Source organism: Halobaculum saliterrae, from assembly GCF_009831625.1.
GTDB lineage: Archaea > Halobacteriota > Halobacteria > Halobacteriales > Haloferacaceae > Halobaculum > Halobaculum saliterrae.
Genome location: NZ_WUUS01000002.1, coordinates 288358 through 403700, shown reverse-complemented (window position 1 = coordinate 403700; position 115343 = coordinate 288358). Strand labels below are relative to the sequence as shown.

Genomic DNA, 115343 nt, shown 5'->3' with positions numbered 1-115343 from the left:
ATCGCAGCCAGTCTCTATGGGGTTGGAGTGATACTGATCGGTCTGTTCCTACTCGAACTGTATTGGAACGGAGCGCGAGGTAGCACAGAGCCGTTGGTAGGCACGGCTACGCGAGTTCTCTGGCGGGCAGTGGCGGGAGTTATACTAGGCGGACTCGGGTTGTGGGTTCGGCAAATCGATCGCTGATACACTCGCCACCGAGACTATCTGCTCTTAGCTTTCGCGAGCCCCTAGCTCTACCGCGGTGATGAGATCTCACAGAATAGCGGACTAGAAGACTGGAAGTTCTACTAACTTGGTGAGCTCACTTACCGGTCGAGCTCTCGCTGAGGAAATTGAAACCTGCGGCTACGGTATAGTGTACTCGTTGAAGTCCACGCTCAGTTCACAACCGATAGCGTCCGCATGCTCCTCTAATTCGACAGTGTGTTCACGACGTGCATGTTCACTAGCGTTAACGAGGACGGTTCTCTCAGCGTCAAGATCCGCTATTGTGGCTTCCAGTCTGTCTGCCGGGAGGTGGTTGTGACCGACGAAGGGTGATCCCTCACAAACGAAGAGGTCGATATCCGTTGTCGGCGGCTCGGTGACGAAGCTTTCCATATCTGGCGCGTATGCGATAGGCTCGGTCGCGCCGCAATGATATATCGAAATGAGGTACATGGGCGGGTGGCACAGCGGCCACCGTGGTTCGAACTAACGTGACCTTGGTCGAACACTATCTCTGAGGATCGCAACAATCCGGTCAAACAGCAGAAACCGCCTCACGGGCCTTCGGGGTGGGCGCGTAAGTGAGAACGACATCGACGGCGACATGGTTCGTTCTTAACACCTCCAGGGTTTGCCCTCAACGACTCCATCGAAACAGCGAACGATCCTATCTGACCACACACCTCGAACGCAAACCAGGATCGCCAGCGGAGGTTCCACCGCTACATGCGCGAATCGATCGCGGATGTCATCGGTCCACTGATGAGCCATGACTCCATGCACCCCCGTGAGTTCTTTCAGCTCCTGATCCGAGGGGGGCCCTGTTCGACACCAAACCTCCGGTCGGCCCCGTGTCCATAGCGTCGATGACGATCTGACCACGGAGTATCGAGAGCGGAATCGTTGACTGCCTAACTGCGATCCGATGTCGGAGGGGTGCGAACCGAGACGTCCGAATCCTGACCGTCAGTTGGAACCCGTTCCATTCGAACCACATGTTCGATTCCCGAGCAGCTACAATATCCATACCTGGAAACTATTCTCCAGTGTCTCTCTGAGCTAAGGTAGCTAAGGTACCTGAGATAGTAGAAATAGTTAGGATAGCTGCAGAGGCGAACTGCCCGAACGGATCAGTCTCTCGGTTCTGGAATCGCTACACCACCTACCATACCAACCGCAGATAGCGTACCTATCTCAGCGAACTTAGCTAAGGTAGGTGGCTTAGGTGAGGTACCTATATTATCTGGTTCAGATGTCTTGCGTACCTTCTTGTAGGATGGGCCGATACTCCCTGATACGACTCGAGAACCGGCTGGTTCGACGGGAACCGACTACACCGGACAGCATTGAGACGACAACACAGACACCTACCGCACAATAGGTAGCTATCGTGAGCGAGCTGAACTACCTCGCTCAGGAGCTGTCACGGCACGACACCGTCGGCCGGTAATCGACGAACGACCCACCATGTCCGAACACGACACACAACCGCGTGCCGTCGCGGTCGGCGTCCTCAAGGGCGGATTCGCGAAGACGACGACGGCGATAAACCTCGCGCGCGAACTGGCACACAGGAACGAGTCCGCCCTGGTCATCGACCTCGACGACAACGGACACATGACACAGAATCTCGGCTTCACCGAACAGTACGAGGCCGAGACGAACCACGTCCATGAGGTACTCCTCGACGACGGGGATCCGACAGAGGCGATCGTCTCCGTCGTCGACGGGCTCGACCTGCTCCCGGCGCATCGGGACCTCGAGGACGTCCAGACCCAGTTGAAGAACGCGATGGGCGGATCGACGAGGCTGGATGCCCGCGTCGTCGAACCCCTTCTCGGCGACGAGTACGACTACATCGTCGTCGACTGCCCCGCGAACCAGGGGAAACTCAACGAGAACGCCCTGTACGCGACCAACAACCTGATCATTCCCGTGCGTCCGGAGACCGGGTACGATTCCGGCATTTACAACACCGTCAATCGACTGGTCAAGGAGGCACGGCAGTACTTCGAGCTGGACATCCTCGCGGTCGTCCCGTCGGGACTGTCACAGCGGCTGGATCAGGATCGCCGGGACCGTGCGCTGCTTGAGGAGATCAACTCGATGGGGATCGCCGACTCCGTCGTTCCGAACTTCTGCCGGATATCCGAGGACGACTGGGCGGCCATCGACGACGGGTCATACGACGGGCCGCTGCCCGGGATCCGGTATCGATCGGCCATCGACGACGCCAACGACGCGGGACTGCCGCTTCGGGACTACGACGACAGCTGCGACCAACTCTCCTGTTACGGCGAGTTGGCCGCGATCGTCGAGACTGGCGGGGTGGTCCGTGAACGCGAGGTGACGGTCTGATGGCGTTCGACGACCTCGATCAGGCCGAACAGGCTGAGCAGGCCGAACAGGAGGAACAGATCGAACAGATCGAACAGGCCGAGAGCGACACGTCGGATACGCGGGACGAGACCGAGGATCTCGACGGACCGGATGCGTCGGACGCCGGACCGATGTCCACCGATGTCGACGCCGATACGACCCCGCGAACCGGGGACCCCGATTCGGACCGTACGGACGGTTCGGCCACCGGGACGCCCGGCGGTGACGAGGACGACACCGCGGTGACTTCGAAGCCGGCGTTCGGATTCGAGAAGGCGAAACAGCGGCCGCTGTACGCGCGACAGGGTGCGTGGGACGTGTTCGAGGACGCGCTCGCGATCGACGTCGAGCCGACGTTGCGCCGTCACGACGTCAGGGACGCCTCGAAGCGAGAGCTCCACGACGCGGCGCTGCGAGTGCTCGCCGATCACGCCGAAGAGGTCGCCGACAAGGTGCTGGAGGCCCGAGGGGTCCGTTCGGATACCGACGAGGGGTGAAATCGATACACCCTCATTCGATATACGAAGATCGTGGTCGGGCACGTGGAAAGCGCACGCTTGGTTTGACAGGAGTCCGTGGTAACCCGAGCCGTTCGGCGATCGAACTCACGGACGTTCCGACCATCCTCTGGAACTTGTCGTCCGGGTCCCGGAACTTCCGTTCCGGTAGATGAGGGACCCCGGTTAGTCGTCCCCGGCGGCGGGAGCGACCGGTCTTTCGGGTGGGGATTCGAGCAGCTCGTGTCCCGACACCCACTCCAGCTCCTCCTCGTAGTGGAACGCTCGGTGATCCCGTGTCGGATCGACGACCGTCAGGGAGAGCCAGTCGTTGTCGAGTAATTGGGTCAGCTCCTCGTGGTCAGCAAGGACGCCGGTCACGCGGTCGACTGGCGCGTGGACGACAGTCGAGAGACGGAGCGGTTGATGGAATGGCTCGTCGTCAGCGGCCATCAGGGACTGCAGCGGGAGCCCGGTCATCAGATCGCCCCCGTTGCCCTGATAGACGCCGACGTTTCCGACGGGGTTCTGCGTCACCTTCGAACCGCTCCCGTAGACCGCGTTGTCGACCGTCGAGAAGTAGTACTGGCTATTGATCCACTGGGTGACGACGAGCGGCCCGGTGAGGATTCCCTCCAGCGCGTCGCCGTCAGGGTCGGTCGACCAGTCGTACGAGTGGAGGAACGCGCGGCCGTCGAGGTCGACGTCCTCGGTCAACTCGCGGGGACCGACGACAAAGCCGGCGTTGCCGGCCAGTCCCCACTCGGGACGCGTCTCGGCCCAGTCCGCAGCGCGCCGATTCGTCTCCCCGACGGCCCTCGAACCGTCGGATCCCATCGTTTCGGCGCGCTCGGCGGCCGCGTTCTCGCGGGCGCTTTCGAGGTCGGAACGCAACTGGTCGAGGTCGTCCGCGTGGCTCTCGGGCACGTCGGTAGCGTAGAGTTCGACCTCGTCGGTCGTCGTGTTGTGTTGGCCGGCGAGGAAGACGGTGTCGTCGGGAACATCGAAGCCGCGCTCGCGGAGTTGGGTTTTGACCTCGGCGTCGTTGCAAACCGCCGCCATCACGCGGGCGTTCGGGCCGCCCGGGTTACCGGCACAGGCACCGCAGTCCAAGCTCGATCCGTAGGGGTTGTTGGCCGTCTCGCTCGCGTGGCCCGCGAAGACGACGAGCCGACCGAACTCCTCCCAGCCCATCAACTCGAAGGCGGTGGCGGCATACTCGACCTTCTCCTCGGTGGTCAACCCCACCGGGAGGTCGCCGGAGTACGTGTGTTGGTGGTCGACGAACGGGCGACAGAACTCGTGACTGTCGGGTACCAGCCCGGCGGTCGTGTCGAACAGGTCGCGGACGCGCCCGGGAACGAGCGTCCGGGCGGCCAGCGAGAGGGCGTAGCCGCTCCCGGCAGTCTCGACGTAGCCGTAGGCCGTGGCGGCGTTGGCCTCCAACATCTCGATGACTTCGTCGGCGGCATCGCGGATACCCGACCACCGGTCGTAGCGTTCCTTCGTCTCGTCGTCGATCGAGAACTCGGTGATGTAGTACTGGGGATCGAGGATCGGTGGGCAGGCGTCGACCGACTCGTCGGCGTCGTATCCCCGATACTCCATCGGGATACCGAAGAAGCCGGCGTATCCGTGGGTCTCGTAGTCGCCACTCGCCTCGATGTGGCGACGGATGACCTCCGAGCGGGTGTCGATACAGAAAACCATTTGCGCGTCCGGGCGCTCCGAGGTATCTCCGTCGGTCATCGACCGGCTCTGCGCGGCGACGGTCTCAACGAGTTCACTGCGATAGGTTGCCTCCCACGCGCGCAGGAACGCCGGAGCGGGTTCGTCGCCGGGCTCGGCGTCGACGACATCGTTCCCCGAGGGATCGAGGTCGCCGCCGACGGCATCCAAGAGTGCCAGACGCGCCGCGAGGTATCCTTCCAACGAGATCGGGTACGTCGACTGCCACTCGCCCCCGTCGTCGACACGACGCTTGATGAACCCCGTCCAGCCCGGGAGGGCGGCCAGTTGCTCCTCGAAGATGGATTCCCACTCGCGCTCCGAATACGGCTTCAGCACCGTCTCGATGGTCTCGATCGGTGTCTCGGGGAGGTCGGCCATGATCCCGTCGTCAGGGATATCGCCGTCGTGGTCGGCCACTCCACGGAAGGCGGCGTAGAACCCCGCCTCGCGGTTCGGCATCGACCAGTGGGCGCTGCCCTCCTCCAGGAACGCCGACAGCCACTTCGTCAGCACCCGATCGACGTGGGCTGGGACCGCGTCCGCGTCACCGGCCCCGTCGGCGGCGGCGACACCGTCCTCGGCGGATGTGGTGTCGCTGGCGTCGGCCATCCGATCGAGGAGCGTCTCGGGGGAGTCCTCGAATCCCGCATCGACGAGTTCCGCCTCGAGAATCTCCGGATCGATCTGCCCGCGATCCAGCGCCGTCGCGAACGTCTCGGCGCTGGGGTACCCACGGCCGCCCAGCAGTGCCGTCGCCTGTTCGATCGCCTCGTCGAACGGTTCGTCCTCGAATCCCGAGAGGGGATTGGCCGTCACGAACGAGTGGATGGGCCAGAGGGAGCCGACGGTGGTCGCCGCGTCGTCGATACTGTCGCGGATGGCGGGTTCAGTACTCATTGTACTCCTCCGTGGATGTCAGGACCGTCGCCGACGACGGTTGAGTCGCGTTCAGCAGTGCCACGTACAGACGCTGGCTGTGTTCATGAACGCCGGTCTCGATGGCCACGTAGATGGCGACGAAACCGACTGCGATGACACCGTGGAGCAGGGTCAACTCGGTCGTCGCCGTGCCGACCGCCAGAAGCCCCGTGACGCCCTCGTACACGACGGCGTAGACGAGGATGGCCGGGAAGAAGACCAGCGGGACGGCCCCGTAGCGGGCCGTCCGCGAAAGCGAGGTGTGTTGAACCGCGCTGCGAGCGGCGTGCAGCGTAGTGAAGACGACGAAGAACGTCAACAGGAGGCCGCTGTCGACGGTTGCCCCCTTTCCGGTCACCACCGTGAACACCACGCCGCCGCCGAGACCAGTCAGCAACGCCACGACGAGGCCACGGACATCCGTGATGCCGCCGATCGTGTGCTCGGTCGTCTCACTCGGGCTCGTGTGTTCGACCTGTTCGCCCGAACTGAGGAACTGGTAGGCCTTGTAGAACCCGTGAAGGACGAGGTGGGTGATCGCGGCCCCGAAGAAGCCGAGGCCGACCTGCAGTATCATGAAGCCCATCTGGCCGACCGTCGAACAGCCGAGTTTGCCCTTGACGTCCGTCTGGACCGACTTCAGCAGCTTCCCGCCGCTCGCGCTGGCCGCGCCGACGGCGACCACCGCGAGCATGAGCGTGGAGTCGACCGTGATGACCGGGGCGAAGCGGGTCAGCAGGACGCCGCCGGCGTTGACGAACCCGGCGTGCATCAGCGCCGACGCGGGGGTCGGTGCGGTCATCGAGGAGAGCAGCCAGCCGTGGAACGGGATCAGGGCGGACTGGATCATCGCCGCGATCACGAGCGCGCCGGCGGCGACGAGCCACACTGGGCCGCCGAGCGTGTCGGCGGCCGCACCGATCCCGGAGATCGTCGTCGACCCGGTCGCCCACCACAGCGACGTCAGCGCGACACCGAGGAGCGCGCTGCTGGCGAGGAAGTACCTTCGCGCGACGCCGGCGGCCGCCCGCGCTTGGTTCCAGCCGCTGACGGTTCCGATGAGGGTCGCCATTGCCAGCCCCATCGCCAGCCAGAGGAGTCCGAACAGGGCGACGTGGTCGGCCGCGACCAGTGCCATGACGGACGCCGTGAAGGCGAACATCGTGGCGAAGAACTTCGTCACATGTTCGCTGCCGGCCATGTACCGGCGGGAGTAGCTGTGGACGATACCGCTGAAGAAGGTCACGACCACCCACATCAGAACGGTCAGCCCGTCGACGGCGATCACGCCGGGGACCTCCCACGGTCCGCCGATCCGGGATCGAGCGATGAGAAGCGCGACGCTGGCCGCGAACAGCGACCACACCACCCACGTCAGTACAACGGGCACGAACGGCGATTCCACCGTCGTGTCCGGCAGCGCTCCGACCGTCGGTTTCGAACTCCGTCCTGACATCGTCTGATCCATCCGAGCGACCGAGACGGGACCGGATCCCGTTCTCGTTCGTCTCTACGCCCCATGAGAACAGATTGCCTAATAATCCCTTCTATACTCACAAAACGTTCGAATATCTTGTATTATAGAACATTATGGTTTCGAGGGCGGTACTCTTCGTTCGCTACCGAGGCTACCACAGGAGAGCTCCGTCCGGGCGCGACCGTCCGTCCGGGGAACTCTCCATCGACCCCTCGGACATGACGCTTCGAACCCCGAGGCGGTTACCGGACCGTTCGCGCTGTTGATTCAGGAACCCATATCGTTATTCGACTCGGGTGTATCGGCATGGAGGAACTCTCGGGGACTGTTCTCGCCGGGCGGTCGTTCGAACCGGTCCGTGGACGGGTCGTCGTCGAGGACGGGCGGATCGAGTCCGTCGAGGAGACGGGAACGACGTCGACCGACATCGTACTGCCGGCGTTCGTTAACGCACACACGCACTTGGGCGATTCCGTCGCGAAGGAAGCGGCCGTCGGCCTCGGGCTCGAGGAGGCCGTGGCGCCGCCGGGGAGCCTGAAACACCGACGACTGGACGCGGCCGATCGGTCCGAGCTCGTGACGGCGATGCGCCGGACGCTCCGATTCATGCAGCGAACCGGGACGGTCTCCTGTCTCGACTTCCGCGAGTCGGGGACGCCCGGAGCCCGCGCGCTTCGCGAGGCCGCAACGCCGCTGGACATCGACCCGTTCGTGTTCGGCAGCGGCGATAGCTCCGTGCTCGATGTCGCCGACGGATACGGCGCGTCCGGGGCGAACGACAACGACTTCGCCGACCAACGTGCGGCTTGCCGGGAGCGGGGCGTCCCATTCGCCATCCATGCCGGCGAACCCGACGCGACGGACATCCACCCGGCGCTCGATCTGGAGCCGGAACTCCTCGTCCACATGGTGCACGCGGAACGGGAGCATCTCGAACGGGTCGAGGAACGGTCGGTGCCGATCGCGGTCTGCCCGAGAGCGAACACCGTGCTCGACGTCGGAACGCCACCGATCCGGGAGTTACTCGATCACACGACTGTCGCGCTCGGGACAGACAACGTGATGCTGAACCCTCCGTCGATGTTTCGGGAAATGGCGTACACAGCGAAACGGTTCGACGTGACTGCCCGGGAAGTGCTACGGATGGCTACCGTGGCCGGCGCTGAGATCGCCGGACTCGACTGTGGCGTTATCGCCCCGGGCCGGCGTGCCGCGTTCATCGTCCTCGACGGGGATTCGGACAACCTGGCCGACTCGGTTGATCCGGTCGAGGCGGTCGTCCGGCGCGCGACCGAACTGGACGTCGAGCGGGTCGTCGTCTAGGCGTCGTCCGTCGTCCGATCGGTGGCGTCGAACTCGCCGAACGGGGTCGTCTCGTGGGTTCGCACGAGGACCTCGTCGGCGACGGTGAGTCCCATATCGATCAGCTCCTGTGCGACGGGCGTGACCTCGCTGTCCGTCTCGCCGACGACAGTCACGAGGAGGTTCTGTTCACCGGTGACCAGCTCCTGGACCGATACAACGCCGTCTATTCCGAGGATATCGGGGATCAGGTCGCCACGTTCGGAGATCGTCGCGGTACAGTAGAGCAACATTCGGAGCGGATAGCCCGATTTCTGATAGTCGACGCTTGCGCTGTATCCCTTGATCACGCCGTCCGACTGGAGACGCTGGATACGCTTGCGGACAGTACTGTCCGAGGTACCCGTTCGCTCCGCGATGTCTCCGGACGACATGTTTCGAGCGTCCTCCTGGAGTGCGTACAGGATCGCCTTGTCCACGTCGTCGATGTCCACGTCGGCCATACCGGGTGTCCGCGAGGGAGGCACTTGACGTTTGTACGTCGACCGGGAGTCACCGAGTTCTCCGTCGTCGGCCCTCGGCAGAGCCAATCGTCGACCATACCCAGTCTGTACTCTCGTACACGCGGTCGACCCATCACCCGCCGAAAGACCGACCCCCCCGCGACACTCACAACGGAACTCGACTCTCTACATTGCCGATGATACCGATCCACTACGGACAAATTCTCTCCGTATAACGAAGCGACTCAGGTTCGAGCGACCGGTGTGAGTCCATACGAGTCAAGCGAACCGGACCCGGGGTCGACCCGTCGGGCCGTCCTCCAGGGACTGACGGGAGCGGTAGGGGCCGCCGTCGCGGGGAGCGGTCTGCCGGTAGGCCGGGCGGCGACGCCACCGCAAACGACTGTGCTGACACAGAACGTCTATCTCGGACTCGACTACTCGAGGCTGCTCGGTGCGTCCTCGTATCGGCAGCTTCGCCGTATCGTCGGCCAGTTCCTGACCGAGATCGAGCCCGCGGAGTACCGGGCGCGGGCGGACGCCGTCGCCGCGGCGGTGGCGGCAACGGACGCCGACGTGGTCGCGCTGCAGGAGGCGTCGCTGTTCAGGAAACAGGAGCCGGGTGACTTCGCGTCGACTGGTGGGGACCGCGCCTCCACCGAGGTCGTCGACCTCCTCGCGGAAGTCGAGCGGGCGCTGGAGGCGCGAGGCCTCCGATACGATCGCGCGGCGGTGACGGCCACCTCCGACGCGGAACTCCCCGCTGAGACCAACGACGGGTCGGTCGACCTGCGCGTCACCGACAGGAACGCGCTCCTCGTGCGGGCCGGCGTCGACGTGAACGACGTCGTCACGAAGTCCTACGATATGGACCTCTCGCTGACGGTTCCGGGCACCGAGCAGGAGGTCGCACTCCGCCGGGGATACGCGCGGGCCGATGTCGCGACGGACGGGGCCGAGTTCACAGCGGTCTCGACGCATCTGGAGTCGGTGTCGTCGTTCCTCCGCGTCGTGCAGGCGCGCGAGCTGCTCGACGGTCTCCGGGGATCGAACCCCGTCGTCCTTTGTGGTGACCTCAACAGCGGCCCGGGGTACGAGCCCGCCGCGTACGACATGCTCACCGACAGCTTCACCGATTCTTATGACCGGGTCAATCCCCAAGCGAAGGGCAACACGTGCTGCCAGTCGCCGGACCTCCGCAACGATCGGTCGCAGTTGAGCAGACGGATCGACGCGGTCCTCCGACGGGGCGACCTTCGGGCCACGGACGTCAGCCGGGTGAACCACAGGCGAACCGACCGCGTCCGGGTCGACGGCGACAGCAACGGTGACAGCGACGGCCGGAGCGGCTCAGTGTGGCCCTCGGATCACGCCGGGATCGTGGCGACGTTCGAGGCGACGTAACGGGGACAGCTCTGTAGAAATCCTAATAGTTCGACAACTGTCCTGCTGAACCTGCCGGTTGACAGAACAGCGAATGTATCGCCGTAGATTTTGACAGATTTTGTTGATTTCACGCGAATCTGCTGCATTCAGGGTGCGTCTCGGCCACGGGCTTCACGTTTTGAGATAGACGGCTGAATCGGTCGATACAGAAGCCAGCTCTAACGCGTGGCGGTAGGTTGAACTGTCAACGGCGTCAACGGGCGTATATGGGAACGAAACAGATCCGGATCAGCGAGGACCTTTACGCACGGGTGAAAAGCGAGAATAAGGAGGGAGAAACCCTCTCCGAGACGCTTGACCGGCTCGTTGGCGGATACTCTCTTACAGACTTTGCGGACGACGCTGCCGAACTTGACCTGAATTTCAGTGTCGAGGAGGCGACAGACGGAGCCGTGGGTGCGACGTCACCCACGCACGAATGATTCTGGATACACAGTATCTCGGGGCACTCGTTGATCGGAACGAGAACGCGAGAATGAAAGCACTAGAACTTGAAGAACAGGAGAAGCCGATCCGAATCCCAACCGCTGTCATCTGGGAGGCGTATACTGGAATCGGGAACGCAGCTGACCCCGAAACGGCCGAGCAGCTGCGGATGCTCTACGATCGACTTATTGCGAGTCGATCCAAGTTGGATCTGACCCCTCAAGTAGCTCGCCGGGCGGGTGAGTTGAATGGGAATCACATCAAGTCCGATTCAGCAGCGAAACTCGACGGGGCAGATTCCGTTGTCGCCGCACATGGGCTTCTACTGGATGAACCCGTTATTTCGAATGACACTGATTTCTATGGCGTCGACGGATTAGAAGTCATTACGTACTGAATCAGCGCCACGGTTAGAATTCTCTTTCACAGGTTCTCGTCTGAAATTTCTGATAGAAAGTCAGACCCTTCCTATCGGCCAGGCCACTTGCTTACCACTGAAACGAAGGATAGTAGGCTACTACATCCGTCCTCTATATTTTTCTGCCGAGTTTCTGATACTATCTCGGTGGGTTGGCGGTTTGGGTCAATAAGTGAGTCATCTCTAACTAAGGGCTGTTTCAGCGGGAATCGTGTCGGACCAATATGATTTCAACAGAGCCACGAGGACGGAGCGGTGAGGGACATGATCGGGGTCCCGGCGATCGTCGCTCGGTTTCCGGCACCTCGGATGCGGTTCCCATTCCGCCGGGTCCGGGACCACCAACCCCAAACGCCCCGGGAGCGGACGGTGGAGCGTGACAGACTGGAGTGAACATCCCGGGTACGGCCGTCTGTTCGCCAGCGACGATCTGACGTTCGGAACAGGATTCCCCCTGACTGACGCTCGCGAGTCGCGCCCCTCCGTTCACGAGGAGATGACGCTGGCTGCCCACGCCGAGTCGGTCGGGTTCGACGGGCTGTGGGCACGCGACGTGCCGCTGTACTGGCCGCGGTTCGGCGACGCGGGCCAGACGTACGACACGTGGCCGTGGCTCGGCCACGTCGCCGCCCACACCGACGAGATCGCGATCGGTACCGCGAGCGTCGTGCTCCCGCTGCGACACCCGCTGCACGTCGCCAAGAGCGCCGCGACGGTGGACCACCTCTCCGACGGGCGGCTGGTGCTGGGCGTCGCTACCGGCGACCGCGACCCGGAGTTCCCGGCGTTCGGCGTCGACATCGACGAGCGCGGCGAGCGGTTTCGCGAGTCGATCGACCTCCTGCGGACGGTCTGGAGCGACGACTTCCCGGAGGTCGACGGCTCGTGGGGAGAACTCGACGGCGACCTCGACGTGGTCCCGAAGCCCGTCGGCGAGTCGATCCCGATGCTCCCGACCGGATTCGCACGGCAGTCGATCGAGTGGATCGCGGACCGCGGCGACGGTTGGTTCTTCTATCACCTCCCGGAGTCGACGCTGGAGTCGTACCTCGACGACTGGCGAGCGGCCGCCGGCGGCAAGCCGTACGCGATGGCGGTTCGGACCGAACTCGCAGACGATCCCGAAATGGACCCTGAACAGCGTCACCTCGGCTATTGTGCCGGCGCGGAGTGGTTCGTCGAGTACTTCCGCGGGCTCGACGAGATGGGCGTCGACCACGTCCTCGTCTCGCCCGCCGGCGGCGACGACCCCGAGGCGGAGCTGACGCGGTTCGCGGAGACGGTGATCGAGCGAGTGTGAGCCGCTCGATCGAGCGCGCAACGGTGCCTGCGGACTGTCCGGTCCTGATGATTGATTAGGTGGGGCTCGTATCGACTCGCATGGACATCGACACGGAGGAACTGCTCACGTCGCTGACCAAGCGTGAGGACAACGCCGCGATCAAGTCGTACCAGAACACCGTTGCGGTCGCGTGTCCCGCCTGCGGCGACCCGTTCGACGACCTCGTCGTCTGCAAGCAGAATCCCACGAGCCTGGATCTCTCGAAGCAGTTGGACCTCTGCGTCGGCGTCGACGACGGACAGGCGTACATCTTCACGCACAGCTGATCCGGCCGGGACGAGAACCGCCGATCGGGACCGCCGTTCCGGCGACCCACACCGGCGTGGTTATGCCTCGCCAGCGTCACCTACAGCCGTGACTGACTGGCCTCCGGTCGACCCCGCCGATGCGGACGCGGTCGCCGACCGACGCGACGAGATAGTCGAGGCGGTCCGCGAGCACGCAGGGCAGATTGCCTACCAACTGGCGCTGCTGCAGGGCGGCGACTACGGCAGCCGGGACGTCGACACCGACCGCGGCACGTGGACGGTGAAATACGAGGGCGGCGACTTGGAGTATCTCCTGTTCTCGCCGAAGAGCGGCGCGGACGTGTACGTGATCTCGACGAAGCGCGACCCGGAGCCCGAACCCTTGGCGACGGCGCTCGCGGACTACGACGCGTTCGTTCGCGGCTTCAACGACTACGTCGCCTCGCTGGAGGGCGTCCTCGACGACGTGTCCACGGAGTTCCCGGATGCGAGGACGACGGAGACGGCGGTCGCCGAACGCGACCGCGTGCTCGACGCCGTTCGCGACACCTGCGACCGGATGGCCGGCGAACTGCACCGCTACGAGGGGGGTGACTACGGGACATACGCCGCTCGCGTCGACGGCACTCGCTGGGAGTTGAAGTGGGACCGGGACGGCGTCTCGTATCTCCGTGCGGGCGGCAGCGGCGGCGTCTACCTCCTCTCGCAGTACGAGGCGCCCTCCGCGGCCGACGTGCGGAAGTATGCCCCGAAGTTCCGCGGCTTCGTCGAGGCGTACAACGAGGAGATCGCGGAACTGGAGTCGGAACTGGCGGCGATCGAACTGTAGGTCACCGCTGTCACCATCGTTGTCGTCGCCGCTGTCACTATCGACGTCGCCGTCGGTCCCCGAAAGACCCCGTGAGATGGCCGAACACGGAAGAATAGGTAGCTATCTCAACTTAGGTACGTAAGGTAACTTGTGCAGCGAGTTCTCACGACCGAGCAAAATCGTCGAGACGAGGAAGTTCCGCGATCCGGGTCACAGGCCGGCGTAGGGGCCGCCCTTCGCCTCGGTGAGTCGGTCGACCTGCTCCTCGGAGAGGTCGATGGTCGCGGCCGCGAGGTTCTCCTCCAACTGCTCGGTCGTTCGGGCGCCGACGATCGGCGCCGTGACGCCGTCGCGATGCATCAGCCACGCGAGGGCGGTCTGTGCGGGCGAGGCGTCGACCTCCTCGGCGACGGCGTCGAGCTCGTCGTGTACGTCGAAGTTCTCCTCAGTGAGGTACGCGTCCGCGAAGCGGCCGGATTCGGCAGCACGCGACTCGCCGGTCAGCCCCTCCTCGCGTGTGTACTTCCCGGTGAGGAACCCCTGCCCGAGCGGGCTCCACGGACAGACGGCGAGGTCCTCGTGGCGTGCCATCTCGAGGTAGTCTCCCTCGATCTCGCGGTCGACGAGGTTGTACCGCGGCTGAAGCACCGAGAACGGCTCCCAGCCCTCGTTGCGAGCGATCTGGTTTGCACGTGCGACCTTCCACGCGTCGGGTCGCAGCGTCGAGGCACCGAGGTAGTGGACCTTTCCGTCCTCGACGAGGCCGTTGAGCGTCTTCATCATCTCTCGGGCGTCCGTCTGGTCGTCCCAGCGGTGGATGTACAGCACGTCCACGTAGTCGGTGCCGAGGCGGTCGAGCAACGCGTCGATCCGATGGCGGATGTTCTTCCGGTTCGTGCCGCGGCTGTTGGGGTCGCCGTCGCGGATCTGCCAGAAGATCTTGGAGGCGATCGTGTAGCGCTCACGGTCGCGGTCGGCGAGCCAGTCGCCGATCCAGCGCTCGCTCTCGCCGCCGCCGTACACGTCGGCGGTGTCGATATAGCGTCCGCCGGCCTCCGCGTAGGCGTCCAGCAGCTTGTGGGCGCGCTTCTCGCCGATCTCGACGTTGCCCTCCTCGGTCTCCTTGCCGAATCGCCACGTGCCGAACTGCAGTTCGCTCGTCCGGATGCCCGTGCCGCCGAGCTGAACGAACTCCATGTCGATGTCCGCGAGGTCTGTCATCGAGAGCAGGTTCGTCGCTTCGAGTGAAAAGGGTTCAGCATGCGGCACGCGACGAACGGGGACCTGCCACTACTACGTGTGACTCGATTCAACGGATCCCCCATCGGTAGCTCGCCGGGCGGCCGAACTCATCGCATCGTCTCGCTCACGACGAACGCCCCGAGTTATCGACATTGACAATCGTTCACACAGCGTTTTGGGTCAGTTTCCGATAGAGTGATAGCGTATGTCGGTGCGAACACTGGGAACCGAGGACGCCTATACGGTGAAATGGGACTCGAATCTGGACCTCCCGGTCTTCAAATGGAAGCGGTTCGTCGCCGGCGACGAGTTCCGAGAGTACTCGCGCCGGTTCATGGAGATCATTGCCGACCGTGGCGCCGAGAAGTACATCGATGACACGCGGGAGATCACCGCCCACGACGATGCCGACAAGGAGTGGCTCGCGGAGAACTGGGTGCTCCAACTCGTCGAACACGGGGTCCGCCGTGGCGCCGGCGTCTACGGTGAATCGACGATCGCCGCCATGGAGATGGAAAACGTGGAGGAGAACATGAGCGCCATCCACCCGGATTACGAGTTCAGAGTCTTCTCGACCGAGGAGGAAGCGAAGGACTGGTTGGCGACAGCGTAACTCGTGGCTGGCCGGCGATCAGACGTCCGACATCGAGTCGGTCCCGTCGTCGCGGCGACTCCTGTGACCGAACCGGGTACCGGCCGGAGCGATGCCGTCTTCATCCCCGGAAGCCGGGAGCGACCTCCGACTGCGTCTGTTCTGAAGATCGCTGGGGGTCACCGTGGCTCCAGAACTCGACGGACACGGCTACGAGTCGAGCGCTCCCTCCGCGGCCTCGCGGAGACGCTCGACGTCGTCGTCGCGATAGCTCGCGTGCGTCGTCTCCACCGACTGGTGGCGAAGCACCTCCTGGGCGAGTTCGGCGCTCGTGTCGTACAGTTCGTCGCCGAGGCCGCGCCGCGCGCCGTGCGGGAGCAGCGCCTCGCCGTCCTCGGTGACGCCGCTCTCGGCGGAGAGGCGCTCCAGGAGCGTTCGCGCGCCCGCCGTTGAGATCGCCGGCGGGACGAGGTCGTGTTCGCGCAGGAGTTCCCGGACGGTGTCCTTCGTCGGTTCGGCGTCGACACCGTCGGCCTCCCGAACGAGCCGGTAGAGGCTCGGGAGGTGGCCGGTCGGAAAGACCGGCCACTCCTTGCTCGGCGGATCCTGGCGTCGATAGTGTGCCCGAAGGCGTCCGATCCCGGGCTCCATCAGTGGCGTCCGCTGCCACTCCTGAGTCTTGCCGTACACTCGGAGCGTCCCTCCGTCGAGGTCCACGTGGCGCCACCGGAGCCCGCCGCGTCGGTCGTTCTGGGGGTCGCGAAACAGTTCGGCACCGCGAGCGCCCGAGTACGCGAGTACGGCGACGAGCGCCCGGTCCCGTGCCGCCCGAGCCGGGTCCAGCCACCCGTGATCGATGGCGTCCTCGGCGCGCCAGTCAGTCCAGCGGACGATCGCCTCGCGGGTGCCCGCGCTCCAGAACTGCTCGCGGTCGTCGTCGCGAACGCCGACCGACCGATCGGGGAGCGCGTCCGTCGCGACCGTCGACTTCGCCGGGTTGGTCTCGAGGGCGTCGCGTTCGTGGAGGTACGTACAGAACGAACGGACCAGCGCGTAATACTGACGGGCCGTTCGCCCCGTGATCCCCTCGTCGGGATCGTCCTCTCTGGCCCACGCCCGGCGCGCGAGGTGGGCGGCGTACGCCTCGAGCAGTCTGTCCGAGAGATCACTGGCCGTCGAGACGCCGCGGTCGCCCGCGAGATCGACGAAGTCGCCGACGACGCGCTCCACCTCGCCCCGGTGGCGACCCGAGTCGCCCTTGCTCACGTGGGCGACGAACGCCGAAAGCGCGTCCTCGAGCGGGGTGGTCGCTCCAACGTCCGCCGGGACGCCCGTCCGATCCGGCTTCGGGCTCATCTACGGGAACATAGACGCTCCCGGCGTCATAACTCCCCCGCACGCGGCGAACGACAACGGTCCCCCGAACGACTGTTCCGCGAGCCTGACACCCGACACGACAAGACTCTTGCCTACGTGTTCCTTGTCTTCTACACTAACTTGGCTTCCGAGACTGTTCACGAGATCGTCAAAACGATCGCCGAGCGGGACGACACCGCACCCGAACAACTCGAACCCCCACTCTCGGCCGTCGTCGACCCGGACGCGCTGACGGCGGTTCTCCGCGACACGTCAGGGTACGTCACGTTTCGGTATCGGGGATACATCGTCACCGTCGGCGACGACGGCACCGTGACGGTCGAGGAGTAGCGACGGTCGTGATCCGTCGGTCCGAGTGACCGGCGGACAGCACGCGACAGCTGTCGAATCGGAGACACGTTTATGTCGCCGGTCGCACGTCCCCGAAACGACATGTCGACGACATCGGTTCGAGGGACGATCGGGGGACTGGCACGGCGCGGGAACCCAGCGTTCGCGGTCGCAGTCGTGGCGGTTCCGTTGCTCGCGCTCGGCTACGCGCTCACCGGAGCCTCGGTCCAGATCCACACCTACGTGCACGTGATGGCGGGGCTCATGTGGACGGGAACGGACATCTTTATCGGCGCCGTGCTCGGTCCGGTCGTCGGCGGCCTCGACGAGGAGCAAAGCGCGGCGGTGTTCGAGCGACTGACCCCGAAGACGGCGTTCCTCCTTCCGGCGTTGGCGTTCACGACGATCGCGGGCGGGATCACGCTCGCGCAGCGGGTCGGCGTGTTTCCCCACGCGGACTCGTGGCTCCCGCTGTTCACCGCCGCGAACGTGATCCCGATCCTCCTGCTGTTCGGCTATCGGATGAACGTCTTCGGCGACCGTCGCTGGCAGGCGGCCTTCGTGGTCGGGACCGTCGGGTCGCTGGCGTGGGTCGCGACGACGATCGGCGGGTTCCGGATGACGACCCCCGTGATCGCGGTCGCGCTCGGGATCGTGACGGTGCTGTCGGTCCAGGGGTTCGGATTCCTGCTGCCCGGGGAGATCCGGATGTACAAGCAGATGATCTCCGCCGAACCGGACCCGGCCGTCATATCGGCGATCGGCCAGCAGAACGCGAATTTGGGGCTCGTGCAGGGACTATTTCAGCTGTTGCTTATCGCCGACATGGTGTACCTCCGCTACGGCGGATTCTGAGTGGAGGTACGGCCCGGCGTTCGTCAGTCGTCGGCCTCACCTTCGGCCGGCTCCGCCGCCTCGGCTCGCGGGACCGTCACGTCCGTGAGCTGTGACTCTATCTCCTCGCGGCGGCCCTCGAACTCCCCCGGCAGCACCAGCCTGCCGCCGAGGTCCTCGAGCGGCTCGTCGCTGTCGTAGCCCGGCTCGCTCGTCGCGAGCTCGAACAGCACGCCGTTGTGCTCCCGGAAGTACACCGAGCGGAACCAGTGGCGGTCGATCTGCTGGGTCGGACGCAGCCCCTCCTGCTGGACGGCCGAACGCATCGCGGACTGGTCGTCGTCGGTGGGCGTCTGGAAGGCGACGTGGTGCACGGTGCCGTGGCCCTGTCGTCCCGCCTGCACCGTCGGCAGCACGTCGACATACGTGCCGACCGGGCCGGCGGCCGCGAACCGGGTTCGCTCGTCGCCCGGCGTGTCGCCCGGCGACTCCTCGGTCGCGACCTCCTCCAGCCCCATCGTCCGCAGCAGGTCCATCGTCGCGTCGGGGTTCGCGAGCCACAGCGTGACCGAGTGGAAGCCGCGGATCGCGTGTTCGGCGGGAACGAACTCGGTCCACGGGACCGTCGGGTCGTCGTCCGGGACCTCGACCTCGACCAGCTCGACCGGAAGGTCGTCGGGGTCGCGGAACGGCAGGACCGTCTCGCCGAAGCGGTCGACGCGATCGTCGTAGTCGACGCCGTGCTCGTCGAAGCGCTCCTCCCAGTAGTCGAGGCTCCCCTCGGGCACGCGGAACGCGGTTCGCGACACCTGGCCGGAGCCGACCTTCCCTTGCGAGAGATTCTCCCAGGGGAAGAACGTCATGCTGGTTCCGGGGGTCCCCTCCGCGTCGGCGAAGAAGAAGTGGTACGTGCCGGGGTCGTCCTGGTTGATGGACCGCTTCACGAGTCGGAGGCCGAGCGTCTCGGCCCAGAAGTCCATGTTCCGCTGTGGGTCGCCGGCGACGCAAGTGACGTGGTGGATTCCCGGGGTGGGCGTGACGGTTGTCATTACACCATCCACGGGCTGGAGCGACTTGAACACGCGCTGACGTGAGTGTAACCGGGCCGGGGTCGGAGCTGACGGTTTGGAGGCCGGGGCGCCCGAACCGACTCTCCTCGGCTCACTCCGGGTCGACCGTCTCGACGCGCTCGGCGAGCCAGCCGATCGCCTCCTCCACGGCGTCCGCGTCGTCGCCGCGGACGGTCAGCCGGTTGTGGCCCTCGGTGTCCGGGTAGCTCCCGACAGCGGCGTCGAAGCGATCGCGCGCACGGTCGAGGGTGTCGACCATCGACCCCTCCGGCTGTGGGGTGTACAGCGTCCGTGCCACCCCGTCGCCGGCGAACTCGTCGGCGACGCGCCCGAAGATCGCCCGCACCTCGCTCGGCACGCCCGGCATCGCGTACACGTTGCCGAGGACGAATCCCGGACACAGCCCCTCGTCGTTCGGGACGTAGCGCGCGCCCGCCGGGAGCGACGCCCACGCGGTCACGTCGATGTCCAACTCGTGCGCCTCGACGAGGTCGGGGTTCGCGTCTCGGTAGGCGGCGACCGTCTCGACGACGGCCGACCGCACCTCCTCGCGGACGGCCAACTCGCGTTCGAAGGCGTCGGCGATCGCGTCCGCCGTTACGTCGTCGTGCGTGCCGCCGAGCCCGCCGGTGACGATCACCCCGTCGTAGGCGTCGCTCCACGCGCCCACTCGCTCGGCTATCGCAGCCCGATCGTCGGGCATCGTGAGTATCCGTCGGACCCGGCCGCCGCGAGCGGCGATCTCGCCGGCCAGCCACGAGGCGTTCGTGTTCGTCGTCTCCCCGGCGAGCACCTCGTCGCCGACGGTGACGATGGCAACGTCCATCGAACGCACCGAGGCAGTCGGTCGACAAAAGCTCCCCGACGGACACGTCGACGACGCCCGCGGGGCACGGAGCGACGCCGATGGTGCGACTTACGGATCTGGAGGGTCATGGGTTCGATATGTCTACCGGCGTCCTCGTCCGCTGCGACGACTGCTCCTACGAGGAGTCGTTCGGGTCGCTTCGGGCCGCACGAACGGCTCTGGACGACCACGAACGCGAGACGGACCACGGGCTCGATTGGTACATCGGCGGGATCTCGCCGGGCGTCGAGCGCGCCGGCGACGACGCCGGCGTGTGCGGTCGTGACGGCTGTGCGAACCCCGACACCCCGCTGCTCGATCGCGACGGGGCGGGGTCGACCGGTCGAGGGTCCTCCGAGTAGTCCGGTCCCGGTGCGTGGGCCCGCGCCGGCGGCAGGTGTCCCCGTGGCTCCGGAGGTCGGTACAATAGCGGCCCTGACGGCTGGAACAACCGAGACCCTGCCGTGTCCCGCGGTGAACCATCGACGGACGACCGACACTGTCAACACCGCCGACACCACGACCGCGTCGATGCGGGTCGCGACCGTCGACCGAACTCAGACAGGCGGCGAGTCGAGTTCCGCGCGGTCGACGGCCAGTTCGTACTCGACCTCGCCGTACTCGTAGTACAGGCGATCGATCGTCGCGTCCGACGGGAACTCGGAGACGGCGGTGACGCACCTCGCACGGGCGCCCGGCCTGATCCGGATCTTCGCGTACCAGTGCGGCGGGAGCCAGCCGACGGCGTGTGGTCCCCCGAACCCGGCACCGATCGAGTCGTCGGTGGCGTACTGGAATCGGTCCTCGTCGAGCACGTCGTGTTCGTCGTACCACCACTCGACGGGCTCGTCGCCGACGTTCTCCACCTCGAAGAACAGCACCGTCGCCGTTCCGGGGTCGTCGTCCTCCATGAACCCCCCGCCGCCCGTCTCGACGTCGTCCGCGATCGCGACGAGTCGGACGTCGAACTCGTCGGTGATCGCACGGTTGATCGGACTGCTACTCACGGGTGTCCTCCGCCTCCGTCTCGGATCTCGACCCCGACTCTCGAACACCGGTCCTGACTGGCATCGGCGGACGATGTGAACGAAATTACATAACATTCATCCCGGATCGCCAGTCGATGACACGAGCGTATCGGAGCCGTTCCGCTATCGCGAACGATCCCGGTAGGACACGCCTACTCGGCCGGCATTCCCGTGTCCGTCGAGGTGTTCGGAACGACTCGGTTTCTCCTCGACTCTCATATATGAAAAATACGGTCAACTGTTTTATACATGTGCCCGTGTGTGGCAGGTAGTACATGTCTAGAACCGCGCACGGGCAAACGGTCGCGTGGGGTGCGGCGGGTATCCCGCTCGTGGTCGCGCTCGTGCAGACGTTGTTGGCGCTGTTCGGCTACACGTCGAACTCGGCGGGGCTCACGCCCATCGCGGATCCGGTGTTGTCGATCCCGGTGCTGTTCGAGGCGGCGGTGGTGTTCAAGGACAGCTCGGCGGTCGTGATGGGGCTGTTCCTGCTCATCGCGCTTGCATGGGGCGCTCAGGGCGGCGCGATGCTGATCGTCGAGCACCGCGAGGCCGCGTACGGCGCGGCCACGCTGTCGGCGGTGCTGTTCTTCGCGCTGTTCTTCGGCGTGTACGCGCCGCTGGCCTCCGCGGACATCCCGCTCATCCAGCTCGGCGCGTTCTACGCAGTCCCGGTGTGTGCGGCCGCCCTCCAGCTGTACGCGGTGGCGACGTACCCGTGGAACGAGGTCGTGCTCGAGGAGACCGGCGGCGACCTCGGACGGCTGGAGGCCGAGGTCGCGAACGAACGCTCGGCGTTCGACGCCGCCTTCGACGCCCGGTTCGAGGGGCTCGAGACGCTCTCGAACGTCGCCCCCGGCGGCGTTCGCGACGTCCGGGACGGCGCCGAGGAGTTCCGCGACCGGCTGGACGGGATCGACGACGACATCGAGGAGATCCGGACGATGTCCGACGGCGAGGCCGCCCGGGCGGCCCGCGCCGGCGTCGAATCGGAGCTGGCGGGTCTCGACTCGGACGCACGGATCGAGGAGCTCGCCGACGGGTTCCAGGGGGCGCTCGCCAGCGGGATCCGAACCGAGTACGGGGAGTTCGTCGTCCGGTCGGAGTACGGCGAGCGCTATCGGACCGTCAACCTCCCGACGAACCACCGGGAGCTGTCGATCCCCGGCGGCGGGGACGCCGTCCACCTCGACCACGTGGACGAGGAACTCGAGTCGCTGGCACGGACGGGCGACTCGTTCGGCGCCGTCGCCACGGCCGTCGAGGCCGTCGACGAACATCGACAGCGCGTCCGTGCGCACGTCCGCGAGCGGGAGGCCCCTGTCGTCGAGGCGATCTCGACTGCGGAGGACAGACTCGACACGCTCGACGGACAGCTCGACTCGATGGACGTTCCGTTCGGTGACCGGCTCGGCGAGGTGTTGGTCGACGGCCGCGACCCGGACCTCGACGGCGCACGCGACGTGCGGACCGAACTCGACCGGGCGCGCGACTCCCTCCACGAGTGTCAGTTCGACGAGGCACGCTCGACAGCCGAGTCGGCCGCCGAGGGGGCTGCTACGCTCGTGACGACCGCCGAGTTGCTGTCGACGCTGGAGGCGAGCATCGACGCTCGCCACGCGTCCGTCTCGATCCCGGCGGAGATCCCCGACGGGTACATCGAGGCGATCGTTCCCGCAATACGGGCCGGATACGACGGCCTCGACGCGACGGTCGCCGCCGGCGGCGACCGGATCTCGTTCACCTACGACGACGGGACGGACGAGGCGGGCGGCTCCACGGACGCCGGGGCCGCGCACGACACATCGCCGGACGACACGGCCGACCGATCCGGCCGGTCCGACGCGGTCGAGTCCGGCACCGGCCGGGAGTCCGTTCGCGTCGCATCGCCGGAGGAGGTCGTCGACGGGGTGTTGTACGCGTTTCGCGAGTTCGAGGACGGCGCCGACGGCGACGACCGGATCGCCCAGTTCCGACTCGAGGACCTCCCCGACTCGGTCGCGACGCGGGACGTGCTCGTCAACGTCGAGCGGTTCGCCGGACGCCAGTCCGACCTGTTCGAGTCGGTCGACCTGCAGAGCCCCGAACCGCCGGGGTTCATCGAGTTCACGCCCGCCGACGGCGAATCGATCGAGCGATCCATGTCGACGGCGCATCGACGCTTCCGCGAAAAGTACACGTAACCCCACCAACTGAGTACACAAAATGCCTGAATCCTGCGAGATCTGTTATACCGCTCCGGCGGACTGGGAGGCGGACAGCATCGAGGAACACGTTCTGAACACCCACGGCGACGCACAGGCGTCGGTTCGAGCCATCTACGGCGACCGGTTCACGCACCTGTTCGAGGAGGGCGCGGACGCGGCCGCCGACGCCGACGGCCCCGACCCCTCGGGCGGCGGCGGTCCGGACGACCCGGGCGACGGCGGCGACCTCGGCCCGGTCTCGATGGACGACGACGACGGCGAGATGTACGGGCGCAAGTGGTTCCTCATCGGGATCGGCGGCGCCGGGAACAACATCGTCGACGCGGTGCTGTTGCGTCGGGACACGCTCGCGCGCAACCACGAGGACCGCGCTCGCATCTGGCAGGGCGGACTCGCCGGATACGGGCTGCTCAACACCAACATCGCCGAGTTGGAGCAGACGTACTACGCGAAGGAGCTCAAGGAGTACTCGCGCAATGACCTGCTGTCGAACTCGATCATCGGGTTCGGCAAGCAAGGCTACAGCGGGATGGGGTACCGCTGGAGCAACGGTGCCAAGGTGGCGGAGGCCGACTTCGCCGACGGGAGCAACCCGTTCCGCGACCGCTGGGACATGACGAGCCAGGACATCCGCGACGCACAGGCGGTGATGCTCGTCCACAGCGTCACGAAGGGCACCGGCTGCGGCGCGACGCCCGTCATCGCCGAGAAGCTCCGCGAGGAGGTCCAGGAGTCGGGGCTCGTCATCGACCAGGCGATCCTCAGCTCGGTCGTGATTCCCTCCGAGGGGGGACAGCAGTCCGCCGTCGGCGGTCGCGCGAAGACGAACGGCGTGATCGGGCTGTCGCGTATCTCGCGAACGGCCGACGCGATCATTCCGTTCAACAACGACCACCTCCGGCGTGCGAGCACCGACATCCACCCGCGCATCGAGGGGATCGAACGCTACAATCCCCCCGAGTTCGCGGAGCTCAACAAGCCGCTGGTGGCGTTCCTCGAGGCGTTCACGATGTCGTCGACGCCGCAGCTCACCGACCGCGACGCGACGATGAACATCCGCGGCAGCGTCTTCGACGTGGCCGACAGCTTCCGGCTGGTCGAGGACAAGTACCCGCACGACATGGCGCCGGAGGAGCGGCCCGCCGTCGTGCTCGCGCCGGCGCTCGGGCGGCTGCGCTCGGACGACATCTCCGAGTCGAGCCTGGAACTGCTCACGCGCAACACGCTGCTGCAGAACCGGCTCGCCGACTTCGACCCCTCGACGGCGTGGGGCGGCAACTTCATAATCTACGGACCGGAGGAGCAGATGGCCGACGTCTCGGAGTACGTCACCGACGGGACGCTTCAGGGGATCCTCAACGGCGAGGAGTTCCTCGACGCCGACTCGCGTTCGGGCGTCGAGACGGTGGACGTCCAGCTGAACCAGCTCGTCATCCCCTATCTCGACGACGTGTTCATGTGGGGAACGCTGTGGAACCCGCGGATGCCCTCGCTGGAGTCGATGTACGAGCACGCCAAACGGCTCAAGGACGAGGGACAGAGCGTGCAGGCGGAGCAGATCCGCGACGTGTGGGACGAGGTGCAGCCGCTGTTCGACTGCCTCGGCCGGTCAAACATGCTGTGACCCATGTCGGGACCACCGATATCCACCGTGTTCATGGGGCTGTTCGGCGGCTCGGACGACCCGGACATCGAGGCGATCGCAGAGCAGCTGGGCGCCCGCCCCTCGGAGGGGGACGTCAAGCGAACCCTCGGCGAGCTGGAGGAGTCCATGGACCGACTGGCGGCGGCAGCCGACATCGCCGGCCCGGACGGCCGCGTCGAGAACGACGCACCGCCAGCAGCGAAAGCTCGGGAGCTCGCGACGATGGTCGAGCGCGGACAGATCAGCATCGATCGCACCGCCGGGGGCGGCGCAGCCGCATCCGCCGGATCCAGCGCGGACGGGTCCGACGCCGACGGCGTCGTCGCGTCCGTCGCCGACGACGTGTCCCGATCGAGGCGGCCGGCCGGACACCGCGCGGCGGCGCTGCTCGACGCGCTCACGAGCCCGCGCTCGACCGGCGAGGGAGACCTGCGCGAGACGCTGGAGGCGGCCGTCGACCGGTTGGAGGTCGCCGACGACATCGACCGCGCCGTCGAGTTGGACGACCCGGAGCGAACCGCCGGCCGGCTGACCGGCGTCGACGACGACCTCGCCGCCGACGTCGCCCGACTCGCCGAGTCGGCCGCCGACAGTGACCGAGCCGACGACGCGTCGGAGACGGAACTCCGGGACGCCCGAGTCGCCGTCGACCGCGCGCTCGCGAGTGCGGCGGGCCACCGGACGCCGGACCCCGACGCCTCCCTGACCGAGCGGGTCGAACTCCTCGCGGAGGCCGTTCCCGACGACGGAACGGACGGGGACGACCCCGGGTCCGCGGCGGCACGCAGGGTCCGCTCGGCGAACCGCGCGGAGTGTGAGCCGGCGCGTGACCTGCTCGACGGCGTCGCCAGCGGGGATGAGGACGACGTCGCCGAGGCGTTGCGCTCGGCGGTGGACGCGCTCAACGGGGCGGCGACGGTTCGAAACCTCACCGACGACGTCGACGTCGACGACGTGGGGGCCCGGGTTCGATCGCTCGGGGAGACCGTGAGCGGGATCGACGGCCCGGTCGCGTCTGCGCTCGCCGACCGCGTCGACCGCCTCGGCGCGATGCTCGACCGTGCGGACGCGAGCAACGCAGTCGTTCCGTACGCGGTTCGCGAGGAGGTGCGCTTCTACGAGCGGGACCTGCTCCCGGTCCTCGAATCGAGCGTGGCCGCCACCGGCGGGAACGAGACCGGCTTCGGCGCGAACGAGCAGGGGGTCGACGCCGCCGGATCCGGTGCGAACGGGAGCCAGACGCGGGAGGCGGACGCTTCCGGCGCCGAGGCGGCCGTCGACGCGCTCGAGGACCGCCGTGCGGAGATCCGCTCCCGGTACGTCGACTCCCGGACGGATCACAACCACAGCATTCCCATGTTCTTCCTCTCGCTGTCGGAGTCGTTGGAGGACCGGGCGCGCGACGCCCTCGCCGCCGGCGAACACGACCGCGCCCGCGGGGTCGCCTCGGCGACCGACGACCTCCTCGAACGTGTCGAGGGACTCTACGAGCGAAACGAGTACAGCGTGATGCTCAGACGGCTCCGGGGATAGTCGAATCAACCGCTCCAGTTATCGCAATCTGTACATGTGACGGTAGAGTTATATCTCCCATACCGAAAGGCGGTGACAGGTAGACCATGCCATATCTCTTTGTCGGCGCGGGTCAGGCCGGGTGTTCGTTGGTGGACTCGGTCTTCAGTCACCAGCGGGTCGCCCAACTGGCCACGCCAGTCGCGTTCAACTCGACGATACGGGACCTTCAGAACCTCTCGAACATCGAACGGGAGGCGTGGTACGGCGTCTCCGAGGGGAGCGGACTCGTTCCCGGTACGACGGCTGGATTCGAGGAGGAGGTGACCGGCGGGTTCGGCCGCGACCCGGAGAAGGCCGACGCCGCGATCGCGGGGCAACAGCCGCAGTTAGTCGACGCCTATCAGGAGCGGTTCGGCGAGGGCTCGCCGCCGTTCGCGTTCCTGTTCCTCGGGCTGGGCGGCGGAACCGGATGCGGGATCGCCCCGCACCTCGCGGAGGCCATCACCGAGTACGGCGGGCCGTCGACTGACGTCATCGCGGTCGCGGTCCTCCCGAACACCGCGGGACAGGTGACCGGGGACGACGGGCCGAGCGCCACCCGACAGGCGACGAACGCGATGTACGGCCTCGACAGGTTGGAGGAGCACGTCGACGGCGTCATCCTCATCGACAACCAGCGGCTCGCCTACGAGGACGCCGCGGAGGGGCGCTTCAACGAGTACAACGACTACGCCGCCTCGGCGATCGTCGACCTCATCTCCGGCCCGATACTCGAGCGGATCAACCCCGGCGAGTACGACGACCTCGACGCGCCCGTCATCGACCTGCAGGACGTGGTCACCTCGCTCACGCTCGACGACGGGGGGGTCGGCTACGCGACGCTGGGACGGTCGGTCACGATGACCCGGTCGCTCCCCGGCTACATCCTCCCGTTCGTCGGACGCAAGTCCGTGGACGGTGCGACGCTCTCGCGGCTGGCCGTCTCGAAGCGCAGCGTGGAGGACGTGAACCCCGCGGACGCGGCGAAGGCCATCGGGCAGGTTCGCGCGCCGGCGCCATACCTCGTCGACGACGACTATCGGATCCAGGTGTCGGTGATCCGGGGACTGCTGGACTCCTACTGTCCGGAGGTCAACATCGGGATGACGCTGACGAAGCGGAACCTCGCGTCGTTCACGACGCTGTTGACGTTCGCGCGGGAGGACATCTCCCGGATCGCCGAGATCGAGGACCTCGCAGCCGAGCACGCCGCGGGGGTGACGGTGTGAGCGGCTGCGGTCGCACCCGCGGCGTGACCGTCCTGCTCGCGGTCGGACTCGTTCTGCTCTGTGGCGCGCTCGCGACGACCGGCCTCGCGCAGGACACGGGCGACGACGACCGATCGATCGGCACGCTCGTCGACGACATCCGGGACCAGTACGAGACGACCGAAACCGCCGTCTCGATGGCGTCCTCGCCCGTCTCGCCCGCGCTCCTGGGTGGCGGACTCGGCGTCGGGATCGGCGCCATCGCGGGCGCGGGCTTCGCCTATCGCAACCGGGGGATGCGCTGAGATGGTGGGGACGCACACCAACGCCGCGCTCGCCGTCGCGATAGTTGCGGTGGCGCTGGCGGTCGGCCCCGGCGTCGCCGCCGGCGCGGCGAGCCCGGATGCCCCGTGCGCGGGCGTCGGCGACAACCGGCTCGTCGCGTACTACGACACGGAGGAACGCGTCGGGGACGCGACCGTCTACCCGGGAACGACGCTGACGCTGTTCGTCTGCTCCGGCGACGATCCGGAGCCGTACGGGGTGGCGTGGGGCTTCGATGCCGGCGCTGTTTCGGGGATCGAGGTCGAGTCCGAGCGCGAGGCGAGCGTCGTCGTCAGTGTGACGGCCGACGGGGACTCGATCGCGCCCGCGGGGGCGGTCACCCAGAAGGCGAACCTCGAGGGACCGGTGATCGGGGTCCAGCGGGGGTACTCGACGACGACCAGCGTCGACGGCGAGTCGGTGACGCTCCAGTTCGGGTCCCAGTCGGACCTCGACACGTACCGGGACGCGAACTCGACGTTCGAGACGCATCGAACGGACGTGACGAACGCCTCCGCGACGCTCGCTGCGGCGGCCGACGACGGGAACGCCCTCGAGGTCGACCCGTCGGACCGGTTGGCGACCATCGAGGAGACGAACCTGACGACCGCCGGACAGCGGCTCGAACGGGCGACGTTCGCCGCCGCCGAGGCGGGGGACGCCGACGACGCGCGCACGGTGATCGAGGGCGTTGCGAACGAGCGCTCGGCCGCCCAGGAGACGACGCGAGAGAACCTGCAGGCGTACCTCGGCGCGCTCGAACGGCGCGAGGGGAACGCCGCCACGACCGTTCTGCTCGTGCTCGTGGGTACGCTGATCGGCGGGTTGGTCGTCGGCGGCGGGACAGGGTACCTGCTCGCGCGGCGGACGCTCTCGAAGGTCGAGATCGATCGCGGCGTCTCCACGGCGACACAGTACAGCCTGAAACAGATCGCGGTGCCGCTGGCGATCGGCGTGCTCGCGCTCGTCGTCGCTGCGGTCGGCGCGGTCCTCGGCGGCGGCGACCTTCTGGCGGTGATTCTATGAAGCGACAGTACAAGGCAGCACTCGGCATCGGTGGTATCGTCCTGGCGACCGCGCTCGTGGGCCTGCTCTCGTTCCTCTACCTCGGCTCGCAGATCGGCGTGTACGTCATCGGCGTGGGCGCGCCCCTCGCCGTCGTGCTCGCGATCGGACTGTACGTTCGTGGCGTGCTCACTCGAGACAACACCAGTCAGGGAGACTTCGTGCAGGAGGCCGCTCGCGCGGCCGCCGAGTCCTTCCGCGACGAGCTGACGACGTACAACCGTCTCACGCGGGAGCACGACCGGTGGGACCCGGGCGAACTCGACACCAGGGCCCGACAGATAGCTGACGACTTCGGGGACGCCGGCGTCGCAGTCGACGTCGCCGCGGCGACGATCTCGGTCGACTCGCCGGGACGCGTACAGGAGTTCGACAAGCTGGAGGGCGACGTCCGCGCGTTTGCCGACGACCGGAACCGGTCGTTCGCCGAGTTCGGACGGAAACAGATCGAGCACGCCCGTCAGGGCGCGCGCTCGGTGAACGAGTCGGTGCTCGGCGGGAGCGACGTGCCGGTCTCGGTGACGTCCGACGACGTTCCCGACGGCGCCGCCCCCGGTGAGACGGAACGGGTTCTCTCGACGGCACGGGAGGAGGCGGCCGCGGTCTACGGAGACGCCGTCGACCGCATCGAGTCCACGGTCGCGGAGTACGACGGCGACGACGCGAGGATCGAGTCGCACCTCGACACCGCACGCGAGTGCATCGAGGACGCCGACTGGGACGGCGCCAGCGCGGCGATCGACGACGCGCAGGGCGACGCCGAGTCGGAGGTGAGCGCCGCGTTCAGCGCCGACCGCGACAGCATCGACAGGCTCCTCTCGACGGTCGACTCGGTCGGCGTCGACAGGTACGCGGAGGACGCCGACCTCCGGACGTTCGAGGAGGCACGGGAGACGCTCGCAGGCATCGACTCGGCGCTCGCGAGCGACGAGCTGGACACGGTCGGCGAGGACGTCCGACGGGCCGCCACGAACGTCGTCGCGACCCTCGAATCCGAGCTCGCGGCCGACGTCGACGTGATCCGCGAGGCCGACGTACCCGTGGGGTTCTACACGGCGCCGCCGGCGGTCGCCACCGACTACGAGGCGCGGCTGCGGGAGGCGGCGGATCTCGACGAGTTCCGCGAGGAGTGGCTCGCCGCGGCGGGCGAACTGACGGAGGCCGTCGAGGCGGCCGAGACGAAGGCGTCGGTGGCCGACTCCTACGGGATGGTTGAGGACCGGATCGCCGACGGCGTGCGCACGGACGGTCGCGTGACCGCCGACGACCTGCCGGTCCGCGACGCGGAGCCGTTCCTCGAGCTGTACGCCGACGGGAACGGCGCGGTCGAGTTCGACCCGTCCGTCCCGGCCGTCGTCGCCGAGGGCGGCGGCGAGTCGTACACGGTGACCGCCACGGCACAAATGGCGACCTCGACCGGGGAGGAACACGACCTGACGGTCGCGCTCTCGGGCGACGGGGTCGACGAGCGCGAGACCGCGACCACGTACGTCGCCACGGAGGCGACGTTCGAGGAGATCCCGTACGGGGAGTACACGGTGTCGGCGACCACGCCGACCGAGGAGTTCGCGGACGAGGAGACGACCGTACAGGTCGCGGACGACGAGTCCGTCAAACTCGAGCTCGCTGAGATCGGCCTCCGCGAGCGCGTCTGCGGTGCCGACGTCGACGACGTCGAGAGCCAACTGCCGACGGTGGCTCCCAAGCTGGAGGAGGGCTTCGCGGCCGAGGAGTACCTCACGCCCGACTCCGACATCCCCGTCGCGGCCGAGTACGTCCCCTGTCTGCTCGTCCTGTGGGCTGAGGAGGCGGGTCACGAGGCGACGCTCGACGACGGACGCGTCCTCGTGTACGACCACGACCAGTTCCGTTCCCGACTCGACACGATCACGACCCACAACCTGAGCGAGGGCGACACGATGACATACGACGAAATGCGGCGAAAGTTCCTCTCGGTACCGGCATCCGACGACCTCATTCGCTCGACGCTGCGTGACCTCGACGCCGGCGTCGACGTCGGAGAGACGGAGGTGAGCGCCTGATGTCGCAGCGGGACACGTTCACTCGCTGGGGCGTCATCTCCTCGGGCGAGGGCGGCGGCCGCATCGCGGCCCAACTGCTCGCCCGGGAGGACAACCCCGGGATCGACGACCGCATCGCGCTGTTGAACACGAACCGCGCGGACATCCTGAACACCATCGAGCGGGCGTCCCTCGATGACACCTCCGAGTTCACGACGGTGTTCGGGTCCAAACGCGGCGTCGGAAACAACTTCATCGCGGGCGAGCAGTGCGCCCGCGAGGACCTCGACCTCATCGTCGGCGACATCCAGGAGCGGATGACCGGCGCCGACGCGTTCATGCACATGACGACGCTCGGCGGCGGCACCGGAAACGGGTCGATCCCGTACCTGATCGAGCAGCTGTCGGGCGGGTCTGACGCGTCGAACCTCAGGCCGTGGATGGACAGCGTCGTCCACGTCGCGCTCGCGGCGTGGCCCTACTACGACGAGCCCGCACAGCGCCAGTTCAACGCAGTGATGGGGCTGTCGCGGCTCCTGATGAAGCGGAACGGCGAACAGAACGCCGACATGGTCCTGTTGGCGAGCAACTCCCATCTCAACGACGACGGGACGCAGGGCAGCTACGACGAGGTGAACGACCGTATCGTCACCGCGATCGACCTGTTCATCAGCGCCGGCCGCGAGGCCCGCGGCGTCATCGACGTGGAGGACTACGTCGCCCAGCCGTCGAACATCGGCGCGTATCACTTCACGCCCGCGGTCGCGACCGGGCTCAACGGGCGGATGCTCGAGTACGAGCTGCTGTTCGACCGCGCGGCCGAGCAGACGTTCGTCCCGATGGACGTGACGACGTCGCGGGCGGCGTACGCGGTCGTGCGCGCTCCCGAACAGCTCATCGAGTCCGGCGACATCACCGAGACCGGCGTCCAGTCGGCCTTCGGCGAGTGGAAGCGCGACAACGACATCGGCGGCGCCGTCGGGATGACGACCCTCACGCCGAAACAGACACGCGGCAACGACGTCGACGTGCTGGTGTTGCTCGGCGGCTTCGACCTGAACCCGCTGCTCGACCACTCGCGGGACGCCTTCGAGACCCACAAACAGAACGTTGAGGCCGCCAGACAGCTCGGAAACGCGTCCGACGACTCCATCTCCGAGGCGCACGTGGCCGACCTCTCGGAGAACCTCGAACGCTACGTCTCGATCAACGCGAGGTGAGCCGGATGGGGAACACCACACACCGACGGCTGTTCGTCGCGCTCCTCGTGCTGGCGCTCGTCGTCGGGCCGGCGACGGCGACCGCTACGGTCGGCGCTCCCGACTCCCCGACGGTCGGGGCGCTGACGGCGTCGGGATCGACGATGGCAGCGGGGGATCTGCGTCAGACAGACTCCGGGGCCCTGCGATTCGAACTCGACGCCGAACGCGTCGGAAACGACTCGGCAGTGAACGTCCTGATCGAATCCGGCGGGGAGAAGAAAACGATATCGGGCGTCTCGCCTGACTCCGAGGCCGACGGGGTCTACACGTACACGGTCGCGTCCAACAGGCTTCCCGAGTTCTCGCTGGCGAACGCCACCGTGCAGGTGTACCAGGGATCCGAAGACAACCGGACCGACTTCCTCACCGAACAGGGCGTCGATCTCCGGCATCTAGACCTCGGCGACGGAGCCGGCTCCTTCGACGAGGAGGGACGGCTCACCCTGACAGCGACCAACGACACCGCCGGGCTCGACGGCGCGTCCTTCGAACTGGCCGCGACCGCGAACGGCGACGATCGCTCGGAAACGCTCTCGGCGACGCTCGAGAACGGGACGGTCCGGATCGACCGCGACGAAGCGTTCACGGGGCTCCTCGCGCCGCCCGCGGACCTGAGGCTTTCTGCGGCCGACGGGGGACCCTCCGTCACGGGTGAGACGGCCGTGTCGCTCACGAACGCCGCTCCCGACCCGAGGGTCCTCGTGTCTCCCGGTCGCGTGACGGTGGAGTCGCCGTTATTGGTCGGTGGAACGGAGTACGGTGTCCACCTCGAAACGAACGGACCGGATGGTGAATACGCCGTGTTGACGACCGCACGGGAGAGCGACGGCGTCACGTCGGTGGTCGTCGAGAACGAGAACATCGCCGGGATCGACAGCGTCACGATCGACGTGACGACCGAGGGATCGGCGGTGCTGTCGACGACGTACAACGACACCGATCCGGAGTCCGCGTCCGTCGCCGAGGGGAACCGCAGCGTGACGCTGGATACCGGCACGTTCGAAGGCGACGAGGTCTCGTTCGTCCTCCTGTCGACGTCGAGCGAGGTCGGCGTACTGAGTAACGCGTCGGTCGACGGCGCGACGCTCTCGCTGCTCGGGCTCTCGAACGAGTCGGAACTGAACCCCGAGGGGTCCTACCGGATGGTCGTCGCGTTCGCCGACGCGCGGGCGACGACAGTCTCCGTCGGCGACGGCGAACCGTCGGCACTCCAACCGGCGACCGACGAGTCGGACCAGGGGAATACGACGACTGCCGTGGGCCCGGACAATCAAGAGGGTGACCTGTTCGGCTTCATCCCCAGTGTCGGTTTGCCCAGGTCCCTCGAACTCGGGCTGGTCCTCGGGTTCCTTGTGCTCCTCGTCGGGGGTGGCGGAGTTGCGGTCGGGAAGTTCGTGCTCGGCCAGTCTGACGGCTCGGGATCCGGAGCGGCCGCGTCGACACGGACGCGGGACGTGCGCGTCCGGATCGCCGACGGGTTCGCGAACGAGCAGCTCTCCGACGAGGTGTACCTGACCGCGCGACCGACGGGCCAGCCGTTGGGGTCGTCCAGCGGCGTCAACCGCGACGGCGGCGGCCGGGAGGAGACGGTCGACGGCGGGGTCGTCACGTGGACCCTCGACGCCGAGCCGTACGAGTTCACCGCCTCGTACAACGGCGCGACCGTCACCGAGACGGCGGAGGTGGGTGACGACCGGGTGACGCTGAGCTTCCAGCCGGCGTCGAAACGCGTCAGCGTCATCGACGAGACGGGCGAGCCGGTGCGGGACGCGACGGTCACCGCGACGTTCGACGGCGAGCGGGTCACGGAGCGGACCGACGAGAGCGGACAGGTGTCGCTGACGCTCCCGATGACCGCCTCCGGCGTGGAGGTGACCGCGGAACACGAGCGATACGAACCCGACACCCGAGAGGTGACCGACCCGAACGACGTCCCCGAGGAACTGCGCGTCGTCGGGAAGACCGGAACGCTCCGGGTCGAAACCGCCATCGGCGGCGAGCCGACGGACGATGTGAACGTGAGCCTCGAGACCGACGACGAGTGGCTCAAGGAGCGACTGCGGGAGTCGAGCCCCACCGATCGTGGCGGCGACGCGGTCGGACTCCCGGCCGGCGAGTACACGTTGGTCGGCTCGGTCGACGGCGAGCCGTTCGAGGACGTCCGTTCGCGTGTCACCGTCCCCGAGGACGACACGGCGACCGTCACGCTCGACGTGCCGTTCGCGTTCGAGCTGTCGGCGACCCAGCGGGAGTCGCTCGAGGCGCTGCGCCGCGAGGCGGACGACCTCCTCCCGGGCGGTCGGCTCGATTCAGCCGTTCACAGCTACTACGCGAGCGTCGCGCGCTCGCTGGGCGACGCAGTCGAGCGAGTCCCCGACTCCGGAATCCGGTTCGCCGAGACCGGGGTCGAACCGGACCCCGTCGTCGACGCGATGCTGTCGGCGGGTCGCGGCTGCGTCGAGGGCGTCGACAACGCGATGAACACGAAGCACAACGTCGACCTGTTCAGCGCGTGTGCGGACATGCGCGAGGTCTCCGAGGAGTGGCGGGCGGACTACGACCTCGACGACCTCTTCGAACTGGCGGCGGCGGACCGCGTGAGCCAGCGGGCGGAGCTGAAGTCGCGGCTCTCGGAGGCCGAATCGACCGTCGAGGACCACCGCGGCGAGGTGAACGTCGTCTCGCCCGCGAGCGACGTCCTCGAGGAACTACAGGCGTACGAGGGCGAGACGCGGGAGTCGGACGAGGTGCGGAACGCGGCGTTCGTCTTCGCCGTCGCCGGCTTCGTCGAGTCGGTCACGGAGCTGTTCGAACACCCGCGCCTGCTCGACCGGCTCAACAGGACGATGTACTGACGATGCTATCCAACCGACCTACCCAACCGATCGCAACGCTCGCCGTGTGTCTCCTGCTCGTCGTCGGCACGGTGCCCGTCGGGGCGACCCAGACGGACGCCGAGACGGCAGACGAGTTCCTCACGGAGCTACGGCAGTACGAGGACTCCCCGGCGCTGTCGACGTACTCCGAGTTCGAGGTGATGCGCGGACAGGCCGTCACGGACGTACAGACCGGCGAGTTCACCGAGGCGGACCGCGAACAGATGGCCGCGGTCGTGACTGTCCTCGAGGAGTTCACCGCGGCGTACGGCGCCGCACAGAACGACAGCACCGACGAGAGCCTCGCGCGGGCCGACGCCACCTCCCAAGCCATCGAGCGGCTCGAGGAGGCCGGCGGCGACGGCTACGCGACGCTGGCCCGACTCGGTCTCGAGCGGTTCTACCAGCAGCGCGGGGAGGTGCTGTACGAGCGCTCCCGGGAGGCGACGAACACCTCGGCCGAACTCGACGACCTCGAGAGCGCCGCGGCGGCGTTCGAGGCCGCCGGCGCGAGCCAACGGTACTCGTCGGTGAGTGCCGAGGCGAGCCGCGTCCGCGCGATCTACGAGTCCGACCGCGAGCGGATGGACTCCGCGTTGAGCGCCGCCGGGGCGTTCGTCGACGACTGCGGGGACGCCTGCGGCTCGCCGGTCGCGGCGATAACGACGCTCGGCCCGGGCGTGTTCGGGACGTACACCGACGCACGCTCGGCGACCGCCGACGCGGACGTCGCCGCCCAGTTGGCCGAGAAGCACGGCCTCGAGGCCGAGAGCGAGCGCGCGAACACCCTCGCCACCGCGACGAGTGACGCGCTGTTCTCGCTCTCGGTGGCCGCGACGATCCTGTCGCTCGCGTACGCGCTCCTCGTCGGACTCGTCGCCGCCGCGTTCGGCTGGCGGATCGCGACGTGGGCCGACGACGTGGACGGGTCGAAGGTGGGACGGATCGTCCCGCGCGAGCCCGTGGAGGTGCCGAGCCAATGAGCCGAGCCGTCGGCTCGGTCCGGTTCATCGCCGTGCTACTGGCGGTCGTCGTCGCGCTCGGCGCGGCGACCCCGGCTGTCGGCGTCTCGACCACCGTCGAGAAGGACGCCGCGCTCACGGACCAGACGGTTTCCGATGAGCTGTCGTTCGAGTTCACGGCCGACTCGAACGACACGGTGGAAGCGACAGACGAGATCACGCGGGCGAGCGGGAACGTGGTCTTCGCGTTCGATTCCTGGGAACAGGTCGGCGGAACCGCGAGCGGTACGTCCAACACGTGGGACCCGGTCGCAGGCGAGGAGTACCGCGTCATCTACGACGTATCGGTCACCGGAGACGTGGACGAGCAAACCTACTCGGGGACGGCAACGATCTCGGGTGGAACGTCCTACTCGGAGGACCTCGACGTGTACGTCGACCTCCTGTATCCCGACTTCGGCTTCCCGGATGCCGGCGACCCGAAGCTGGTGTTCGACAACCCCAACAGTCAGTCCCAGTCGACCTCCTTCGACGTGACCGTTCCGAACACGGGCGACGGAGCGATGGTGATCTCGGAGGCGACGTTCTCGAACGTCCCCTCGGGCTTCTCCGTCGACACGCAGTCGATCCCCGACACGATCGACGCGAACGGCGAGGGTGACGTGGGGATCCAGGTCACCGCCGACGACGAGGTCTCTGCGGGATCGTACAGCTTCACGATGACGCTGACGGACAACCTCGGGAACACGCGGGACACCACCGTCTCCGTCGACGTGGTGAAGCCGCCGATCGCCTCGGTTTCGGGCGACGAGGTGAACGTCGGCGACGTGCTCGTCGGGTCCTCCAGCACGGTCGACTTCCGGGTCGACGAGATCGCCGGCAACGACGGCATCAGCGGACTCAATGTCGAGGTGATCGGCGCGGAGACCGACGGCAGCGTCTCGTTCAACGATCTCCGGTCCGTCTCCACGACCGCCGGCGGCAGCGACACCGCCTCGGTGACGATGAGCGCTCGGGACACGGCCGACCAACACGAGGAACTGGAGTGGGACGTGAAGGTGACGCCGGAGGCGGACGACGCACCCAGCTACACCTTCACGGTCTCCGGGCGGGTGATCTACCCCGCGAACCTCGAACGGGTCGAGGCGTCGGACACGACGATCTCGTTCGACGAACCCAAGTCCTCGACGTCGACGTTCCAGGAGACCACGGAGGTCGGCATCGTCAACTCCGGCGACCTCGAGATGAACGTCGTGAACGCCGACGCGTCGATGGTGAGCGGGGGCGAGTACATCACCGCCGACGTCGCCGACGTCCCGAACACGGTCGACGGGCTCGCGACCGGACAGGCGACGCTGGCGCTCACAGCCGACGACGACACGCCGGAGGGCGAGTACGACGTCGAGATAACCGTCCGGACGGAGGACGCGGGTACGCAGACCGTCACGCGGACGGTGACGATCACGCAGGAGCCGGAGCTGTCGGTGTCCGGATCGGTCGAGTACGGCGACGTGACGATCACCGAGAACCGCACGCAGACGATCGACGTGGCGGAGCGACTCGGCTACGAGTCGATCGAGAACGTACGAGTCGAACAGGTGGAGGGTCCCGACCGATGGCTCACGGTCGTCAGTCGCCCGAGCGGCACCGTCGGCGCCGGCGAGACGCAACCGCTGGTCGTCGCGCTGCGGTTCGACACGCAGGCGGAGCTGTACCAGCAGTACCGCTGGCAGTTCCGCGTGACCGGCGACGGCGTCGAGTCGCGGACGATCAACGTGACCGCGACGGCGAAGCCGTACAGTTTCGACCGGATCACCGAGCCACTCGGCGAGTACGACTCCCAGGAGCAGTGGAAGAGCGACACCGCGGGGCCGATGAACGAGATGCTCCTGTCGATGGAGGAGCGCCTTCGGGGCGACGCCGGGGTTCCCGGCTCCGACCTCTCACGGGGGCTGGCGGCGGGCCGCGCGACGCTGCTGTTCGTCGACTCCCTCGACGCCGCCCGGACGGCCCAGGAGAACGGGAACTACACGCAGGCACAGCGATCGCTGGGTAGGGCGGCCGTCGCCCGCGACCTGATGCGGCAGTACGCCGACTCGATAGAACAGGACGAGCTCCGATCGACCGCGCAGGGCGGGGTCGGCGCGGCCGACTCGGCGTTCGAGGAGACCGTCGCCGCCCAGCGCGACCACTACACCGACGTCGTGGAGGCGAACGAGTCCGCGATCGAGTCCGCGGAGGCACACCGTTCGCTGATGCAACTCGCCGACTACACGGGCGACGAGGAGGCGGAACGGCGACACAGGTCGAGCTACGAGGAGGCGTCGGCTCGGTATCGAGCGCTCGTCGAGGACGCCGCGACCGACCGCGCCGCCGGCGACTCAGCGTACGCGGCGTACCGATCGAACGCCACGGTCGTGCTCGCGGGATACCCCCTCGTGCTCAACCCGGCGCGGGCGGACTCGGTGCTCGGGGAGATCGACCTGATCAACAGTCGGTACGACGACTCGATCGACGGCTTCGACCGCGCCGGCGCGACCGACGAGGCGAACACCGCGGCGGACCGGGCGGCGACGGTCGAGAACCGCCTGTCGATCAGCCGATACGGGCTGTTCGGGGCGATCGGGGCGTACGCGCTCGTCGTCGTGCTCGTGCTCGCCCGCGTCGGCTTCCGCACGTACGCGTACGTGCAGGACGCCGAGGCGGCCACGACGGGGGAGTTCCTCACGCGGACCTCCACCTGAGGCGCTGCCGGCTTTCCGAGAGGCTGTCAGGGCGGGACACGCCTCGGGATCGCGCTTCCGTAATTCTTCGTGTGACTGTCGCTGTTCGCGGTGATAGCTCGGTCTCGGGGCGACGGTCGGGCCCGTTCTCACAGAAGCCGCGAGCGAGGAACGCGGCCGCCGTCCGGGTCGTGGACGGGCGTTACTCGTACTGCGTCGAGAGCCGGGACGGCCCGCCGGATTCGTCGGTCTCGACATCGAGGGTCCAGTCCCCCGACTCGACGGCTCCGTCCTCGTCGGCGACTGCCGAGACGGTGGCGTGCGTGGCGGCCTCGCCGGCCGTCACCTCGGCGTCGACGACGACCTCCTCGCCCGCCTCGACGCCCTCGAGGTCGACGAGGTACCGCAGCGACGACCCCGGAGCGATCGTCTCCCCGTCGTCGCCGTCCGCGTACATCGCCTTCTCCACGTGGGACCCGTCGGCGTCGACGGAGACGCCGGCGACCGGCCGCGAGCCGTCGTTCGTTATCGAGAGGAAGACAGACCCGAACCCGCGCTCGACGCGCGAGTCGGATTCTACCTCGACGCTCAGGTCGTCCACGCGGTCGTCGTCCCCGTCCGTGACCGACTCGTGGACGACCAGCGTGTTGATCTGCTGTACGTCTCCCTCTGCCGCCCGGCTGTCGACCCGACGCGCGCGAACGAACGCCTTCCCGACCTCGTCGCGGAGCGTGTACGGGGTGGTGACCGTGACTTGTGCCGGCGAGTCTGGGCCGACGCGCGCGTCGATCGGCGCCGACCGCTCGCCGCCCACGACGGCGTCCTCCACCTCCCACGTCCCCTCGTCGCTCTCGAGCGACAGCGAGAGCTCGCCGCCGTCGCGGGCGTCGTCCCGCCGCCACGTGATCGTCGCGACGAGGCCCCCGTCGTCGACCGACAGATCGGTCTCCGGAAGCGACGCGACCCCTCCCTCGTGTTCCAGTTCCACCCTGGGAAGCGACAGCGTCGACTCCAGCGGCACGTGGTACCTGGTCCCGACCGCCTGCCCGCTCCCGCGGACCTTCAGTCGCTGTGCGTAGGCGCCGTCGTCCGTTCGCAGTTCGAACTCGACCGGCTCGGCCGACTCGTTCGACACCACCAGCCGCTCCTCGAACACGACGCCCCGACGCGGCGGTTCCGACGGGAACTGTCGGTCCATGGAGACGGGCACTGCCTCGTCGCCTCCGGCGACGGGTCGGGACCCGGTCGACGACCGTCCCCGCGATCGGGTCGCCCCTCGACCGTCACCGCCGGCGCCCGTTCGACCGGCGTCGCCGCCGGTCGCGGGCTCCCCGAGCAGTGAACACCGCGCCAACGAGAGGCGCTCGGAGACACGTCCGCCGCTCGTCTCGACGGTGACGGAGCGCTCGCCGGGCGACGCGACCGGGAGCGCGAGTCGATAGGCACCGTTCGCCGGGATCGAGACCGGCATCGAGAACGAGCCGTCCTCGTCGGGGACGCCCTCGACGGTGACCTCGTCGTCGACGGCGACGGGCGTCTCGTTGCGCAGCGTCACCGAGAGGAAGCCGTCGGACTCCGCCTCGAGATCGATCGCGGTCGGCGTCGTCGGCACGGCCGTCCCGGCCTCCAACGGGTCGACGCCGTCCGCGCGGACCGCCACCGCGCCGCTGGGCAGGTCCTGTTCGAACGGGACGCGCTCGGCCTCGCCGGGGTCGAGCGTCCCGACGGTCCTCTCCCCCACGGTGACGCCCGTCACGCTCGACTCGCCCTCGTTCTCGACCTCGATCGCCGCGGACAACACGCCGTTCTCGACCCCATCGAGCACGGCGTCGACGCGGAGCGCGGTGGTCTCCTCCTGCACCTCCAGGGTTCTCTCGACCGACGCCTCGCCCGCGGTCGCGGCGACGGTCACTTCCTCGGCCGACAGGTTCTGCAGCGAGACGCGCCGACGCTGGGTTGCGTCGGCGTCGATGGTGGCCGACACGGTCGAGGAGGCGACCTCGGCACCCTCCGACTCGACGGTGGCGTCGACTTCGACGGCGCGGTCGCCCTCGTTGGTGAGCGCGAGCACCACCGTCGGGTCGGCGGGACGCACCGACTCCGACTCGATCCGGACGCCGACGGACTCGTCACCCTGCCCGACCGCCGCGTACACCGTCGCCGTCCCGCTTCCGACCGTGCACACCAGATCCAGCGCCGGCGTCGCCGCGATCGGCGTGCCGCTCACCCCGTCGAGCGGGCGCCGGTCGCCGTCGGTGTCCACCGCGTAGTCGCTGCCGGCGACGCGGGCCGCCAGCGCCGCGATCCCGGCGTCCGCCAGCCAGGAGACGTCGCCGTCGACCCCCCACAGCCGCTCGTCGCCCTCGTACCCGACGAGCTGGCCGTCCTTCAGAGAGACGACCGCACGCCCCGGGAGCAGCCCCACGTCGGTGACCGCGCCTGAGAGGGTCTGCTCGTCGAGCAGATCCCCTGACGAGTCGAGCACCGTCAGGAACGACCACGAGGCGACCGCGAGCCGGCCGTCTGCGGCGGCGACCGCGGGCGACTCGGCGACCTCGGCGTTCGGCTGGTCGAACCGGCCGGCCTCGATGCCGGTCCGCCCCTCGAGGACGACGAACTCCCCGTCGCCGGTTCGGACGTACACCCGGTCGTCCTCGGGGTCGGCGTCGACGGAGCGACCGTCCGTCACGTCGACGCCCCACACGCGGCTCCCCGCGTGGGAGAACGCCTCCAGTTCCGTGTCGGTGAGCGCGTACACCCTGTCGGCGACGGCGACGTCGATCACGCCGTCCCTGCGGGTGACGCGCCGCCGGTCGCCCGACGTGATGAGGTCGATCCGGCCGTCCGCGGTCGCGACGGCGATGACGCCGGGGCCCGCGTCCGCCGCCGCGACCTCCGGCATGTCGAAGGCGTCGACCTGCACGTACCGGTCCGGAACCGTCGCCTCCTCGGCCGGGTCCGTCTCCGACCCGTCGGCGTCGGCGTGGGCCGTCTCGTCTGGCGTCCCATCGTCCTGCGCTACTTCCTCGGTCGCGGTGGCGTCCGGTTCATCGGATACGTCCGCCGCGCCCGGCACGTCGACGGGCTCGGAACCGGGGTCGGCTGAGCCGTCGCCCGCCCGGTCGCCCCAAGCGTCCGAGTCCTCGTCGGCGGGGGAATCGCCCCACTCCTCGGAGTCCGAGCCGGCGTCGTCCACGGCTACTCGGCCCCCGTCCCGTTCCCCGTCGCCGCCGGAGCGTCACCGTCGGGCGCCGCGGACGACTCTCCGCTCGCGGCGTTCTCCTCGCGGATCTGCTGGGCCTGCTCCTCGAGGTACCGCTTCATCTCCGGGTACCCCTCCAGCTCGGAGGCCTGCTTCATCGTCGAGGAGACGTACTGACGGACGGTCTTGGGTTCGGACTCCTCGAGCTTCTCCATTAGGTACTCCTTGTCGGGCGTGATCGCGTCGCCGTCGATGACGCTCTCGATGAGTTCGCGTTGGAGTTCCGAGCCCAGTATCCGGTCCGCGATCTCCGCGGGGGTGTACCCGACCGAGGCCTCGCCGAGTTCCGCGATAGCCTCCTCGCCGAGCTCCTCGCCGATGCGGCCCAGCGACGTGCGCCACACCTCCGACATCACCTCCGCGTCGGGTTGGGGGATGAACTGCTGGATCGGGAACCGGCGGGTCGCCGCAGGGTCGATGCTGAACGGCATGTTCGTCGCGCCGATGACGAGGAGGTTGTCCTCCACGTCGTTCATCTCCTGCAGGAACGCGTTCGTCAGCGCCCGCTCGTGGCGCTGAATGTCGTCCGATCGGTCCGGGATGAGGGTCTCCACCTCGTCGAAGAACAGCACGGCGAACCCGTCGCCGGCGGCCTCGTGGGCCTGCTCGAACGCCGCGCGGACGTTCTTCTCCGACTCGCCGGAGTACTTGGAGACCACGTCGCTGCCGCGGACCTCGAGGAAGACGACCTCGCCGTAGCTGTCCTCGATGTCGGTGTTGTGCTTCGCCTCGTAGGCGATCGCCTCCGAGACGAGCGTCTTCCCGCAGCCGGGCGGCCCGTACAGCATCATCCCGCCGCCGCGGTCGGCGAACTCCTCGCCGTACCGCTCGACGACCTCGTCGCGGACGTCCGGCTCGAACAGCGACAGCATCATCTCCGCCGTCCGCTTCACCTCCTCGAGGCCCGCGACGTCCTCCTCGAAGCTGGTCGTCGGGTTCTGGGGCGTGATGTCGATGTTGGCCTCCTCCTCGTCGGCCCCTCCGCCGGCACCGCCGCCCGCTCCGCCGCCCCCGGGTGCCCCGCCGCCGTCCGATCCGCCCGCGGCGGCGCCCGCCGGCGGTCCCGTGCTCGTCGGTGGCTCGTCGAGGAACTCGAACTCGGTGTCGTCGTCGACGCGGAGCGTCGTCGCCCGCGGCTCCAGTTCGTCGACGACGAACTCGACCCGTTCGCCGCCGATGTCGGCCACCTCGTGGATGGGGTGCAGCAGGAACTGTCGTTCCGCGAGCGCCGACGTCAGCGCCTCCTCGTTGACGCCCTCGGCGTAGATCGTCGCGCGCTTGCACGCTCTGATCGCCCCGAGGGACACGTCGGTGTCGACGTAGAAGTCGTTCGTCCGGTTGATCCCCCCGAACAGGGTCGCGACGTTGTTGTTGAGGTAGACCTTGTTCTTGATCGTGCTCGCGAAGCCGTCCTCCTCGGTGTCGACCCGGAAGAACGCCTCGCGGCCCGCGTGGCGGACGCGGACGACCTCCGCGCCCGGTCCCACCTTGCTCTCGCCCACGGTGACGTGGGATGTCGGCTGGTCCTCTTTCGTGATCGGCGTGAGATTGACACTCGTCATGCGACTGGGTTGTAGGCGTTCATCGTTCGGGTCACGTACTCGCGCACCCGCCGTTCCTTCGCGTCGATAAGGCCGTCGGGCGGATTGAGCCACAGCGTTCGCGTGGCGACGTTCCGCACCGTCGCGACGGTGTCTCGGAGGGCGCCCGCCACGTCCCGCAACGCGGCCGCGGAGTCGCGGCGGCCGTGGAGTTCCATCCTGCCGGCGCAGCGTTCGACGCGCTCGGCGGCCGCCTCGAGTCGGTCGGCGAGGACCGGCACGAGCACGAACCAGTTCGCGACCGGATCGCCGACGGTGGCCAGCGGCACGGCGCGCCCGTCCGCGGGGTCCTCGCCGAGGCGGCCGGTCTCGCGTGCGGCCTCGACCGCCGCATCCGGCGGTTCCTCTCCCTCGAACGCCGCGACGAGCACCCGCTCGACCGCCTCCGCGACGCGGGGATCGTCGGCCGTGGCCGGAACCGGAAGCGGCAACGCGTCGGCGAAGAGGTCGCCGATCCCGCGTAGCGCGGCGTCGAACGCCGCGACCTCGGACCAGACCTCGCCGGGGGCCGGCGGCTCCGCCCACGAGAGGACCCGCTCGCTCGTCTCCTCGACGACGGCGACGCGGTCGATCCACGGACCGGCGCTCGTTGGACGTGACACTGTGTTACCTCCCGCCTCGCGCTCCGCTCCCGACGCGGGAGTCGGTATCCCGACCCGACGGGTCGGACCCCGCCGTGCGGACGACCGCCGGTCGCGACGGAGCCCCGACCGTCATCCTCACTGCTCCGTGATCGTCTCGGCTTCCGTCTCGCCCTGGGTGATCTCCTGGGAGGACTCGTTCATCTGTGCGAGCTCGTCGGAGTTCCCGCGGAGGTCGTCGAGGACGTTCTGGGCGTCCTCCTCCTCCATCCGCTGTTGCTTCGGGACGACGTTGCCCATCGCCGACAGCACGTTCGTGAACTGTTCGGAGGCGGCGACCGCGTCGGTCGGCCACAGCTGCTGGGTCCGGATCCGGTCCCTGAGGCGTTCCTGCTCGATCGAGAACTGGTCCTTGGTCGACTCGAGCTGGTTGATGATCTCCCCGAGGTCCATCTGGTCGGGGTTCGGGTTCGGGATCGTCTCGCCCTGCTTCTCCTCCTGCTCGACGAGGTTGTCGTAGTGGTAGTACTGTTCGCGGGCGTGGTCGAACTTGCGACGTTCCTCCTCGCCGAGGTCGTCGATGTCGCGGTCGCCCGCGATCGAGAGCATCTCCTGTTTGTACTCCTCTCGCGACTCGCGGAGGTTCTGGAGGTGTTCAGTCACGTCCGTCGTGTCCTCCGCGCGCGAGTTCAGCCGCTCCTGCGCCTCCTCGACGCGACCGACGGCCGTCTCGATCCGCTCGGTCAGCGTGTCGAACGCCGCCGCCCAGTTGCTGTACATCTTCACCGCCCGATCCATCTCGTCCTCGTCGTAGGTGTGGGGCGGCCGCAGCACCGTCACCGTCGACTGCTCGATCGTGACGATGTCGTTGTGCCCGAGGTAGTCGATGATGGCCCGTGCGGAGTCCTCGCTGCGGGCGTGTTCGCTCTCCGCGAGGGTCTTCGCGGCGTCATCCACGTCGATCACCGCGTTGCCGTCCTGGTCGATCGAGAGGTCCTCGCCGCCGAGGACCTCCTCCATGAGGTGGGCGAGCAGTTCCTCCCAGTTGCCGCTGTCCTCGTCGGCCCAGTCGGCGAAGCCGTGTTCGAACCTGACCGCCGAGTCGGTCTGGCTCTTCGGTCGGGCGACGACTGTTCCGGACTTCTCGTCTTCCTCGAAGGTAGTGTAGCGCATTGGATTCAGTGAGTGGTGGTGGATCGGTGGTCAGAACCGCTCGTCGATCAGCTCCTCGCCGCGTTCACGGACCTGCGTCCGTGCGTACGCGTTCCCGGCGTCGCTCGTCGTGAGGTGGAGCTCCTCGATCTCCTCGCGGAGCTCCGACTTGAGCGAGTCGGCCGTGGCCGCCGTCAGGTCCTGCAACAACGGCCGCGTCAGGTCCTCCGCTCTCGCCTCGACCATTCGGTCGAACGGCTCGGCGGCCACCGCGAGGCTGCGCGCCTCGAGCACCTCGATGTGCGGGTCACCGCCCTCGCCGTACTCGTCCTGGACGGCCTCCACGACGTCCCGCTTGTCGACGTCGGCGCCGCTGGACCTGACGTGCGCGAGGACGTTCGAGCGGACCTCGATCTCCGACTCGATCAGCGAGTCGTACTCGCCCGTCGGCATCACGTTGCCGGCGTCGTCGAACGCCCGGCTCACGTCGTCGCCGAGGTCGTCGGCGAGCTTCTCGGCGAACTCGTCCAGCGCGCTCCGGACGAGGTACTCCCCGTCCATGTCGATGATGAGCCCTTCGCCCTGAAGGTAGCCGATCACGTCGGAGGTGGCGGCCACCGAGATCGCCTCCTCCAGCTGACCGTGCGAGAGCTTGCCGTGAGTCGATCGTCGCTTGAGTTTCCCCTTGAGGTCGTCCTCGCCGGTCTCCTCCTTCAGCCGCGAGCCGACGGAGTAGTAGTCCCGGCTGCCGGCGGCGATGCGCATCACGAGGTTCTGTCGGCGCAACTGCGAGGCGAAGAAGTCGGCGTCCTCGTGTGCCAGATCGAACGCCTTCCGGAGGTCCTCGGTGGTGACGACCATCTGGTCGCGAAACACGCCCTTGAGTCGCTCCGTGATCCCCGTGCGCGTGCCGCTCCCGAACGGATCCCAGTAGAACACCCCCGACCGGATCCGTTCGAGGCTGTAGTTCTCGTCCTCGGCGAGGTCCCGAAGGGCCTCCTTCATGTCCGAGTTCGACAGCTTCGGGGCCTTCAGGCGACGTTTCTCTCTGCTCTGATACTGGTCCTTCAGGTCGTCGCGGACGCGGTCGACGTACAGGAACCCGTAGTTGGCCTGCGTGATGTCCTGTGAGATGTCCTCCAGAACGTCGCGATCGACGGGACGGAGCGGCATTGACCGATATTCTCCACTCATACGTACTAAGTGTTATCCCGCTAGTATCACGCGGCGAAACGTCCGACACGCGCCGGTCGAAACCGACGGACAGGTCGAGAGTAGGAAGCGCCTGTTCGCGGAAGCCGGAGACGGTTCGCCGGATCCGAGCAGGGCACGCTGTCGACGCGAGTCGTACCCCAGCCGCCGAGAGGGCTCAAAATAAATAAAAACAGAAATACTCGGAAAAGCACAACGAACGTTTGGTATTTGGTGGATACAGATACTAGGACACTTACTAAAACCGTACACTATCATCACTTCTCTCGAAAGTACTATGTGTGCGTGGATCGCCGTTCGTAGTATGACCGGTGGACGAATCTGTCGAACGTTCGGGGATCAGTTCGCCAACGTAGCGACATGGGGCCCTAATATCTCCGTAACGAATAGATGTATGAGGATATGCGAAACGAATGTCGATATCGGATCCGGCGAGATATCCCCTCAGACGGCTCCGTTCTCGGGGGGATCGCCGTGACGGCGGAGCCACCGGGTGAGGGCGGCTCGACGGAGACGCCGGTCACCAACAGGTACGATCGGATATCGCTCGGCGACGACGGCGTGATCGTCTACGATCGCGATCGGGTAGACGCCTGGATCCATTCGAGCGTGGCGTACGAGCTCCCGCCGGGCGAGCCGACTCCGGACGCGAGACACGCCGATCACGGGGACGACGCCGGATCGGGGGCTGAGTGAGCGTGGCGGCCGAACGCCTCGCGGGTCGGGCGGGCACGGACGACAGCCGCGGGACCGGGCGTCCCGAACGGCTCCGATCGAATTCGGTGGAGCTGATCCGGAAGACGGCCGACACGCTCGACGCCGAGAACGCCGTCGTCTGCCTCTCCGGCGGCGTCGACTCGGCGACCACCGCGGCGCTCGCGGTCGAGGCCGTGGGTGCTTCCGAGGTGACGGCGTTGATCATGCCGACCGATACGACCGACGAGCGACACACGAGCGACGCGCGTTCGTTCGCCGACTCGCTCGGCGTCGACCACGTCACCGTCCCGTTGGAGCCGGCGCTGGACGTGTTCAAGCGGTACGTCGCCCCGCGGATCGCCGCCGATGGCGACGCCGTCGCCGTCGGAAACCTGGCCGCGCGCCTCCGGATGGCGTGTGCACATCTCGTCGCGGACGCGTCCAACGGGATGGTCGTCGGCACGAGCAACCGCACCGAGCGGCTGCTCGGGTACTTCACGAAGTACGGCGACGACGCCGCGGACCTGCACCCCCTCGGCGAGTACGACAAGACGGCGGTACGGGCGCTCGCGACCTCCCTCGACGTGCCGCCGTCGATTCGCTCGCGCCCGCCGACGGCGGGGTTCTGGTCCGGACAGACCGACGAGTCCGATCTCGGGGCGTCCTACGAGACGCTCGACGGCGTTCTCGAGACGCTCGTCGACGCGGACCCGGACGCACCGCCGGCGCCGATCGACGAGACGGCGGGCGTCGAGCATGAGACGGTCACACGGCTCCTCGACCGGGTTCGTCGGACCGAGCACAAGCGGGAGCGGCCGCCGGTGCCGTCCCGCCGGGTCGAGGACACCCCCGTCGGAACCGGTGACGCCGGGGCCCGGTCGCCCGTCGGTGGCGACCGTCGGGCGTCGGCGATCGCCGTCCGTGCCGTCGACCTCGTTCAGTCCCGCGTCGACACGGCCGACGCCGAGGGAGTCGTCCTCGACCTCGGTGCCGGACGGGAATCGAGCGTCGCCGCCGCGGTCGCGGTCGAGGCCCTCGGACCCGGGCGGGTCCGCGGACTCCATCTCCCCTGTCACAAGGCCGCCGGTATCGCCGATCCGGCGCCCCAGTCCATCGCCGACGACCTCGAGATCGAACTGGATCGCGTGACGATAAGACCCCTCGTCACCGAACTCGAGGCGGCGCTCCCGGTCCGGGTCACCGAGCGGGCGGGCGCGGCCGATCTGGCCGAGTTCGTCTCACGGGTCCGGACGGCGTGCCGGTACTACGTCGCGAACGCCGACGACAGGCTCGTCGTCGGAACGACGAACCGGACCGACGCCCTGCTCGGACGCGTGACTCGATACGGCGACGCGGCGGCCGACCTCCGGCCGCTCGGCACCACGTACGCGAGCGAACTGGCGGCGATCGGCCGACAGCTCGACCCCTCCGTCGCCGTCCCCGACCTCTCCGAGCGACGTGACCGCGGTCGCTCGGGAGCCACTTCCCCCGATGACGATCGAGAGGCGCCGGAGGGCCTCACTGCTGATACACTCGATGCGATCCTCGCTCGGCTCGTCGACCGCGACCTCGGTATCGGGTCGACCGCCGCCGCGGTCGACTCGGATCGCGAGACGGTCCGGCGAATCGCCGCCCGACACGTCGCGTCCGAGCGGACCCGCGCGCGCCCGCCGACGACTGACGGCGACGACGCTCGAAGCTACTTCCACGAACTCGAACTGAAGATAGACCCGCCGACGCCCGGCTCCCCCTCGCGGACGGAACCGAACGCCGACGACTGACGGGCCGACGAGAAGCCTCCCGCTACCGCTCCAGCGGCGCTTCCATTTCGGCCACGTCGAGATGGAGGACGTTGCGCCCCTCGTCGGTCGCCTCGACCTGCCCCGTGATCGCGAGCCCCGACTTCGGGGTCGGTCCGACGATCACCGGATCGCCCACGTTGAACCGGGCGACCGACTCCCGAAACGTCACGGTGGCGCGACACTTCTCGGGGTGGTGAACGTTGGTGAAGTCGATCGACTCGACGGCGACGGAGACCCGGTCGTAGTCGTGGGCGAGCCCCAGCGTCTCGCTGTTCTCGTTCCCGTCCGGGTCGCGGTCCAGCGCCGCGAAGGCGGCGTCCGTCGGCACGTATCCCCCCTCCGATCCCGGAACGCCCTCGACCAACCCGAGCGACTTCATCATCTGCATCAGGTTCCGGATCGTCCCAACGTGCCGGTCGCACACCTCGGCGATCTCCGTGGCCGGCATCGGGGAGTCCGTCGCCTCGTACCCGTTGACGAGGGTGTTCAGGATCTCCCGTTGACTGCTGGTCAGGTCCATCTGCGTCTACCGTGAACTCGACTCCGCCGTTCAAATACGTTTGGTTCGTCTCATTCGCCCCCCCCGGACCCCGTGCATTCATCCGCACACGAACTCGATTCCGGAAAGAACTGTTCCGTATCCGGATCGAGAGTGTATGAACGTCGATATCTCGAACGACCGGAACGGTCGGTCACTCGTCGGCGGCGGTCGCGACCGCGACGCCGGCGAGGTTGACGATGTCGGCGGCGTCGTCGCCCCGCTGAAGGACGTGCACGGGCTCGGCCATCCCGACGAGCATCGGACCGACGACGGCGGCGCCGCCGAGGCGGTGCAGCAGCTTGTAGGCCACGTTGCCCGCCTCCAGGTTCGGAAACACGAGCACGTTCGCGGGCGCGTCGAGTTCGGCGAACTCGTAGTCCTCCGTGAGGAGGTCGTCGACGACGGCGGTGTCCGCCTGCATCTCTCCGTCGACTGGGAAGTCCACCTCGGGGTCCTCGCGGAGGCGGCGGGCTGCCTCCCGGGGCTTTCGGGTGCCGTCGTTGTCGACGCTCCCGAAGTCGGAGTACGACAGCAGCGCCGCCCGTGGCTCGACGTTGAACCGGCGGGCCAGATCGGCGGTGTGTCCGGTCACCTCCGCGAGCACGTCGGCGTCGGGGTCCTGATTGACGGTCGCGTCCGCACAGAACACGACGCGGTCGTCGAACGCGAGCATGTAGACGCCGGCGGCGAACTCGGCGTCGTCGGCGGTACCGACGATCTGGAGCGGCCGCCGAAGGGCGCTCGGGTAGTGGTGAGTCCGACCGGTGAGCATCGCGTCCGCGTCGCCGGCGGCCACGAGCGCGCTCGCGAGCGCGTCGTTCTCGTACAGCAGGTCGCGCGCCTCACGGCGAGTGACTCCCTTGCGCTTGCGTCGCTCGTACACCAGCTCCACGTAGGGGTCGAGATCCGTCTCGGCCGGGTCGACGATCTCCGGGGTGAAATCGAAGCCCAGTCCGTCGAGCGTCGCCTCGATCCTGTCGCGATCGCCGACGAGGAGCGGCTCGGCGATGCCGCGGTCGACGAGTTGGTGGGCGGCGCGGACGACCGTCTCGTCGTCCCCCTCGGCCAACACGAGCCGTTTGGGATCGCGCTTCGCCTCGGTGAGGACCGCGCGCATCGCCTCCCGGCTGCCGCCGAGGCGGTCCTCGAGCTCGCGGACGTACGCCTCGCGGTCGAGGTCGCGTCGGGCGACCCCGTCCGCGACGGCCGCCTCGGCGACCGCGGGGGCGACCCGGAACAGCACGCGCTCGTCGAGCGGCTTCGGGATGACGTACTCGGGACCGAACTCCAACGGCTGGTCGCCGTAGGCTCGCCTGACGGCGTCGGGAACGTCCTCGCGGGTGAGATCGGCCAGCGCCTCCGCGGCGGCGACCTTCATCCCCTCGGTGATATCCCTCGCGCGTGCGTCGAGCGCCCCTCTGAACACGAACGGGAAACACAGCACGTTGTTCACCTGGTTCGGGTAGTCCGACCGGCCGGTCGCCACGACCACGGTGTCGTCGCGGGCGGCTCTCGCCTCCTCGTAATCGATCTCCGGGTCTGGGTTCGCCATCGCGAAGACGATCGGGTCGTCCGCCATCGAGCGGACCATCTCCCGGCTGACGATCCCACCCACCGACAGGCCGACGAACACGTCCGCGCCCTCGATGGCGTCCGCGAGGTCCGTGCCGCCGATCGCGTCGGTGTCCGTCGCGAACTGGCTGACGTGTTCGTGCGGATCCCCCGCGGCGGCGCGCTGGGGCGTGATCACGCCGTCGATGTCACACATCGTGATCTGGTCGGCCGGAACCCCCAGCGAGGTGTAGAACTTCGCGGTCGCGGTGGCGGCCGCGCCCGCGCCGGAGAAGACGACCTCGAGGTCGGCGAGCTCCTTGTCGACGATGTCGACGGCGTTGAGCAGCGCCGCGCCGGTGATGATCGCAGTGCCGTGCTGGTCGTCGTGGAACACGGGCACGGCCATCCGGTCGCGGAGACGCTCCTCGGCCTCGAAACACGTCGGCGCGGCGATGTCCTCCAGGTTGACGCCGCCGAACGTGGGCTCCATCGCGGCGACCCGGTCGACGAACGAGTCCAGCGACCCCGTGTCGAGTTCGAGGTCGAACACGTCGATGTCGGCGAAGCGCTTGAACAGGACGCCCTTCCCCTCCATGACCGGCTTCGAGGCGAGCGGGCCGATGTCGCCGAGACCGAGCACGGCCGAGCCGTCCGAGACGACGCCCACCAGGTTCCCCTTGGCGGTGTACTCGTATCCGCGGTCCGTCTCCTCGGCGATGTCTCGGCAGGGCACGGCGACACCCGGAGAGTACGCCAGCGACAGATCCCGTTGCGTGTTCGTCGGCTTCGTCGTCGATATCTCGAGCTTGCCCGGCGGGTCGCGACGGTGGTACTCCCGCGCGTCGTCGTCCAGTCCCATGCGTCACGACTCGATGGGTGATCCGAGTCTCTTTCGCTCCGACACACGGTCGCCGGCGGATCGGGGGCGACGCCGTTCGATCAGGCGGACGACGACTGCGTCGGCAGCTTCGGGAGGAGCCACGAGAGGAACGCGTCCTGACTCCGGGACTGGAGCCACACGGTCCCCGAGCCGGCGAACTCGCAGACGAGTCCCTCGCCGCTCGTCAGCGTCGAGCGCAGCCCGCCGACACGACGGACGGTGAACTCGGCGGTCTCCTCGAAGGCGACGACGTGGCCGGTGTCGACGACGAACGAGTCGCGCTCGTCGAGGTCGATCGCCTCGATCGCGCCGTAGCTCGACACGAACAGGGGACCGTCGCCGGCGACCCGCAGGAGGAACAGTCCCTCGCCGCCGAGGAACGTGCGAGCGCCGCCGAAGTCCGTGTCCACGTCCAGGCCGGCGTTACCCGCGAGGTACGACCCCGACTGGACGAACACCGTCTCTCCCCGCAGTTCGAGGTGCTCGATGTCTCCCGGGAGCGGCGGCGCGAACTGTACGTCGCCAGCCTCGGTCGCGGTGAAGGTGTTCTGGAAGAAGCTCTCGCCGCCGAACGCACGCCGGACCGACTTCAGGAACCCGCCGGTCGCGTTCGTCTCCATGTCGACGCCGCGGTCGTGGCTGACCATCGCGCCCGACTCCGCACGGACGGCCTCGCCTCGATCGAGCGAGACGGTGAGCAGCGCGAACGCGGGTCGGGACGTGATCTCGTGGTCCATGTCGGTCGTTCGTCGAGCGGCGACATGAACGTCCCCGTGGGATATCGCACATCGGGAACACTGAACGAATGGATAGCCGTGATCGCGAATCGGCGTTTGACCCGGTGTAACGCCGTTACGGCGATCTATGTCTCGGGAGCTGTCTATGAGCGAATATGTTCGTGGATTGGATTTATATGAAAGTCTTGATTTCGGACTCGTGATGTCCACACGAGAGGTCACGCTCCGGAGCACGGTCGCAGGCTACACCGCCGAGGGCAAACTGCACACGCTGAGCGTCTGGTTCATTCTCGCGCTCAGGCTGATGATGGGGCTGGCGTTCCTCCAAGCGGGTCTCGGGAAACTGACCGGCGAAGGATTCAGCGCCGCGGGGTATCTTCAGAACGCGCCGTCAGCAAACGGGAGTCCGTTGGCGGATCTGTTCGTCTCGATGGCACAGACACCGTGGTTCATGGACTTCGTGAACGTCGCCGTCCCGTGGGGACAGCTCCTGATCGGGCTCGGCCTCGTCGTCGGATGTCTGACGAGGCTCGCGGCGTTCTTCGGGGGGTTCATGATGGTCCTCTTCTACTTCGGGAACTGGGACGTCTCCCACGGCTACATCAACGGCGACTTCGCGTACATGCTCGTGTTCCTCTCGGTCGCCGCGTTCGGTGCCGGCCGGATCCTCGGACTGGATAAGTACATCGAGGCGTACGACGTCGGCGGCGAGCCGCTCGTCGAGCGGTATCCGTGGCTCCGCTACGTGCTCGGCTGACGGCCCACGTCCCCGGTTCGCGACGGACGACCCCGACGAACTGACGTCCGGAAGACACTTGCCGTGAACGCCGATCGGTCGAGTGTGGTCCCCCTCCAATCGATGGCCGACACGGCCGGCGGCTGGCTGCTTACCGCCCTCGTCTTCGTCGCGCCCGGCGTCGTCGCGACACTCTTGTGGGCGCCGTTTCTGGTCGCGAAGCGAGTTCGGGCGCTGTTCGCGGCGCTCCCGCCCACAGACTCGGTCGTCCCCTCGTACGCCGTCGTCGGCGTCACCGCGTCGATTCCGTACGTCGCGGGGGTGCTCGTCGTCCTCGCGACAGTCGACCCGGCCGACGCCGGGCTCAGCAACGCGGTCCTCGGGCTGACAGTCGCGCTTTCCGTGCTGTACGTCGCGGGTGCGCCCCTCCTCGGCGTCGTCGTGCTCCCGAGCCTCGGCGTGGACTGGGACCGGACGGGATACGGCGCGTCGACGTGGGTGCTGCTGGCGGCCGGCGGCGGCTGGTACGCGGCGGTGTTCGCGGTCCCGTTCGTCCTGCTGAGCGTCGTGTTCGCGCTGCCCGGGGGCTACTGAACGACCGACACCGCAGGGCGCTCGACCGCGGGCCGCCGCTCAGGCCCGGACGACCAGCACCGAGAGGTCCGAGAAGGCCGTGTCGTCGGCGCCGTCGCCGCCGGCACCGTCCGCGAGCGCTCCCAGGTCCGTCCGGGTGACCTGTTCGTCGGCGTGCGTCATGCGTTCGAGCACCAGCGCGTCGAGGCTTGGATCGGCGCCGTCGGCGATCAGGCGCGCGGCGACGTCCTCGGGCATCCAGTCGTACGGTCGCGGGATGACGATCAGGTGCCGGGCCCCGGCGTCGCGGCTCAGCCGCTCCAAGTCAGCCGACACGTCGCCGCGGACGTGGAGGGTCACGAACGTCGAGCCCTCCAGCGGCGTCCGCGCGCGGCTCGCGGCCACCTGCACGCTGGAGACACCGGGCACCACCTCGACCGGGGCGTCGACGGCCGACTCGACCTTGCCGAGGAACTGGTAGCCCGAGTGGTTCGGGTCTCCCATCAGGACGGCGACGCCGCGGGCGCCGTCGTCGACACGGGCGGCGAACCGGCCGAGCGCCTCGGGTTCGTCGCGGTAGCCGCAGGTGATCAGGTCCGCGTCCGTCTCGTCGGCGACGTAGTCGACGACCGTCTCGAACCCGACGACGACGTCGGCCTCGCGGAGCAGCCGACCCGCGCGCCGGGTCAGGAACTCCGGGTTGCCGGGACCGATCCCCACCGCGTGAACCGCGATCTCGCTGTCGGCGTCGCCGTCCGCGGCGAGGCCGGCGCCGCCCGAGTCGCCGCCGGCGTCCCGATCGACCCGCGGCGGCTCCGGTGCCGCGCTCGCCGTCTCGGCGGGACGGTCCGGGAGGTCGGGGGTGTCGGGCACGTTCGGCTCCTCCCCGCTCACAGGTCGGCCTCCCCGTCTCGCGGCTCCGCGTCCCCGCCGCTCGACCGTTCGGAGGTCTCCACGGAGACCTCCCCCTCGCGGGCGTCGCTGGCGACGTGGACGAGTTCGTTCGTCAGGCCGGCCGCGAGGCCGCTGCCGCCGCGGCGGCCCACGTTCGTCACCGCGGGCACGCCGTGCTCGGCGCAGACCTCGCGGATCCGCTCGCGGGAGTCGGCGGCTTTCACGAAGCCGACCGGCGTCGCGACCACGACGGCCGGACGGGTGCCGTCCTCGATGCAGTCGGCGAGCGCGAGCGCCGCAGTGGGCGCGTTGCCGACGACGGCGATCGCGCCGTCGTAGACGCCCTCCCGGTCGAGCTCCAGCACCGCCGCGGCGGTCCGGGTCATCCCGGTCTCGGCGGCGAGTTCGGCCCCGTTCCCGATCGCCTTTCGCACCGGGCAGTCGTGGCCGCGACCGGTGATCCCGGACTTCACCATCGTGATGTCGGTGACGATCGGCCGCTCGTCGAGGATCGCTCGGGCGCCCGCCCTGATCGGGTCATCCTCGTCGTCGCCCGTGAACCGGACCAGGTGTTGGAACTCGGGATCGCCGGTGGCGTGGACCGACTTCGCGCGCACGCGATCCGCCAGCGTCTCCTGTGGGACCAGCTCGTGGACGCGGTCCATGCTCGTCTCCGCGATGTCCATCGCCGCCTCGGTCGTGGCGCCCAGGTCCGCGTACGCCTCGCGCTCGCTCGATGTCTCGTCGTCCGTCCCCGATGCCGTCTCGGTCGCGTCGGATGTGTCGTTCATGGGTGGTATGCTGTGGTGTGGTCTGATATGGTGTGGTCTGATGAGGTGTTGCGTCGTGGTGGTCGGATCAGTCGTCGTCGCCGGCGCGCCCCGCGAGCGCGTTCGCGTCGCCGTCGCGGGACTCACGTTCCTCGATGGCGCCCTCGGCGCGGAGGTTGAGGTCGCGCAGGCGTTCCTCGGTTCCCGCGTCGGCGTCCCAGAGGCCGCGATCGACCGCCTCCAGCAGCGTGTCCGTGATCGAGTCCAGCGCCCAGGGGTTCACGTCGGCCATCCACTCGCGGCGGTCCTCGTCGAAGGCGTACGCGTCGGCGACGGCCTCCCACAGCGTGTCGCTCACGACGCCGGTCGTCGCGTCCCAGCCGAGGACCACGTCGACCGTCGAGGAGAGGTCGCCGGCGCCCTTGTAGCCGTGTTCCTCCATGGAGTCGAGCCAGCGGGGGTTGAGCACCCGCGAGCGCATCGCCTTGCGGACTTTCTCCTCGTTGGTGTAGACGCGCACGTCGTCCGGGTCGGAGGAGTCGCCGACGTAGGAGGCGGGCTCCTCGCCAGCGTGCTCCGTGACGGCGGTGATGAACCCGCCGTGGAACGCGTACCAGTCCGAGGAGTCGAACTCGTCCTGCTCGTCGGTGTCCTCGACCTTCACGGTCGCCTCGACGCCCGAGAGGCGCCGAGCGAAGGCGTCGTGGGCCTCGCTGACGCGTCCGCGCGAGCCGAGCGCGTAGCCGCCCCACTGCGTGTACACGTCCGCGAGATCCGACCGGTCCTCCCAGTTGCCCTCGTCGACCGCCTTGTTCGTGCCGGCGCCGTAGCCGCCGGGCTTGGTCGTGAACACGCGGTGGCGGGCGGCGGACTCGGGGTCGTCGACGCCCTCGGCGGCCAGCTCCTCGGCCTCCTCCTCGACGTGCTTCTTGACGTAGTTCATGTCGTGCGGCTCGTCGAGGTCGACCACGGCGTCGACGGCGTCGTGGATCACCCCAGCCGCGGCGGGGAACGCGTCGCGGAACAGCCCCGACACGCGCGTGGTCACGTCGACCCGCGGGCGACCGAGCTCGTCAAGCGGGATCGGTTCCACGTCGTCGACCCGGCCGGCGTCGGTCCACACCGGCTCCACGCCCATCATCGCGAGGACCTGTGCGATGGTCTCCCCGCGCGTCCGGACGGTGGGGGTACCCCACGCGACGACGCCGACCTCCTCGGGGTACTCGCCCTCGTCGTCGAGATGGCGATCGAGAACGCCGTCGGCGACCTCCCGACCGACCTCCCAGGCGGCACGGGCCGGGACCTTCCGCGGGTCCAGCGTGTAGAAGTTCCGCCCCGAGGGGAGCAGGTCGACGCCCCCGCGGGTCGGCGCGCCGCTGCCGCCCGGCGGGACGTATCCGCCGGCGAGTGCGTCGGCGACGTTTCCCACCTCGGCGCGGGCGCCGCCCACGCGGGGCGCGGCCTCCTCGCAGACGTAGCGAAGTACCTCCCGGAGGTCGTCGTGGGCGCCGGACTTCGCACGAGCGTCGCCGACCGTGTCGATGTCGACGACGAGGAGGTTCATGTTGACCTCGTCGTCGTCCCCTCCGTCCCGCTCGGAGTCGGGCACGTCGAAGCCGTGTTCCGCGAGCGTCCGAACGAGGTCACAACTCACCTCGTGGACACGGTCGGCCGCCTCCGAGTATGTCATCCCGAGATCCTCGTCGTAGGCGCCCGGCTCCTCCCGCATGCGGTCGTAGTCGACGCCGAGGACGCCCGCGACCGACTCCCGGAGGCTCGGCGCGCCGGGGTTCTCCAGCCGGGTGAGCGCGACGAGGTACTCCACGAGTCGGTCCTCCGCGGGCGGCTCGCCGAGCGTGTGTAACCCCATCCGGATCTGGGTCGTCTTCACGTCCGTGAGGTACTCGTGGATCCGTTCGACGAGTTCGTCGACGGCTACCTCGTCGCCAGCGACCTCGCCCTCCGCGAGCGAGGACCCGGCCTCGTCGGGACCGCGCACGTCGACCGCCTCGTCGATGTCGCCCGCGACGCCCAGCTCGACCGCGAGGTCGAGGTCGTCGACCGTCTCGCGGATCCGGCGTTCGAGTCGCTCGCCGTCGTCCGGGCGCGCGTCGGTCGTTCCGGCCTCGCGGTACTGGTCGGCGAGCTCCTCCAACTCGGCGAGGTCGTCGTACGTGCCTGCGTTGGCCATCGGCGGCGTGAGGTGGTCGACGACGGCGGCGTACGAGCGCCGCTTCGCCTGCGTCCCCTCGCCGGGGTTGTTGATCACGTAGGGGTAGACGTTCGGCAGGTCGCCGACCAACTGATCCGGTGCGGACGACGAGTCCAGCCCCACGGTCTTGCCGGGGAGCCACTCCAGCGACCCGTGGGTGCCCATGTGGACGACCGCGTCGGCGTCGAACGACTCCCGGAGCCAGCCGTAGAAGGCGACGTAGTCGTGCGGGGGCTGGAGGTCCGAGTCGTGGTACACCTTCGAGGGGTCCATCCCGAACCCGCGTGGGGGCTGGACCGTCACGAGGACGTTCCCGAACTCGACGCCCGGGATCGCGAACGGACGGTCGGGCGGGTCGCCCCATTCCCCGAGCACCGCCTCGCAGAAGCCGTCGTCGAGGTCGTCGAACCACTCGCGGTACGTGTCGGGTGCGACCGTGTCGACGCTCAGATCGCGGACGTCCTCGGGGGCGACCCAGCGGTCGTCGAGGGTGAGCTGGGCCGTGAGCGCGTCGATGAGGTCCGCCCCGTCGACCGGCGGGCCGCCGCCGACCGCGGCGTCGTCGGCGCCGTTGGCAGCGGCGCCGGCGGCACCGTCACTTGCGCCGCCGAGGTCGTACCCCCGCTCGTCCAGTTCCGAGAGGAGGTTCGCCGTGCTCTCGGGCGTGTCCAGCCCGAACGCGGTGCCGATGCCGTCGTCGCTGGGCGGGTAGTTGTGGAGGACGACCGCCACGTCCGTCTCGTCGTTCGGGAGGTGCCTGAGTCGCGCCCAGTTGGCCGCAAGCGACGCGACGTGGTCGATCCGGTCGTCGATCGGGAAGTGCTGTTTCGGCGCCGAGCCGATCCCGGCCTCGTCGTCGGTGCGCTCCTTCCCCGAGATCGGGTGGGTGATCACGTTGCCGTCGAACTCCGGCAGCGCGATCGAGAGCGCGAGCTCGAACCCCATGACGCCGGTGTCGCTCGACTCGTACCGCGACCGCGAGCGCATCGTCGTGACCGTCTGGAGCACGGGGACGCCGAGGCGGTCGAGGAACACCTCCTCGGCGCTCGCCCCCTCGTCGTCGGCGTCGCGGCCGCGCTCGTCCATCGAGAGCGCGAACATGAACGACGAGCACATGGCGTCGACGACCGGGTCGCCGTCGTCGTCGAGCAGCCACTCGTCGGTGACGCGCTCGGCGTCCCAGCCGTCCTCGTCGCCCGCGGGGTTGCAGAACACCGGGAGCGCGTCGACGCCCCGCGCCTCCAGCGCGCGCACCTGGGCGTCGACGTACCGGGTGTTCTCGTGGGTCCAGTGGGACTCGTAGAACCAGACGCCGACCGTCGGCGTGTCGGGGTCGAACGTCGCGACCAGTTCATCGTAGTCCGCGCCCGGATAGTCCGGATGGTACACCCCCTCGGAGGGGAGCGCCACCGGGTCGTCGTACTCGTAGCCGCCGGTCGGCTCGTCGCCGTCGGTTCCGTACGTGTCCGCGAGGTACCGCAGGAGGTTCGCGAGGTTGGCCGCGCCGCCGCGATCCAGGTACTCGCGAACTCGATCGGTCACCTCGTCGTCGGCGGTCGTGTCCTCGTCGGCGAAGGCGTCGCCGGTCGCCTTCACCACGAGCGGCGTCCCCTCCTCGCGGAGTCGTTCGACGGCGCGCTCGTAGCCGGGCATGCTGTCGGTGCCGCCGTGCAGCCACAGCACGACCGCCGCGGCGTCAGCCTCGGCGAGGTCCGACAGGAACGCGTCCACGTCGGCGGGGTCGTCGAGGTCGCCCTTGGAGCGTGCGATCAGGTCGACGTCCGTCTCTGCGGCCGCCGCCGCGACCGAGCCCAGTTCGTTCTCCGTCGCCGTGTAGAGCCCGAGTGTCGTCATAAGCTTTGTAAATCCTCGTTGTTGTAAGTCAAGCGTGATTGATGAAGGCAGGGACAAAAACCCACCGACGCCGGCCGACGGCTTCGCCGACGTGGTGGGGCAGGACGAGCTGAAGCGGGCGCTGCTTTCGGTCGGCGCGCACGACGACCTCTCGGGCGTGCTCGTGCGCGGCGAGAAGGGAACGGGGAAGTCCACGCTCGCCCGCGCGCTGGCGAGCTATCTCCCCCAACGGCGTGTCGTCGCCGACTGCCCGTTCGCCTGTCCGCCGGGCGACCGCGACCGACAGTGTCCCGAGTGTCGCCGCCGGGCGAGCCTCCCGGTCGACACTCGGCCGGCCCCGTTCGTCACGCTCCCGCTCGGGGCGACGCGGGAGGCCGTGGTCGGGTCGCTGTCGGTCGCGGGCGCGCTCGACGGCGAGGCGACCTTCGAGCCGGGTCTACTCGCGCGGGCGAACCGGGGTGTGCTCTACGTGGACGAGGTGAACCTCCTCGACGACCACCTCGTCGACGTGGTGCTCGACGCGGCCGCGGCCGGCGTGAACACGGTCGAGCGCGACGGCGTCTCCCGGCGCCACCCCGCGGAGTTCACCCTGATCGGGACGATGAACCCCGAGGAGGGCGACCTCCGCCCGCAACTGCGCGACCGGTTCGATCTCGCGGTCGACGTGACGGGACTGGCCGACACCGCCGACCGCGCCGCCGTGGTCGACCGTGCGCTGGGCCGGGACGGCGACGCCCACGAACCGGACCCGGAGTTCCCCGACCCCTCTGCGGCTGTCGCCGACGCCCGCGAGCGGCTTCCGGAGGTGACGCTCCCCGACTCGTTCGTCCGCGACCTGGTGGATCTGTGCCGGGACGCCGGCGTCGACGGCCACCGCGCCGACATCGCGGCGGCGCGGTGCGCCCGGGTTCTCGCCGCGCTGGACGGGCGCTCTCGCGTCATCGAGGGCGACGTGCGCGAGGCGGCCTCGTGGGCGCTCCCGCACCGCCTCCGCACCGACCCGTTCGAGGAGGCGGCCGACCCCGAGGACCTGATCGACGACCACCTCGACGACGGCAACGAGACGGGCGACGGAACGGGATCGGACGCCGAAGACGCGGACCCGGACGGCGATACGGAGACTGGCGACGACAACCGCGACGACAACGACGCGCACGATCGAGGAGAGAACCCGGCCCGCGACGACGCCGATGGGAGCTCGGGTGCGGACGCAGATGGGGACCCGGGTGCGGACGGCGAGGGCGACGGCGCCGACGGAGGACCCCCGGATACCGAGGCCGACGATGCCCCCCGTGAACCGAATCTGACTGCGGGCGGGGCGGGGGACGGCGAAGTCGACGGCGGCGGCGAGGGGTCATCGCCAGAGGACGCCGGTGGCGACGACGGTCGTGGTGAGGACAGCGACGACGAAAGCGGGAGCCCCGGTTCCGACAACGGGAGCTCGGACGACCCCGACGCGGCGACGCCGGTGGTGCCCGGGTCAGAGCGCGCAGGCGTCGGCGACGCCGTTGCGCCGGAGGTGGAGGCGCCTGACGCGGGCCGGGAGGCCGCGGGCGACGGGACCGGGAGGGGGAGCGCCGCCCCGTCCACGCGCGGGTCGGGGCCGCGCGTTCGGACGGAGCGAGCGAGCGCGGACGACCCGGTCGACGCGGGCGCCTCGGTCCGGGCGGCTGCGAAGCGCGGCGGCCGGGCGGTCGAGGAGCGGGACCTCCGTCGCTCGGTCCGCGCCGGCGACGCGGAGGCCCTCGTGTGCTTCGTCGTCGACGCCTCCGCCTCGATGCGTGGGCCGATGCGCGCCGCGAAGGGCGCCGCCGTGGATCTGCTGCGCGACTCATACGAGCACCGCGACGCCGTCTCGCTGGTGGCGTTCGCCGGCGACGACGCGGCCGTGTTGCTCCCGCCGACCGACGACGTGGGCCGGGCCGCCCGGCACCTGAAGGACCTGCCGACTGGCGACCGCACGCCGCTCTCGGCGGGAGTGAACGCCGCGGCCGACACGCTCGCGCGCGCCGACGCCGACGTGTCGCTTGCGGTCGTCGTCACCGACGGCGGCGCCAACGGCGCCGAGCGCCCAACGGCGGCCGTCCGCGAGGCGGGCGGTCGGCTCCGCGAGGTCGCCGACCGGACGCTCGTGGTCGACGCCGGCGACGCCGAGGGGGTCGTTCCCACGCTCGTCGAGGCCACAGGGGCCGAGCGCGTTCCGCTGTCGGCGCTGTCGGCCGGACGGGTCGACCGAGCGCTCGGCGGGACGGTAGGGGACGGGTCAACCGAGCGGTAGTTCACGGGGGAGAAGCTCTCGGGGGAGGGGCCCGCCGCGTTGCGTCCGCTTACGACTTGGGGGTCAGCGCTGCCAGCGATGCAGCCGGTACGCGCCGCGTTCGTCCGCGTCGTCGTCGTGGTATGCGACCGGTTCCTCGACCGCGGCGACGCCGTCTCCGTCGAGCGCGACCGCGGTCGCGACGCCCTCGGTGTCGACGACGGTCCCCCCGCCGGACCGGAGGTCGAACAGGCGGACCCCGTGGATCGAGGGGTCGCGTTCGCGGAAGTGCTGGGCCGTCGGAACCGCGAGCGTGTCGTCCGTTCCCGCGACGTGGTGGGCGAAGCCGCCCGCGTCCGCGCGCCAGCGCTCCTCGCCCGCGGGGTCGACGCCGACGGCGGTGTGTTCGGCGGGGTGGCGCGCGGCCGTCTCGCGGCCCTCCTCCGGGAAGGTGTTGCCGACGACGAACGCGACGCCGTCGGCGCCGGCGTGGACGTGGTTCGGGTAGGCGTACACCCGGTCGGTCGCGTCGGCGTCCGACCCGGAACCGTCACCGACCCCGCGCTCGACGGGCGTTCCGAGGTCGAGCGACGCGCGGACGGCGGCGTCGCGGTCGAGTAGGTAGCCGCGGTAGTCGGCGTGGCTCGCGACCGCATAGCCCTCCGGTGTGAGCGCCACGTCGCCGACTGGGCGGGTCGCGTCGGCGTCGGGCGCGCGACGGGGGTCCCATCGGAGTCGGACCTCACCGGAATCGGGGTCGAGCACGACCAGCCCGTCGTCGTGGGCGGTGGGTTCCGGGCAGCGGTTGTACGCGACCGCGACACGGTCACGGTCGGCCGCCACCGCGATGGGCGAGGCGCGGACCGCGTACCGCCAAGCGACACTGCCGTCCGGATCGAGCGCGTACACGACGCTCTCGAAGCGCCGGGCGCTCGCGTCGTCATCGTCCCCGTCCTCGGCACCGCGTCGCCGTTCGTACCGGCGTGCGGCAACGTACGCCCGGTCGCCGTGGGTCTCGATCGCGGCGACGAACGGGTACCAGAAGCGCGTCGCCTTCACGGGCGCCCCCACGTCGTCAGCCGCGTTCAGTCGCCAGCGTTCGTCGCCGACGGCGTCGACGTGCCGGATCGCGCCGCGCTCGCCGCGGGTACCCGCGAGGACGCCGCCGTCGAACGGCGCGAGCGCGACGACCGGCTCGTTGCCGTCGAGTCGCCACCGCTCCGGACCGAGAGTGTCGTCTCCGCCACCATCGCCGGCGGTCGTTCCAGTCCGCTCGAACGCCCGGAGGTCGCCGTCGGCGGTCCCGACGACGACGGAGTCCTCCGTCAGCGCGACGGCGGTGCGCCGTCCTCGCTGGCGCGAGCCGCCGGGATCGAGGTCACCCAGGGGGGCGACGGCATGGACGGCGAGCCCGGGCGCGGTCGGCCCGCTGTCGCCCCCGTCCTCGCCGTCGCTGTCGCCGCCGCCGACCGCCTCACTCCTCGACGGGGAAGGCATCGTGCAGGTCGTGGTGGGTCTCGCCGAGGCCGTCGAGCAGGCCTTCGCCCTGTGTCGCCAGACGGCCGAGGCTCCGTTCGGCGTCGCGGACGGCGACGAGGCGGCCGCGGACGTAGTCGGCTTCCGGATCCTCGGGGTCGAGCGTCGCCACCTCCTCCTCCAGGTCGACGAGCGCGGCGTCGAGGTGCCGGCGGAGCTCGTCGAGGGTGGCGGCGGTGGCGAGCCCCTCGATGGGTCCCTCCAGTTCGCCCTCCAGTTCCTTCTCGGCATGTTCGCGTGCGGAGCGGTCGTCGGTGCCGAGGACGTTCATCAGGCCGAGTCGTAGGGCTTCGAGTTCGAGACAGCTCATTGTAGGGTGTCGTGGACGAGGTCGGAGACGATGCGCTCGCGGTCGAGGTGCGAGGAGACGATGCGGTCGGCGTCGGCCTCCTCGACGCCGCCGTACCAGACGCCGTCGGGGTAGACGGCCACCATCGGACCGTCGCCGCACTGGTCGAGACAGGAGGTCCGGGTGACGCGCGCGTCGCAGGCGTCGGAGTCGCGGACGGCCTGCCGAAGCCGTTCGAGGACGGCCGGCGATCCGGCGGCCGCGCAGGTCTGGTTGGTGCAGACGGCGACGTGGTTCGCGGGGGCGTCGTGGGCGTGGGGGTCGTCGTCCACGTCCTCGCGGTCGGCGTGGGCGGCGCTGTGGTTCAGGGCGCGCAACATCGCCCGCGCGCCGCCCTCGTCCTCCTCGTAGCCGTCGAGTTCGACCTTGTACTTGCACGTGTCACAGGACATCTCGACGCTTCCCGTCCGGGCCTCCTGCCAGCGGTCCGAGAGCACGTCGAGCAGGCGCGGGTCGGTGCCGAGCGGCTCCCCGTACGACGCCTCGACGTACGGGTACTCCTCGTCGAACTCCTCGGCGCCGTCCTTGATCCGACCGGTGAGGACGCCGTCGCCGAGCATGTACGGGAGGACGACCACGGCGTCCGGACGCTCGCGAGCGACGGCGTGGAGGGTCTCGTCCAGCGTCGGCTCGGTCACGCCGATGAAGGTGGCGCGCACGTCCGCGAACTCCCGTCCCTCGTACAGCAGTCGGGCGAGCTTGTGCACGTCCGCGTTCGCGTCGGGGTCCGAGGAGCCCCGTGCGCACAGCACGACCGCCACCTCGTCGTCCGCGCGGTCGACGCCCAACTCGCGCTCGACGGCCGCCGCCCGGTCGTCGAGCAGGTCGATCAGCGCCGGGTGGACGCCGAGGTGCGAGCCGTTCCGGATCTCCAGGTCGGGGTGCGCTGCGCGTGCGCGCTTCACCGCGAGCGGCACGTCGTTCTTGACGTGGCTGGCCGCGAACAGCGAGAGGTGGACGACGGAGACGCGCGAGACGGCGTTCGCGAGCCCCGCGACGGCCTCGTCGATGGCCGGCGAGGCGAGTTCGAGGAACGCGGCGTCGACCGGGATGCCGAGTCGGGATTCGAGGTCGGCGGCCAACTCCCGGACCTGCTCGTTCGACTTCTCGCGCCGGGAGCCATGGCCGACGAGCAACACCGCCTCGTCGGACAGTGACGACGGCGTGGGGGCGGTCTCGCTGCTCATTCGTCGCCTCCCTCGTCGCCCTCGCGGACGCGCTCGATACTCCTGCGAGTCTTTCGCCGTCGCTGGGGGGCGAACAGGCCCGACTCCTCGCTCCCCTCGTACAGCCACTCGCCGAGGGCGGGGCCGGCGTCGTCGGCGACGCCGAACCAGTAGCCGCCCGAGGAGGACTCGTTCAGGTCGCCGTAGGGGGCGTCGACCGGCGCCGCGTCGAGGTGATCCCGGACCGTCGCGAGCAGCGCCTCGTCGTCGTGGACGAACGAGATGCCGACCGCGTTCGCGTCCGACTTGTAACACACCGTGCCACAGCCCTCGACGAGCCCCCGGAGCAGTTGTCGACGGTGGTCGTCGAGCGCCGAGAGGCGGTAGCCGCCGGACTCCTCCCCGTCGGTCGGGAGGCCGAACGCGGCCGACGCTCGGCGGGCCGCGGGCGTCTCCGCCGTGACGACGAACTCGTCGCTCGTGCGTGTCACGGCCGTGTTATGGGCGTACTCCCGCTCGGTCACCTCGCGCTCGCGGTCCACGTCGCGAGCGCCGAACAGGGCGGCGACGCGCTCCGCGGCTTCCGCGTCGCCCACGCGAACGCTCACCACGTCGCCGGCGACCGAGCCGTCGGCGGCGACGCGGCCCCACAGGTACGCGGCCTCGGGCGTCGCGGCGAGGAGGTCGTCAGGGGGCTCCGGGAGCGGCGCGCCGGTCGTCCGGTCGGAGGTGTCCGCCTCGGCGGACTCGCTCATCCGTCGATCACCCCCGGCGTCTCCGCGGTCTCGACCGTGATGGCGTCGAGCGGGCACGCCTCGGCGGCCTGCTGCGCGTCGTCGATCCGGTCGTCCGCGAACGTCGCTGTCACGCTCGCCTCCGTCCGCTCGACCGCCTCGGCGTCGTCGGCGTCGATCCCCGCGAGGCCGTCGTCGTCCTCGACGAACCGCGGGTCGCGGACGAGACACGCGAACACGCCGTCGCAGGCGTCGCGGTCGACCGTCACCGTGTAGCTGGCTGGCCCGCTCATCTCAGTAGTCGTACTTGCTCTCGTAGCCGCGCGGGGTGACCATCCGGTCGTCCCACACGTACGTGTCCTCGTTGCCGACGACGACCGTCGTCGTCATGTCCACGAGGTCGGTCTCGCCGTACGACTCCAACTCCCCGAGGGTCGTGATCTCGACCTCCTCGTCGTCGCGGCCGGCGCCGTGGACGATGCCCACCGGGGTGTCGTCCGCGCGGTGCTCGCGGAGGATCTCGCAGGCGGTCTCCCAGTTCTCGCGGCGCTTGCGGCTCCACGGGTTGTAGATGGAGATCGTGAACCCCTCGCCGGCGACGGCGTGGAGGCGCGACTCGATCTCCTCCATCGGAGTGAGGTGGTCCGACAGCGACACGGACACGGAGTCGTTGACGAGGGGCGCGCCCAGCCGCGCGCCGCACGACTGCGCCGCCGGGACGCCGGGGACGACCTCGAAGTCGACCATCGAGGCGGTCGCGCCCTTCGACTCCAGGATCTCGAGGGCGAGCCCCGCGAGCGCGTACACGTTCGGGTCGCCTGAGCCGACGATCGCCACGTCGTGGCCGGCGAGCGCGCGGTCGATGGCCTCCTCGGTGCGCGAGACCTCGCCGCACATCGGCGTGTCGTACAGCTCGTCCGCCTGCTCTGTGATCTCGTCGGGGATGAGGTCGATGTAGGTGGTGTAGCCGACGATGTGCTCGGCGTCCGCGAGCGAGGACTTCGCCCGCGTGGTCATGCCGTCGGCGTGGCCGGGGCCGAGCCCGACGGCGACGAGCCGACCGGGGTCGGCGTCGAAGTCGTCGACGGTGGCCTCCACCTTCTGGTCGGTCGCGCTCTTCGAGCCGCCACAGGAGGACGACCCCGAGGAGTCCGCGGACCCCGACGACGCGCCGCACGCCGACGACCCGGAGGAGGCCGCGTCGGACTGGGCCGTCTCGGCGGCCGTTCCGCCGTCGGTCTTCGCGCCGCAGGCGCTCGTGCCGGTCTCGGTTTCGCTGCTGTTCGCCTCGTCCGTCGAACCGCCGCAGGTGGTGTCGTCGCTCATTGTGTGTAGTGTGGTGTCGTATGACTCAGAAGTCCTCCACGTCGCGCCCGCCGCGGGGCGTGACGAGGTAGTCGCGGTAGTCGTTCTCCCAGACCTCGGTCTCGTGGGTGCCGACGAGGATGGAGGTGCCCATCCCGCCGACCTCCTCGTCGTGCTCGGTCGCCTCGCCGAGCGTCGTCAGGGTGTACGTCTCGCCGTCGACGTTGCGGCCGGCGTCGCCCCGGCCGGCGTCGTTGACGATGGCGACGGGCACGTCGTCGTGGCGCGCCTCGCGGATCGCCTCGATCGCACGCTCGTAGTCGCGCCAGCAGTTGTACAGGACGATCACGAAGTCCGCTGTCGCCGCCGCGTGGAGCTTCTCCTCGATCTCCTCCCAGCCGCGCCACTTGTCCGACAGCGAGACCGTGCAGAAGTCGTTCGACAGCGGCGCGCCCAGCGTCGCGGCGAGGCTCAGTCCCGCGGTGACGCCGGGAACGATCTCGATGGGAACGTCGGTCGCCTCCTCCGCCTCGGCCATCGTGAACAGCAGGTCCGACTTCCCGTACACGTTCGGGTCGCCGCCGGAGACGTGCGCCACGTCCTGCCCGTCGCGGACGCGCTCGAACGCCTCCCGCGCCAGTTCGACCTGCTTGCCCATCGACGAGCGGACCAGTTCCTGATCGCTGTCCTCCTGCTCGTCCTCGGGCGGGAGCGTGCCGTCGTCGCGGAGGAACGCCTGATACAGGTTCGAGGCGATCACGCAGTCGGCCTCCTCGATGACTCGGCGGGCGCGATCGGTCATCTCGCCCGGCAGGCCCGGGCCGATGCCGACGACGTACAGCGTGCCGTAGCCGTCGGGGGCATCGCCCTCGGGGTCGCCGCCGGCGGCCGCGCGGGAGTCTGTGAGGAGCGACCCGGAGGGGGCCTCGCCGCTCATCGGCCCACCGCCACGGTGACGCTGTCCTCGTACCCGATCTTCTCGACGACGAGCTCGTGCTCGCGGCCGCCGGCGATGGCCGACGCCTCCGAGATGCCGGGCCAGCCGATCAGCTCCTTCGAGCGCGACGGCGTCGGCCCCTCGTGATCCTCCAGCGTCTCCTTCTCGAAGCTCACAACGCCGAGATCGCGCGCCTCGGCGGCCTCCAGCAGCCCGGGTTCCTCCTCCTTGCGGGTGCCGGTGGCGACGAACTCCACGTCGTCCCAGCCGGCGTCGGCCTCATCCAGGGCGCGCTCCCAGGCCGCCTCGAACTGCTCCGCGGTCGCGCCGGAGACGCTGCCCGTCCCGAGGACGACGCCCTCCTCGGGGTCGCTGTTGCGCTTCAGAACGGTCACGTCGTCGCCGACGAGGACCGCCCGCGGGCCGTCGAGCCGCTCGACCGGACCCAGCTCGTCGTCGAGGACGGCGAGGTTCGTCGCGACCGTCGAGTCGCCGTTGACGACGTGGGCGTCCAGCGCCTTCGCTCGCTCCTCGACGCCCTGCTTGCCCGCGGCCTCGCTGGCGGTCGTCATCGCCGGCACCGCCCCCAGCGAGGCGAGGTCGTCGGCGACCTGGTTCGCGCCGTGGTGGCCGCCCGTGAGCGGGATCGCCCACGTCAGTTCCTCGTCGACGACGACGACCGCGGGGTCGTCCCACTTGTCGTCCAGCAGCGGCGCGGTCTTGCGCATGGCGATGCCGCTGGCCATCAGACCGCAGAACACGTCGTACTCGCCCCAGTGCTCCTCGAACACGTCGCCGTGGTACTCCAGCAGGTCGATGCGCTCGTAGCGGTCGGCCAGCCCCTCCTTGATCTCCTCGGCGGTGTCGCGCTTGCGCTCGAAGGTGACGATCCCGAGCGTCTCGGCGACCTCGCCGTCGGAGTCCGGCGTCGAGCAGTGTGCGCCGCCGGAGTCGGAGTCGGTGTCCGAACCTCCCGCGTCGTCGGTCGATACGTCCGTGGTGTCGTCGTCCGTGCTCATGTCGTGGTCCTCGCTGTCGGTGTGTGTCAGTCGTCGCCCTCGGCGGCCTCCGCGTCCCGGTCCGCCTCGCCGCCGTCGTCGCTTCCGCCGTTCGCCCAGTCGCCGTAGAGGTACGAGCGTTCGTAGCCACCGCCGGTGACCGCCTCGCCGATCACGACGAGCGCGGAGGCGCGGTACCCCGCCTCCTCGACCGCGTCGGCCACGTCGGCGACGGTGCCGCGGATCACGTCCTCGTCGGGCCAGGAGGCGTGGTACACGACCGCGACGGGCGTGTCGGGGTCGACCCCGTCCTCAAGCAGGCGGTCCATCGTCTCGCGGACCGCGTGCGTGCCGAGGTAGATGCACGTCGTCACGTCGCCCATGCGGACGAACTCCGAGATGTGGTCCTCCTCGGGACTCAGGGTCTTCCCCTGCGGCCGGGTGAACGCGACGTGGTTCGCCACCTCGTTGAGCGTGAGTTGCGTGTCGAGCGTCGCGCTCGCGGCGAACGCCGAGGTGACGCCGGGGACGAAGTAGGTCGGAACGCCCTCCGACTCCAGCGCGTCCATCTGCTCCAGCGCCGCGCCGTAGATCGACGGGTCGCCCGAGTGGAGCCGGACGACAGTCCGACCCTCCTCGTAGGCGTCCCGCATCAACGGGACCAGCTCCTCGAGGTCCTTCCCGACGGAGTTCACCTGCTCGGCGTGGTCGCAGAAGGCGTCGAGCAGTTCGCTGTTCACCAGCGACCCCGCGTGCACGACCAGGTCGGCGTCCGCGAGGAGCGCCCGCCCGCGCACCGTCAACAGCCCGGGGTCGCCGGGACCGGCGCCCGCGAACGGGATGCCCTCGCGGTCCTCCAGCACCTCGGTCGCGGGCTCCGGGAGGTCGTCGGCGTCGGTCATCGGTCGCCCCCCGTCGCGGACTCGCCGCCGTCAGTCTCCGTGGCCTCGGTCGCCGTCGTGTCGCCGTCGGCGAACGCCGCGGTCGCCGGCTCCTCGCCGGCGTCGGGGCGGCGAGCGTACGCCAGCGTGTAGTAGTCGCGGTCGGCGATATCCTCCGGGTCGTCGGTGACGACGGTGTCGCCCTGCTCCATGAACAGGCGGCGGCCGTAGGTCACCTCGTAGCCGGCGTCGACGAGCCCCTCGTGGGTCGCCGGCGCGTCGGTCACCTTGAACAGGACCATCCGGTCGGGGCCCGTCGGCGACCGTCCGGCGTCGGCCTCCCGGAGCGCCAGCCCCGCGCCGGCCTCCACCTCGACGCCGAGGGCGGTGGTGAACGCGGTCGTCGCGGAGACGCCCGGTACCGTCTCCACGTCCACGTCTGGGTGGAAGGCGTCCAGCGTCCGTCGGAGGTGGCCGAACGTCGAGTACACGTTCGGGTCACCGAGCGTCACGAACGCCGCATCGCCGTCACGGGCGACGGGCGCCACCGCGTCGGCGGCCTCCCGCCACGCGCGACGGAGTTCCTCGGGGTCGCGCGTCATGGGGAAGTCGAGGTCGCCCAGCCGGGACTCGGGAACGTGCTCGACGGCGACCGACCGCGAGAGTCGTCCCGGCGTGTAGACCGTGTCGGCCTCCTCCAGCGCGCGTTTCCCGCGAAGCGTGATCAGGTCCGATGCGCCCGGGCCGAGCCCGACGCCGTACAGGGTCACGCGTCGCTCACCCCGGATGCCTCGGCGTCCTCGTCTCCCGACCCCTCGTCGTCCCCGGCCCCGCCTGCGACGAGGTACACCGGGTTGTCCGAGTCGAAGCTCGTCGCGCCCGCCAGCTCGTAGCCGTGGCTCGCCTGGAACTGGGCCACCTCGTCGAGGATGCCCCGGTCGCGGAACGCCTCGACCGCGCGCCCCGCGACCTCCAGCCGCGAGACGTTCATCACGACGCGGTCCACGTCCGTCTCGACGGCGTGATCGAGGACCGCCTCGAAGTTGCGCGAGCCGCCGAGGAACAGCGCGTCCGCGTCGTCGGGGAGCCCCTCGGGCGCCTCGGCGGCGACGAGTTCCACGTCCGCGTCGCCGACGTCGTTCGCGGCGAGGTTCTTCCGCGTCACCTCCAACCGCTCGGGCTTCCGTTCGAGCGCGGTGACGCGCCCCGCACGGCGCGCGGCCTCGATCGTCACCGCGCCCGTACAGGAGCCGACCTCGACGAAGTGGTCCGCGGGCGTGAGCCCCAGTTTCGAGAGCGTCACGGCCCGAACTTCGGGCTTGGTCGGCCCGGCCTTCGCGTCGTGCGGGAGGCGTATCGACGGTATCCGAGGCATCGGTTCCACGCCCGGCGCCTCGGGTAATAACAATTTGGTTTGTTCTAAGAAAAGTGAGGTTGAACAACGGATCGCGGACCGTCGGCTACCCGTCCGCGGCGACCCCGGTGGAGTCGCGGACGGCGGGGCGGTCACCCAAAGCGAGGCGTCGGCGGTACGGTGATCGAGGTTACCCCAGCGGGGGACCGGTCGCGTCAGCCGGGACGCCGAGTTCCGATGCGTCCGGACCGAACACCTGCGCGAGGAGGTCGGGTACGTCCGACGGAACCACGTCGGAGAACCACCGCCCGCGCGGGTGGACCGCGACGGCGGTCCCGTCGGCGCTGCAGAGTCCGAGACAGCTCGTCTCGGCGACGTGGACGCTCGACCAGAACACGCCGCGGTCCTTCAGCCACGACTGTACGGCGTCGAGCACCTCATCGCCGTGGGCCTCCGCGCAGGCGGCGTACTCCGAGTCGCGGGCGTTGGTGCACACGAGGACGTGATCGGTGAAGCCGCCCTCGGCGATCTCGGCGCTGCGCTCCCTCATCGCTCCCCCGCGGATGCGGTCGCGCTGAGCCGAGTTCTCTCGGGGTCGTCGACCCGTTCGGCGCGGGCGGAGCGCTCCCGAAGGCGGGCGTGGGCGCCGGCCAGCACCAACCACAGCAGCGCCTGTCCGAAGACGACCACCCCGGTCAGTCCGGTCGCGAGACCCGCCGGTATCCCCGTCGGCGTCGCGACCGTGGGCACCCCGACGAGGCTGACCGCCGCGGCGGCGAGCATCCCCCACGGGGCGACGCCGGCGACGCCGGCGACGAGTCGGCCGTGATCGGGGCGCGTCCTGGTGTACGCGTACATCCCGAGGACGGAAGCGACCCCCCCGGCGAGCGTCGCGGCGAGGTAGACCGCCGTCGCGGCGTTCGGGTCGAGCGTCCGCTCGACGCCGGGTACCGCCGGTGGCAGCACCAGCCACGGCGCCACCGAGACGGTGAGGAACCCTGCAGCGCCGAACACGTAGCTTCGAGCGGCGCCGTCCCCGGGCACGATCGGTTCGAGGAAGTAGAACGCCGCCCCGAACACGGCTGTCCCGAGGAGGACTCCCCAGAGGACACCGGAGACGACGCCGACGGCGTCCGTCACGACTGACGGGAACACGCCCTCGGTCCCGGCCCCCTCCGCGGCGTGATCGTGATCGTGAACGGCGCCGTCCGCGTGTGCGCGATCGTCGGCGAACGCCACCAGCGGGTTCGCCACGAGCGCCACGAACAGCCCGAAGACGACGCCGGCGACGAGTCCCGCCTTCACGCCCCTGACGAGGTAGCCGGCGAGCATCTCAGTGGCAGACGATGCCTGCGGCGTGACGGAAGTTGTGCATCGCCTCGTGGGCGGCCGGTTCCTGGAGCGCCAGCAGCGTGAACCCGAGCGCCGCGATCGAGAGCGCCGCAGCCAGCGCCTGTGCCGGGGTGATGGTCGTTCGCGCGTGGTTCCATCGGCCGTGAACGGAGTCTGTCGCCGTCATAGGCAATTCAAATTGTCCGAAAACAAGCAGGGTTGTAAAACTTTCCTGCGGCGAGCGTCGGTTCAGAGGCCATCGGTTCGGATGCCGTCGGTTCAGAGGCCGTCGGTTCGGAGGACTCGTGGGGTCGTCACGGTCGCCCGCCGATCGAGGTGAAGCGTTAACACCGATTCGCCCATGATCCGGACGATGAGCGACGACCCGGACGACCTCGGAGGCGTGCCCTCGCCGCCCGCCGTCGCCGAGGGGTCGGCGTGCGTCCTCTGGCACCGGCGTCACCTGCGGGTCCCGGATCAGCCCGCGGTGACGTACGCGACGCGGGAGTACGAGACCGTCTGTCCCTTGTTCGTCTTCGATCCCCACTTCTACGGCGAGGACGCGCTCGCCTGTGACGCTCGGCGTCGGTTCCTCCACGAGTCGCTGTCGGATCTCGGCGATCAATACGCCGACCGCGACACCGCTCTCGTGTACGCTCACGGGGACCCGCTCGACGTACTGGGACGGTTTCGCGACGCCGGGTGGGACGTCGTCGCGACCGCGGACGCGACGAGCCGATACGGGAGGCGCCGGGACGACCGCGCGGCCGAACGGCTCGACGTTCGGTACGTCGACGGCGACGGGATCCGCAGGGGAGTCGACGATCCGCGCGACGGGTGGGCCGAGCACGTCGAGTCGTACCTCCGGAGCGACCCGCTGACCCCCGACGATTCGGGGTTCGGAAGCCACGGCGTCGACGCCGCGACGAGCGTCGAGGCTATCGAGGGGAGCTACGACGTGACTCCCGCGAAGGAGTCGGTCCCCGTCGGCGGGCGGTCGCCCGCGCTCGCGCGCCTCGACCGGTTTCTGGACCGGATCCACGAGTACCCGGAGTCGATCTCGGCGCCCGCGGCCGCCGAGACAGGGACCAGTCGGCTGTCCCCGTACCTCCGGTTCGGCTGTCTGTCCGTCAGGGAGGTGTTCCAGCGTCTCGAACGCGACGCGCCCGACGGCGCGGGCAAGGAACTGTTCCGCGATCGGCTCTACTGGAACCGCCACTACACGCAGAAGCTTCAGGACTGGCCGGGGTGGACCGATCGCGCGGTCAATCCGGTCTTCAGGTGGCTGAACCGCGACACGCGCGACGAGGAACGCATCGACGCGTGGAAGGAGGGGCGGACGGGCTACCCCATGGTCGACGCGTCGATGCGCTGTCTGCGCGAGACGGGGTGGCTCAACTTCCGGATGCGCGCGATGTGTGCGTCGTTCTTCGGCTTCCTCCTCCGGCAACCGTGGCGCGTCGGCGCCGACCACTTCTACGAGCACCTCGTCGACGCCGACCCCGCCATCAACTACACGCAGTGGCAGTACCAGACCGGGCTGACCGGCGTCGCAGCCGTCCGAATCTACAACCCTCGGAAGCAGGTCCGTGAGAACGATCCCGACGGCGCGTTCGTCCACCGCTGGGTCCCGGAACTGGCGGACGTCCCGCCGGAACACCTCGACAGGCCGGAGAAGCTCCCGCTGTCGATGCAGGCGGATCTGGGAATCGAGATCGGGGAGGACTACCCCCGACCGATCGTCGAGTTCGAGAGCGCCCGGCGGGCGGCGCGAGAACGGTTCGACGCGCTCGCGGACCGGGCTCGGGAGGCGGCGAACCACCCCAGGGTCCGTGAGCGACTCTCGCTATCGCGGTCGGGGCGAAGCGACGACCCGGCGGAGCCGGACGCGGAGGGTGGTCCCGACGGGAACGCCGGTCAGTCGAGTCTCGACGCGTTCGAGTGATTGTCGGCTGTGACCGGAGCCACACGTCGGATCCGATTGCGGACTACTCGTCGGACCCGGCACCCGGGTCGCCGCCGATAAGCGCGTCCACGTCCGCGTGGGTCTCCAGCAGCTCGCGCATCACCTCGACCGTCCGCGCGTCGCGGGTCCGGCCGCTGCGGATCACGTCCTCCGCGCGGTCGACGGTCGTGAGCGTGTCCGAGGGAACCGACAGCACCGGAAGGCCGGCCTCCTTCGCCTTGCCGAACACCGACCCGGACGGCCGGTGCCCGCCGGTGAGCACGAGACAGCGGACGCTGTTGGCCTCGACGGCCGCCGTGGCGATGTCCGAGCGGTCGCCGCCGGTGATGACCGCGGCGTCGCGGGCGCGACGGAAGTGCCGCAGCGCCTCCTCGGCGCCCATCGCGCCGACCATGAACCGCTGGACGAGCGCGTCGCCGTCGCCCTCGACGAGCGTCTCCGCGCCCAGTTCGTCCGCCAGCGCCGACACGGTCACGCCGGCGAGTTCCGGGCTGCGCGGCAGCGCGCCGAGCGTGTCGACGCCGCGGCTCGTGAGGAACGGGATGACGTCCTGGTCGACGTCGTCGTACACGGCGTCGTCGACGCGGTTGAACAGGACGCCCGCGAGGCTGTCGCCGATGTCGTCGACGGCCGCGAGCAGGTCGTCCACGTCGCCCGGCTCGCCGTACTCGGCGACCAGCAGTACGTCGGCGTCGAGCAGTTCTGCCACGTCCGGGTCGGTGAGGTCGACGACGCCGCCGGTGCGGACGTTCCCGCCGCCCTCGACGAACATGGCGTCGGCGTCCGCGGCGAGCCCGTCGTACGCCTCCGCGATGCGCTCGCGGAGTTCGTCGGGGTCCTCGCGGCCGCGGATCGCACCCTCGATGAACGTCGGCGAGTAGACGATCGGCTCCATCTCGTGCATCTCGGCGTCGAGGCCCAGCAGCTCTCGCGCGAGCATGGGGTCCTCGTCGAGCGTCTTGCCGACGACGCTCTGGAGGCGCGTGCCCTTCGGTTTCATGTAGCCGACCTCGCGCCCGCGCTCGGCGGCGATGCGCGCGAGCGCGAGCGTGACGGCCGTCTTGCCGGTGCTCTCGGCGGTCGATGTGACGAGTAACGGGTTCATGACTGGGTCTCCAGCTCCTCGGGGTCGACGGTGAGTCGCAGGTCGACGGCCCGGACCCCGTCGGGCGTCGCGACCAGTGGGTTCACGTCCAGTTCCACGATGCTCGGGAAGTCGGCGACCAGCTGCGAGACGCGCCTGACGGCGTCGACGACCGCGTCCAGGTCGACCGCCTCGCGTCCGCGGGCGCCCCGCAGGAGCGGCGCGGCGTCGATATCCTCGGTCATCTCGACGGCCTCGTCGTGCCCGACGGGCGCGAGGCGGAAGGTGGTGTCCTCCATGATCTCGACGAACACGCCGCCCAGCCCGAACATGACGAGCGGACCGAACTGCGGGTCCGTGTGGCTGCCGACGATCGTCTCGACGCCCTCGTCGAGGTCGATCATCTCCTGCACCTGCACGCCGAGGATCGTCGCGTCGGGCTGGTAGTTGCGCGCCCGCGAGACGAGGTCCTCGTAGGCGTCGGCGACCTCCGCGACCGGGACGCCGACCTTCACGCCGCCGATGTCGGACTTGTGGAGGATGTCCGGCGAGACGATCTTCATCACGACCTCCTCGCCGATCCCCTCGGCGACCCGCTCGGCCTCGGCGGGGTCGTCGACCACCGCGCCCTCGGGGGTCGGGATCCCGTAGGCGTCGAAGATCCCCATCGCCTCGACGCCGAGGCGGTTGTCCGACCGCTCGGTCACCGACGAGAGGATCTCGCGGACCCGCTCGCGGTCGGCGTCGATCGGCTCCGGCTCGGGGTACGAGCGCCCCCGAACCTCGCGGTACTCCGCGAGCGACTCCAGCCCGCCGACCGCGCGCGCCGGGTCGAAGTACGAGGGGACGCCGCGGTCACGGAGCACGTCGCGGGCGTCGGCGAGGCGGCCGCCGCCCATCAGGCAGGCGGCCATCGGGACGCCGTGCTCGTCGGCGGCGTCGGCGATCATCTCGCCCAGTTCGCCGAAGTCGAGCGTGGCGGTCGGCGCGGTGATCACGACGACCGAGCCCACGTCCGGGTCCTGTAGCGCGATGTCGAGCGCCTCGCGGAACCGGTCGACGCTCGCGTCGCCGATCACGTCGACTGGGTTGTACACGTTCGCCTCGTCGGGTAGCGCCTCGCCGAGGCGGTCCACCGTCCCCTCGTCGAAGCTCGCCAGCCGGAGGCGCTCGGCGTCGCCGACGGCGTCGGTCGCCATCACGCCCGGGCCGCCGGCGTTCGTCACGACGGCGACGCCGTCGGAGTCGGGCACGTCCCCGCCGGAGAGCGCGCGCGCGGCGTCGAACAGTTCCTGTACGGACTCCGCCCGGAGGACCCCAGCCGCGTCGAGACCCGCCTCGTAGGCGCGGTCGGAACCGGCGATCGCGCCGGTGTGGCTGGAGGCGGCCTGCGCGCCGGCGTCGGTGCGCCCTGACTTGACGACGGCGACGGGCGTGTCGTCGGTCGCCTCGCGGGCGGCGTCGACGAACGCGCGACCGTCGACGATGCTCTCCAGGTAGCCGACGACCACGTCGGTACCGGGGTCGTCGCCCCACGCACGGACGAAGTCCGTCTCATCGAGGACGGCCTTGTTGCCCAGCGAGACGACGTCCTTGAAGCCGATACCCTGTTCCTTCGCCCAGTCAACGACCGCCGTGACGAACGCCCCCGACTGGCTCATGAACGAGATGCCGCCAGCCGGCGCCGCATCGGGGCCGAAGGTGGCGTTGAGCCCGCGAGGGCTGGACATCACGCCGAGGCTGTTGGGCCCCACGAGGTTCAGGTCGTGCTCGTCGGCGACCGACCGGAGCCGTCCCTCGCGGTCGGCTCCCTCGGCTCCGGTCTCGCCGAAGCCGGCGGTGAGCACGACGACGTTCCGGACGCCGGACTCGCCACACTCGCGGACCACGTCGATGACGGCCCCCGGCGGGACCGCGACGACCGCCATGTCGGCGTCGGCGTCCGCGACCGACGCGACGCACGACAGTCCAAGCACCTCCTCGCGGCTGGGATTGACTGGGACGACCTCGCCGTCGAACTCGTCGATGAGGTTCTCCGTCACCGCCCGGCCGACCGACCCCTCCCGGTCCGTCGCGCCGACGACCGCGACCCGATCGGGGTCGAACAGCCCGGCGAGCGCGGCGCCGCCGTCGACGGCTGTGTCCTCTGGGAGCGGTTCGTCACCCCAGAACGATTCTTCGCCGTCGACGTGGCCCTCCGTCGGGTCGTGATCACCGCTCATCTCCCACCTCGAACCGTGGTCGACCCGGACCGACGGCGGTCCCGCTCGCGAGCCGCGGGGGCCGGTCGGCCGATCGCGTCGGAACTCGTCTCGTGTACATCGTCACCGCCCGGCGATTCGCGGTCGCCGCACAAGAATCCATCCGCCGTTGTCGGCGACCAGGGTTCAGCGATCGTCCGCATCGACCTCCCTACCGGCGGTTCTTCCCGATCGATCACTGACAGTGCGTCGTCGATCGGGAGAGATCATCGCCCTCACGGTCACCGTCTCCGAGTGGACTCGGTGGCCGTCTCAGCACCACTCGCAGTCGCAGTACCGGTCGCACACCGGGTTGTCGCAGTCCGCGTTCCGCGCCGCACAGTGCGTCCGCCCGTGCTCGATGAGCAGCACGTGCAGCGGATACGTGAGTTCGTCGGGGATCGTCGCGTCGAGCACGTCGTGGGCACGGGCGTTCGACGCCGACTCGGGCACGAGCCCGAACCGCTTCGACACGCGCTCGACGTGCGTGTCGACGGCCATCGTCGGCTTGCCGAAGTGGAAGTTGAGGACGACGCTGGCCGTCTTGGGGCCGACGCCCTTGATCTCGGTGAGCCACGCCTTCGCCTCGTCGGTCGCCATCGCGTCGAGGAACGCCAGGGAGTACGCGCCGCCCGTCTCCTCGCGGATCGCCGCGAGCGCGCGCTGGATCCGCTCGGCCTTCGTCTCGGCCAGCCCGGCGACGCGGATCGCCTCCGCGAGTTCGTCGAGCGGGGCGGACTCGATGGCCTCGAAGCTCCCGTACGTGGAGAAGAGGCTCTCCGCGGCCCGCTCGGTGTTGGCGTCCGCGACGTTCTGCGAGAGGATCGTCGTGATCAGCTGTCGGACACCGTCGCCCGGATCGGGGTCGCTCTCGGCGCCGTGGGCGTCGGTCGCGCCGACCGCGCCGTACTGGTCGACGAGATCCCCGTGAAGGTCGCGGACGGCAGCCTCGTCCCAGCTCGCGTCCTGACTGGACATGCGGAGCTGTCCGGGCCGGCGCGGCTAAAACGCCGCGGCCCCGACCCGGGTCGGCGGGCGCCGCCTGTCTCGAGTCCCCCGGACTGCGTCGGAGGAAGTAGCAAGATTTACCGTTGGTGGCGAGAAGCTATCCCCGGGTCGACACGATCCACGCATCGATCGACGGTCGGCCCGGTTGACACCACCGCTGGACGGGGCGATCGGCCGTCGCCCCGGTCCGGTTTCTCACGCGGGACGGTTCGTAGGTGTCGTCCTCGCCGGTTTCGACGAGCACTCGACGCGGCGGCCAGCGGGACGCCGATCGCGACGGATATCGGACCGAACCCGAGCCTCTCGACGGTGATGCGGAGTGGGGCGATCCGCCAACACGCGTCGTCGACGCACCCGTTCCGGTCGTCGCAGGCGGTGGCCGTCGCCGAGCCGTCAGCGTTCGTCGTCATCGACGCCGGTCACGTCGAACCGCGCGCCGCCGTCCTCGCTCTCGGAGACCTCGACAGCCCAGCCGTGCGCCCTCGCGATCTCCCGGACGATGTACAGCCCGTATCCCGTGCTCTCGTCGTCGGTGGTGTGGCCGATGTCGAAGACGGTCTCGCGCTCGGCCTCGGGGATCCCCGGGCCGTCGTCGGCCACGTAGAACCCGCCGGGAACGTCGCCGACGGCGACGCGAACGTCGTCGCCGCCGTGTTTCACCGCGTTCCTGATCAGGTTCTCGAGGAGCTGTTTGAGCCGGCTCGGATCGGCGGCGACCGTCCGGTCCGTGTCGACGACAAGCTCCGCTCCGGCCGTATCGGTGTGCGCCCAGCTGTCGGCGACGGCGGACGCGAGGTCGACGAGTTCGACGTCGCCGTCGTCGTGTCCCCGACGCGCGATCGCGAGCGACTCCTCGAGCAGCGAGATTGCCCGGTCGATCGCGCTCGCCGCCGAGTCGAGGTGGTCGCTGTCCGTCTCCTCGCGGGCCAGGACCAGCCGGCCCTGGGCCACGTTGAGCGGGTTACGGAGGTCGTGTGAGACCAGCCCCGCGAACTCGTCGAGCTGTTCGTTTCTGCGACGGAGTTCCTGTTCCCGTTCTATCCGATCGAGCGCGGCGACCACCGCCGTCGCCAGGACCTCGCTGAACGTCTTGTCGGGTTCGTCGAACGCGTTCGGTTCCGTCGAGGACACGATGAACACGCCGTGCCCGTCGAGCGGGTAGACGATCACGCTTCGACTCGGCGTCTCCGCGGCGAGCCGTTCGCGCGTTCGGATGTCGTCGATGTATCGTGGCTCGCCGCTGTCGAAGGCGTCCCAGACGACGGCGGCGGCGGGGTCGTTCTCGGAGTTCCGTTCGTACACCGGGAGCTCGTCGAAGGACGTCTCGACGGAGTCGGCGTGGGCCGCCAGCTCGAGCCGGCGCCCGCCGTCGCGGACGAAGTGGACCCCGCTCAGCTGTGCGCCGAGGACCTCGTTGGCGGTCTCGACGGCGACCTCGGCGATCGCCTCCGGCGTGGCCGCCTGCATCAACCGCCGGGTCCGGTCCTGCAGTTCCTCGAGCACGTGCTCCCGCTCGATCCGGTGTAACACGGCGGTGGCGTGCTCCGCGAGAGTCCGCGCCATCGACACGTCGAGGTCGTCGAAGGCGTCACGTTCCGGCGACCCGACGAGGAGTACGCCGTGATCGGCAAGCGGGAGCGCCATCTGGCTTCGTATCGCCGTTTCCGGGTTGTACGGTTCGGACGCGTCGGAGATGTCGCCGTACACGCGGGGCTCGCCCGCCTCGTAGGTCCGGCCGGCGATACCCTCTCCGGGGGCGATCGTCGGCGGCGTGCCGACGACCTCCTCCGTCTCGCTCGTCCACGCGACCGGGACGAGTCCGTCCACGCGATCGTCGTACAGGTGGACGCCGTTGTACGGCAGATCGAGCACGTCGCGGAGCGCGTCGGCGGTTATCTCCCCGACTTCGTCGGCGGTCTCCGCCTCGACGAGCGCCCCGGTCGCGTCGTGAAGCTCCTCGATCGCGTTCGCCCTTCGCTTGCGTTCGGAGATGTCGACGTGCCACACGTACCACCCGTCGGCGCGGTCGCCGTCGCTACCCCACGGGATCCCGCTCAACAGGAACTCCCGTTCGCCGTCCGCCGTCTCGCGGACGACCTCCGCGAGGATCGACTCGCCCTCGGCGATCTGTGACCGGAGCCGACGATGGTCGTCCACCCGCTCGGGAGGAACGACCACGTCGGCGATGTCCGAGCCGACGGCCTCGTTCGGGTCGTATCCGAACGTCTCCTCGAACGCCTCGTTGACGGAGCGGATGCGATGGGTCTCGCCCTCGTCGAGAACCTCGCCCTCGATGACCGAGTTCGGGGCGTTCGAGAACAGCGCCCGGCGCCGGTCGGCCTCCTCGCGAAGGCGCTCCTCGGTCTCGAAGGAGTCCAACGCGTGTGCGGTGTCGTTCCCCACCCGCTCGAGCAACTCCCGTCCGGACCGGTCGATCACGTTCCCGGCGTCGGCCGTCACCACGAGCGCGCCATGTACCGTGTCCGCCGATGCGATCGGAACCGCCGCCACCTCGTCGCCATCGAACGGGTGCTCGTCGCCGCCCGGCCACCCGCCGTTCGGTGGCCGACCGCTCGACCCGCCCCGCTCGCGCTCGTCGGACTCGTCCGCGGCCGCGTCTCCCTCACGACGGCGATCGGACCGCACGACGACGCCGTCCGCCTCCAGTGCCTCCCGTGCGAGGGCGCTCGCGACCGATCCGAGCGTCCCCTCGTATTCTTCGGGTTCCGTGGAGTCCTCGGGGGTCGCCGACGTGTGGTGTTCCTCGAGCGTGAGGTGTTCCAACGCGGCGTCGTCCCCGTCGTCCTCGAGCGTCGCGACTCCGGCCGACGAGAACGGGCCGCCGTCGACGAGGAGTTCACACACACGCTCGAGCGCGTCGGCCCTCGCCGTCGCTCGGAGGAGCGCCTCGCCTACCCCGCGAGCGACACCGTGCGGTCGCTCCGTCGCGGCCGATCCTCCGGCGGCACGGAACCGCTCGACCGCGGCCACCACCCGGTCGACCACCCGGTCGCGTCGGTCGGCGTCCGCGTCCGTCGAGAGGCAGTCGGTCGCGCCCGCCGCGAACGCCCTGCTCGCGAGCGCGTCGCCGTCCTCGTCGGTGTGCAGCACGAACGGGAGCAGCGGACGGTCCACGCGGACCCGTTCCAGGAGGTCGATCCCGGTTCGGTCCTGCAGCGCGTACTCGGCCACGACGCAGTCGACCGCAGTCGACGCCAGCCTGTCCAGCGCCGTCTCGGCGTCGCCGACGGTCTCGGTGGACACACGCCCCGCGCGTTCGAGCGAGCCCACGATCGGCGCCGCGGACTCCGGATCCGGGTCGACGTGGAGCACGCGGACCTGGTCCGCCATACTATCAGAACAATGTTCCGTTGCTACAATATATACGTTCGGTTACAGTATCGAATTTGATTCCCCCATGGCCGATGTCCGTCGGGCGCATCGTCGATCCGTGTCGGATCACCACTCGTGCGTCCGGCGATCGGCGGACTCGTCTCCGGTGAACAGTTTCAGCGTCGCGACGAACGTCACTGTCCCCTCGGAGACCGACCGTGCGACGGGCGTGTCCGGCACCGCGACGGCGTAGGGGTCGACTGCGTGGCCTGCGGCGTCGGTCAGATCCTCGTACAGCGCGTCGTGTGCGGCCGAGAGCGAGACGAACGCCGTCGGCGTCCCGCCGTCGTCGACCAACGACGGGGCGTCCTCTCCCGCGCCCGGGACGACCACGGGTCCCGGGAGCTCGTGCGCGTCGTACCGCAGTCGGATGTCGATCCGGTCGGCACTGACGACGAACGCGACGCTGCATGCGGGGAGTACGGCCCACTCGTCCACCTCGATGCCGTCGGCCCCGTAGGCGACCGCGCGGTCGACCGTTCGGGTGATGTCGTGTTTCTCGGCGTCCGACAGCGGCGATCGCTCCCGGGCCTCGATCGGCGCATCCTCCCGATCGGGGGACTCCATACTCGTCGAACCCGGTCCCGATTGAAAACCGTTCGTCCCCGAGTATCACCCACGAAACCGGCACCGTGGGGGGTCCGATCCGTGTCGGTTCGATGTCCCCGTCTCGTGAGCGTCGTTGATACCGGGGTCGGCGGGAGTTTACCCCGTCGCATCCTCTCGCCCGTCCACATTCTCGGTGTCACCGTCCGGGGCGATCTCCTCAAGGTTGACCCGGTTAATCAATACACCAGCTCACCCGGAAATTCGGTGTCGATATTCTCCCGGCGATCGTATCATCCGACGAACGGAATGGTCGATCCCATCCACAGCTCGGAGATGGCGGAGCAGGACCCCGACGACACGGCCGTCGGTACGATACTCGAGCGGGTCGAGCGATGCACCAAGGACGTCAGCCTCGGGTTCGACCGATGGGACGATCCAGTCGCGCGCGGACCCGGGCTCTACTTCATCATCGAACGGGAGTCGATCGCCGAACTCACCGACCCGATGGGGTCGAACCGGTGGCCGGTCGAGGACTGTGCGAGCGTCCTCGACGGGACCGACGTGCTCCTCGAGACCGCGGAGACCGTCGCGTCGTCCTGCGATGGCGCGATCGTCGTCCACAGCGACGGGACGATCGACGAGGCGATGGTCCGAGTCAAACAGCTCTCCGAGGCCGAGCGCCGACGCGTCGGTGACCTCCCGTATGCGGGATGGATGGGTGCCCGTCACATGAGCGCGCTGGAGACCTCGACCCGCGAGGAGGTCGTCGCGGCGATCACGCTCAGCGAGGAGAACGGTCGGGTCACGGTCTTCGCAAACGGCAGGTTCGAGGAGCGGCGAGCGGCACCCCCGGAGTGAGATCGCCCGTCGTCTCAGGGATGCGAAGGGTGCGGTGCCGGGGGCCGGGCCCGCTCTCATCGCGGTATCCCGACGCGGGCTCCGACCGGTTTTATCCGGGCGTATCCTGACATCCGTCACCACACGCATGGTACTCGGCGGTACTGCTGTCCACGTCGGTGTGCTCGTCGCGACGGTCGCCGGGCTCTGGATCGGGGCCCGTCTCCTCGTCGACTCCGTGGTCCGGCTGGCGCGTCGGATCGGGCTGTCGGAGCTGACTATCGGCCTCACCATCGTCGCCGTCGGCACCTCCACCCCGGAGTTGGTGGTCACCGCGGACGCGGCGGTGGCCGGGTTGGGGGCGATCGCGGTCGGCAACGTCGTCGGGTCGAACATCTACAACCTCGCGTTCATCCTCGGCGTCGTCTCCCTGGTCCGAATCATCCCGATCAACCGATCGCTGATCCACCGCGACGGCGTGGTTCTGGTGGCGAGCACACTCGTCGGTGCCGCGGTCCTGCTCGACGGCACGGTGACTCGCATCGAGGGCGCCGCGCTCGTCGTCTCGTTCGTCGCCTACGTCGCGTACCTGCTCCGTACCGGCTCCGGTGCCCCGGACGCGGACCCCGCCGCCGAGACCGACACCATCCCGACGGAACTGACTGAGCGCGTGAGCTTCCGCGGCCGCGACGCGGTCCTGCTGATGGTTGGTCTCGCCGTCGTCCTCGTGAGCGGCGACCTGATGGTGGGGGCAGCCTCGTCGCTGGCACGGACCGCGGGCGTGCCCGACTCGGTCATCGGCGGGACCGTCGTCGCCGCGGGAACCTCGACGCCGGAGTTCGCCGTCTCGCTGGTCGCGATGCGGCAGGGACAGATCGGCGTGTCAGTCGGCAACGTCGTCGGGAGCAACGTGTTCAACATGCTCGGCGTGTTGGGGCTGGGTGCGGTCGTCCGACCGTTGTCGTTCGGGACCGTCGCGCTGGAGTCGGTGGCGTGGCTCACCGTCGTCACCGTGGTCATGGTCGCGGCGCTGTGGACTGGCCGACGGCTCTCGCGACCTGAGGGGGGGTTGTTCGCGGCGTCGGAGGTGGGGCGGTGGGTGCTGGGACTGCTGGGGTTGGTCGGCTGACTGTCGCCCGCTCCACCTTCCGTGTCGTGGGTTCGTGGTTCGTGGGAGCGACCTCCGGTGTGGAGCCCTCAGTCCCGGTCCTCGGGGTCCTCGCCGCCGAGCCGCCACGTGAACACCGCCTTCAACACGACGACCAGACCGTTGCCCTCGCCCTCGCCCCAGATGGCGGTCTCCGACTGTGGGTCGGACGGCGAGGCGTCGGGCCCGTCGGCGATCACGCTCACGAGGGTTCGCCGTCCGTCGACCATCATGACCCGCCCCGCCGACGTATCGGACCAGACCCACAGCGACTCGAACGTCTCCGCGCCGGGGATCTCCTCCTGGATACGCTCCTGGACGTCCGGCGAGACGCCCCCGAGTTTGATCGAGACGCCCCGCTCCGCGGCCTCGCTCAGCTCGTCGATCAGGTCCTCGGTGAGGACGTCCTCGACGGTCATGTAGACGATCTCCTCCTCGGCGTTCGCGAAGAACTCGATGACTCGTTCCGTGATCGCCCGCCGCCCGTTGACCGTCCAGACCCCTCGCTGTTCGGCTCGTTGTTCGACTGGCTCGAGTTCGCCGAGCGCCGTCCGCAGCACGTCCGAGCGGTGCCGGAGTTCGTGCTCGAACGTCCGGCTCGCGGTCTCGGCCGAGACGGCGTGGAACTGCTTCGGCGAGGACTGGAGGACGTCGACGAGCCCTCGGTCCTTTAGTTCCTCGATCGCGTCGTATACCCGGGTTCGCGGGACCGTCGACACCTCGCTCACGTCCTTGGCGGTTCCCGACTCCAGACCCGAGAGGGCCACGAACGTCCGCGCGGCGTACGCGCTCAGCCCGAACCGTTCGAGTTGCTCGATCGCCGCCGATTGAGGGTCCGCAGTCGTGTCTTCGTTCATTCGATAACCCGTGTTCCGAAGGTAGATGGCCCGGCCACCTCGTGGTGAGGTGACCGAGTTAGCACGCAGCAGTACGGTGGTTGGGACACTGAACTGGTCTGCGCGCAGATTGGCAGTAGTGTTCCACCTCATTATCTCTTTTGTGATTAATCGGGTGAGTATCGTATCCGGTCGCATCGTTCGAACACGGGCACAGAGCGGACCGGCACCTGACCGTGACTGGTGGAGTCACAAATCGGCTCGGACGCCTACGGCCGTATGGCCGATAGCGGTGTCGAGGCGCCGAATCTACGGACAATGGGTGTCTTTGTCATGACGAGAGTGACAATACCTATCTGTCCGGGGAGTAATCTTCAGAGAAGTCCCGGGGTAGACCCGGGAGGTTGGGACACATGGACACACCAGAACACGTGGAGGAGGCGATCGGCGTCCTCCAACAACTCGGCCTGAAGGAGTACGAAGCTCGGTGCTTCGTCGGATTGACGCGATTGAACACGGGAACCGCGAAGAAGCTGAGCGAACTCACCGAGGTCCCTCGGACGCGGGTGTACGACGCGATACGGGTCCTCGAGGCGCAAGGGCTGGTCGAGATTCAGCACTCGAGCCCACAGCAGTTCCGCGCGGTACCGCTCGAGGAGGCGACAGAGACGCTCCGCGATCAGTACGAGGAGCGCGTCGAGCGACTGCAGAACGCCCTCGAGACGGTCGACGTCGTCGAGGACGAGGACGAGTCGCCCGTCCAGCAGATCTGGGCGTTGGCCGGACGGGACTCGATCGAGAACCGGGCGGATCAACTCCTCGAGACGGCCGAGGACGAGATCGTGCTCGTCCTCGGCGACGAGTCGCTGCTGACCGACGAACTCGTCGAGACCCTCAACGAGATCCCCGACGGCATCGAACTGATCGTCGGAACGTTGACCCCCACGCTCCGGGACCGCGTCGAGGCGGCCGTGCCGGAGGCGAAGACGTTCGTCTCCGGGCTGGAGTGGTTACACGGGCAGGACGCGACCGATAACGAGACGGCGATCGGTCGACTCCTTCTGGTGGATCGCTCGACGATCCTGGTGAGTTCGATCATGCCGGACTCGGGGAAGGAGCAAGCCATCTTCGGCGAGGGGTTCGGGAACGGACTCGTCGTGATCGCCCGACGGCTCATGGCCCACGGACTGATTCCCGCTCGCGACCAGTTCCAGTAGTCACATGCGGGACACCTTCTCCCAGGCGTCGGCGGCACGTCGGTCACGATGACGTAAACGATCCAGAGCGCCGATGCGGGGAGATCTGTGGACAGCCCCGCGCCCGAACGGGGTCAGCTCGCACGTTCTCGCCGCTCCCGCGCGCTGGTGCCCGGCGGACACACCGCCCGTTGATTATTGTACCCGCTCGTCGACCTCGGACCTATGGACGAAGTCGACTTCCTCGTGATCGGATCGGGCTCCGGACTCGACGTGGCGAACGCGGTCGCCAACCGGGGGCAGTCGGTCGCCGTCGTGGAGAAGGGACGGCTCGGGGGGACCTGCCTCAACCGCGGGTGCATCCCGTCGAAGCTCCTGTTGTACCACGCGGAGATGCTCGAGACCGTCGAGCGGGCCGACGAGTTCCACATCGACGCCACCGTCGACGACGTGGACTTCCCCGAGATCGTCCACGAGGTCAACGAGGAGGTCGAGGGCGACTCCGAGTCGATCAGGGAGGGGCTCCGGTCGTCCCCGAAACACGACCTATACGAGGGCGAGGGTCGGTTCGTCGACGACCACACCATCGAGATCGTTGGGGGCGAGGACGACGGCACACAGATACGGGCCGACACGGTGCTCATCGCCGCGGGAACGCGCCCGTCGGTCCCGCCCGTCGACGGGATCGACGACGTGGACTACCTGACGAGCACCGAGGCCCTCCGGTTGGAGACGCCCCCCGAGCATCTGGTCGTCGTCGGCGGCGGGTACATCGCCGCCGAGTTGGGCCACTTCTTCGAGACGTTCGGCAGCGAGGTGACGATCGTCGGCCGGCGGCCGAACCTCCTCCCCGAGGCGGACCCTGAGGTCGCCGAGGCGTTCACCGAGCGCTTCGCCGACCGGATGACCGTCCACACGGGGCACGCCGCGACCGCAGTCTCGCAGTCGGACGGGAGCGTCACCGTCGAGGCGAAGCCCTACGAGTACGGCGACGACGGCGGGGTCGTCGACGACGAGGGCGTCTCGGTCACCGGCGACGAACTCCTCGTCGCCGCGGGCCGGACGCCGAACACGGACACGCTGAACTTGGGGGCGACCTCGATCGAGACCGACGAGCGCGGGTTCGTCGAGACCGACGAGTTCCTCCGGACGACCGCCGACGGCGTGTGGGCGCTCGGCGACATCGTCGGCGAGTACCTGCTGAAACACAGCGCGAACCACGAGGCGCAGGCGGTCGTCCGGAACCTCCTCGGCGACGAACTCCAGCCCGTCGACTACGACGCGATGCCGTTCGCCGTCTTCGCCTCCCCCGAGGTCGCGGGAGTCGGGGCGACCGAGGACGAACTCCGAGCGGCCGATCGCGAGTACGCGACCCGGACCTACCGGTACGACCAGACGGCTCGCGGCGGCGCGATGAAGGCGGAGGGGTTCCTCAAGGCGATCATCTCGTTGGAGGGGGAGATCCTCGGCTGTCACATCATCGGTCCGCAGGCGTCCACCCTCATCGAGGAGGTCGTCGTCGCGATGAAGGCCGGATCGGGAACGGTCAGCGACATCCGCGAGTCGGTTCACGTGCACCCGGCGCTCTCGGAGGTCGTCCAGCGCGGGTTCTCCGGACAGTTCAGCCGCGGCGACGACGGCCACTCACACTGACTCGCACCGACCTCCGACGATCGGTCGACCGGAAACGGCGGTTCGATCCGTCGTGTCGAACCCGGCCGTGTTCGGTGTCGGGGACGGCGACCTGCCCCGATGACAAACTAATGTTGGCTGATTCGATAGCAGGTTTGGATCGAGCGAAGAGTTCCATCCGGAGAAGACAATATTAACATACGAGGGTGGCAAGGATCGGTCGATGACGAAGTCCAACAAGGACTGGTGGCCAGATCGACTGGACCTGGAAATTCTCGACCAGAACGGCCGCAACGCGGGGCCGCTGGACGACGAGTTCGACTACGCCGAGGAGTTCAAGACGCTCGATCTCGAGGAGGTGAAGGCGGACCTCGAGGACGTGATGACGTCGTCCCACGAGTGGTGGCCGGCGGACTACGGGCACTACGGTCCGCTGTTCATCCGGATGGCGTGGCACAGCGCCGGGACCTACCGCGCGAGCGACGGCCGCGGCGGCGCCGCCGGCGGACGCCAGCGCTTCGCCCCGATCAACAGCTGGCCGGACAACGCGAACCTCGACAAGGCCCGCCGGCTGCTGTGGCCTGTCAAGCAGAAGTACGGCCGCAAGATCTCGTGGGCCGACCTGATGATCCTCGCGGGCAACGTCGCCATGGAGTCGATGGGCTTCCAGACGTTCGGCTTCGCGGGCGGCCGCGAGGACGCCTTCGAGCCCGACGACGCCGTCTGGTGGGGTCCCGAGAGCGAGTGGGAGACGAACGAGCGCTTCGACGAGCCCGGCGAGATCGAGGAGGGCCTCGGCGCGTCCGTGATGGGGCTCATCTACGTCAACCCCGAGGGCCCCGACGGCCAGCCGGACCCCGAAGCGTCCGCGAAGAACATCCGCCAGACGTTCGACCGCATGGCGATGAACGACGAGCAGACGGTCGCGCTCATCGCCGGCGGCCACACGTTCGGGAAGGTCCACGGCGCGGACGACCCCGAGGAGCACGTCGGGCCCGAGCCCGAGGCGGCGCCCATCGAGGCGCAGGGCCTCGGCTGGGAGAACGCGCACGGCTCCGGGAAGGGCGACGACACGATCACCAGCGGCATCGAGGGGCCGTGGAACGCCTCCCCGACCGAGTGGGACATGGGCTACCTCGAGAACCTGCTGGAGTACGAGTGGGAGCCCGAGAAGGGTCCCGGCGGCGCCTGGCAGTGGACGCCCGTCGACGAGGACGCCGTCGAGAAGGCGCCCGCCGCCCACGACCCGGACGGCGAGCAGACGCCGATGATGCTCACGACGGACATCGCGCTGAAGACGGACCCCGAGTACCGCGAGATCGTCGAGCGGTTCCAGGAGAACCCGATGGAGTTCGGGATCGCGTTCGCGAAGGCCTGGTACAAGCTGACCCACCGTGACATGGGCCCGCCGTCGCGGTTCCTCGGTCCGGAGGTCCCGGAGGAGGAGATGCTGTGGCAGGACCCGCTTCCCGACGCGGACTACGAGTCGATCGGCGAGGCGGAGGCCGAGGAACTCAAGGAGGAGATCCTCGCGACCGACCTCTCGGTCTCCCAACTCGCGAAGACCGCGTGGGCGTCCGCCTCGACCTACCGCGACAGCGACAAGCGCGGCGGCGCCAACGGCGCCCGGATCCGGCTCCGTCCCCAGCGCGACTGGGAGGTCAACGAGCCCGCCGAACTCGCGACCGTCCTCGACACGCTGGAGGAGGTTCAGGCGGCGTTCAACGAGTCCCGATCCGACGACGTGCGCGTCTCGCTTGCGGACCTCATCGTGCTGGGCGGCAACGCGGCCGTCGAGCGTGCAGCCGCCGACGCCGGCTACGACGTCGAGGTGCCGTTCGAGCCCGGCCGCGTCGACGCGACGAACGAGCACACCGACCCCGAGTCCTTCGAGGCGCTCAAGCCGAAGGCCGACGGGTTCCGCAACTACCTCCCCGACCCCGAGGAGACGGACCGGAAGGCGGAGGAGCTGCTCGTGGACAAGGCTGACCTGCTCGGGCTCTCGCCCTCGGAGATGACCGTGCTGGTCGGCGGCCTGCGCGCGCTCGGCGCGACGTACGGGGACACCGACCGCGGCGTCCTCACCGACGAGCCCGGAACGCTGAGCAACGAGGTCTTCGCGAACCTGCTGAGCATGGACACCAAGTGGGAGCCGGTCTCGGAGTCCCGCCAGGTGTTCGAGGGCGTCGACCGCGAGACGGGCGAGGTCGCGTGGGAGGCCACTCGCTTCGACCTGATCTTCGGCTCGAACGCCCGCCTCCGCGCGATCGCGGAGGTCTACGCCAGCGACGACGGCGAGGAGGAGTTCGTGCAGGACTTCGTCGACGCGTGGAGCAAGGTCATGCGGCTCGACCGCTTCGACCTCGAATAGCGACGGAACCGATCGGGGCCCCGACTCCGTTCTCGTTCCCTTCGATTCGTTCGACGAACGATCGCGCCGCTCACTCGTTCGTCGTCGCCGCCGCGACGTACACCCCGGGGATCTCAGTCTCGTCGACGCGGAGCGTCAGCTCCTCGCCCTCCGCCGCCGGCTCGTCGGTCACGACGGTCACCGCCTCGACCGGCTCGCGCGCGAGGAACGCTCGGAGCCGATCGAGCCACGACTGGCGTCCGCCCCGGCGACCGACGACGACGTGGCGGGAGTCGGCGATCTCCCGAAGCGCCGGCTGCAGATCGGCCTCGTCGAGTTCCCCGGACGCGACGGTGTGCACCACCTCGATCGTGATCGTCTCGGTCACGGACGTGTGTTCGGCCGGCGTCGCATCCCGTTGTCGGTCCCCATCGCGACATGGGTCGACACTCTCGCCGGATCGGAGACCGGCGACAGCGGAGAGTCAAAGGCCGGTTTGACCGTACGGCGTGCTTAACAGCTCACCCGACAACGGTCACCCATGCAGAACAGACGCGCCCTCCTCCGTGCGGCCGGCGTCGTCGGCCTCGCGGGACTCGCCGGCTGTGCGGGACTCGCCGACGGCTCGACCGACGGACCGCTCCCGGACGGCGGAACCGGGACCGACGGCGACGACGATACTCGCCCCTCCGATCGCGACCACCCGCCGGATGCGACCCACGAGGCGAGGATCTCCTCGCGGGATGCCCCGCCGGAACTCCCCGTCCGTCCGCGCGTCTCGCTCGCGAACCCGTACGTGACCGACGGGTCGCCGCCGGTTCTCAGGGTGGACGTCGGGAACGCGACCGACGAGTCGGTCGTGATCGGCGAGTATCGACCCGTCGTGTTCCAGTACGTACGCGACGTCGACGGGACGTTCGTCTGGTACCCCCACTCCGACCGGTCGACGGCCGGCGAGCCGGACCGGGCGGTCCCGGATCTCGATCTCGCCGACGAGGGGTGCTGGCGGCTGGCGTCGGGGATCGCCCAGACGATGGAGTACGGAACCGTCGAGATCCCCGCGGGGGGAACGCTCACGGCGTTCGTCGGACTGTACGTCGCCCACGACACCCTGAGTTTCGGCGGGTGTTTCCCGACGGGGACGGTCCGGTTCGAGACGACGTACGCCGACCACACCGACGGGAGCGTCGGCGGCGACGACGTGACGACGGCGGAATGGGGCTTCGATCTGACCGTCGAGGCGATCGACTCCGCCTGATCGCCGCCGTCGTCAGTTGCCGCGGCCGGCCGGTTCGCGCGGCGGCTACTCCGCGTCTCTGACCGTTATCACCGGGACCGGGGCCGACCGCACGGTACGCTCGGCGACGCTGCCCAGCAGTACTCGCTCGGTACCGCGACGGCCGACCGTTCCCATGACGACTGCGTCGGCGTCCGACTCGTCGACGCACTCCAGGATCTCGGTGGCCGGGTGCCCGTGTTCGAGGTGCCGAACGACCTCGGCGACGCCGTGTGCCTCGGCCCGTGAAACCACGTCGTCGATGGCGTCGGTCGCGGCCCCCTCCCCGGCCTCCGCCGAGGTGGCCGCCAGCGTCTCGAGTTCGGGCGACGAGGTGTCCACGACCGACAGCACGTGGACGGTCGCACCGAGCGCCGAGGCGAGCGTCAGCGCGTGTTCGACCGCGGGGGTGACTCCGGGGCTTCCGTCCGTCGGAACGAGGACGTCCTCGTAGGGGAACGCGAGCCGCTCGTCCGGCCGCATCCGGGCCGTCAACACCGGAACCGACGACAGGCGGACGACCTTCTCCGTCACACTCCCAAGGAGGTACCGGGAGATCCCCCGCCGACCGTTCGTCGGCATCGCGATCAGGTCGTGGCCGTATCGCTCGGCGTACGCGGGGATCTCGGCCGCCGGATTCCCCTGAACGACGTCCGTCTCGCAGTCGACGCCGGACGTCGCGAGGGTCCGTTCCGCGTCCGCGACGACGGCTTCCCCGTGTTCAACGAGCGCGTCCACGGGCTCTCCGCCGATCACGGTCATCGAATCGCGTGTCGTGTCAGCGACGAACAGCACCTGAACGGTCGCGTCGTGGGCGGCGGCGATCTCGGCGACGTGATGCAACACCGCCGTCGCGCCGTCGCTGCCGTCGAACGGGAGGAGGATGTGATCGTACATGGCTGGTGACATCCTGTTCTCGGTGCAGTTGATAATGGTTTGTCCTCGGTGCCGTTCGGACGGTCTCGGGAGGGAACGGACCGTTCGCCGGCAGATATATATCTGACGTTCGTGATCTTTCGAACGTGGGGGGTGACAACTATGTACACACCGGCGGCGGGCGAGGGAGATCGACGGTCCCCTGACCGTCCCCCGAACCGACCGCGAGCGAAGGCGGGTACGACGATGGGACACGCCGGCTGCGCTTCGGTCGGCTTCGTCGTGACGGTCGCGCTCGCCGTCACCTTCTACCCGGAGTTGGTCGCGACGGTCGGCCGACTGGAGCCGGAGTTGTTGACCACGACCGTGCTGGTGTTCGTCCTCTTCTGGCTGTGGACCGGCTTCTGGATCGTGGCCGAGGTGGCGTGGGGCTGGCGATCGGGAGGGGGTCGTCCAGAACGGTAAGCGTCGGACGGACCGGGACCCGTCGCCGCGGCTCGGCGACACCCGTTCGGAACGCCACCGTCGACCGCTGTTCGACGCCCCACGCCGGTGTTGTTATGGTGGCCTCGCGGCCAGATCCGGTATGGCGAGAGACGAACGGCGGGTGAGGGTGACGGTCGACGGTCCCGACGCCGCTTCCTCGGACGCCACCGAGCGGGTCGCGGTCGCGTGTCTCCGTGCCGGCATTGAGGCGGTGCTCCCCCGGGCGGTCGTCTCGGAACGGGTCGCGCTGGACGGGTCCGTGCTGCGCATCGGCGACGACGCCTACGACCTCGACGGGTACGACCGGATCGTCGTGGTCGGCGGCGGCAAGGCGACCGACGGCGTGGCGTCAGCCCTGGAGTCCATCCTCGGCGACCGGATCGACGCGGGCGTCGTCGTCGTGGACGAGGCTGCCGGCTCGGAGGGCGACGACGATTCGCCGATCGAGCGGGTCGTCGGTGGACACCCGGTCCCCACGAAGGCGGGAGTCGAGGGAACCGCCCGCGCGGTGGAACTGGTCCGGGAGGCCGGCGAGGAGACGCTCGTGCTTGCGGTGATCACCGGCGGCGCGAGCGCGCTGTTCGCGGCGCCGGTCGACGCGGTCGGCCTGTCGGCGCTGCGCGAGACCACGGACGCGCTGTTGGGAGCGGGCGCCGACATCGACGAGATCAACGCCGTCCGCAAGCACCTCTCGCGGGTGAAGGGCGGACGACTCGCGGCCGCGGCCGCACCCGCGACGGTCGTCGGGATCGCCTTCAGCGACGTGGTCGGCGACGATCCGAGCGTGATCGGCAGCGGGCCGACCGTGCCCGACGACTCGACGTACGCGGACGCGCTCGACGTGCTCGAACGCTACGCGATCGACGCCCCACCGGCCGTGCGCGAGCAGCTCCGGCGAGGCGCGCGCGGCGCGGAATCTGAGACGCCGACCGCCGACGAGTCGTCCCTCGACCGGGTCGACACGCACGTGCTCGCCAACGCGGCGACCGCGCTGGAGGCTGCGGCGACCATCGCCGCCGACCGCGGGTACGACCCGCTCGTCCTGTCGAGTCGGATCCGGGGTGAGGCACGGGAGGCGGGCGTGACGCACGCCGCGATCGCCGAGGAGATCGTGGGGTCGGGGAACCCGATCGCGCCGCCGGCGGTCGTCCTCTCGGGCGGCGAGACGACGGTGACCGTCAGGGGCGGCGGTACCGGCGGTCCGAACCTCGAGAGTGCCCTCGCGGCCGGGATCGAGTTCGCGCGTTCCGGATCGCCGGTCGCGGACCGATCCGTGGCGTTTCTCGCGGCCGACACGGACGGTCGCGACGGCAGCACCGACGCCGCAGGCGCGCTCGTGACGCCGCGAACGATCGGGGACACGGCCGACGCGGCGGACGCGCGCGTCGCGCTCGACGACAACGACTCCCTATCCGCGTTACGTGAGCGGGGCGCGCTGATCCGAACCGGCGCGACCGGGACGAACGTCAACGACCTCCGCGTCCTCGTCGTCGAGGAGTGAGTCGCCCACGAGGCGGACCGATCGGCGGGACAGGACGGCGACGGCGAGTGAGCGAGGCTATCGCTCCAGGGCGCCGCCGAGCACCTTCGCCGCGACGAGGACCGGGTCCCAGACGGGACTGAACGGCGGGGCGTACGCGAGGTCCAGTCCCTCGACCTCCGCAACGGTGAGCCCGCCCTCCAGCGCGGTCGCGACCGTGTCGATGCGGACCGCCGCGCGGTCCTTACCGACGATCGATCCGCCGATGAGCCGCCCGCTCTCGCGGTCGGCGACGAGCGTCACCGTCGTCTCCTCGTTGCCCGGGTAGTAGCCGGAGCGCGATCCCGCGGTGACCGTCCGCGAGACCGGGTCGAAGCCGGCCTCGCGTGCCTCCTCCCCGTCGACGATCCCGGCCCGCCCACACTCCTCGTCGAACGCCTTCACGACCGCCGTTCCGGCGATGCCGCCGGTCTCGGTCGGCGTCCCGGCCAGCGTCTGTCCGATCGCCCGGCCGGCGCGGTTCGCTGTCAGTCCCAGGGGGATCCACGCCGGCTCGTCGGTGACGACGTGGCGGTCCTCCGCGCAGTCGCCGGCCGCGTACACGCCCTCGACGGCGGTCTCGCCGTACTCGTCGACGGCGATGGCGCCCGAATCCCCCAGTTCCACGGGCGTGTCCTCGACGATCTCGACGTTCGGCGCGACGCCGACGCCGACGACCGCCAGTTCCGCCTTGAGGGTCGACCCGTCTCCACACCGGACGCCGGCGACACTCCCGTCCTCGCCGATCAGTTCGTCGACCTCGGCGCCGAGGTGGAGATCGACCCCCCGCTCGCGGAGGTGGTCGGCGACCGTCTCCCCGACCGCCTCGCCGAACGTCGGGATCGGCAGCTCGGAGCGCTGGAACAGGTGCACGTCGACGTCCCACGCGTCCAGCGCCTCCGCCATCTCGACGCCGACGTACCCCCCGCCGACGATCGCGGCGGTCTCCGGCGGCTCCATCGCGCCGTAGCGGGCGACCATCTCGCGGTCGACGTAGCCCTCCCCCCCGAGGTCGTCGACGGAGAACCCCGCCGGCGGCGTCAACAGCGCGCGCACGGCCGCCGCCGAGTCGAGCCCGTGGATCGTGAACGCGCCGGTCAGCTCGCTTCCCGGGATCGGGCCGGTGCGAGCGCGCGCGCCGGTCGCGACGACGAGGTCCCCGTACGGCTGTTCGAACGAGCCGTCGGCGCCCTCGACGGCGACCGTCCCGGCGTCGGTGTCGACGCCGACGACCTCGTGTTCGCGCCGGAGGTCGATCCCCCGCTCGTCGATCTCCGCGGGCGACAGCGACAGCAGATCGTCGAGCGTGTCCACCTCCCCCTTGACGAAGTACGGCTCGCCGCAGTGGGCGTACGAGACCCACCTGCCGCGCTCGAACACGATCACCTCGCGCTCGGGATCCTCGCGGGAGAGCTTGCTCGCCGCGCTCAGCCCCGCGGCGTCGCCGCCGACGATTACGACAGGATCTGTCACACGAGCAGTCGACCGGGAACCGACTTACAGCTATCGCCGACGGTTCCGTTGGGCGCACGTCCGTGGTTCCACCCGAGGGTCGACGCCTCAGGAGAGCCGCTCGTTCGCGATGGCGGCGCCCTCGTCGAGCGCCTCCAGCTTCGCCCACGCGATCTCGGGATCGACCATTCCGAGCCCGGCCTGCGTGCCGAATCCGCAGTCGGGTGCGGCCGCAAGCGGCGTCGAGTCGTCGACCGCGTCGGCGACGCGCTCCAACCGGTCGGCGATCGTCTCGGGGTGGTCGATGACGTTCGTCTTCACGTCGACGACGCCCGGGATCAGCGTCCAGCCGTCGGGCACCGGCTGCTCGGCGAACGCCCGGTACTCGTGTTGGTGACGGGGGTTCGCCTGCTCGACGCTGAGTCCGGTGATGTCCGCCTCGTAGACCTCCGGGAGCATGTCGACCAGGTCCGTGTCGAGGTGGTGGGGCCCCTCGTAGCTCCCCCAGCAGGTGTGCAGGCGAACCTGCTCGGCCGGAACGTTCGACAGCGCCTCGTTGAGGGCCTGGACGTGCAGACTGGTCGCCTCCGTGATCTCCTCCAACGGGGCGTCGGCGTACGCCGCGGTGTGGCCGATCGTGAGCAGTTCGGGCGCGTCGATCTGCAGCGTCAGCCCCGCGTCGGCGACGAGTTCGTACTCCTCGGCCATCGCGTCGGCGACGGCGAAGAGGTACTCGTCGTAGGAGTCGTAGTGTTCGTTGACGTGCGTGGCGGTGACGACGCTCGGCGACGCCGCCGTCATGAACGTGTCGTCGAAGTCGGCGTCGACGGCCTCGATCGCCTCGCGGAACCCCGCGATCTCGGCCTCGGCCTCCTCGCGTCCGGTGTACTCGACCGGCCCGGTGACGACGGGGTGCATCGAGAGGTCGATGACGTCCGTCCTGAACGTCTCCTCGGCGTAGTCGGGGAACTCCTGGAGGTCGGCCCAGAGCTCCTGCTCCTCCGTCCCCTCGATGCCGCTGAGGCGGTCGGCGACGTACCAGTTGAACGAGACGCGGGACTGCTCCCCGTTGTTGGCCGCGTCGATACCGACCTCCGCCTGTCGCTCGACCACGTCGCGCGTGGCGTCCGCGACGGTCCCGTCCCACTCGTCGGCGTCGACTGACTCGCCGTTCTGGCGGGCAGTGAGCAGGTCGAGGAGTTCGGGCGGCCGAGGGAGACTACCGATGTGCGTCGTCGGAATACGCTCGTCGTTCGCTGTCATGCGTAGCCGAGTGAATAATATATTCGAATGATAATATAACTCATGGTACTCACAACTCGGGAGAGTGGACCTGTTCCGCTCCGTGTCGCCGCTTACCGGGCGTCGGCCGTCTCGACGTACCCGCGGATCACCGACGCCTCGGCCTTTCGAACGAGTTCGCCCGCGGTGCTGGTCGAACAGTCGAGCACGGCCGCGATGTCGGCGATCGTTCCCTCCCGCGGGACCTCGTAGTACCCCGCCGAGACGGCGGCGTCGAGCGCCGCTCGCTGTCGGTCGGTGAGCCGTGCCGGAGGATCCGCCCGTTCGAACTCGTGGACGCGCTCGATCGTCAACTCCCCGAGTTCTGCGAGCCGATCGTGAAACGCGCTGAGGGCCGATCCGTCCCCGACGGCCTCGAACCGAACGCGACCCGTGTCGAGGAACACGACCGGCGGCTGGAACAGCACCCGGGCGTCCGCGATCGTCTCCAACAGCGCCGCCGCGAACTCGTACTCGTCCTGCCGGAGGAAGGCGTACGTGCCGTCGGCGCCGTCGACGAGGTGTGAGCCGAGGAGGGAGTCGATCCCCTCGACGGCCGTCGCCGTCGCGTCCCGACCACCGTCACACCAGACCAGGGTGGTCGCGTCGGCGGTCGGACTCCACAGCAGCAACTCGGCCCGCGTGATCCCCGCCCCATCGATGATCCGACGGTGGAGCGGGTGGACGAGCCGATCGGGGTAGGCGATCGAGAACCGGATCCGTTTCATGTTCCCTACGGACCGCGGTCGGCGGGCCGACATATCAAGCGTTCCACTCGGGCGGATCCGTCGCCTGGCGGCGGATCGAACGGCTGAACGCGATCATCGGTCCGCCGCCACGACAGCGGGAACGCTCCGGACGAGCGTCCGGAGGTGATCCGCACCGTCGAGCGCGTGTAGCTCGGCCGTCGGGATCGCCCGTTCGAGCCCGCGAGCGTGAGCGAACGGCACGTTCGTGTCGGCCGTCCCGTACCACAGGTCCACGTCCGTCTCGATCGCGGTGAGGTCCACACCCCAGTCCGTCGACGTGGTTCGGAACTCGGTGACTGCACCGGATCGACCCTGTGCGAACGCCTCGACGAAGTCCGCCTGCACGGTTTCGGCGACACGGTCCGGTACCGGTTCGGTCGCGTTCGACGCGGTGTACTGCCCGACGACGAACGAGGGGTCCAGCCGCTCCGCACACCACGCCTGTCCACGAAGGAGTCCCCCGAGCACGCGCGGTGCCCGTGTCGCCAACGTGCCCAACAGCCGCTGGACCGCGGGAGCGTCTCCGCCGACTCTGGGCGGCGTCGCCCCGGCGATCACGTCCACACGGTCGACCCGGTCCGGGCGCGTTGCCGCCGTCGAGAGCGCGTACGGGCCGCCACCGGAGAACCCGGCGAGCCTCGCGGCGTCGACGCCGGCGTCGTCGAGCACCGGCGTGACGAACGCGGCGGCGTCGGCGACGGATCGCTCCGGCCACGGCGACGAACGGCCGTACCCCGGTCGCTCGGGCGCGAGCACGCGCACGTCGTGGGTTCGAGCGGCGTGATCGAGCAGTGCCCCCAGGCGGCGGGACCCCGGGGTCCCGTGGAGGAAGACGAGCGGAGTTCCGTCCGGTCGGCCGTACTCCGCGTAGGCTATCTCGCGTTGTTCGTCGACGCGGACGACGCTCGTCTCACAGCGGTTTCGGTGCCCCACGTGGCTCGACGGAGCGGACGTCGTCATCGGTCGGTGGTTGTCACGGCTCTCGCGTGTCGATGGTGCCGGACTGATCCGGTACACTAACAGAGAGACCGTGGTCGCCGCTCACTGTCGCCGCCCCGCTGGGATCGGTTGCCGGATACACTACCCGAACGGACCCGACGCGAGAGAACTGGTCGCCCGGACGCGGGAGCGGCCGACGTGTCGGGTACTCTCACGGTACGTTCAAACGCGTGGGGCTCGTGCGCTCGGGCATATGATGCTCCCCACCCACGCGCTCGCCGGGGCCGCCCTCGCGGTTCCGCTGGCGGCGCTCGCGCCCGAGGCGGCCCCCCTCGTGCTCGCTGCGGGTCTGTTGGGCGGCGTCCTCCCCGACATGGACCTCTACGTGGGGCACCGCCGGACCCTCCACTTCCCGGTGTACTACTCCACGGCGGCGGTCGTCGCCGTCCCGGCCGCGCTCGTCGTCGGCACGACCGCGAGCGTCGCGCTCGCCGCCCTCCTCATCGGCGCGGCCGCCCACTGCGTCGCCGACGTGTTCGGCGGGGGACTCGAACTCCGCCCGTGGGAGGCGACCGCCGACCGTGCGGTCTACGATCACTTCAACGGCCGCTGGATCGCCCCGCGCCGTTGGATCCGCTACGACGGCGCCCCCGAGGACCTCCTGCTGTCGACGACGCTGGCCGCCGGGCTGTGGGGCGTCGCCGGCGGCGAGTTGCGGATCGTCGTCGCGGGCGCGCTCGCGATCGCGGCCGCCTACACGGTCGTCCGGCGCGTCCTCCCGAGCGTCGTCGAGGTGATCGTGCCCGCGCTCCCGACGCCAGTCGTCACGTCGCTTCCCGCGCGCTATCGAACCTCGCTACGGGCCGATGCAGCCGCCGACTCGGAGACCGGTCGCGCCACGCGCGACGGGAGATAGCCATGCACGACGCGGCTCATATCGCCGCCATGCTCCTGCGGGCTGGAATCGTCGTCGGGGGGGTGGTCGCGCTCCGACGGTCGGACGCGGCCGCCGCGGTCAACGCCGCGTTCGCGCTGGCGGTCGCGCTGCTTCCCGCCGGGCTGGCCGCGGCCGCGCCGTCGGCGGTCGGGGAGGCGATGTCCGCCGCCTCGGAACTGTCGCTGTGGCTCGCACTGGCGGGATTCCTCCACCTCGTCGGGATGCTCGGCTGGTATGATACCGTCCGGTGGTGGGACCACCTCACACACACTGTCTCGGCCGCGCTGGTCGCCTCGTTGGTGTACGGGGGACTGCTCGTCGTCTCCCGCTCGTCCAGCGGGCTCGGACTTCGGACCGGTGGAATCGTCGGCGCGACCCTCGGCCTCGTGTTCGCGATCGGCGTGCTCTGGGAGATCGGCGAGCTCCTCGCGAGGGACGTGGCTGATCGGCTCGACATCGAACCGGTGTTGGTCCACTACGGCCGGCGCGACACGGCCCTCGATCTCGTGTTCGACGTCGTCGGCGCGCTCCTCGTCGTCGTCGTGGACGTTCGACTGTTCGTCCCCGTCGCGGCCCTGTCGCCGTCGACGATCAGAACCGCGCTGCTTTGGGTCGGGTGGTCCGTCGGCGGCGGATCGCTGCTGCTGGCGACGGGTCTCCTCCTCTCGCGCGGCAGGGGCGAGTCGAGCTAGAACACCGGCGGCGTCACGGACGTGAGTGTCCCGAGAGCGACGGTCACGGAGACGCCGACCCTGCGCCGCCGAGTCCCGTGACGGACGCGGTGACCGCAACGGGCCGAGATTCCGCCGGAGCGACGGCGCCGTCGCGGCCGTCGCGCCCGGTCGACCGAGCCGCTCACAGCTCGGGGCTCGACTCCTTCCGCCCGGTGAGGCTGTCGGGAACGAGCCGGTAGAACTCGAACTGCACGTCCGCGGTGGGCCGGCCGAACGCGTCGACGAGCGGGATCCCCACCCGATCGAGTCCCGCCAACGACTCCGTCGAGATGTCGGCGTCGGTGGTGGATTCCAGTCGACCGGACGCGACGACGCTGTGCCACATGCCGTCGACGGTGTCGTAGGTGACGAACGTGACCGCACGGTCGGTCAGGGGCGGCTTCCCGCTGTCCGCGCCGACGGCCAGCCGGAAGTAGAACGTCTCCTCGCGCCCGTCGTAGCCGTACGAGACGGGAACGCTGTGGGGCGGTTCGTCGGCACCGCTCTCGGAGGCCAGCGACATGACCCCGACCCCGCCGGTTCCGAGGAACACGTCGCGCTCGTCGTCCGCCATCGTCACCGTGTCGGGAGCACCCATACCGCTAGAGATGTCACCGAAGGTGAAAAACGGGTCGGCGGGTCGGGCCCGTCGGCTCACCGCCGGACGTGACCCGACCTCGGCGGCGGCCACGGGCGTCGTATCCGAGGCTACGCCCCCTCGACCGTACGGGGGGCTGTACCGCTGAAGCGAGGACCGACGACCGCTCACGATCGCTCCGCCACCCCCTCGTCGGCGGACGCCAGTACCGACTCGGGGAGGTACGCCGAGACGGTCCAGTTCGGCGCGTCGACGACCTCGTTGATCTTCAGGTCGACCGCGGCCGAGCACAGCACGTACGCGTCCGGCCGGGAGAACCCCCGGCGCTCGTGGAGGTGCGTGATCATGTGACTGACCGCCGACTTCGTCGCGTCCATGAGGTCCGGCGCGATGCCCGTCGTCGCGTACATCCGCTCGTCGTGCCCACTGGGGGTGAACGGCCCGTCCGTCTCGAGTTGCGGCCCGTCGACGGGGTAGTCGTCGACGAGATCGAACCGGGCGGTCACGGTCATCGGGGCCTCGATGCCCGTGAGGCACACCTCGCCGTCGCCCTGCGCGGCGTGGCAGTCGCCGATCGAGAACAGCGCGCCCGCCGCCTCGACGGGGAGGTAGAGCCGCGAGCCGGCCGTCAGGTGCTTCACGTCCATGTTGCCGCCGACGCGACGGGGCGGCATGGTCGAGTGGGGGCCGTCGTCGCCGGGGGCGACGCCGAGGTTGCCGGGGAACGGGGCCAGCGGCACCGACACGTCCGGGGCGTCGTCGGCGGCGAACGTCGCGACCGGCGTCCCGTCTCGCCGCGCGTCCAGGTCCCACTCACGGACGTACGGGTCGCGGAACTCCTCGGGCAGCAGGCCGCCCTCCCGCTCGCCCGGCGGGACCGCGGTGACGCCACGGCCACGGTGCTCGAACGCTAGTAGGTCGACCGCGAGGGTGTCGCCCGGCTCGGCGCCATCGACGGCGACCGGCCCCGTGAGCGCGTGGCCCTCGGTGTCGACGGCGAGCAGCTTCTCGACGGTCGCGGGCGGGTCGAGCTGGCCGTCGTACGCGTCGCGACAGTCGAAGCGAACGACGCTCCCCGGCTCGACGGTGAGCGCGGGCTCGATCGAGGCGTCCCAGCGGTAGTGGACGGCGTCGTCCGCGGACAGTTCGTGGTCGGGATCGGGCGCGTCCGGAACGGCGAAGCGGCGCTGTGTCATGTGTAACCGTGGCGTTCCCGTCGGGATAAGTCATGGAGACGGGACGGATCCGAGTCGAAACCTTCAGCCTCGCCGGCGGCGGACGACAGGTGTGACTCGGTATCGAACGTTCGGCCTGTTCGTCCTCCTCGCGGCGGTGTGGGGGTCGGCGTTCATGGCGATCAAGGCCGGCCTGGAGTTCTTTCCGCCGGTGCTGTTCGCGGCGATCCGGTACGACATCGCGGGCGTCGTGATGCTGGCGTACGCCGCGTACGCGACGGACAGTCTCGTGCCCCGCGGGCGGGCACAGTGGACAGACGTCGCCATCGGCGCGGTGCTCCTCATCGCGGCGTACCACGCGCTGTTGTTCGTCGGGCAGACGGACCCGACCGTGACGAGCGCGGCCGCCGCGGTCGTCGTGAGCCTGAGTCCGGTGCTCACCACCGGGTTCGCACGGGCGTTCCTCCCGAGCGAACGCCTGACGGCGCTTGGAGTCGTCGGGATGGTCCTCGGGCTCGTCGGCGTCGCGGTGCTCTCCGAACTCGACCCGGGCAACCTGCTCGCCGGCAGCACGGTCGCCAAGCTACTGATCTTCGGCGCCGCGGCCGCGTTCGCGCTCGGCAGCGTCCTCTCGCGCCGCGTCGACTCCGACCTCCCGATCGCGACCATGGAGGCGTGGGCAATGCTCGGCGGCGCCGTCATCATGCACGGGATCTCGCTGGCGCTGGGCGAGTCGGTCGGGAGGGTCGTCCTCACCGGGGAGGCGATCGCCGCGCTCGCGTACCTCTCGCTCGCCGCCAGCGCGGCCGGCTTCCTCGTCTACTTCGAACTGCTGGAGCGGCTCGGACCCATCGAGATCAACCTCGTGAGCTACGTCGCGCCGGTGTTCGCGGCCCTGGCGGGGTGGGCGTTCCTCGCCGAGGTGCCGACGGTCGCGACCGCCGGCGGGTTCGTGCTCATTCTCGCGGGGTTCGTCCTGCTGAAGCGCCGCGCGATCCGCGCCGAGGTCTCCGCGCTGACCGACGGCCGCATGCGGACCGCGGACTGACCGCCACCGAACGGCACCGCGGACAGAACGACGCCGCTCCCGTCGCCGGCTCCGGCGGAGTTATTGACCGCCGTGGCGACCCGTCGACACGATGGACACGCGACTCGGCGAGTACGTAGACGACTTCACCCGACGCGACTGGCAGACGCTCGATCCCGACTCCGTCGAGGACCCGGTTCGACTGGCGCTCGTCGGCGCCGGCTGGTTCACGAGGGACTGGGCGCTTCCCGGGATCGAACGCTCGGCGTTCACGGAGGCGACCGTCGTCACCGACGTCGACGCCGACGCCGTCGACGCCGTCGCGTCCGAACACGACCTGACCGGTGTCACGCCGGAGGCGTTCCGCGCGGGCGACGTGGCGGACGAGTACGACGCGGTGTACGTCGCGACGCCCAACGCCACGCATCTGGAGTACGTGACGGCCGCGGCCGAGCAGGGGAAGGCGGTGCTGTGTGAGAAGCCGATGGAGGCGACGGCCGAGCGCTCCGAGCGCCTCGTCGAGCGTTGCGAGGACGCCGGCGTCCCGCTGATGGTCGGCTATCGGATGCAGTCGGACCCCGTCGCCCGCCGTCTGAAGGACCTCGTCGATGCGGGGTTCATCGGCGACCCCGTCCACGTGCATGCGACGATGTCGCAGACGATGCTGGGCGAGCTGACCGGGGACCCCGACCAGTGGCGCCTCGACCCCGACCTCTCGGGCGGGTGCGCGTTGATGGACATCGGTATCTACCCGCTCAACACGACGCGGTTCGTGCTCGACGCCGATCCGGTCGCCGTCTCCGGTCACACCCGTACGGAGCACGAGGCGTTCGAGGGCGTCGACGAACACGCGGACTTCCGGCTGGAGTTCCCCGACGGCGTCGCCGCGACGTGTTCAGTCAGCCAGAACGCCGCCCACGCGAGCAGGCTGGAGATCACCGGGACAGAGGGGCGGGCGATCCTCGATCCCGCGTTCTACGAGCGCGAGGAGCGCGAGCTGGCGGTCGAACGCGGCGGGGTACGGATGGACGTCGAGGTCGATCCGGCCCATCAACTGGAGGAGGAGTTCGCCTACTTCGGGCACCACCTGCTGACGGACACGCCGTTCCACCCCGACGGTCGACACGCCCTGGTCGACTCCCGGGCGCTGGAGGCGATCTACGAGTCGGCGGAGACCGGGGAGACCGTCCCGCTTCGGCGGTGAGTCGAACGGGTACCCGAACGCCTCACGTCGCCACGTCGGCCCCGGCCCCGACCTCGATTCCACTTCGGCCACAGTCAGGCCATGTACCCGCCGTCGACGACGAGCGGGTGCCCGGTGACGAACGAGGAGTCGTCCGAGCACAGCCAGACGGCGGCCGCGGCGACCTCCTCCGGTTCGCCCATCCGGCGGAGGGGCTTCGCCTGCACGACTCGGTCGATGTTCTGCCCGCCCCTCCCCTCGCTCGCGCGGTCGATCATGTCCGTGTCGATGACGCCCGGGCAGACCGCGTTCACCCGGACGCCGACGGGCCCGTACTCCGCGGCGGCGATCCGGGTGAGCCCGACGATGCCGTGCTTGCTCGCGACGTACGGTGCGCCGCCGGCGGCGCTGAGGCCCGCGATCGACGAGGTGTTGACGATGGCGCCGCCGCCGTTGTCGGCCATCACGGCGAGCTCCTCGGTCAGGCAGTTCCAGACGCCGGTCTGGTTCACCTCGATCACCCGCTTCCAGTCGTCGAGCGACTGGTCGGTCAAGCGCTCGCTGCTCCCCTCGACCCCCGCGTTGTTGAACGCGAAGTCGGGGACCCCGTAGGTATCGACCGTCTCCTCCACGAGCGCCGCCACGTCGTCGGCGTCGCTCACGTCGGTCTCGACCGCGACGGCCTCGCCGCCGTCGGCGTCGATCAGGTCGACGGTCCCCGTGAGACCGTCCGCGTCGATGTCGGCGACGACCACGCTCGCGCCCTCCGCGGCGAACCGCCGCGCGGTCGCCCGTCCGATTCCCGCCGCTCCGCCGGTGACTATCGCCACGCCGCCGTCGATTCCGTCCATCGAGGATCGAAACGTGTCAACGAAGCCGATCGGCAAATAGCCACCGCCGCGCGTCGGCGATCCTCCCCGCCGATCCGCGACAGGTCGCCCGGAGTCAGGTCCGACGGATCGTCGGCCGGACGGTCAGGACCGCGACCGAGAGGACGTACGCGACCGTGGCGAGGAGGTAGGTGCCGCCGGCGGCGGCCGACGCCGTCCCGAGGCCGAACCCCGCGCCCCCGAGGGCGCTCCCCACGGCGGCGACGACGGGGAGCGCGCAACCGGCGCAGGACCCGATCGCGATCAGGCCCCCGACGCCCGCGGAAGGCCCGTACTCTGCGACGTCACGCACGGCCACCGAAACGAGATACGCCAACGTCGCGTAGCCGACGACCCGGTAGGGGAACAGGAACAGCGAGACGAGCGGACCGTCGTAGCGGACCATCGGCCCCCACCACGGCGGGAGTAGCACCACGTCGAACCCGGTGACAGCGCCCGACGAGAGCCCGACCGCGCCCGTCAACCACCCGAGGACGAGAGCGTAGCCGGCGCCGACGACTCCGGCAAGCGCGAGGACGGCGCGACCGGACTCGGGGCGGTCGGCGTGGCGAACTCCGACGGCCGCGACGGTGATCCAGACGAACGGGATCGCGAGCGTCCGCGGCGACGCGAGCCCGGCGTCCGTCACTGCGAGGTACGCGAGCGCGAGCCCGGACTGCACTCCGAGCGCGAGTACCGCGGTTCCGACGTACCTGGTCGGCGAGTCGACCGAAAGCCGCGTGACGAGGCGATTCATGACGGCTCGTCCTCCTCGGCCTCCCCCATAGCACCGGGTGATCCGTCGGACCCGCCGTCGGCGACGGTCGGCCGGCGCCCGTCGCGCTCGCCGTCGGAGTTCGGATCCGGCGTCAGCGACGGCGACGTCTCCCCGTTTTCGGTCCCGCTCCCCTCGATCTCCTCGTCGTCGGTGTCCGGGTCCGGGCCGAGCGAACGCGCGGAGTTGCCGACGACGAGGAGGCTGGAGGCGGCCATGGCCACGGCCGCCAACAGCGGCGTCACAACCCCCAGCACCGCGGCGGGGACCGCGATGGCGTTGTAGAGGAACGCCCACACGAGGTTCTCGCGGACCCGCCGTCGCGTCGCCGCGAGGGTCTCGAGTGCTCGGTCGACCGACCGGAGGTCACGACCCACGAGCACCGCGTCGGCCGCGTCGGCCGCCAACTCCGTTCCGGAAGCGACCGCGATGCCGAGGTCCGCGGCCGCGAGCGCGGGCGCGTCGTTGCTGCCGTCGCCGACCATCGCGACCGTCCCCGACTCGCGGAGTCGACGGACGGTCTCGGTCTTCGCCTCCGGGGGGAGTCCGGCGTACACCTCGTCGACGCCGCCGACGTCGCGGAGGTGGTCGGCGGCCGGCCCCTCGTCGCCCGTGAGGACGGCGACACGTCGATCCTCGCCGAGCGCCGCGACCGCCTCGCGCCAGCCCGGACGCGGCTCGTCGACCGCGACGAGCACGCCGCGGACGGCGTCGTCCCAGCCGACGAAGGCGGCGAGGTGACCGTCGGCCTCCGCGGCGTCGTATCGCTCGCGCAGTTCGGTCGGCACGTGGACGTCGTCCTCGTCGAAGAGTGACTCGCCGCCGACGGTGACGCGAGACCCGCCGTCGACGCGACCGGAGACGCCGCGACCGGGATGGGTCTTGAAGCCCGTCACGGTCGAACCGGGGCCGAACGCGCGCTCGCCGTCCGGACCAACGGCGTCCGCCGACTCGGCCGCCGCATCGACGACCGCGGCGGCGACGGGATGGTCCGAACGCGCCTCGACGGCCGCGGCGCGGCCGAGGAGCTCGCGTCGGTCCGTTCCGTCCGCGGCCACCGCCTCCCGGAGCGCCATCTCGCCGGTCGTCAGTGTCCCCGTCTTGTCGAGCGCGACCACGTCCACGTCGTCGGCCGTCTCGACGGCGCTCCCGTCCGTCAACACGACGCCGTCCGCGAGCAGCGACCGCGTCCCGGCGGCGATCGCCAGCGGCGTCGCCAGTCCCAACGCGCACGGACACGAGACGACGAGCACGGCGAGGCCGGTGAGCAGCGCCTCCGCCGGCGCCGCCCCGAGCGCGAGGTGGACGACGAACGCGAGCGTCCCGAGGACGAGGACGACCGGAACGAAGACCGTCGCCAGCGCGTCGGCCAGCCGCTGGGGTGCGCCCTCGCCCCGGACATCCCACAACAGCGAGACGACACGGTCGAGGGTACGCTCGGCGCCACTGGCCGCCTCGACGACGAGGCGACCGTCGGAGACGACGGTTCCGCCCCGGACGGTCGTGCCGGGCCCTCTGCGGACGGGCAGCGACTCGCCGGTGACGAGCGATTCGTCGACGGCTGCGGTCCCCTCGCGAACCGTCCCGTCGACTGGGACGCGCTCGCCCGAGCGGACGATCACTCGATCGCCGCCCTCGACGGCCTCGACCGGCACGGTTTCGGCGCCCTCGGCGGTGGCGCGCCGCGCTTCGGCGACGCGATCTCGCGTGAGATCGGTCAACTCGCCCACCGCCCGGCGCTTGACGCGCTCCTCGTAGTACGTCCCCACGGTGACCGCCATGATCACGACGACGGTCACGTCGAAGTACACCTCGACGCGCCCGAGCAGGATCCCCAGCGTGCTGTAGAGGTAGGCGGTCGTCGCCGCGAGGGCGACGAGGAGGTCCATGTTCGGCCGCCGGGTTCGAACCGCGACGTATGCGCCACGCAGCAGCGGCGCGCCGGTGTATCCGAGCACGACGGTCACCGACACCCAGACGTTCGCGAGGAGGAAGCTCCCGGCGTCACCCCGGAGATCGAACAGGAGCGCCTCCGCCGGCAGTCCGAAGTACGTCGGGTACAGGAAGAGGACGTACCACAGCATCGCCATCATCCCGAAGAACCCGCCGACGAGGAGCCGCCCGATCGTCTCGTCGTCGTCGCCGTCTCCCCCGTCGGTCGTGGGTGCCGCCGTGTAGCCGACGCCCGCGACCGCGTCGGCGACGGACTCGGGGTCGGTCCGATCGGGATCGTACCGGACCCGCATCGCGTCCGCCGGGAAGTTCGCGTCCGCGGCGGCGACGCCGTCGACGCCGCCGGCTCGCCCCTCGATGAACGCCTCACAGCTCGCGCAGTGCATGCCGTCGACCCGGAGATACGCGGTCTCAGCGCCGTCGGGAACGGCCGAGTTCGCGGGACCGGCGTCGTCGCGGGGCACGCCCCCGACCGACGTGCGAACCGCCTCCCGGGCGTCGTCCGCGTCGACGGCGGCCGGGTCGTCGAGGGTTCGTGCGACCTCGAGACAGCCCCGACAGCAGAAGGCGCCCTCGACGGCGGCGTCGGTCACTGGCGGGTTCGGGGTCGACAGCCCGCACAGCGTGCATCCGTCGCTGTCACCGGTGCGGGTCTCGATCCCGTCGCCGCCGGTCTCGCCGGTGCTCTCGCCCGCGTCGCTCATGGCGACGGCACCTCCGCGTACTGCGGGAGGGTGATCATCGGGACGGGCACGCCGAGCAGTCCGAGTCCGTGCAGCAGGGGGATCAGCCCGAGCAGCAGGAACGCGCCGCCGAGCACGCGGTGGACGCGTCCGCGAACCGACGCCGGAACGGCGCCGAGGACGGTCGCGTACCCCACCATCGCGGGGGCGGTGCCGACGCCGAGCGCGCCGAGCGCCAGCGCGCCCGCCGTCGGCGACCCCCGCGCGAACGCGTAGAGATACGCCGGGTACAGTAGCGGACAGGGGAGCAGCGCGTGCATCGACCCGAGGATCGCGATCCTCGGGCCGTCAGCCCACTCCCGGGCCCGATCCCCGGCTACCCGGGCTATCCGTGCGAAGGCGGTCGAGACCCCCGGAATCGGGATCCGGCCGGGGTCCAGCGGTCGGCCGCGGACGTAGCCCACCCCGACGACGATGACGGCGAGGCCGGCGACGACGCCGGCGACCCCGCGGACCAGGTCGGCACCCGCGAACAGGCTCCCGCCGGCGATCGCGGCGCCGCCGAGCGCACCGAGCGCGGCCCCCACGAGCGCGTACGTCCCGACGCGGCCGAAGGTGAGCAACCCCTGTTGGCGAACGTCGTGCAACGTCACTCGTCCGGACCCGCCGCCGGCGTGCCCCGCGTACGAGGTGACGAGCGGTCCACACATCCCCAGACAGTGTGCGCCGCCCAGCAAGCCGACGAGAAAGAACGCGCCGAGTTCGACCGCCCCACCGAGCGCAGCGGTCATCTCACCGCCTCACCGGGGCTCGGCGTTCACGTGCTCGGCTGCGCCCTCGTGCGGACCGAATACCGTGTACAGTGTCCATGCCACGAGGAGGACGCAGACGGACGACGCGAGCGCGACGTACAGCCCGCCGTGCACGAGCATCGCGTACGCCCACACGGGGACGAGCGCGCCCAACGAGACCGCGACGAGCGTTCGTGGAGTCATATCCGTACGCCCCGATGTGCTACCGGAAATATATTCGGGCTACCCGATTCTCACTGGCTGGGAAGGAGTTAGATTTATTAATTGTGTTTGGGGTAACCGGCCCCTTATGGTACAGCAGCGAGACAGTTTTACCGGTCCAACTCGCCGGCGGGTGTTGGCCGCGGGCGCCGCGGCTGCCAGCGGGGCGCTGCTCGGTAGCGCGGCACCCGCGGCGGCCCAGTCGGGAGCCGGCTTCGACGGCTGGTTCGACGACGTCCCCAACTACGACGGCGTCGTCGACCGGACGGGCGAGTCGGAGGTCACCGTGGAGGTCGGCGTCGACAACGGCGGCGACCCGTACGGCTTCGGCCCGGCTGCCGTCCGTGTCGATCCGGGAACGACGGTCGTGTGGGAGTGGAACGGCGAGGGCGGCTCACACAACGTGATCGCCGAGAACGACCCGTACAGCTACGAGTCCGAGTTGGTCGCCGAGGCCGGTCACACGTTCAGTCACACCTTCGAGGAGGAGGGCGTCTCGAAGTACTTCTGCCAGCCGCACCGCGCGCTCGGCATGAAGGGTGCCATCGTCGTCGGCGGGAGCGGCGGAGGCGGTGGCGGCGGCGGAGGATCGGTGTCCGAACCCGACTTCGACGGCTGGTTCGACGACGTCCCCAACTACTCGAGCACCGTCGACGAACGGGGGCAGTCCGAGGTAACCGTGGAGGTCGGCGTCGAGAACGGCGACGGGCCGTACGGCTTCGGTCCGGCGTCCCTCCGCGTGGACCCGGGCACGACTGTCACGTGGGAATGGAACGGTCAGGGCGGCTCACACAACGTGATCGCCGAGAACGACCCGTACAGCTACGAGTCGGAGTTGGTCGCCGAGGCCGGCCACACGTTCAGCCACACCTTCGAGGAGGAGGGCGTCTCGAAGTACTTCTGCCAGCCGCACCGCGCGCTCGGCATGAAGGGTGCCATCGTCGTCGGTGACGTCAGTGGCGGCGGAAGCGGTGGCGGCGGCGACGGGGGCGACGATGGGTCGGACGAGGAGTCCGGCGGAACGTCGCTCATTCCGGGCGATTTCAACGGATGGTTCGCGCTCCTGTTCGGCGGCACCATCGCGATGGCCGTCGCCGGCGTACTCGGCAACGAGGCGTTGATCGCATATCGGGACCACGCGAGCGCGGAGGAGGCCTACGTCCGCGACGCGCCGGTCGAGGCGGTCGAGGAAGTATCGGAAGTCGAACACGACGAGGAGTACGACCCGGTCGGGACGGCTGCCCTCGTCGTGGGATACTTCGTGTTGATCTCGGCGCTGTGGATCTTCATGTACTTCGTCGAGTACATCGGCGGCCCGACCATCACTGGGTAAGTCATGCACGTTCATCGATTCGAGAAACTCTGGTTCGGCGCATCGCTCGTCCTGATCGTCGCGTTCATCGGGACGATCGTCTACGGCGCGATCGGCCCCGGGGTCGCGATGGTCGGCGACGACGGCGGAACGATCAACGCCGCGACGGTCTCCGACGGCGACTTCGAGGAGACGGATAACTTCCGTTCGCCCGGCGTGTACGAGTCGAGCGACGGCGAGGGCGTTGACGTGTACATCGTCGCCCGACAGTACCTGTTCAACCCCGGGACCGCACAACCGATCGAGGTACCCAGAGGGGAGGAAGTCACCTTCCACGTCACCACCGCGGACGTGACGCACGGATTCAACCTGGCGGGCACGAACGTCAACACGATGGTGATCCCCGGTCAGATCGCCCAGTTCGACGTGACGTTCGAGGAGACCGGGGAGTACGGCATCGTCTGTCACGAGTACTGCGGGAGCGGCCACCACACGATGGCGGGGCAGTTGCACGTCGTTCCGCAGTCGCAGTTCGACACGACCGCGGGAGGTGACAACTGATGGCGACAGGACACCCGGACGACACGGACGCGTACAGTGAGGACGAGTACGTCGAGACCGAGGACGGCACCCGGCACCGTCGCGCGTTCGTCGATCGGTACCCCGACGCCGCGCGGATCGTCCGTATCTGTCTCGGCATCTCGTTCGCCGCGTTCGGCGTCGGCGCCCTGTTCGGGTTGATACAGGCGCTCCACCGGACCGGCGTGTTCCGGTTCATTCCCTCGTCCGACTACTACACGCTCCTGACGGGGCACGGGGTCCTGCTCGCGTTGGTGTTCACGACGTTCGGGATCGCCGGGCTGTTCCAGTGGGCGAACACGCGAAGCCTCGGGGTTTCACCGCAAAGTTCCACGCTGACAGCGGCGTGGCTCGGAACGATGACGCTCGGCACGCTGCTCGCCGCCGGCACCATCCTCGCCGGACTGTTCGATTCGATCCCGGCGAGCGCGGACGTGTTGTTCACGTTCTACCCGCCCCTGAAGGCCCATCCGTTGTTCTACGTCGGCGCGGCGCTGCTCATCGTCGGCTCGTGGCTCGCCGGCGCGAGCTACTTCCTGCAGTACCGCGAGTGGCGGTCGGCGCACCCGGACGCGCGCATCCCGCTGCAGTCGTTCATGGTGCTGACGACGATGCTGATGTGGTACATCTCGACGCTCGGGGTGGCCGTGGAGGTCGTCGTCTTCCTCATCCCGTGGTCGCTGGGGCTCATCCAGCAGGTCGACCCGCTGCTCACGCGGACGCTGTTCTGGTACTTCGGGCATCCGGTCGTGTACTTCTGGCTGCTGCCTGCGTACCTCATCTGGTACACCGTCCTGCCGAAGCTGTCCGGCGGTCGCCTGTTCAGCGACCCGCTCGCGCGCGTGGTGTTCGTGCTGTTCCTCATCCTCTCGACGCCGGTCGGGTTCCACCACCAGTACACCGACCCCGGGATCGCCTCGGGGTACAAGTTCGTCGCGATGACGAACACGTTCTTCCTGCTGTTGCCGTCGCTGTTGACGCTGTTCACCGTCGTGGCCAGCATGGAGTACGGCGCCCGCCAGCGTGGCGGATCCGGCTACCTCGGCTGGTTGAAGGCGCTGCCGTGGGAGAAGCCGGCGTTCGCGGGGATCGCCCTCTCGGGCATCATGTTCGCCGCCGGCGGCTTCTCGGGCATGATCAACGCCGGGATGAACATCAACTACCTCATCCACAACACGCTGTGGGTGCCCGGACACTTCCACCTCACAGTCGGGACCGCGTTCGCGCTCACCCTGATGGCGGTGTCCTACTGGCTGGTACCGCAGGTGACCGGAAAGCGGCTCCAGCTGTACGGCGTCGCCTCGCTCCAGCCGTACGTGTGGTTCGTCGGGATGGTGTTGATGTCGAACGCGATGCACCGTGCCGGCCTGGCGGGTATCCCCCGGCGGACCGCCGAGCCGCAGTACGACCAGTTCAGCTTCCAGGCGGTCGCGGGCAGCGTGGGAGAGATGCGCATCCAGATCGCCATCGGCGGCACGCTGCTGTTCATTGGAGCCGCGATGTTCCTCGCGGTCATGCTGGCGACGTGGACGATGGGCAAGCCGAACAGTCAGATCCGGGTGAACGGGTTCATTCCCGACCCCATGTCGGGGGCGACGGACTCGCCGCGGGTGCTCGACAACCTGAAGCTGTGGGTCCTCGTCGCCGTCCTGCTCGTGGCGCTCGCGTACGGCCTCCCGCTGTTCGATATGGTCGCCGACGGCGTGCTCAGTCCGGGGAGCCCCCCGGTGCCGGCGTAGCGCCTCGGCGATCCGACGCACTCGACGTTCGCGCGAACTCTCGATTCGATGACCGACGACAACCCAGACACGGACACGGACGATCCGACCGCGCCGGGCGGGTCCGCCGTCGCCGACGACTCACGCCCCCCGGGTGACCCCGCCGGGACGGACTCGGCGGACCCTGACGAGGACATCGACCGCCGCCGCCTGATACGGTGGATAGCCGTGCTCGCGTTCGCGGTCCCCGTCGTCGTCGAGGTGCTCACGTTCGGCGGACTTCTCGGGAACACGTTGATCCCCGGCGGCGGGGAGGAGTCGAGCGAGGACGGTTCCGCGGCATCGACGACGAGTTCCCGGGACGACGGCGTCGGCATCGGCGACGAACTCCTCCCGGAGGCCCCGCCGGTCGAGACGGTCGAGGTCTCGGAGGTCAGAGGCGAGTCGGCCGACTCGCGGACCTACGTGCTCCGCGTGGCCGTCGAGAACACGACCGACGGACCCGTCGAACTCCGCCTCGCTGGCGTCACGCTCCGCGACGGGCGGTCCCTCGAGAGCGTCTCAACGACGGGATCGATCCCGGCCGGCGGGACGGGCGAGGTGACCGGCGCATGGGGCCTCCCGACCGACTCGATGCCCGTCTCCGTCGACGCCGTCCTGCTCCGGGACGGGACCGAATCGATCGCGAGGTCGGTCCCCCTGAAGCGACCGCCCATCCGCGGGTGATCCGGTCGCGACGTGGGGAGCACCCGCGGGACCACACACTCGGTACTCACCATTGGATCGGAGCGATCGGGTCGGGTCCCGTTCGGTATCCGTCGACTGTGTCATTGGCGTTTCACACCGCGGCGACGCGGGCGTCGAGGCCCGTGAATATCGCTCGAACGGCCACGTCTCAGGCCGGACCTGGCTGCCGCTCCCGTGCCACGCTCGGTGTCGGAGCGTCGGGATGTCGGCGAGGATCTGCCGCGGCAGCTATCCGGCCCCACCCGTACGCGGGGACCGAATGTGGGTGGTCGATCGACCGCCCGTCGGCCTCGCGGAGGCTCGAGTGTCAGGAGTCTGTCTAGGCGAGTGAAAAATCGAGGCGGTCAGGTCGAACCGTCGTGTCCGTCCGTCCCGTTACGCGTCGCCGTCGGGCGTTCCCGTCGCGGTACCGTTCGGGGTTCCAGTCTCCGTCCCGTTCGGAGTTCCGGTGGGGGTACCGGTCT

The 115343-nt window shown here is 69.4% G+C and carries 101 protein-coding genes (2 of these 101 only partly in view); 47 read left to right on the top strand and 54 right to left on the bottom strand.

Going from position 1 to position 115343, the window contains the following annotated elements; translation table 11 throughout:
* Positions 1–186, top strand: the final stretch of a protein-coding gene (locus GRX01_RS04770; RefSeq protein WP_159663925.1) for a hypothetical protein. 204 nt of this gene lie to the left of the window's left edge; only the last 186 of its 390 coding nucleotides appear in the window; its start codon lies beyond the left edge, outside the window; it ends in the stop codon at positions 184–186.
* Between the two features lie 162 nt (positions 187–348).
* Here GRX01_RS04770 and GRX01_RS04765 read toward each other — a convergent pair whose 3' ends face one another.
* Positions 349–663 (bottom strand): hypothetical protein, encoded by a 315-nt coding sequence (locus GRX01_RS04765; protein ID WP_159663923.1) that lies wholly within the window; start codon positions 661–663, stop codon positions 349–351.
* A gap of 1014 nt (positions 664–1677) precedes the next feature.
* Between GRX01_RS04765 and GRX01_RS04760 the strand changes: the two genes are divergently transcribed.
* Together GRX01_RS04760 and GRX01_RS04755 are read left to right on the top strand one after the other, a co-directional pair.
* A complete protein-coding gene (locus GRX01_RS04760; RefSeq protein WP_159663921.1) occupies positions 1678–2568 on the top strand; it encodes a ParA family protein in 891 nt (296 codons plus the stop codon).
* Positions 2568–3086 (top strand): hypothetical protein, encoded by a 519-nt coding sequence (locus GRX01_RS04755; RefSeq protein WP_159663919.1) that lies wholly within the window; start codon positions 2568–2570, stop codon positions 3084–3086. The genes GRX01_RS04760 and GRX01_RS04755 overlap by 1 nt, the downstream gene beginning before the upstream one ends.
* A gap of 186 nt (positions 3087–3272) precedes the next feature.
* Here GRX01_RS04755 and GRX01_RS04750 read toward each other — a convergent pair whose 3' ends face one another.
* Positions 3273–5714: a DUF2309 domain-containing protein gene (locus tag GRX01_RS04750; RefSeq protein ID WP_159663917.1), complete on the bottom strand. Its 2442-nt coding sequence runs from the start codon at positions 5712–5714 to the stop codon at positions 3273–3275.
* Positions 5704–7191, bottom strand: coding sequence for a proton-conducting transporter transmembrane domain-containing protein (locus GRX01_RS04745; RefSeq protein ID WP_159663915.1), 1488 nt, complete (start codon positions 7189–7191; stop codon positions 5704–5706). The genes GRX01_RS04750 and GRX01_RS04745 overlap by 11 nt, the downstream gene beginning before the upstream one ends.
* 327 nt (positions 7192–7518) lie before the next feature.
* On the opposite strand from GRX01_RS04745, the gene GRX01_RS04740 reads away from it, so the two are divergent.
* Positions 7519–8535, top strand: a complete 1017-nt coding sequence (locus tag GRX01_RS04740) for an amidohydrolase family protein (RefSeq protein ID WP_159663913.1) — start codon at positions 7519–7521, stop codon at positions 8533–8535.
* Here the strand turns inward: GRX01_RS04740 and GRX01_RS04735 are convergent.
* Positions 8532–9017, bottom strand: coding sequence for an Lrp/AsnC family transcriptional regulator (locus tag GRX01_RS04735; protein ID WP_159663911.1), 486 nt, complete (start codon positions 9015–9017; stop codon positions 8532–8534). The two genes, GRX01_RS04740 and GRX01_RS04735, sit on opposite strands and share 4 nt — an antisense overlap.
* A 405-nt stretch (positions 9018–9422) precedes the next feature.
* On the opposite strand from GRX01_RS04735, the gene GRX01_RS04730 reads away from it, so the two are divergent.
* From GRX01_RS04730 to GRX01_RS04705, 6 genes are all read left to right on the top strand, one after another.
* A complete protein-coding gene (locus GRX01_RS04730; protein WP_159663909.1) occupies positions 9423–10421 on the top strand; it encodes an endonuclease/exonuclease/phosphatase family protein in 999 nt (332 codons plus the stop codon).
* Between the two features lie 248 nt (positions 10422–10669).
* A complete protein-coding gene (locus tag GRX01_RS04725; RefSeq protein WP_159663907.1) occupies positions 10670–10885 on the top strand; it encodes a hypothetical protein in 216 nt (71 codons plus the stop codon).
* Entirely contained in the window at positions 10882–11286 is a 405-nt protein-coding gene (locus tag GRX01_RS04720) for a PIN domain-containing protein (protein WP_159663905.1), read from the top strand. Before GRX01_RS04725 ends, GRX01_RS04720 begins: the two co-directional genes overlap by 4 nt.
* Positions 11287–11683: 397 nt before the next feature.
* Positions 11684–12607: a TIGR03571 family LLM class oxidoreductase gene (locus GRX01_RS04715; protein ID WP_321167910.1), complete on the top strand. Its 924-nt coding sequence runs from the start codon at positions 11684–11686 to the stop codon at positions 12605–12607.
* Between the two features lie 80 nt (positions 12608–12687).
* Positions 12688–12915 (top strand): DUF7385 family protein, encoded by a 228-nt coding sequence (locus GRX01_RS04710; RefSeq protein WP_159663903.1) that lies wholly within the window; start codon positions 12688–12690, stop codon positions 12913–12915.
* An 88-nt stretch (positions 12916–13003) separates the two neighbouring features.
* The gene (locus GRX01_RS04705; RefSeq protein ID WP_321167909.1) at positions 13004–13726 is read left to right on the top strand and encodes a hypothetical protein; all 723 of its coding nucleotides are present in this window, start codon (positions 13004–13006) and stop codon (positions 13724–13726) included.
* Between the two features lie 192 nt (positions 13727–13918).
* Here the strand turns inward: GRX01_RS04705 and GRX01_RS04700 are convergent, their stop codons facing one another.
* The gene (locus tag GRX01_RS04700; RefSeq protein WP_159663901.1) at positions 13919–14929 is read right to left on the bottom strand and encodes an aldo/keto reductase; all 1011 of its coding nucleotides are present in this window, start codon (positions 14927–14929) and stop codon (positions 13919–13921) included.
* Positions 14930–15155: 226 nt separating this feature from the next.
* On the opposite strand from GRX01_RS04700, the gene GRX01_RS04695 reads away from it, so the two are divergent.
* On the top strand, positions 15156–15563 hold the full coding sequence (locus tag GRX01_RS04695; protein ID WP_159663899.1) for a hypothetical protein: 408 nt from the start codon (positions 15156–15158) through the stop codon (positions 15561–15563).
* A 189-nt stretch (positions 15564–15752) separates the two neighbouring features.
* On the opposite strand, the gene GRX01_RS04690 is transcribed toward GRX01_RS04695, so the two are convergent.
* Entirely contained in the window at positions 15753–16898 is a 1146-nt protein-coding gene (locus tag GRX01_RS04690; RefSeq protein ID WP_159663897.1) for a tyrosine-type recombinase/integrase, read from the bottom strand.
* A 141-nt stretch (positions 16899–17039) separates the two neighbouring features.
* On the opposite strand from GRX01_RS04690, the gene GRX01_RS04685 reads away from it, so the two are divergent.
* Both GRX01_RS04685 and GRX01_RS04680 read left to right on the top strand, forming a co-directional pair.
* Positions 17040–17249, top strand: coding sequence for a HalOD1 output domain-containing protein (locus tag GRX01_RS04685; RefSeq protein ID WP_159663895.1), 210 nt, complete (start codon positions 17040–17042; stop codon positions 17247–17249).
* A 138-nt stretch (positions 17250–17387) separates the two neighbouring features.
* On the top strand, positions 17388–18104 hold the full coding sequence (locus GRX01_RS04680) for a hypothetical protein (protein ID WP_159664071.1): 717 nt from the start codon (positions 17388–17390) through the stop codon (positions 18102–18104).
* A 23-nt stretch (positions 18105–18127) separates the two neighbouring features.
* On the opposite strand, the gene GRX01_RS04675 is transcribed toward GRX01_RS04680, so the two are convergent.
* Positions 18128–19132, bottom strand: coding sequence for a ring-cleaving dioxygenase (locus GRX01_RS04675; RefSeq protein ID WP_159663893.1), 1005 nt, complete (start codon positions 19130–19132; stop codon positions 18128–18130).
* Positions 19133–19244: 112 nt separating this feature from the next.
* Entirely contained in the window at positions 19245–19979 is a 735-nt protein-coding gene (locus GRX01_RS04670; protein ID WP_159663891.1) for a competence/damage-inducible protein A, read from the bottom strand.
* Positions 19980–20098: 119 nt separating this feature from the next.
* Here GRX01_RS04670 and GRX01_RS04665 point away from each other — a divergent pair, with 119 nt between their 5' ends.
* A complete protein-coding gene (locus GRX01_RS04665; RefSeq protein ID WP_201289506.1) occupies positions 20099–20362 on the top strand; it encodes a DUF7542 family protein in 264 nt (87 codons plus the stop codon).
* A 195-nt stretch (positions 20363–20557) separates the two neighbouring features.
* Here the strand turns inward: GRX01_RS04665 and GRX01_RS04660 are convergent, their stop codons facing one another.
* Positions 20558–21007, bottom strand: a complete 450-nt coding sequence (locus GRX01_RS04660; protein WP_159663887.1) for a hypothetical protein — start codon at positions 21005–21007, stop codon at positions 20558–20560.
* Between the two features lie 296 nt (positions 21008–21303).
* Between GRX01_RS04660 and GRX01_RS04655 the strand changes: the two genes are divergently transcribed.
* The 11 genes from GRX01_RS04655 (at position 21304) to GRX01_RS04605 (ending at position 38896) form a co-directional block, all read left to right on the top strand.
* Complete coding sequence (locus tag GRX01_RS04655; RefSeq protein WP_159663885.1) at positions 21304–23211, top strand: hypothetical protein; 1908 nt, start codon at positions 21304–21306, stop codon at positions 23209–23211.
* Between the two features lie 22 nt (positions 23212–23233).
* Positions 23234–24859: a cell division protein FtsZ gene (locus GRX01_RS04650; protein WP_159663883.1), complete on the top strand. Its 1626-nt coding sequence runs from the start codon at positions 23234–23236 to the stop codon at positions 24857–24859.
* A 3-nt stretch (positions 24860–24862) separates the two neighbouring features.
* Positions 24863–26413 (top strand): hypothetical protein, encoded by a 1551-nt coding sequence (locus GRX01_RS04645; protein ID WP_159663881.1) that lies wholly within the window; start codon positions 24863–24865, stop codon positions 26411–26413.
* Between the two features lie 86 nt (positions 26414–26499).
* A complete protein-coding gene (locus GRX01_RS04640; RefSeq protein ID WP_159663879.1) occupies positions 26500–27663 on the top strand; it encodes a cell division protein FtsZ in 1164 nt (387 codons plus the stop codon).
* On the top strand, positions 27660–27947 hold the full coding sequence (locus GRX01_RS04635) for a hypothetical protein (RefSeq protein WP_159663877.1): 288 nt from the start codon (positions 27660–27662) through the stop codon (positions 27945–27947). The genes GRX01_RS04640 and GRX01_RS04635 overlap by 4 nt, the downstream gene beginning before the upstream one ends.
* Position 27948: 1 nt before the next feature.
* Entirely contained in the window at positions 27949–28992 is a 1044-nt protein-coding gene (locus tag GRX01_RS04630; protein WP_159663875.1) for a hypothetical protein, read from the top strand.
* A complete protein-coding gene (locus GRX01_RS04625; protein WP_159663873.1) occupies positions 28989–31073 on the top strand; it encodes a hypothetical protein in 2085 nt (694 codons plus the stop codon). Before GRX01_RS04630 ends, GRX01_RS04625 begins: the two co-directional genes overlap by 4 nt.
* Positions 31073–32272 (top strand): hypothetical protein, encoded by a 1200-nt coding sequence (locus GRX01_RS04620; protein ID WP_159663871.1) that lies wholly within the window; start codon positions 31073–31075, stop codon positions 32270–32272. Before GRX01_RS04625 ends, GRX01_RS04620 begins: the two co-directional genes overlap by 1 nt.
* Before the next feature lie 5 nt (positions 32273–32277).
* Entirely contained in the window at positions 32278–35169 is a 2892-nt protein-coding gene (locus tag GRX01_RS04615; protein WP_159663869.1) for a hypothetical protein, read from the top strand.
* Positions 35170–35171: 2 nt separating this feature from the next.
* Entirely contained in the window at positions 35172–36173 is a 1002-nt protein-coding gene (locus GRX01_RS04610; protein ID WP_159663867.1) for a hypothetical protein, read from the top strand.
* Complete coding sequence (locus GRX01_RS04605; protein WP_159663865.1) at positions 36170–38896, top strand: hypothetical protein; 2727 nt, start codon at positions 36170–36172, stop codon at positions 38894–38896. Before GRX01_RS04610 ends, GRX01_RS04605 begins: the two co-directional genes overlap by 4 nt.
* Before the next feature lie 181 nt (positions 38897–39077).
* Here the strand turns inward: GRX01_RS04605 and GRX01_RS04600 are convergent, their stop codons facing one another.
* The 5 genes from GRX01_RS04600 to GRX01_RS04580 all read right to left on the bottom strand — a co-directional run bounded on the left by GRX01_RS04600 (position 39078) and on the right by GRX01_RS04580 (position 46644).
* Positions 39078–42071: a hypothetical protein gene (locus GRX01_RS04600; protein WP_159663863.1), complete on the bottom strand. Its 2994-nt coding sequence runs from the start codon at positions 42069–42071 to the stop codon at positions 39078–39080.
* Between the two features lie 2 nt (positions 42072–42073).
* On the bottom strand, positions 42074–43699 hold the full coding sequence (locus GRX01_RS04595) for an ATP-binding protein (RefSeq protein ID WP_159663861.1): 1626 nt from the start codon (positions 43697–43699) through the stop codon (positions 42074–42076).
* Positions 43696–44340, bottom strand: a complete 645-nt coding sequence (locus tag GRX01_RS04590; protein ID WP_159663859.1) for a hypothetical protein — start codon at positions 44338–44340, stop codon at positions 43696–43698. Before GRX01_RS04590 ends, GRX01_RS04595 begins: the two co-directional genes overlap by 4 nt.
* 117 nt (positions 44341–44457) lie before the next feature.
* Positions 44458–45492 (bottom strand): hypothetical protein, encoded by a 1035-nt coding sequence (locus GRX01_RS04585; protein ID WP_159663857.1) that lies wholly within the window; start codon positions 45490–45492, stop codon positions 44458–44460.
* A gap of 30 nt (positions 45493–45522) precedes the next feature.
* Positions 45523–46644, bottom strand: coding sequence for a hypothetical protein (locus tag GRX01_RS04580; RefSeq protein ID WP_159663855.1), 1122 nt, complete (start codon positions 46642–46644; stop codon positions 45523–45525).
* A 513-nt stretch (positions 46645–47157) separates the two neighbouring features.
* Between GRX01_RS04580 and GRX01_RS04575 the strand changes: the two genes are divergently transcribed.
* Positions 47158–47379, top strand: coding sequence for a hypothetical protein (locus tag GRX01_RS04575; protein WP_159663853.1), 222 nt, complete (start codon positions 47158–47160; stop codon positions 47377–47379).
* Positions 47376–49160, top strand: a complete 1785-nt coding sequence (gene nadE, locus GRX01_RS04570; RefSeq protein WP_159663851.1) for an NAD(+) synthase — start codon at positions 47376–47378, stop codon at positions 49158–49160. The genes GRX01_RS04575 and nadE overlap by 4 nt, the downstream gene beginning before the upstream one ends.
* Positions 49161–49182: 22 nt before the next feature.
* Here nadE and GRX01_RS04565 read toward each other — a convergent pair whose 3' ends face one another.
* The 3 genes from GRX01_RS04565 to GRX01_RS04555 form a co-directional block, all read right to left on the bottom strand.
* Positions 49183–49701, bottom strand: coding sequence for an Rrf2 family transcriptional regulator (locus tag GRX01_RS04565; protein WP_159663849.1), 519 nt, complete (start codon positions 49699–49701; stop codon positions 49183–49185).
* A 172-nt stretch (positions 49702–49873) separates the two neighbouring features.
* Positions 49874–52135 (bottom strand): NADP-dependent malic enzyme, encoded by a 2262-nt coding sequence (locus tag GRX01_RS04560; RefSeq protein ID WP_159663847.1) that lies wholly within the window; start codon positions 52133–52135, stop codon positions 49874–49876.
* Between the two features lie 80 nt (positions 52136–52215).
* On the bottom strand, positions 52216–52893 hold the full coding sequence (locus GRX01_RS04555) for a TIGR00266 family protein (RefSeq protein WP_159663845.1): 678 nt from the start codon (positions 52891–52893) through the stop codon (positions 52216–52218).
* 202 nt (positions 52894–53095) lie between these two features.
* On the opposite strand from GRX01_RS04555, the gene GRX01_RS04550 reads away from it, so the two are divergent.
* Positions 53096–53650 carry a DoxX family protein gene (locus GRX01_RS04550; RefSeq protein WP_159663843.1) on the top strand — a complete coding sequence of 185 codons (555 nt, stop codon included), beginning with the start codon at positions 53096–53098 and terminating at the stop codon, positions 53648–53650.
* A gap of 84 nt (positions 53651–53734) precedes the next feature.
* Positions 53735–54223 (top strand): hypothetical protein, encoded by a 489-nt coding sequence (locus GRX01_RS04545; protein ID WP_321167907.1) that lies wholly within the window; start codon positions 53735–53737, stop codon positions 54221–54223.
* A 39-nt stretch (positions 54224–54262) separates the two neighbouring features.
* On the opposite strand, the gene GRX01_RS04540 is transcribed toward GRX01_RS04545, so the two are convergent.
* From GRX01_RS04540 to cobN, 3 genes are all read right to left on the bottom strand, one after another.
* The gene (locus GRX01_RS04540) at positions 54263–55096 is read right to left on the bottom strand and encodes a cobalt-precorrin-7 (C(5))-methyltransferase (RefSeq protein WP_321167906.1); all 834 of its coding nucleotides are present in this window, start codon (positions 55094–55096) and stop codon (positions 54263–54265) included.
* On the bottom strand, positions 55093–55887 hold the full coding sequence (locus GRX01_RS04535; protein ID WP_159663841.1) for a precorrin-8X methylmutase: 795 nt from the start codon (positions 55885–55887) through the stop codon (positions 55093–55095). Before GRX01_RS04535 ends, GRX01_RS04540 begins: the two co-directional genes overlap by 4 nt.
* Before the next feature lie 67 nt (positions 55888–55954).
* Entirely contained in the window at positions 55955–59932 is a 3978-nt protein-coding gene (gene cobN / locus GRX01_RS04530; RefSeq protein ID WP_159663839.1) for a cobaltochelatase subunit CobN, read from the bottom strand.
* 34 nt (positions 59933–59966) lie between these two features.
* Between cobN and GRX01_RS04525 the strand changes: the two genes are divergently transcribed.
* On the top strand, positions 59967–62210 hold the full coding sequence (locus GRX01_RS04525; protein ID WP_321167905.1) for an ATP-binding protein: 2244 nt from the start codon (positions 59967–59969) through the stop codon (positions 62208–62210).
* 63 nt (positions 62211–62273) lie between these two features.
* Here the strand turns inward: GRX01_RS04525 and GRX01_RS04520 are convergent, their stop codons facing one another.
* From GRX01_RS04520 to GRX01_RS04455, 14 genes are all read right to left on the bottom strand, one after another.
* Complete coding sequence (locus GRX01_RS04520) at positions 62274–63686, bottom strand: transcriptional regulator (protein ID WP_233740860.1); 1413 nt, start codon at positions 63684–63686, stop codon at positions 62274–62276.
* Complete coding sequence (locus tag GRX01_RS04515) at positions 63664–64035, bottom strand: DUF3209 family protein (RefSeq protein ID WP_159663837.1); 372 nt, start codon at positions 64033–64035, stop codon at positions 63664–63666. Before GRX01_RS04515 ends, GRX01_RS04520 begins: the two co-directional genes overlap by 23 nt.
* The gene (locus tag GRX01_RS04510) at positions 64032–65261 is read right to left on the bottom strand and encodes a CbiX/SirB N-terminal domain-containing protein (RefSeq protein ID WP_159663835.1); all 1230 of its coding nucleotides are present in this window, start codon (positions 65259–65261) and stop codon (positions 64032–64034) included. The genes GRX01_RS04515 and GRX01_RS04510 overlap by 4 nt, the downstream gene beginning before the upstream one ends.
* On the bottom strand, positions 65258–65995 hold the full coding sequence (locus GRX01_RS04505; protein WP_201289505.1) for a cobalamin biosynthesis protein: 738 nt from the start codon (positions 65993–65995) through the stop codon (positions 65258–65260). Before GRX01_RS04505 ends, GRX01_RS04510 begins: the two co-directional genes overlap by 4 nt.
* Positions 65992–66267, bottom strand: a complete 276-nt coding sequence (locus GRX01_RS04500; protein ID WP_159663833.1) for a ferredoxin — start codon at positions 66265–66267, stop codon at positions 65992–65994. Before GRX01_RS04500 ends, GRX01_RS04505 begins: the two co-directional genes overlap by 4 nt.
* A gap of 1 nt (position 66268) precedes the next feature.
* Entirely contained in the window at positions 66269–67300 is a 1032-nt protein-coding gene (gene cobJ / locus GRX01_RS04495) for a precorrin-3B C(17)-methyltransferase (protein ID WP_159663831.1), read from the bottom strand.
* Positions 67301–67325: 25 nt separating this feature from the next.
* On the bottom strand, positions 67326–68216 hold the full coding sequence (locus GRX01_RS04490) for a precorrin-3B C(17)-methyltransferase (protein ID WP_159663828.1): 891 nt from the start codon (positions 68214–68216) through the stop codon (positions 67326–67328).
* The gene (cbiG, locus tag GRX01_RS04485; protein WP_159663826.1) at positions 68213–69235 is read right to left on the bottom strand and encodes a cobalt-precorrin 5A hydrolase; all 1023 of its coding nucleotides are present in this window, start codon (positions 69233–69235) and stop codon (positions 68213–68215) included. The genes GRX01_RS04490 and cbiG overlap by 4 nt, the downstream gene beginning before the upstream one ends.
* Before the next feature lie 26 nt (positions 69236–69261).
* Positions 69262–70116: a cobalt-precorrin-4/precorrin-4 C(11)-methyltransferase gene (locus GRX01_RS04480; RefSeq protein ID WP_159663824.1), complete on the bottom strand. Its 855-nt coding sequence runs from the start codon at positions 70114–70116 to the stop codon at positions 69262–69264.
* Complete coding sequence (locus GRX01_RS04475; protein WP_321167904.1) at positions 70113–70865, bottom strand: cobalt-factor II C(20)-methyltransferase; 753 nt, start codon at positions 70863–70865, stop codon at positions 70113–70115. Before GRX01_RS04475 ends, GRX01_RS04480 begins: the two co-directional genes overlap by 4 nt.
* The gene (gene cbiT / locus GRX01_RS04470) at positions 70862–71470 is read right to left on the bottom strand and encodes a precorrin-6Y C5,15-methyltransferase (decarboxylating) subunit CbiT (protein WP_159663822.1); all 609 of its coding nucleotides are present in this window, start codon (positions 71468–71470) and stop codon (positions 70862–70864) included. The genes GRX01_RS04475 and cbiT overlap by 4 nt, the downstream gene beginning before the upstream one ends.
* A gap of 169 nt (positions 71471–71639) precedes the next feature.
* Positions 71640–71999 carry a (2Fe-2S) ferredoxin domain-containing protein gene (locus GRX01_RS04465; protein ID WP_159663820.1) on the bottom strand — a complete coding sequence of 120 codons (360 nt, stop codon included), beginning with the start codon at positions 71997–71999 and terminating at the stop codon, positions 71640–71642.
* A complete protein-coding gene (locus GRX01_RS04460; RefSeq protein ID WP_159663818.1) occupies positions 71996–72781 on the bottom strand; it encodes a CbtA family protein in 786 nt (261 codons plus the stop codon). The genes GRX01_RS04465 and GRX01_RS04460 overlap by 4 nt, the downstream gene beginning before the upstream one ends.
* Before the next feature lies 1 nt (position 72782).
* Positions 72783–72968 carry a CbtB domain-containing protein gene (locus tag GRX01_RS04455; RefSeq protein ID WP_159663816.1) on the bottom strand — a complete coding sequence of 62 codons (186 nt, stop codon included), beginning with the start codon at positions 72966–72968 and terminating at the stop codon, positions 72783–72785.
* A 186-nt stretch (positions 72969–73154) separates the two neighbouring features.
* On the opposite strand from GRX01_RS04455, the gene GRX01_RS04450 reads away from it, so the two are divergent.
* Positions 73155–74726 carry an FAD-binding domain-containing protein gene (locus GRX01_RS04450; RefSeq protein ID WP_233740858.1) on the top strand — a complete coding sequence of 524 codons (1572 nt, stop codon included), beginning with the start codon at positions 73155–73157 and terminating at the stop codon, positions 74724–74726.
* A 43-nt stretch (positions 74727–74769) separates the two neighbouring features.
* Here GRX01_RS04450 and GRX01_RS04445 read toward each other — a convergent pair whose 3' ends face one another.
* From GRX01_RS04445 to GRX01_RS04425, 5 genes are all read right to left on the bottom strand, one after another.
* Positions 74770–75852 (bottom strand): phosphotransacetylase family protein, encoded by a 1083-nt coding sequence (locus GRX01_RS04445; protein ID WP_159663812.1) that lies wholly within the window; start codon positions 75850–75852, stop codon positions 74770–74772.
* Positions 75849–78053, bottom strand: a complete 2205-nt coding sequence (locus GRX01_RS04440; protein WP_159663810.1) for an acetate--CoA ligase family protein — start codon at positions 78051–78053, stop codon at positions 75849–75851. Before GRX01_RS04440 ends, GRX01_RS04445 begins: the two co-directional genes overlap by 4 nt.
* 291 nt (positions 78054–78344) lie before the next feature.
* Positions 78345–79049 carry an endonuclease III domain-containing protein gene (locus tag GRX01_RS04435; RefSeq protein WP_159663808.1) on the bottom strand — a complete coding sequence of 235 codons (705 nt, stop codon included), beginning with the start codon at positions 79047–79049 and terminating at the stop codon, positions 78345–78347.
* A 423-nt stretch (positions 79050–79472) separates the two neighbouring features.
* Complete coding sequence (locus GRX01_RS04430; RefSeq protein ID WP_159663806.1) at positions 79473–82430, bottom strand: GAF domain-containing protein; 2958 nt, start codon at positions 82428–82430, stop codon at positions 79473–79475.
* Positions 82431–82538: 108 nt separating this feature from the next.
* Complete coding sequence (locus tag GRX01_RS04425; protein ID WP_159663804.1) at positions 82539–83039, bottom strand: hypothetical protein; 501 nt, start codon at positions 83037–83039, stop codon at positions 82539–82541.
* 288 nt (positions 83040–83327) lie between these two features.
* On the opposite strand from GRX01_RS04425, the gene GRX01_RS04420 reads away from it, so the two are divergent.
* Positions 83328–83879: a diadenylate cyclase gene (locus GRX01_RS04420; protein WP_233740857.1), complete on the top strand. Its 552-nt coding sequence runs from the start codon at positions 83328–83330 to the stop codon at positions 83877–83879.
* A gap of 127 nt (positions 83880–84006) precedes the next feature.
* On the top strand, positions 84007–84987 hold the full coding sequence (locus GRX01_RS04415) for a calcium/sodium antiporter (RefSeq protein WP_159663802.1): 981 nt from the start codon (positions 84007–84009) through the stop codon (positions 84985–84987).
* A gap of 68 nt (positions 84988–85055) precedes the next feature.
* On the opposite strand, the gene GRX01_RS04410 is transcribed toward GRX01_RS04415, so the two are convergent.
* Complete coding sequence (locus GRX01_RS04410; protein WP_159663800.1) at positions 85056–85862, bottom strand: TrmB family transcriptional regulator; 807 nt, start codon at positions 85860–85862, stop codon at positions 85056–85058.
* A 392-nt stretch (positions 85863–86254) separates the two neighbouring features.
* Between GRX01_RS04410 and GRX01_RS04405 the strand changes: the two genes are divergently transcribed.
* From GRX01_RS04405 to katG, 3 genes are all read left to right on the top strand, one after another.
* Positions 86255–87058, top strand: a complete 804-nt coding sequence (locus tag GRX01_RS04405) for a TrmB family transcriptional regulator (RefSeq protein WP_159663798.1) — start codon at positions 86255–86257, stop codon at positions 87056–87058.
* A gap of 204 nt (positions 87059–87262) precedes the next feature.
* Positions 87263–88690 (top strand): dihydrolipoyl dehydrogenase, encoded by a 1428-nt coding sequence (locus GRX01_RS04400; RefSeq protein ID WP_159663796.1) that lies wholly within the window; start codon positions 87263–87265, stop codon positions 88688–88690.
* 202 nt (positions 88691–88892) lie between these two features.
* Entirely contained in the window at positions 88893–91040 is a 2148-nt protein-coding gene (katG, locus tag GRX01_RS04395) for a catalase/peroxidase HPI (protein WP_159663794.1), read from the top strand.
* 70 nt (positions 91041–91110) lie between these two features.
* On the opposite strand, the gene GRX01_RS04390 is transcribed toward katG, so the two are convergent.
* Positions 91111–91407: a DUF7526 family protein gene (locus GRX01_RS04390; RefSeq protein ID WP_233740856.1), complete on the bottom strand. Its 297-nt coding sequence runs from the start codon at positions 91405–91407 to the stop codon at positions 91111–91113.
* A 153-nt stretch (positions 91408–91560) separates the two neighbouring features.
* On the opposite strand from GRX01_RS04390, the gene GRX01_RS04385 reads away from it, so the two are divergent.
* A complete protein-coding gene (locus tag GRX01_RS04385; RefSeq protein WP_159663792.1) occupies positions 91561–92277 on the top strand; it encodes a hypothetical protein in 717 nt (238 codons plus the stop codon).
* A gap of 45 nt (positions 92278–92322) precedes the next feature.
* On the opposite strand, the gene GRX01_RS04380 is transcribed toward GRX01_RS04385, so the two are convergent.
* Entirely contained in the window at positions 92323–93192 is an 870-nt protein-coding gene (locus GRX01_RS04380; protein WP_159663790.1) for a universal stress protein, read from the bottom strand.
* 225 nt (positions 93193–93417) lie between these two features.
* Here GRX01_RS04380 and GRX01_RS04375 point away from each other — a divergent pair, with 225 nt between their 5' ends.
* Together GRX01_RS04375 and GRX01_RS04370 are read left to right on the top strand one after the other, a co-directional pair.
* Positions 93418–93636, top strand: a complete 219-nt coding sequence (locus GRX01_RS04375; protein WP_159663788.1) for a hypothetical protein — start codon at positions 93418–93420, stop codon at positions 93634–93636.
* Positions 93637–93757: 121 nt separating this feature from the next.
* Positions 93758–95158, top strand: coding sequence for a glycerate kinase type-2 family protein (locus GRX01_RS04370; protein WP_159663786.1), 1401 nt, complete (start codon positions 93758–93760; stop codon positions 95156–95158).
* Between the two features lie 57 nt (positions 95159–95215).
* On the opposite strand, the gene GRX01_RS04365 is transcribed toward GRX01_RS04370, so the two are convergent.
* The 4 genes from GRX01_RS04365 to GRX01_RS04350 form a co-directional block, all read right to left on the bottom strand.
* Complete coding sequence (locus GRX01_RS04365) at positions 95216–96649, bottom strand: FAD-dependent oxidoreductase (protein ID WP_321167903.1); 1434 nt, start codon at positions 96647–96649, stop codon at positions 95216–95218.
* A gap of 87 nt (positions 96650–96736) precedes the next feature.
* The gene (locus GRX01_RS04360; RefSeq protein WP_159663784.1) at positions 96737–97891 is read right to left on the bottom strand and encodes a cobalamin-independent methionine synthase II family protein; all 1155 of its coding nucleotides are present in this window, start codon (positions 97889–97891) and stop codon (positions 96737–96739) included.
* 92 nt (positions 97892–97983) lie between these two features.
* Entirely contained in the window at positions 97984–98637 is a 654-nt protein-coding gene (locus tag GRX01_RS04355) for a helix-turn-helix domain-containing protein (RefSeq protein ID WP_159663782.1), read from the bottom strand.
* Positions 98638–98730: 93 nt separating this feature from the next.
* Complete coding sequence (locus tag GRX01_RS04350) at positions 98731–99591, bottom strand: alpha/beta fold hydrolase (RefSeq protein WP_321167902.1); 861 nt, start codon at positions 99589–99591, stop codon at positions 98731–98733.
* Positions 99592–99850: 259 nt separating this feature from the next.
* Here GRX01_RS04350 and GRX01_RS04345 point away from each other — a divergent pair, with 259 nt between their 5' ends.
* On the top strand, positions 99851–100513 hold the full coding sequence (locus GRX01_RS04345; RefSeq protein WP_394351366.1) for a metal-dependent hydrolase: 663 nt from the start codon (positions 99851–99853) through the stop codon (positions 100511–100513).
* A gap of 2 nt (positions 100514–100515) precedes the next feature.
* On the top strand, positions 100516–101226 hold the full coding sequence (locus GRX01_RS04340; protein WP_159663778.1) for a hypothetical protein: 711 nt from the start codon (positions 100516–100518) through the stop codon (positions 101224–101226).
* 163 nt (positions 101227–101389) lie between these two features.
* On the opposite strand, the gene GRX01_RS04335 is transcribed toward GRX01_RS04340, so the two are convergent.
* Positions 101390–101845: a pyridoxamine 5'-phosphate oxidase family protein gene (locus GRX01_RS04335; protein WP_159663776.1), complete on the bottom strand. Its 456-nt coding sequence runs from the start codon at positions 101843–101845 to the stop codon at positions 101390–101392.
* 167 nt (positions 101846–102012) lie between these two features.
* A complete protein-coding gene (locus GRX01_RS04330; protein WP_159663774.1) occupies positions 102013–103041 on the bottom strand; it encodes an acetamidase/formamidase family protein in 1029 nt (342 codons plus the stop codon).
* Between the two features lie 91 nt (positions 103042–103132).
* On the opposite strand from GRX01_RS04330, the gene GRX01_RS04325 reads away from it, so the two are divergent.
* Positions 103133–104068, top strand: a complete 936-nt coding sequence (locus GRX01_RS04325; protein ID WP_321167901.1) for a DMT family transporter — start codon at positions 103133–103135, stop codon at positions 104066–104068.
* A 91-nt stretch (positions 104069–104159) separates the two neighbouring features.
* On the top strand, positions 104160–105251 hold the full coding sequence (gfo6, locus tag GRX01_RS04320) for a D-xylose 1-dehydrogenase Gfo6 (protein ID WP_159663770.1): 1092 nt from the start codon (positions 104160–104162) through the stop codon (positions 105249–105251).
* Between the two features lie 74 nt (positions 105252–105325).
* Here gfo6 and GRX01_RS04315 read toward each other — a convergent pair whose 3' ends face one another.
* From GRX01_RS04315 to GRX01_RS04300, 5 genes are all read right to left on the bottom strand, one after another.
* Positions 105326–106081: a glucose 1-dehydrogenase gene (locus GRX01_RS04315; RefSeq protein WP_159663768.1), complete on the bottom strand. Its 756-nt coding sequence runs from the start codon at positions 106079–106081 to the stop codon at positions 105326–105328.
* Positions 106082–106175: 94 nt separating this feature from the next.
* Positions 106176–106856, bottom strand: coding sequence for a DUF7546 family protein (locus GRX01_RS04310; protein WP_159663766.1), 681 nt, complete (start codon positions 106854–106856; stop codon positions 106176–106178).
* Positions 106853–109531 carry a heavy metal translocating P-type ATPase gene (locus tag GRX01_RS04305; protein ID WP_201289504.1) on the bottom strand — a complete coding sequence of 893 codons (2679 nt, stop codon included), beginning with the start codon at positions 109529–109531 and terminating at the stop codon, positions 106853–106855. The genes GRX01_RS04310 and GRX01_RS04305 overlap by 4 nt, the downstream gene beginning before the upstream one ends.
* Positions 109528–110301 (bottom strand): sulfite exporter TauE/SafE family protein, encoded by a 774-nt coding sequence (locus tag GRX01_RS18755; protein ID WP_201289503.1) that lies wholly within the window; start codon positions 110299–110301, stop codon positions 109528–109530. Before GRX01_RS18755 ends, GRX01_RS04305 begins: the two co-directional genes overlap by 4 nt.
* A gap of 9 nt (positions 110302–110310) precedes the next feature.
* Positions 110311–110505 carry a hypothetical protein gene (locus GRX01_RS04300; protein WP_159663764.1) on the bottom strand — a complete coding sequence of 65 codons (195 nt, stop codon included), beginning with the start codon at positions 110503–110505 and terminating at the stop codon, positions 110311–110313.
* A gap of 151 nt (positions 110506–110656) precedes the next feature.
* Between GRX01_RS04300 and GRX01_RS04295 the strand changes: the two genes are divergently transcribed.
* From GRX01_RS04295 to GRX01_RS04280, 4 genes are read left to right on the top strand one after another with little or no spacing between them, the layout of a single operon-like run.
* Complete coding sequence (locus GRX01_RS04295; protein ID WP_394351369.1) at positions 110657–111856, top strand: halocyanin domain-containing protein; 1200 nt, start codon at positions 110657–110659, stop codon at positions 111854–111856.
* Positions 111857–111859: 3 nt separating this feature from the next.
* On the top strand, positions 111860–112396 hold the full coding sequence (locus GRX01_RS04290; RefSeq protein ID WP_159663762.1) for a cytochrome c oxidase subunit II: 537 nt from the start codon (positions 111860–111862) through the stop codon (positions 112394–112396).
* A complete protein-coding gene (locus GRX01_RS04285; protein WP_159663760.1) occupies positions 112396–114153 on the top strand; it encodes a b(o/a)3-type cytochrome-c oxidase subunit 1 in 1758 nt (585 codons plus the stop codon). Before GRX01_RS04290 ends, GRX01_RS04285 begins: the two co-directional genes overlap by 1 nt.
* 48 nt (positions 114154–114201) lie before the next feature.
* Complete coding sequence (locus tag GRX01_RS04280; RefSeq protein WP_159663758.1) at positions 114202–114858, top strand: hypothetical protein; 657 nt, start codon at positions 114202–114204, stop codon at positions 114856–114858.
* A gap of 396 nt (positions 114859–115254) precedes the next feature.
* Here GRX01_RS04280 and GRX01_RS04275 read toward each other — a convergent pair whose 3' ends face one another.
* Positions 115255–115343: the final stretch of a ferritin-like domain-containing protein gene (locus tag GRX01_RS04275; RefSeq protein WP_233740855.1), read on the bottom strand. Its footprint extends 853 nt past the window's final position; only the last 89 of its 942 coding nucleotides appear in the window; its start codon lies beyond the right edge, outside the window; its stop codon occupies positions 115255–115257.

Excerpts from the sequence above, each read along its gene's own strand:
- GRX01_RS04765 (WP_159663923.1), bottom strand. The coding sequence starts at position 663 with ATGTACCTCATTTCGATATATCATTGCGGCGCGACCGAGCCTATCGCA.
- GRX01_RS04760 (WP_159663921.1), top strand. The coding sequence starts at position 1,678 with ATGTCCGAACACGACACACAACCGCGTGCCGTCGCGGTCGGCGTCCTC.
- GRX01_RS04755 (WP_159663919.1), top strand. The coding sequence starts at position 2,568 with ATGGCGTTCGACGACCTCGATCAGGCCGAACAGGCTGAGCAGGCCGAA.
- GRX01_RS04750 (WP_159663917.1), bottom strand. The coding sequence starts at position 5,714 with ATGAGTACTGAACCCGCCATCCGCGACAGTATCGACGACGCGGCGACC.
- GRX01_RS04745 (WP_159663915.1), bottom strand. The coding sequence starts at position 7,191 with ATGTCAGGACGGAGTTCGAAACCGACGGTCGGAGCGCTGCCGGACACG.
- GRX01_RS04740 (WP_159663913.1), top strand. The coding sequence starts at position 7,519 with ATGGAGGAACTCTCGGGGACTGTTCTCGCCGGGCGGTCGTTCGAACCG.
- GRX01_RS04735 (WP_159663911.1), bottom strand. The coding sequence starts at position 9,017 with ATGGCCGACGTGGACATCGACGACGTGGACAAGGCGATCCTGTACGCA.
- GRX01_RS04725 (WP_159663907.1), top strand. The coding sequence starts at position 10,670 with ATGGGAACGAAACAGATCCGGATCAGCGAGGACCTTTACGCACGGGTG.
- GRX01_RS04720 (WP_159663905.1), top strand. The coding sequence starts at position 10,882 with ATGATTCTGGATACACAGTATCTCGGGGCACTCGTTGATCGGAACGAG.
- GRX01_RS04710 (WP_159663903.1), top strand. The coding sequence starts at position 12,688 with ATGGACATCGACACGGAGGAACTGCTCACGTCGCTGACCAAGCGTGAG.
- GRX01_RS04700 (WP_159663901.1), bottom strand. The coding sequence starts at position 14,929 with ATGACAGACCTCGCGGACATCGACATGGAGTTCGTTCAGCTCGGCGGC.
- GRX01_RS04695 (WP_159663899.1), top strand. The coding sequence starts at position 15,156 with ATGTCGGTGCGAACACTGGGAACCGAGGACGCCTATACGGTGAAATGG.
- GRX01_RS04690 (WP_159663897.1), bottom strand. The coding sequence starts at position 16,898 with ATGAGCCCGAAGCCGGATCGGACGGGCGTCCCGGCGGACGTTGGAGCG.
- GRX01_RS04675 (WP_159663893.1), bottom strand. The coding sequence starts at position 19,132 with ATGACAACCGTCACGCCCACCCCGGGAATCCACCACGTCACTTGCGTC.
- GRX01_RS04670 (WP_159663891.1), bottom strand. The coding sequence starts at position 19,979 with ATGGACGTTGCCATCGTCACCGTCGGCGACGAGGTGCTCGCCGGGGAG.
- GRX01_RS04665 (WP_201289506.1), top strand. The coding sequence starts at position 20,099 with ATGTCTACCGGCGTCCTCGTCCGCTGCGACGACTGCTCCTACGAGGAG.
- GRX01_RS04655 (WP_159663885.1), top strand. The coding sequence starts at position 21,304 with ATGTCTAGAACCGCGCACGGGCAAACGGTCGCGTGGGGTGCGGCGGGT.
- GRX01_RS04650 (WP_159663883.1), top strand. The coding sequence starts at position 23,234 with ATGCCTGAATCCTGCGAGATCTGTTATACCGCTCCGGCGGACTGGGAG.
- GRX01_RS04645 (WP_159663881.1), top strand. The coding sequence starts at position 24,863 with ATGTCGGGACCACCGATATCCACCGTGTTCATGGGGCTGTTCGGCGGC.
- GRX01_RS04640 (WP_159663879.1), top strand. The coding sequence starts at position 26,500 with ATGCCATATCTCTTTGTCGGCGCGGGTCAGGCCGGGTGTTCGTTGGTG.
- GRX01_RS04630 (WP_159663875.1), top strand. The coding sequence starts at position 27,949 with ATGGTGGGGACGCACACCAACGCCGCGCTCGCCGTCGCGATAGTTGCG.
- GRX01_RS04625 (WP_159663873.1), top strand. The coding sequence starts at position 28,989 with ATGAAGCGACAGTACAAGGCAGCACTCGGCATCGGTGGTATCGTCCTG.
- GRX01_RS04620 (WP_159663871.1), top strand. The coding sequence starts at position 31,073 with ATGTCGCAGCGGGACACGTTCACTCGCTGGGGCGTCATCTCCTCGGGC.
- GRX01_RS04615 (WP_159663869.1), top strand. The coding sequence starts at position 32,278 with ATGGGGAACACCACACACCGACGGCTGTTCGTCGCGCTCCTCGTGCTG.
- GRX01_RS04610 (WP_159663867.1), top strand. The coding sequence starts at position 35,172 with ATGCTATCCAACCGACCTACCCAACCGATCGCAACGCTCGCCGTGTGT.
- GRX01_RS04605 (WP_159663865.1), top strand. The coding sequence starts at position 36,170 with ATGAGCCGAGCCGTCGGCTCGGTCCGGTTCATCGCCGTGCTACTGGCG.
- GRX01_RS04595 (WP_159663861.1), bottom strand. The coding sequence starts at position 43,699 with ATGACGAGTGTCAATCTCACGCCGATCACGAAAGAGGACCAGCCGACA.
- GRX01_RS04585 (WP_159663857.1), bottom strand. The coding sequence starts at position 45,492 with ATGCGCTACACTACCTTCGAGGAAGACGAGAAGTCCGGAACAGTCGTC.
- GRX01_RS04580 (WP_159663855.1), bottom strand. The coding sequence starts at position 46,644 with ATGCCGCTCCGTCCCGTCGATCGCGACGTTCTGGAGGACATCTCACAG.
- GRX01_RS04565 (WP_159663849.1), bottom strand. The coding sequence starts at position 49,701 with ATGGACCTGACCAGCAGTCAACGGGAGATCCTGAACACCCTCGTCAAC.
- GRX01_RS04560 (WP_159663847.1), bottom strand. The coding sequence starts at position 52,135 with ATGGGACTGGACGACGACGCGCGGGAGTACCACCGTCGCGACCCGCCG.
- GRX01_RS04555 (WP_159663845.1), bottom strand. The coding sequence starts at position 52,893 with ATGGACCACGAGATCACGTCCCGACCCGCGTTCGCGCTGCTCACCGTC.
- GRX01_RS04550 (WP_159663843.1), top strand. The coding sequence starts at position 53,096 with ATGTCCACACGAGAGGTCACGCTCCGGAGCACGGTCGCAGGCTACACC.
- GRX01_RS04535 (WP_159663841.1), bottom strand. The coding sequence starts at position 55,887 with ATGAACGACACATCCGACGCGACCGAGACGGCATCGGGGACGGACGAC.
- cobN (WP_159663839.1), bottom strand. The coding sequence starts at position 59,932 with ATGACGACACTCGGGCTCTACACGGCGACGGAGAACGAACTGGGCTCG.
- GRX01_RS04520 (WP_233740860.1), bottom strand. The coding sequence starts at position 63,686 with ATGCCTTCCCCGTCGAGGAGTGAGGCGGTCGGCGGCGGCGACAGCGAC.
- GRX01_RS04515 (WP_159663837.1), bottom strand. The coding sequence starts at position 64,035 with ATGAGCTGTCTCGAACTCGAAGCCCTACGACTCGGCCTGATGAACGTC.
- GRX01_RS04510 (WP_159663835.1), bottom strand. The coding sequence starts at position 65,261 with ATGAGCAGCGAGACCGCCCCCACGCCGTCGTCACTGTCCGACGAGGCG.
- GRX01_RS04505 (WP_201289505.1), bottom strand. The coding sequence starts at position 65,995 with ATGAGCGAGTCCGCCGAGGCGGACACCTCCGACCGGACGACCGGCGCG.
- GRX01_RS04500 (WP_159663833.1), bottom strand. The coding sequence starts at position 66,267 with ATGAGCGGGCCAGCCAGCTACACGGTGACGGTCGACCGCGACGCCTGC.
- cobJ (WP_159663831.1), bottom strand. The coding sequence starts at position 67,300 with ATGAGCGACGACACCACCTGCGGCGGTTCGACGGACGAGGCGAACAGC.
- GRX01_RS04490 (WP_159663828.1), bottom strand. The coding sequence starts at position 68,216 with ATGAGCGGCGAGGCCCCCTCCGGGTCGCTCCTCACAGACTCCCGCGCG.
- cbiG (WP_159663826.1), bottom strand. The coding sequence starts at position 69,235 with ATGAGCACGGACGACGACACCACGGACGTATCGACCGACGACGCGGGA.
- GRX01_RS04480 (WP_159663824.1), bottom strand. The coding sequence starts at position 70,116 with ATGACCGACGCCGACGACCTCCCGGAGCCCGCGACCGAGGTGCTGGAG.
- cbiT (WP_159663822.1), bottom strand. The coding sequence starts at position 71,470 with ATGCCTCGGATACCGTCGATACGCCTCCCGCACGACGCGAAGGCCGGG.
- GRX01_RS04465 (WP_159663820.1), bottom strand. The coding sequence starts at position 71,999 with ATGAGGGAGCGCAGCGCCGAGATCGCCGAGGGCGGCTTCACCGATCAC.
- GRX01_RS04460 (WP_159663818.1), bottom strand. The coding sequence starts at position 72,781 with ATGCTCGCCGGCTACCTCGTCAGGGGCGTGAAGGCGGGACTCGTCGCC.
- GRX01_RS04455 (WP_159663816.1), bottom strand. The coding sequence starts at position 72,968 with ATGACGGCGACAGACTCCGTTCACGGCCGATGGAACCACGCGCGAACG.
- GRX01_RS04450 (WP_233740858.1), top strand. The coding sequence starts at position 73,155 with ATGAGCGACGACCCGGACGACCTCGGAGGCGTGCCCTCGCCGCCCGCC.
- GRX01_RS04445 (WP_159663812.1), bottom strand. The coding sequence starts at position 75,852 with ATGAACCCGTTACTCGTCACATCGACCGCCGAGAGCACCGGCAAGACG.
- GRX01_RS04440 (WP_159663810.1), bottom strand. The coding sequence starts at position 78,053 with ATGAGCGGTGATCACGACCCGACGGAGGGCCACGTCGACGGCGAAGAA.
- GRX01_RS04435 (WP_159663808.1), bottom strand. The coding sequence starts at position 79,049 with ATGTCCAGTCAGGACGCGAGCTGGGACGAGGCTGCCGTCCGCGACCTT.
- GRX01_RS04430 (WP_159663806.1), bottom strand. The coding sequence starts at position 82,430 with ATGGCGGACCAGGTCCGCGTGCTCCACGTCGACCCGGATCCGGAGTCC.
- GRX01_RS04425 (WP_159663804.1), bottom strand. The coding sequence starts at position 83,039 with ATGGAGTCCCCCGATCGGGAGGATGCGCCGATCGAGGCCCGGGAGCGA.
- GRX01_RS04420 (WP_233740857.1), top strand. The coding sequence starts at position 83,328 with ATGGTCGATCCCATCCACAGCTCGGAGATGGCGGAGCAGGACCCCGAC.
- GRX01_RS04415 (WP_159663802.1), top strand. The coding sequence starts at position 84,007 with ATGGTACTCGGCGGTACTGCTGTCCACGTCGGTGTGCTCGTCGCGACG.
- GRX01_RS04410 (WP_159663800.1), bottom strand. The coding sequence starts at position 85,862 with ATGAACGAAGACACGACTGCGGACCCTCAATCGGCGGCGATCGAGCAA.
- GRX01_RS04405 (WP_159663798.1), top strand. The coding sequence starts at position 86,255 with ATGGACACACCAGAACACGTGGAGGAGGCGATCGGCGTCCTCCAACAA.
- GRX01_RS04400 (WP_159663796.1), top strand. The coding sequence starts at position 87,263 with ATGGACGAAGTCGACTTCCTCGTGATCGGATCGGGCTCCGGACTCGAC.
- katG (WP_159663794.1), top strand. The coding sequence starts at position 88,893 with ATGACGAAGTCCAACAAGGACTGGTGGCCAGATCGACTGGACCTGGAA.
- GRX01_RS04385 (WP_159663792.1), top strand. The coding sequence starts at position 91,561 with ATGCAGAACAGACGCGCCCTCCTCCGTGCGGCCGGCGTCGTCGGCCTC.
- GRX01_RS04380 (WP_159663790.1), bottom strand. The coding sequence starts at position 93,192 with ATGTACGATCACATCCTCCTCCCGTTCGACGGCAGCGACGGCGCGACG.
- GRX01_RS04375 (WP_159663788.1), top strand. The coding sequence starts at position 93,418 with ATGGGACACGCCGGCTGCGCTTCGGTCGGCTTCGTCGTGACGGTCGCG.
- GRX01_RS04370 (WP_159663786.1), top strand. The coding sequence starts at position 93,758 with ATGGCGAGAGACGAACGGCGGGTGAGGGTGACGGTCGACGGTCCCGAC.
- GRX01_RS04360 (WP_159663784.1), bottom strand. The coding sequence starts at position 97,891 with ATGACAGCGAACGACGAGCGTATTCCGACGACGCACATCGGTAGTCTC.
- GRX01_RS04355 (WP_159663782.1), bottom strand. The coding sequence starts at position 98,637 with ATGAAACGGATCCGGTTCTCGATCGCCTACCCCGATCGGCTCGTCCAC.
- GRX01_RS04345 (WP_394351366.1), top strand. The coding sequence starts at position 99,851 with ATGATGCTCCCCACCCACGCGCTCGCCGGGGCCGCCCTCGCGGTTCCG.
- GRX01_RS04340 (WP_159663778.1), top strand. The coding sequence starts at position 100,516 with ATGCACGACGCGGCTCATATCGCCGCCATGCTCCTGCGGGCTGGAATC.
- GRX01_RS04335 (WP_159663776.1), bottom strand. The coding sequence starts at position 101,845 with ATGGGTGCTCCCGACACGGTGACGATGGCGGACGACGAGCGCGACGTG.
- GRX01_RS04330 (WP_159663774.1), bottom strand. The coding sequence starts at position 103,041 with ATGACACAGCGCCGCTTCGCCGTTCCGGACGCGCCCGATCCCGACCAC.
- gfo6 (WP_159663770.1), top strand. The coding sequence starts at position 104,160 with ATGGACACGCGACTCGGCGAGTACGTAGACGACTTCACCCGACGCGAC.
- GRX01_RS04315 (WP_159663768.1), bottom strand. The coding sequence starts at position 106,081 with ATGGACGGAATCGACGGCGGCGTGGCGATAGTCACCGGCGGAGCGGCG.
- GRX01_RS04310 (WP_159663766.1), bottom strand. The coding sequence starts at position 106,856 with ATGAATCGCCTCGTCACGCGGCTTTCGGTCGACTCGCCGACCAGGTAC.
- GRX01_RS04305 (WP_201289504.1), bottom strand. The coding sequence starts at position 109,531 with ATGAGCGACGCGGGCGAGAGCACCGGCGAGACCGGCGGCGACGGGATC.
- GRX01_RS18755 (WP_201289503.1), bottom strand. The coding sequence starts at position 110,301 with ATGACCGCTGCGCTCGGTGGGGCGGTCGAACTCGGCGCGTTCTTTCTC.
- GRX01_RS04300 (WP_159663764.1), bottom strand. The coding sequence starts at position 110,505 with ATGACTCCACGAACGCTCGTCGCGGTCTCGTTGGGCGCGCTCGTCCCC.
- GRX01_RS04290 (WP_159663762.1), top strand. The coding sequence starts at position 111,860 with ATGCACGTTCATCGATTCGAGAAACTCTGGTTCGGCGCATCGCTCGTC.
- GRX01_RS04285 (WP_159663760.1), top strand. The coding sequence starts at position 112,396 with ATGGCGACAGGACACCCGGACGACACGGACGCGTACAGTGAGGACGAG.
- GRX01_RS04280 (WP_159663758.1), top strand. The coding sequence starts at position 114,202 with ATGACCGACGACAACCCAGACACGGACACGGACGATCCGACCGCGCCG.